General features: G+C 71.6%; 100 protein-coding genes (1 of these 100 only partly in view). 27 read left to right on the forward strand and 73 right to left on the reverse strand.

Features of this window, described 5'->3' with window-relative positions; genetic code table 11:
* Positions 1-25 precede the first annotated feature (25 nt).
* From A3CQ_RS0106770 to A3CQ_RS0106815, 10 genes are all read right to left on the reverse strand, one after another.
* Entirely contained in the window at positions 26-919 is an 894-nt protein-coding gene (locus A3CQ_RS0106770; protein ID WP_020510166.1) for an IS982 family transposase, read from the reverse strand.
* 107 nt (positions 920-1,026) lie between these two features.
* Positions 1,027-1,545 (reverse strand): GNAT family N-acetyltransferase, encoded by a 519-nt coding sequence (locus tag A3CQ_RS0106775; RefSeq protein ID WP_040431843.1) that lies wholly within the window; start codon positions 1,543-1,545, stop codon positions 1,027-1,029.
* 53 nt (positions 1,546-1,598) lie between these two features.
* The gene (locus A3CQ_RS0106780; protein ID WP_020510168.1) at positions 1,599-1,958 is read right to left on the reverse strand and encodes an MmcQ/YjbR family DNA-binding protein; all 360 of its coding nucleotides are present in this window, start codon (positions 1,956-1,958) and stop codon (positions 1,599-1,601) included.
* Positions 1,959-1,973: 15 nt separating this feature from the next.
* A complete protein-coding gene (locus A3CQ_RS51745; RefSeq protein ID WP_020510169.1) occupies positions 1,974-3,143 on the reverse strand; it encodes a sensor histidine kinase in 1,170 nt (389 codons plus the stop codon).
* Positions 3,128-3,784: a response regulator transcription factor gene (locus A3CQ_RS58820; RefSeq protein ID WP_026205404.1), complete on the reverse strand. Its 657-nt coding sequence runs from the start codon at positions 3,782-3,784 to the stop codon at positions 3,128-3,130. Before A3CQ_RS58820 ends, A3CQ_RS51745 begins: the two co-directional genes overlap by 16 nt.
* Before the next feature lie 138 nt (positions 3,785-3,922).
* The gene (locus tag A3CQ_RS0106795; RefSeq protein ID WP_040431897.1) at positions 3,923-4,594 is read right to left on the reverse strand and encodes a DUF2306 domain-containing protein; all 672 of its coding nucleotides are present in this window, start codon (positions 4,592-4,594) and stop codon (positions 3,923-3,925) included.
* A gap of 103 nt (positions 4,595-4,697) precedes the next feature.
* The gene (locus tag A3CQ_RS0106800) at positions 4,698-5,474 is read right to left on the reverse strand and encodes a DUF899 domain-containing protein (protein ID WP_020510172.1); all 777 of its coding nucleotides are present in this window, start codon (positions 5,472-5,474) and stop codon (positions 4,698-4,700) included.
* A gap of 79 nt (positions 5,475-5,553) precedes the next feature.
* The gene (locus A3CQ_RS0106805) at positions 5,554-6,195 is read right to left on the reverse strand and encodes a response regulator (RefSeq protein WP_020510173.1); all 642 of its coding nucleotides are present in this window, start codon (positions 6,193-6,195) and stop codon (positions 5,554-5,556) included.
* The gene (locus A3CQ_RS0106810) at positions 6,192-7,277 is read right to left on the reverse strand and encodes a sensor histidine kinase (protein ID WP_020510174.1); all 1,086 of its coding nucleotides are present in this window, start codon (positions 7,275-7,277) and stop codon (positions 6,192-6,194) included. The genes A3CQ_RS0106805 and A3CQ_RS0106810 overlap by 4 nt, the downstream gene beginning before the upstream one ends.
* Entirely contained in the window at positions 7,278-7,883 is a 606-nt protein-coding gene (locus A3CQ_RS0106815; RefSeq protein WP_157295462.1) for a DUF6392 family protein, read from the reverse strand.
* A 201-nt stretch (positions 7,884-8,084) separates the two neighbouring features.
* Between A3CQ_RS0106815 and A3CQ_RS0106820 the strand changes: the two genes are divergently transcribed.
* Positions 8,085-9,173 carry a glycerophosphodiester phosphodiesterase gene (locus A3CQ_RS0106820; protein ID WP_026205405.1) on the forward strand — a complete coding sequence of 363 codons (1,089 nt, stop codon included), beginning with the start codon at positions 8,085-8,087 and terminating at the stop codon, positions 9,171-9,173.
* Positions 9,174-9,308: 135 nt separating this feature from the next.
* Here A3CQ_RS0106820 and A3CQ_RS0106825 read toward each other — a convergent pair whose 3' ends face one another.
* The 7 genes from A3CQ_RS0106825 to A3CQ_RS0106860 all read right to left on the reverse strand — a co-directional run bounded on the left by A3CQ_RS0106825 (position 9,309) and on the right by A3CQ_RS0106860 (position 16,274).
* Positions 9,309-9,590, reverse strand: coding sequence for a hypothetical protein (locus tag A3CQ_RS0106825; RefSeq protein WP_020510177.1), 282 nt, complete (start codon positions 9,588-9,590; stop codon positions 9,309-9,311).
* 11 nt (positions 9,591-9,601) lie between these two features.
* A complete protein-coding gene (locus A3CQ_RS0106830; protein WP_040431898.1) occupies positions 9,602-10,828 on the reverse strand; it encodes an inorganic phosphate transporter in 1,227 nt (408 codons plus the stop codon).
* A 171-nt stretch (positions 10,829-10,999) separates the two neighbouring features.
* Positions 11,000-11,317, reverse strand: coding sequence for a DUF3349 domain-containing protein (locus tag A3CQ_RS0106835; RefSeq protein ID WP_020510179.1), 318 nt, complete (start codon positions 11,315-11,317; stop codon positions 11,000-11,002).
* A 13-nt stretch (positions 11,318-11,330) separates the two neighbouring features.
* Complete coding sequence (locus A3CQ_RS0106840) at positions 11,331-11,648, reverse strand: hypothetical protein (RefSeq protein WP_020510180.1); 318 nt, start codon at positions 11,646-11,648, stop codon at positions 11,331-11,333.
* Positions 11,649-11,663: 15 nt separating this feature from the next.
* Positions 11,664-12,884, reverse strand: a complete 1,221-nt coding sequence (locus A3CQ_RS0106845) for an inorganic phosphate transporter (protein ID WP_020510181.1) — start codon at positions 12,882-12,884, stop codon at positions 11,664-11,666.
* A 286-nt stretch (positions 12,885-13,170) separates the two neighbouring features.
* The gene (locus A3CQ_RS0106855) at positions 13,171-15,369 is read right to left on the reverse strand and encodes a PQQ-dependent sugar dehydrogenase (RefSeq protein ID WP_020510183.1); all 2,199 of its coding nucleotides are present in this window, start codon (positions 15,367-15,369) and stop codon (positions 13,171-13,173) included.
* Complete coding sequence (locus A3CQ_RS0106860; RefSeq protein WP_020510184.1) at positions 15,369-16,274, reverse strand: sugar phosphate isomerase/epimerase family protein; 906 nt, start codon at positions 16,272-16,274, stop codon at positions 15,369-15,371. Before A3CQ_RS0106860 ends, A3CQ_RS0106855 begins: the two co-directional genes overlap by 1 nt.
* Before the next feature lie 282 nt (positions 16,275-16,556).
* Between A3CQ_RS0106860 and A3CQ_RS0106865 the strand changes: the two genes are divergently transcribed.
* Both A3CQ_RS0106865 and A3CQ_RS0106870 read left to right on the forward strand, forming a co-directional pair.
* Positions 16,557-17,432, forward strand: a complete 876-nt coding sequence (locus A3CQ_RS0106865) for a phytanoyl-CoA dioxygenase family protein (RefSeq protein ID WP_026205406.1) — start codon at positions 16,557-16,559, stop codon at positions 17,430-17,432.
* 184 nt (positions 17,433-17,616) lie between these two features.
* The gene (locus A3CQ_RS0106870) at positions 17,617-18,018 is read left to right on the forward strand and encodes a hypothetical protein (RefSeq protein ID WP_157295464.1); all 402 of its coding nucleotides are present in this window, start codon (positions 17,617-17,619) and stop codon (positions 18,016-18,018) included.
* Between the two features lie 56 nt (positions 18,019-18,074).
* Here the strand turns inward: A3CQ_RS0106870 and A3CQ_RS0106875 are convergent, their stop codons facing one another.
* The 4 genes from A3CQ_RS0106875 to A3CQ_RS0106890 form a co-directional block, all read right to left on the reverse strand.
* Positions 18,075-20,048, reverse strand: a complete 1,974-nt coding sequence (locus A3CQ_RS0106875; RefSeq protein ID WP_020510187.1) for a thioesterase domain-containing protein — start codon at positions 20,046-20,048, stop codon at positions 18,075-18,077.
* Positions 20,045-21,442, reverse strand: a complete 1,398-nt coding sequence (locus A3CQ_RS51750) for an NAD(P)-binding domain-containing protein (protein ID WP_245577097.1) — start codon at positions 21,440-21,442, stop codon at positions 20,045-20,047. Before A3CQ_RS51750 ends, A3CQ_RS0106875 begins: the two co-directional genes overlap by 4 nt.
* Positions 21,443-21,462: 20 nt before the next feature.
* The gene (locus tag A3CQ_RS0106885; protein WP_020510189.1) at positions 21,463-22,764 is read right to left on the reverse strand and encodes an aspartate aminotransferase family protein; all 1,302 of its coding nucleotides are present in this window, start codon (positions 22,762-22,764) and stop codon (positions 21,463-21,465) included.
* Positions 22,765-22,844: 80 nt separating this feature from the next.
* Positions 22,845-24,239: an aminotransferase-like domain-containing protein gene (locus A3CQ_RS0106890; RefSeq protein ID WP_051115177.1), complete on the reverse strand. Its 1,395-nt coding sequence runs from the start codon at positions 24,237-24,239 to the stop codon at positions 22,845-22,847.
* Between the two features lie 159 nt (positions 24,240-24,398).
* On the opposite strand from A3CQ_RS0106890, the gene A3CQ_RS0106895 reads away from it, so the two are divergent.
* Genes A3CQ_RS0106895 through A3CQ_RS0106925 form a run of 7 tightly spaced genes read left to right on the forward strand, consistent with a single transcriptional unit; the run spans position 24,399 to position 31,176 of the window.
* Entirely contained in the window at positions 24,399-25,238 is an 840-nt protein-coding gene (locus A3CQ_RS0106895) for a nitrilase-related carbon-nitrogen hydrolase (protein ID WP_020510191.1), read from the forward strand.
* Positions 25,235-26,635: a dihydropyrimidinase gene (hydA, locus tag A3CQ_RS0106900; RefSeq protein ID WP_020510192.1), complete on the forward strand. Its 1,401-nt coding sequence runs from the start codon at positions 25,235-25,237 to the stop codon at positions 26,633-26,635. The genes A3CQ_RS0106895 and hydA overlap by 4 nt, the downstream gene beginning before the upstream one ends.
* A gap of 14 nt (positions 26,636-26,649) precedes the next feature.
* Positions 26,650-27,645: a TIGR03842 family LLM class F420-dependent oxidoreductase gene (locus A3CQ_RS0106905; RefSeq protein WP_026205407.1), complete on the forward strand. Its 996-nt coding sequence runs from the start codon at positions 26,650-26,652 to the stop codon at positions 27,643-27,645.
* Positions 27,642-28,484 carry an ABC transporter permease gene (locus A3CQ_RS0106910; RefSeq protein WP_157295468.1) on the forward strand — a complete coding sequence of 281 codons (843 nt, stop codon included), beginning with the start codon at positions 27,642-27,644 and terminating at the stop codon, positions 28,482-28,484. The genes A3CQ_RS0106905 and A3CQ_RS0106910 overlap by 4 nt, the downstream gene beginning before the upstream one ends.
* The gene (locus A3CQ_RS0106915; protein ID WP_026205408.1) at positions 28,481-29,254 is read left to right on the forward strand and encodes an ABC transporter ATP-binding protein; all 774 of its coding nucleotides are present in this window, start codon (positions 28,481-28,483) and stop codon (positions 29,252-29,254) included. Before A3CQ_RS0106910 ends, A3CQ_RS0106915 begins: the two co-directional genes overlap by 4 nt.
* A gap of 17 nt (positions 29,255-29,271) precedes the next feature.
* Positions 29,272-30,006, forward strand: a complete 735-nt coding sequence (locus A3CQ_RS0106920; protein WP_020510196.1) for an ABC transporter permease — start codon at positions 29,272-29,274, stop codon at positions 30,004-30,006.
* Between the two features lie 30 nt (positions 30,007-30,036).
* Positions 30,037-31,176: an ABC transporter substrate-binding protein gene (locus tag A3CQ_RS0106925; protein WP_020510197.1), complete on the forward strand. Its 1,140-nt coding sequence runs from the start codon at positions 30,037-30,039 to the stop codon at positions 31,174-31,176.
* On the opposite strand, the gene A3CQ_RS0106930 is transcribed toward A3CQ_RS0106925, so the two are convergent.
* The 4 genes from A3CQ_RS0106930 to A3CQ_RS0106945 form a co-directional block, all read right to left on the reverse strand.
* Positions 31,177-31,956, reverse strand: a complete 780-nt coding sequence (locus A3CQ_RS0106930; RefSeq protein WP_020510198.1) for a hypothetical protein — start codon at positions 31,954-31,956, stop codon at positions 31,177-31,179. It abuts the gene before it with no gap.
* Positions 31,957-32,072: 116 nt separating this feature from the next.
* Positions 32,073-32,567 (reverse strand): hypothetical protein, encoded by a 495-nt coding sequence (locus A3CQ_RS0106935; RefSeq protein WP_020510199.1) that lies wholly within the window; start codon positions 32,565-32,567, stop codon positions 32,073-32,075.
* Positions 32,568-32,587: 20 nt separating this feature from the next.
* Positions 32,588-34,921, reverse strand: a complete 2,334-nt coding sequence (locus A3CQ_RS0106940; protein ID WP_245577099.1) for a putative bifunctional diguanylate cyclase/phosphodiesterase — start codon at positions 34,919-34,921, stop codon at positions 32,588-32,590.
* Positions 34,918-37,200 (reverse strand): putative bifunctional diguanylate cyclase/phosphodiesterase, encoded by a 2,283-nt coding sequence (locus A3CQ_RS0106945; RefSeq protein ID WP_026205410.1) that lies wholly within the window; start codon positions 37,198-37,200, stop codon positions 34,918-34,920. The genes A3CQ_RS0106940 and A3CQ_RS0106945 overlap by 4 nt, the downstream gene beginning before the upstream one ends.
* A 93-nt stretch (positions 37,201-37,293) precedes the next feature.
* Between A3CQ_RS0106945 and A3CQ_RS51755 the strand changes: the two genes are divergently transcribed.
* Positions 37,294-37,671: an Hpt domain-containing protein gene (locus A3CQ_RS51755; RefSeq protein ID WP_020510202.1), complete on the forward strand. Its 378-nt coding sequence runs from the start codon at positions 37,294-37,296 to the stop codon at positions 37,669-37,671.
* Here A3CQ_RS51755 and A3CQ_RS0106955 read toward each other — a convergent pair.
* The 4 genes from A3CQ_RS0106955 to A3CQ_RS51760 form a co-directional block, all read right to left on the reverse strand.
* On the reverse strand, positions 37,665-38,822 hold the full coding sequence (locus tag A3CQ_RS0106955; protein WP_040431845.1) for a response regulator: 1,158 nt from the start codon (positions 38,820-38,822) through the stop codon (positions 37,665-37,667). The two genes, A3CQ_RS51755 and A3CQ_RS0106955, sit on opposite strands and share 7 nt — an antisense overlap.
* Before the next feature lie 27 nt (positions 38,823-38,849).
* Entirely contained in the window at positions 38,850-39,467 is a 618-nt protein-coding gene (locus tag A3CQ_RS0106960; protein ID WP_020510204.1) for a pyridoxamine 5'-phosphate oxidase family protein, read from the reverse strand.
* Positions 39,468-39,519: 52 nt separating this feature from the next.
* On the reverse strand, positions 39,520-39,942 hold the full coding sequence (locus A3CQ_RS0106965) for a response regulator (RefSeq protein ID WP_040431846.1): 423 nt from the start codon (positions 39,940-39,942) through the stop codon (positions 39,520-39,522).
* A 77-nt stretch (positions 39,943-40,019) separates the two neighbouring features.
* A complete protein-coding gene (locus tag A3CQ_RS51760; protein ID WP_020510206.1) occupies positions 40,020-40,826 on the reverse strand; it encodes an SAM-dependent methyltransferase in 807 nt (268 codons plus the stop codon).
* A gap of 68 nt (positions 40,827-40,894) precedes the next feature.
* Here A3CQ_RS51760 and A3CQ_RS0106975 point away from each other — a divergent pair, with 68 nt between their 5' ends.
* Together A3CQ_RS0106975 and A3CQ_RS0106980 are read left to right on the forward strand one after the other, a co-directional pair.
* Positions 40,895-42,850 (forward strand): PAS domain S-box protein, encoded by a 1,956-nt coding sequence (locus A3CQ_RS0106975; protein ID WP_020510207.1) that lies wholly within the window; start codon positions 40,895-40,897, stop codon positions 42,848-42,850.
* Positions 42,847-43,503, forward strand: coding sequence for a hypothetical protein (locus A3CQ_RS0106980; RefSeq protein ID WP_020510208.1), 657 nt, complete (start codon positions 42,847-42,849; stop codon positions 43,501-43,503). Before A3CQ_RS0106975 ends, A3CQ_RS0106980 begins: the two co-directional genes overlap by 4 nt.
* A 30-nt stretch (positions 43,504-43,533) precedes the next feature.
* Here A3CQ_RS0106980 and A3CQ_RS51765 read toward each other — a convergent pair whose 3' ends face one another.
* On the reverse strand, positions 43,534-44,259 hold the full coding sequence (locus A3CQ_RS51765) for a hypothetical protein (protein WP_245577101.1): 726 nt from the start codon (positions 44,257-44,259) through the stop codon (positions 43,534-43,536).
* A 272-nt stretch (positions 44,260-44,531) separates the two neighbouring features.
* Between A3CQ_RS51765 and A3CQ_RS0106990 the strand changes: the two genes are divergently transcribed.
* Positions 44,532-46,040: a PP2C family protein-serine/threonine phosphatase gene (locus A3CQ_RS0106990; protein ID WP_020510209.1), complete on the forward strand. Its 1,509-nt coding sequence runs from the start codon at positions 44,532-44,534 to the stop codon at positions 46,038-46,040.
* Positions 46,041-46,066: 26 nt separating this feature from the next.
* Here A3CQ_RS0106990 and A3CQ_RS0106995 read toward each other — a convergent pair whose 3' ends face one another.
* Together A3CQ_RS0106995 and A3CQ_RS0107000 are read right to left on the reverse strand one after the other, a co-directional pair.
* Positions 46,067-46,462: an ATP-binding protein gene (locus tag A3CQ_RS0106995; RefSeq protein WP_020510210.1), complete on the reverse strand. Its 396-nt coding sequence runs from the start codon at positions 46,460-46,462 to the stop codon at positions 46,067-46,069.
* Positions 46,459-46,776, reverse strand: coding sequence for an STAS domain-containing protein (locus A3CQ_RS0107000; RefSeq protein ID WP_020510211.1), 318 nt, complete (start codon positions 46,774-46,776; stop codon positions 46,459-46,461). The genes A3CQ_RS0106995 and A3CQ_RS0107000 overlap by 4 nt, the downstream gene beginning before the upstream one ends.
* 173 nt (positions 46,777-46,949) lie before the next feature.
* Here A3CQ_RS0107000 and A3CQ_RS0107005 point away from each other — a divergent pair, with 173 nt between their 5' ends.
* Together A3CQ_RS0107005 and A3CQ_RS51770 are read left to right on the forward strand one after the other, a co-directional pair.
* Positions 46,950-47,663, forward strand: a complete 714-nt coding sequence (locus A3CQ_RS0107005; RefSeq protein WP_020510212.1) for a laminin G domain-containing protein — start codon at positions 46,950-46,952, stop codon at positions 47,661-47,663.
* Positions 47,664-47,747: 84 nt separating this feature from the next.
* Positions 47,748-49,277, forward strand: a complete 1,530-nt coding sequence (locus A3CQ_RS51770) for a serine/threonine-protein kinase (protein ID WP_020510213.1) — start codon at positions 47,748-47,750, stop codon at positions 49,275-49,277.
* Positions 49,278-49,505: 228 nt separating this feature from the next.
* Here the strand turns inward: A3CQ_RS51770 and A3CQ_RS0107015 are convergent, their stop codons facing one another.
* Together A3CQ_RS0107015 and A3CQ_RS0107020 are read right to left on the reverse strand one after the other, a co-directional pair.
* Positions 49,506-51,092 (reverse strand): cellulase family glycosylhydrolase, encoded by a 1,587-nt coding sequence (locus tag A3CQ_RS0107015; RefSeq protein WP_020510214.1) that lies wholly within the window; start codon positions 51,090-51,092, stop codon positions 49,506-49,508.
* A 34-nt stretch (positions 51,093-51,126) separates the two neighbouring features.
* The gene (locus A3CQ_RS0107020; protein WP_040431911.1) at positions 51,127-53,232 is read right to left on the reverse strand and encodes a glycoside hydrolase family 3 N-terminal domain-containing protein; all 2,106 of its coding nucleotides are present in this window, start codon (positions 53,230-53,232) and stop codon (positions 51,127-51,129) included.
* A 312-nt stretch (positions 53,233-53,544) separates the two neighbouring features.
* Here A3CQ_RS0107020 and A3CQ_RS0107025 point away from each other — a divergent pair, with 312 nt between their 5' ends.
* The 3 genes from A3CQ_RS0107025 to A3CQ_RS51775 all read left to right on the forward strand — a co-directional run bounded on the left by A3CQ_RS0107025 (position 53,545) and on the right by A3CQ_RS51775 (position 56,688).
* A complete protein-coding gene (locus A3CQ_RS0107025) occupies positions 53,545-54,555 on the forward strand; it encodes a LacI family DNA-binding transcriptional regulator (protein WP_020510216.1) in 1,011 nt (336 codons plus the stop codon).
* Positions 54,556-54,648: 93 nt separating this feature from the next.
* Entirely contained in the window at positions 54,649-55,407 is a 759-nt protein-coding gene (locus A3CQ_RS58825) for a class I SAM-dependent methyltransferase (RefSeq protein ID WP_281171449.1), read from the forward strand.
* A 33-nt stretch (positions 55,408-55,440) separates the two neighbouring features.
* Entirely contained in the window at positions 55,441-56,688 is a 1,248-nt protein-coding gene (locus A3CQ_RS51775; protein ID WP_020510219.1) for an MFS transporter, read from the forward strand.
* A gap of 198 nt (positions 56,689-56,886) precedes the next feature.
* On the opposite strand, the gene A3CQ_RS51780 is transcribed toward A3CQ_RS51775, so the two are convergent.
* The 25 genes from A3CQ_RS51780 to A3CQ_RS0107165 form a co-directional block, all read right to left on the reverse strand.
* Positions 56,887-58,476 carry a lipase family protein gene (locus A3CQ_RS51780; protein WP_020510220.1) on the reverse strand — a complete coding sequence of 530 codons (1,590 nt, stop codon included), beginning with the start codon at positions 58,474-58,476 and terminating at the stop codon, positions 56,887-56,889.
* An 85-nt stretch (positions 58,477-58,561) separates the two neighbouring features.
* Complete coding sequence (locus A3CQ_RS0107050; protein ID WP_020510221.1) at positions 58,562-60,250, reverse strand: DUF8588 domain-containing protein; 1,689 nt, start codon at positions 60,248-60,250, stop codon at positions 58,562-58,564.
* The gene (locus A3CQ_RS0107055) at positions 60,247-60,990 is read right to left on the reverse strand and encodes a soluble NSF attachment family protein (protein WP_020510222.1); all 744 of its coding nucleotides are present in this window, start codon (positions 60,988-60,990) and stop codon (positions 60,247-60,249) included. The genes A3CQ_RS0107050 and A3CQ_RS0107055 overlap by 4 nt, the downstream gene beginning before the upstream one ends.
* Complete coding sequence (locus A3CQ_RS0107060) at positions 60,983-61,246, reverse strand: hypothetical protein (RefSeq protein ID WP_281171441.1); 264 nt, start codon at positions 61,244-61,246, stop codon at positions 60,983-60,985. The genes A3CQ_RS0107055 and A3CQ_RS0107060 overlap by 8 nt, the downstream gene beginning before the upstream one ends.
* A gap of 10 nt (positions 61,247-61,256) precedes the next feature.
* Positions 61,257-62,030 carry a hypothetical protein gene (locus tag A3CQ_RS0107065; protein WP_020510224.1) on the reverse strand — a complete coding sequence of 258 codons (774 nt, stop codon included), beginning with the start codon at positions 62,028-62,030 and terminating at the stop codon, positions 61,257-61,259.
* A 3-nt stretch (positions 62,031-62,033) separates the two neighbouring features.
* Positions 62,034-63,221: an AAA family ATPase gene (locus tag A3CQ_RS51785; RefSeq protein ID WP_020510225.1), complete on the reverse strand. Its 1,188-nt coding sequence runs from the start codon at positions 63,219-63,221 to the stop codon at positions 62,034-62,036.
* On the reverse strand, positions 63,218-65,287 hold the full coding sequence (locus A3CQ_RS51790; protein WP_051115179.1) for an ATP-binding protein: 2,070 nt from the start codon (positions 65,285-65,287) through the stop codon (positions 63,218-63,220). The genes A3CQ_RS51785 and A3CQ_RS51790 overlap by 4 nt, the downstream gene beginning before the upstream one ends.
* A gap of 5 nt (positions 65,288-65,292) precedes the next feature.
* On the reverse strand, positions 65,293-66,144 hold the full coding sequence (locus A3CQ_RS0107080) for a hypothetical protein (protein ID WP_020510226.1): 852 nt from the start codon (positions 66,142-66,144) through the stop codon (positions 65,293-65,295).
* A complete protein-coding gene (locus tag A3CQ_RS0107085; RefSeq protein WP_020510227.1) occupies positions 66,141-67,133 on the reverse strand; it encodes a JAB N-terminal domain-containing protein in 993 nt (330 codons plus the stop codon). The genes A3CQ_RS0107080 and A3CQ_RS0107085 overlap by 4 nt, the downstream gene beginning before the upstream one ends.
* Positions 67,130-68,719, reverse strand: a complete 1,590-nt coding sequence (locus A3CQ_RS0107090; RefSeq protein ID WP_020510228.1) for an effector-associated domain EAD1-containing protein — start codon at positions 68,717-68,719, stop codon at positions 67,130-67,132. The genes A3CQ_RS0107085 and A3CQ_RS0107090 overlap by 4 nt, the downstream gene beginning before the upstream one ends.
* On the reverse strand, positions 68,716-69,747 hold the full coding sequence (locus A3CQ_RS0107095) for a HesA/MoeB/ThiF family protein (RefSeq protein WP_157295474.1): 1,032 nt from the start codon (positions 69,745-69,747) through the stop codon (positions 68,716-68,718). The genes A3CQ_RS0107090 and A3CQ_RS0107095 overlap by 4 nt, the downstream gene beginning before the upstream one ends.
* Positions 69,748-69,749: 2 nt before the next feature.
* On the reverse strand, positions 69,750-70,337 hold the full coding sequence (locus tag A3CQ_RS0107100; protein WP_020510230.1) for a hypothetical protein: 588 nt from the start codon (positions 70,335-70,337) through the stop codon (positions 69,750-69,752).
* Between the two features lie 34 nt (positions 70,338-70,371).
* Complete coding sequence (locus A3CQ_RS0107105; RefSeq protein ID WP_020510231.1) at positions 70,372-70,587, reverse strand: radical SAM-modified peptide, FtsH ternary system-associated; 216 nt, start codon at positions 70,585-70,587, stop codon at positions 70,372-70,374.
* Complete coding sequence (locus tag A3CQ_RS0107110) at positions 70,574-71,614, reverse strand: radical SAM protein (RefSeq protein WP_020510232.1); 1,041 nt, start codon at positions 71,612-71,614, stop codon at positions 70,574-70,576. The genes A3CQ_RS0107105 and A3CQ_RS0107110 overlap by 14 nt, the downstream gene beginning before the upstream one ends.
* Complete coding sequence (locus A3CQ_RS57135) at positions 71,611-72,402, reverse strand: effector-associated domain EAD1-containing protein (RefSeq protein WP_020510233.1); 792 nt, start codon at positions 72,400-72,402, stop codon at positions 71,611-71,613. The genes A3CQ_RS0107110 and A3CQ_RS57135 overlap by 4 nt, the downstream gene beginning before the upstream one ends.
* Entirely contained in the window at positions 72,399-73,892 is a 1,494-nt protein-coding gene (locus A3CQ_RS0107120; protein WP_020510234.1) for a CATRA conflict system CASPASE/TPR repeat-associated protein, read from the reverse strand. The genes A3CQ_RS57135 and A3CQ_RS0107120 overlap by 4 nt, the downstream gene beginning before the upstream one ends.
* A 52-nt stretch (positions 73,893-73,944) precedes the next feature.
* On the reverse strand, positions 73,945-74,292 hold the full coding sequence (locus A3CQ_RS0107125; protein ID WP_020510235.1) for a CATRA system-associated protein: 348 nt from the start codon (positions 74,290-74,292) through the stop codon (positions 73,945-73,947).
* A 60-nt stretch (positions 74,293-74,352) separates the two neighbouring features.
* Positions 74,353-77,055, reverse strand: coding sequence for a Clp protease N-terminal domain-containing protein (locus tag A3CQ_RS0107130; protein WP_020510236.1), 2,703 nt, complete (start codon positions 77,053-77,055; stop codon positions 74,353-74,355).
* Between the two features lie 2 nt (positions 77,056-77,057).
* On the reverse strand, positions 77,058-80,282 hold the full coding sequence (locus tag A3CQ_RS0107135) for a Clp protease N-terminal domain-containing protein (protein ID WP_020510237.1): 3,225 nt from the start codon (positions 80,280-80,282) through the stop codon (positions 77,058-77,060).
* A 2-nt stretch (positions 80,283-80,284) separates the two neighbouring features.
* Complete coding sequence (locus A3CQ_RS57140; protein ID WP_020510238.1) at positions 80,285-83,125, reverse strand: Clp protease N-terminal domain-containing protein; 2,841 nt, start codon at positions 83,123-83,125, stop codon at positions 80,285-80,287.
* Between the two features lie 3 nt (positions 83,126-83,128).
* Positions 83,129-86,251, reverse strand: coding sequence for a Clp protease N-terminal domain-containing protein (locus A3CQ_RS0107145; protein WP_020510239.1), 3,123 nt, complete (start codon positions 86,249-86,251; stop codon positions 83,129-83,131).
* 2 nt (positions 86,252-86,253) lie between these two features.
* Complete coding sequence (locus A3CQ_RS51805) at positions 86,254-89,448, reverse strand: Clp protease N-terminal domain-containing protein (RefSeq protein ID WP_020510240.1); 3,195 nt, start codon at positions 89,446-89,448, stop codon at positions 86,254-86,256.
* A gap of 3 nt (positions 89,449-89,451) precedes the next feature.
* Positions 89,452-92,709 carry a Clp protease N-terminal domain-containing protein gene (locus tag A3CQ_RS0107155; protein ID WP_084698963.1) on the reverse strand — a complete coding sequence of 1,086 codons (3,258 nt, stop codon included), beginning with the start codon at positions 92,707-92,709 and terminating at the stop codon, positions 89,452-89,454.
* A gap of 209 nt (positions 92,710-92,918) precedes the next feature.
* Positions 92,919-94,310: a M36 family metallopeptidase gene (locus tag A3CQ_RS0107160; protein WP_245577103.1), complete on the reverse strand. Its 1,392-nt coding sequence runs from the start codon at positions 94,308-94,310 to the stop codon at positions 92,919-92,921.
* Positions 94,311-94,676: 366 nt separating this feature from the next.
* Complete coding sequence (locus A3CQ_RS0107165) at positions 94,677-96,764, reverse strand: glycoside hydrolase family 15 protein (protein ID WP_026205415.1); 2,088 nt, start codon at positions 96,762-96,764, stop codon at positions 94,677-94,679.
* A 151-nt stretch (positions 96,765-96,915) separates the two neighbouring features.
* Between A3CQ_RS0107165 and A3CQ_RS0107170 the strand changes: the two genes are divergently transcribed.
* Positions 96,916-97,908 carry an aldo/keto reductase gene (locus A3CQ_RS0107170; protein WP_245577105.1) on the forward strand — a complete coding sequence of 331 codons (993 nt, stop codon included), beginning with the start codon at positions 96,916-96,918 and terminating at the stop codon, positions 97,906-97,908.
* 63 nt (positions 97,909-97,971) lie between these two features.
* On the opposite strand, the gene ald is transcribed toward A3CQ_RS0107170, so the two are convergent.
* The gene (gene ald, locus A3CQ_RS0107175) at positions 97,972-99,087 is read right to left on the reverse strand and encodes an alanine dehydrogenase (protein WP_020510244.1); all 1,116 of its coding nucleotides are present in this window, start codon (positions 99,085-99,087) and stop codon (positions 97,972-97,974) included.
* Positions 99,088-99,219: 132 nt separating this feature from the next.
* Here ald and A3CQ_RS0107180 point away from each other — a divergent pair, with 132 nt between their 5' ends.
* Both A3CQ_RS0107180 and A3CQ_RS0107185 read left to right on the forward strand, forming a co-directional pair.
* Positions 99,220-99,687 (forward strand): Lrp/AsnC family transcriptional regulator, encoded by a 468-nt coding sequence (locus A3CQ_RS0107180; protein ID WP_026205416.1) that lies wholly within the window; start codon positions 99,220-99,222, stop codon positions 99,685-99,687.
* A 116-nt stretch (positions 99,688-99,803) separates the two neighbouring features.
* Positions 99,804-100,697 carry an alpha/beta fold hydrolase gene (locus A3CQ_RS0107185; protein WP_020510246.1) on the forward strand — a complete coding sequence of 298 codons (894 nt, stop codon included), beginning with the start codon at positions 99,804-99,806 and terminating at the stop codon, positions 100,695-100,697.
* On the opposite strand, the gene A3CQ_RS0107190 is transcribed toward A3CQ_RS0107185, so the two are convergent.
* From A3CQ_RS0107190 to A3CQ_RS51810, 3 genes are all read right to left on the reverse strand, one after another.
* The gene (locus A3CQ_RS0107190) at positions 100,657-101,880 is read right to left on the reverse strand and encodes an RNA polymerase sigma factor (protein ID WP_026205417.1); all 1,224 of its coding nucleotides are present in this window, start codon (positions 101,878-101,880) and stop codon (positions 100,657-100,659) included. The two genes, A3CQ_RS0107185 and A3CQ_RS0107190, sit on opposite strands and share 41 nt — an antisense overlap.
* 14 nt (positions 101,881-101,894) lie before the next feature.
* Positions 101,895-102,230 (reverse strand): YciI family protein, encoded by a 336-nt coding sequence (locus A3CQ_RS0107195; protein ID WP_026205418.1) that lies wholly within the window; start codon positions 102,228-102,230, stop codon positions 101,895-101,897.
* Positions 102,231-102,360: 130 nt separating this feature from the next.
* On the reverse strand, positions 102,361-102,786 hold the full coding sequence (locus tag A3CQ_RS51810) for a tautomerase family protein (RefSeq protein ID WP_157295477.1): 426 nt from the start codon (positions 102,784-102,786) through the stop codon (positions 102,361-102,363).
* 46 nt (positions 102,787-102,832) lie between these two features.
* Here A3CQ_RS51810 and A3CQ_RS0107205 point away from each other — a divergent pair, with 46 nt between their 5' ends.
* Positions 102,833-103,234 (forward strand): SRPBCC family protein, encoded by a 402-nt coding sequence (locus tag A3CQ_RS0107205; protein ID WP_026205419.1) that lies wholly within the window; start codon positions 102,833-102,835, stop codon positions 103,232-103,234.
* Positions 103,235-103,274: 40 nt separating this feature from the next.
* The gene (locus tag A3CQ_RS0107210) at positions 103,275-103,829 is read left to right on the forward strand and encodes a hypothetical protein (RefSeq protein ID WP_020510251.1); all 555 of its coding nucleotides are present in this window, start codon (positions 103,275-103,277) and stop codon (positions 103,827-103,829) included.
* Between the two features lie 15 nt (positions 103,830-103,844).
* Here the strand turns inward: A3CQ_RS0107210 and A3CQ_RS0107215 are convergent, their stop codons facing one another.
* From A3CQ_RS0107215 to A3CQ_RS0107225, 3 genes are all read right to left on the reverse strand, one after another.
* Positions 103,845-104,441, reverse strand: a complete 597-nt coding sequence (locus A3CQ_RS0107215; RefSeq protein WP_211216487.1) for a TetR/AcrR family transcriptional regulator — start codon at positions 104,439-104,441, stop codon at positions 103,845-103,847.
* 519 nt (positions 104,442-104,960) lie between these two features.
* Complete coding sequence (locus tag A3CQ_RS0107220; RefSeq protein ID WP_040431926.1) at positions 104,961-105,248, reverse strand: transposase; 288 nt, start codon at positions 105,246-105,248, stop codon at positions 104,961-104,963.
* A gap of 171 nt (positions 105,249-105,419) precedes the next feature.
* Complete coding sequence (locus A3CQ_RS0107225; RefSeq protein WP_020510254.1) at positions 105,420-106,700, reverse strand: D-alanyl-D-alanine carboxypeptidase family protein; 1,281 nt, start codon at positions 106,698-106,700, stop codon at positions 105,420-105,422.
* Between the two features lie 319 nt (positions 106,701-107,019).
* Here A3CQ_RS0107225 and A3CQ_RS0107230 point away from each other — a divergent pair, with 319 nt between their 5' ends.
* Both A3CQ_RS0107230 and A3CQ_RS0107235 read left to right on the forward strand, forming a co-directional pair.
* Entirely contained in the window at positions 107,020-108,372 is a 1,353-nt protein-coding gene (locus tag A3CQ_RS0107230) for a ferredoxin reductase family protein (RefSeq protein WP_020510255.1), read from the forward strand.
* 56 nt (positions 108,373-108,428) lie between these two features.
* Positions 108,429-109,352 (forward strand): polysaccharide deacetylase family protein, encoded by a 924-nt coding sequence (locus tag A3CQ_RS0107235; protein ID WP_020510256.1) that lies wholly within the window; start codon positions 108,429-108,431, stop codon positions 109,350-109,352.
* Here the strand turns inward: A3CQ_RS0107235 and A3CQ_RS0107240 are convergent.
* The 6 genes from A3CQ_RS0107240 to A3CQ_RS63580 form a co-directional block, all read right to left on the reverse strand.
* Entirely contained in the window at positions 109,349-110,023 is a 675-nt protein-coding gene (locus A3CQ_RS0107240; RefSeq protein WP_245577106.1) for a phosphoribosyltransferase, read from the reverse strand. The two genes, A3CQ_RS0107235 and A3CQ_RS0107240, sit on opposite strands and share 4 nt — an antisense overlap.
* A complete protein-coding gene (locus A3CQ_RS0107245) occupies positions 109,999-110,646 on the reverse strand; it encodes a dienelactone hydrolase family protein (RefSeq protein WP_020510258.1) in 648 nt (215 codons plus the stop codon). Before A3CQ_RS0107245 ends, A3CQ_RS0107240 begins: the two co-directional genes overlap by 25 nt.
* A 95-nt stretch (positions 110,647-110,741) precedes the next feature.
* A complete protein-coding gene (locus A3CQ_RS0107250; RefSeq protein ID WP_020510259.1) occupies positions 110,742-111,017 on the reverse strand; it encodes a YciI family protein in 276 nt (91 codons plus the stop codon).
* Positions 111,014-111,481 (reverse strand): SRPBCC family protein, encoded by a 468-nt coding sequence (locus A3CQ_RS0107255; RefSeq protein WP_020510260.1) that lies wholly within the window; start codon positions 111,479-111,481, stop codon positions 111,014-111,016. Before A3CQ_RS0107255 ends, A3CQ_RS0107250 begins: the two co-directional genes overlap by 4 nt.
* Entirely contained in the window at positions 111,465-111,788 is a 324-nt protein-coding gene (locus tag A3CQ_RS0107260) for an ArsR/SmtB family transcription factor (protein WP_026205420.1), read from the reverse strand. Before A3CQ_RS0107260 ends, A3CQ_RS0107255 begins: the two co-directional genes overlap by 17 nt.
* 13 nt (positions 111,789-111,801) lie before the next feature.
* Positions 111,802-111,924, reverse strand: a complete 123-nt coding sequence (locus tag A3CQ_RS63580; protein WP_281171443.1) for a hypothetical protein — start codon at positions 111,922-111,924, stop codon at positions 111,802-111,804.
* Between the two features lie 16 nt (positions 111,925-111,940).
* Between A3CQ_RS63580 and A3CQ_RS51815 the strand changes: the two genes are divergently transcribed.
* Entirely contained in the window at positions 111,941-112,189 is a 249-nt protein-coding gene (locus A3CQ_RS51815) for a hypothetical protein (RefSeq protein WP_157295479.1), read from the forward strand.
* On the opposite strand, the gene A3CQ_RS51820 is transcribed toward A3CQ_RS51815, so the two are convergent.
* Positions 112,186-113,022, reverse strand: the 3' portion of a protein-coding gene (locus tag A3CQ_RS51820; RefSeq protein ID WP_020510264.1) for an MFS transporter. The gene runs 360 nt beyond the window's last position; 837 of the gene's 1,197 nt are visible here — the last part of the coding sequence; the start codon falls outside the window, past its right edge — the gene reads right to left on this strand; the stop codon is at positions 112,186-112,188. The two genes, A3CQ_RS51815 and A3CQ_RS51820, sit on opposite strands and share 4 nt — an antisense overlap.

Genomic DNA, 113,022 nt, shown 5'->3' on the forward strand with positions numbered 1-113,022 from the left:
CTAGACGAGTAAGTCCCAACTTGGGTTAGTGGTCGTAGGCGATCAATGACCTGGTCAAAGGTTGTCCGGTAGCGCGGTTGTGCCAGATCGCGGCGGTCATGGCGAGTAGGCGTTGAGCGATGCGGGCGCCGACGCCTTCGATACTGCGGCCGCCGTGCAGTTCGAGGTCGAGCTGGCCTTTCAACGTGTCGTTGACCGACTCGATCAGCTGGCGGATGGGTTTGAGCAGGTGCTCGCCAGGGTGTGGGGTTCGGTTGCGGTAAGACGGGCGCAGCAGCCGGATCCCGCGGTCGGTCAGCCACCGGTCGAGTTCAGCGGAGACGTAGCCCTTGTCCGCGATGATCAGTTGCCCATGCCGGCCGGACAGCAGGGCGGGGTCGTCTTCCAGGGCGGCAGTCAGGATGTGGCGTTCGTCGGTCTTCGGGGTTGCCAGGGTCCAGGCGATCGGGAGCCCGGACGGTGTGCAGATCAGGTGCAGGCGCAGGCCCCAGAAGAAGCGCGAGTGTGACGAGCAGTAGCCGTAACCGGCCCAGCCGGCCAGGTCCGAACGTTTGGCGGTGGGCCGGGATCGGCCGCACTCGACGGGGGTGGAGTCGGTGACCCAGACGTCGTCGTGCCACAGATCGGTGTCCGCTGCGAGCAGGCGGATCACCTGCTTGAGCAAGGGTAGAGCGCCACGCAGACGTTTGTTGTAGCCCGACTGGCTGGGCAGGTACGGGAATGCACCTGGTAGATGGGCGGGCAGCAACCGCAGCCAGCGGGCCTCGGAGCGGATACCGAGCAAGGCTTGGGCAACCGCGATGGTCAGCAGTTCAGCGTCGGAGAGCTTCGGTGGACGCCCAGCGCGGCGAGGCCGTACGAGCCAGTCGTCGATCTTCACGTACAGTGCGGTGAGAAGGGTGTTGATGTCTGTCGTCACAAACAGATCATCGACACCCTTCTCCTACACAGGTGTAAATAGCATCCGCCTACTAGTCGTCCGCCTAGCCGAGTTAGGACTTACTCGTCTAGTACCGTCCTTCCTGTTCACAGCGCCGCCAGCGGGGACTGCACCCGGCGAACCATGCGAATTTCCCGTAAGCCGTCCTCGACCTGGGCCGTCCCGTCGGCAACGAAGCCGTGCTTGCGGTAGAACCTTTGCGCCCGAGGGTTGGGATCGGCGACCCACAGCGCCGCCGATTCCGAGGGATCGATGACGGCCTGCAACAACGCGTGTCCAGCACCCGTGCCGTGCTCAGCGGCAACCACATACAGCACGTACAGCTGCCTTGCCCACTGCGCCGCGACGGTCAGCGGCGGACCCGACATCGCGACCCCGGTCAACCGGCCTCCGCGCTCGGCCACCGCCGTCCGGTTCTCGCGGTACCGCTCGTCGGTCAAAGCGGCCGTCCAGAACCGCTCTCGAGCCGCCGGGAAGCCCGGATCATCAAGCACAGCATCCGGCATGAGCCCCCGATACGTCTCCTGCCAACACCGAACAAGCACGCAAGCCATCTGGGCGACGTCCTCGACTCGGGCCGGACGAACAGTTGGCGAGGAATCCACCGCCGAATCGTAGGTGGCACCAAGACACTCAATGAACCGGATTTCCCGGCCGCCTACAGGCTGTCGGCCAGGTCCTGGGGTGCTCGCATGCGCCACGCGTCGGTGACCAGCTCGGTGAGGCGGTCGACGGTGACCTCGGGCAGGCGGAGCATCACCAGCGGGAGCCCGTCGTAGCCGGGAGTGGTGAAGAACAGGCGGGGCTCGCCCAGGAGCAGCGCCTGCTTCTCCGCCTCGTCCCCAACGAACAAGACCGCGATGTCCGTACGGATGACACGCGGCTTGCCCGGGGCGCGCTCGGGGTACGACCACACGAAGCCGCGGTTGCCGACGCGGAAGTCGAAGCCGTCGCTGTCGATCTCCTCGACGTGCGGCAGGCTCAGCGCCAACCGGCGTACGTCATCGGCGTCGGCCACCTCGAGTCCCCCTTCTCACCTCACCGGCAAGGAGACTGTAACGGTCAGGCCGCCGTCGGGGCGGGGGTGTGCGACGACCGTGCCCGCGTGCATGTCGGCGATCGACGCGACGATGGTCAGGCCCAGGCCGAGGCCGCCGTCGGCGGTGCGGCCGCCGAGCCGGTGGAACGGCTCGAACAGCGTGGCGATCTGCTCGGCGGGGATGACCGGGCCGCGGTTGGCCACGGTCACCCGGGCCGTGCGGGAGTCGGCGCCGGTCACGACCCAGAGCTCTCCGTCGGGGACGTTGTAGCGGGCGGCGTTCTCCACCAGGTTGACGATCAGCCGCTCCAGCAGCACCGGGTCGCCGACGGTGCCGGCCGGGTCGAGCAGGGCGTGCCGGCGCACCCCGTTGGTCGCGGCGGCGTCCATCGCGTCCTCGGCGACCGTGGCCAGGTCGACTGGCTCGCGCACGGTCAGGCCGCTCTCGTTGCGGGCCAGGGTGAGCAGCGCCGCGATCAGCCGCTCGGTCTGCGCCACCGCGGCCTGGACGTCGCGGCCCATCTCGCACAGTTCCTCGCGGGTCGGCTCGGGCTTGGCCAGCACCACCTCGACGGCCGTGCGCATGACGGTGAGCGGGGTGCGCAGCTCGTGCCCGGCGTCGGCGATGAACCGCCCCTGGCTGTCGAAGGCCGCCTGCAGCCGGGCCAGCATCGTGTCGAACGTGTCGGCCAGCTCGCGCAGCTCGTCGCGCGGGCCGGTCAGCGCCACCCGGGCGTTCAGGTTGTGCTCGGAGGCCGCCCGGGCCGCCGCGGTGATCTGCTGGACCGGCCGCAGCACCCGCCCGGCCACGAACCAGCCGGCCACGGCCGCGAAGACGGTGACCCCGCCCAGGGTGAGCAGCGAGTACCGCAGGAGGGTGTCGAGCGTGGCCGCCCGCTGGTCCTTCGCCCCGGCCAGCAGTCCCTCCTGGTACGCCATCGTGCACTTGGTCCGCAGTTTCTCGTCCGGGCTGGTCAGATAGTCGTGGCACATGGTCTTCAGCTCTTCGGCGCTGCCCGGTTTCGGGTCGGTGTTGCCCGAGGTCGGGTACGGCATCCCGGCGACCAGCCCGTAGGTGATCGCGACAAGCGCCACCCCGCAGGCCAGGAACAGCCCCGTGTACAGCAGCGTCAGCCGGGCGCGGACGGTCAGTCGTGGTCGCACAGCCGATAACCCCTGCCCACGACGGTACGGATCAGCGGCGGATCGCCGAGCTTGCGGCGCAGCCGGGTCATCGTCACGGAGACGATGTTGCTGAACGGGTCCACATTGGCGTCCCACACGTGCTCGAGCAGCTCCTCGGCGCTGACCACCCCCTCGTCGGCGGCGGCGAGCATCTCCAGCACGCCGAACTCCTTGCGGGTCAGCGACAGCGGCCGGTCGCCGCGGGTGGCCCGGTGCCGCGCCCGGTCGACGGTCAGGTCGCCCCGGCGCACCACCGGCGGCGCGGACGGCGCCCGCCGCCCGAGCGCCCGCACCCGCGCCACCAGCTCGTGGAAGGCGAACGGCTTGCCCAGGTAGTCGTCCGCGCCCAGCTCCAGCCCGTCGACCCGGTCGTCGACCCCGGCCGCCGCCGTGAGCAACAGGATCCGCGGGGTCCCGCCGGCGAGCGTGCGGCACACCTGGTCGCCGTGCACCTCCGGCAGGTCGCGATCGAGAATCACCACGTCGTACGTCGTCTCGGCCGCCGCAGCGAGCGCCGCCGCACCGTCGTTGACCACGTCGACCGCCAGCCCCGCGTCGCGCAGGCCCTCACCGATCCGCGCCGCGAGGGTCCGGTGATCCTCGGCCACCAACACCCGCATGGCGACATTGTGCGCCGCGAGAGGTGACATCGGTGCGACAGCCCGGTTGGCGCTCAGGTCACCGCGGCCCGCCCATGGGCGTTGGTCATGTCACCGCAGGCGGCGCTCATGTCACCGTGGCGCACCCGCGGGCGGCGCTCACGTCACCGCGGCGCGTGCCGGCGCGCGCCGCTCCCCCACCGAGGCGCTCGCGGCGCCGCGCCGCCGGATGATCCACTCGGCGATCGCCAGATTGATGAGCCAGCCGCTGCCCAGGACGACCGCGCGGCCCACCTGACCGGGCGGCCCCACCAGCAGGAGCCACGGCACGGTGGTGAAGGCCTGGGTGCCGGCGCCCTGACCCAGCGCGTAGGCCCGGATCATCCACGCCCGGTGCGCTCGAAAGTTCCGGCCCCGCACGGCCACGACGGCGAGCACGATCGCCGTCCCCATCGCGACCCCGACGATCGCCCGCTCGACCCGCACGGCACCCGCATCGACGGCCGGAAAGGCGTACGTGAAGGTCATCCACAACGCGGAGAGCGCGACCAGGAGACCCGCCGCGACCAGGACCCGGCCCGCCCGGCGATGCCACCGCGGGTGGCGGCGACGGAACCGGGGCGCGAACTGGAACGCGCCGAGCAGGCAGTAGACCAGCGCGGCCACGATGTGCACCACGACCGGCACCGGCATCTCGTGGAAGCGCGCGTTCTCCTCGGTCACCGGCCCACCGGACGCCAGGTCGCCGAGGCGGATGGCGCCGCCGATGGCCGGAATGACGGTCAGGGCGATCAGGCCGGTCGGGATGAGCCAGCTCCTGCGCGATGTCATGCCGAGAATCGTCGCGGAGGCGGCCTCCGACTTCATCGGCGCGCGGGCCATGTTTTTGTCGTTCCGAAGACCGGTACGAAGACCGTACTTATGGCCGATGCGCCTACTCGTACTCGTCCGGCAGGCGCATGCCCGACCCGCCGACCTGGCGGCCGAGGGGCACCGCGCGCCCGCGTGGCTCCTCCCAGTCCTCCTGCCGGCCGAGCGCGGTCAGATCGAGGTACGGATATCCGTTGTGGAACTCCTCGATGCCCCGGCCGAACGTCGAGTACGTGTGGAAGACCTCGTCGCCGACCCGCAGGAACGCGCTGATCCCCGGCATCTCCGTGCCGCGCATGTCCGGCGTCCACGCCCCGCCCGTCCACGGCGTGCCCTTCACGTCCGCCAGCTCGGCCTCGGTGCGGAAGTGCAGCAGCACCGGCGCGACCCGGTCGTCGAGCGTCGCGTGGTAGTCGTAGTTGAAGTCGGTGCCGTACGACGAGTACCACGGGAACGTCCAGCCCATCCGCTCCCGGAACGCGGCGAGCTTCGGGTACGGCGCCCGCGACACCGCCACCAGGGTCGTGTTGCGTGCGTACAGCTGGCTCAGCCCGGCGATCCCATCGGCCGCCGACGAGCAGCTCGGGCACGCGTCCTCCCACTCCGGCGCGTACATGAAATGGTGCATGACCAGCTGCGGCCGGCCGTCGAACAGATCGGCGAGGCCGACCGTCCCGTCCGGGCCCTCGAACGTGTACGCCTCGTCGACGCGCACCATCGGCAGTCGGCGGCGGTCGGCGTTGAGCCGGTCGCGCGCCCTGGTCAGCTCCTTCTCCTTGGCCAGCAGAGCCCGGCGGGCGACGAGCCACTCCTCCCGCGAGACGACCTCGGGCAGATTCATCGCGATCCCTCCCTTGATAGCAACCGGTCGGTTGCGATAACGCCGAGTCTATTGCAACCGGGTGGTTGCGTCAAACGCGCTAGTGGTCTTCCTTGCCGGAGAGTGGGCCGTTGTCGTAGGCCCACATGGCGATCTCTACGCGGTTCCGGGCGGGGAGCTTTGCCATCAGGCTGGCGATGTGGGTCTTCACGGTGCTCAGGCTGATGAAGAGCTCGTCGGCGATCTCGCGGTTGGTGCGGCCGCGCGCCACCACGGCCAGCACTTCTTCCTCGCGTTCGGTAAGGGGCTCGAGCGGGCGGCGGCGGGCGCGGCCGGTGGCGAAGGTTCGCAGCAGGCGGGCGGTGATGCTGGGCGCTATCAGGGCATCGCCGGAGGCGGCGGCTCGTACGGCCTGGTCCAGCATCTCGGCGCCGGCTTCCTTGAGGAGGAAGCCGCGCGCGCCTGCTTGCAGGGCCGCGTACACGTGCTCGTCCAGGTCGAAGGTGGTGATCACGACCACCGGGAGGGGGTGCAGCCGGCGGGTTGCCTCGATCCCGTCCAGGACCGGCATCCGGATGTCGAAGAGGCAGACGTCGGGGTGTAGCGCGCGGGCCAGCGCCACCGCCTCGCGGCCGTCGGCGGCCACGCCGGCCACCTCGATGCCGGGGCGGGAGTTGAGCAGCATCGCCAGGCCGGTTCGGACTATCTCCTGGTCGTCGGCCACCAGGACGCGCAGGGTCATGTCGCCGGGCCTTCCAGCGGGAGGGTGGCGGTGACGGTCCAGCCGCGATCGGGGTTGGGGCCGGCCGTGCACGTGCCGCCCAGCAAGTGGGCCCGCTCGCGCATGCCGGCCAGGCCGAAGCCGCCGCCCGCGGGCGCGCCGGGCGAGCCGTCGTCGGTGACGTGCAGGTGCACCGCGGTGGCGTCCGTCTTCACCCGTACCTCGATCCTGGTCGCATGCGAGGCGTGCCGACGGGCGTTGGTGACAGCCTCCTGGGCCATCCGGAAGACCGCCGCGCCGACCGCGGGGGCGGCCCGCGAGAGGTCGCCGCTGACGTCGAGGTCGACCGGGGGTTCTCCGCCGTCGAACGACCAGGCTCGGGGCGAGAGATCATCCCGGAGAGCCGCCACGACCGTACGCATCTCGGAAAGGGCTTTGGATGCCTCGGCCTCGATCACGCGCAGCGCGTCGGTGGCCGCTGCCGGGTCCGATGGTGCCATGGCCAGGCCGGCCTGGGCGCGGATGGCCATGGCGCTCACGTGGTGGGCGACCGTGTCGTGCAGGTCGCGGGCGAGCCGTTCCCGTTCGACGATCCGCACCCGGTCCAGTTCGCGGAGCCGCGCGGACGACCGGTACCGCATCGCGGCGCCCCATGCGGCGACCCCGAAGGTCACCGCCGCGCCGGCCAGCGCCGTCGACGCCGTCATCTGCGACGCCACCACCGACAGCACCATCTTCGCCGCGATCGCGGCGACCCCGATGACGATGTCGCGGCCGGAGCCCCACCGCAGCAGTGAGTAGGGCAGCAGAAGCAGGAAGGTCAGCGACCGCGCCTCGGGCGGCACCCCGTCGGTGAACAGCGGCGCGAGCAGGGTCGCGGCAAAGGCGATCACCACCATGAGCAGCGGGTGGCTGCGGCGGAACAGCAGCGTCGGCGCCAGCGCGAAGACCAGCACCACCGCGACGATGCCGCCGGGCAGATCGGGCCGGGTCAGGCCCTCGAGGACGGCGAGCAGGCAGAAGACGCCGGCCAGCGCCCAGTCACGCCACGAGCGCGGGGGTGCGCCGGGCGGCCGGGGCTCCGTCCACAGGGAACGCGGCATTCAGTGCCTCAGCGTCAGCCTCAACAGGTCCTCGTTGTCGAGAGCGTACAAGGCGTGCATGGTGAAGGTCGGGAACCGCCACTGGTCGGAGGCGCCGTACTCGTTGACGCGGTCGCGGTTGGGGTCGGTGCTCTGGTCGGGGCGGCCGAGCGCCACCCACAGGCTGCTGCGCTTGGGGATCGTGCCGCCGCGGCCGGGGATCGGGCCGGGGTACGGGGTGAAGCCCAGGTCGCCGTGGAAGTGCAGAAAGATGTTGATGATCGTGCCGTAGTCGTCGGCGAGCAGCGACACGCCCAGTGACGGCGCCTGGTATGACCGTGCGGGACCGGCGCCGAGGGCCGGCGACAGCGAGTACTCGCGGCAGATGTCCTGGGTCAGCGGTTCGCCGAGGTGCCGGCCGAGCAACTGGGTCACATCGGTGCGCGGGGCGACCGGGGCGGGAGGCGGCGCCATCGCGGGGATGCGTACCTCGACGGGATCGTGCCTTTCCTGGTGTGAGCTGCGGAGCTGCTGGTCGACCCCCGCGAGGTCGGCCACCGGGAGGGCGTGCCGTGGCGCGGAGGCAGGCACGTGCCGGCCCGGAAGCACCCGATCAAGAAAACCCATGACGTCTCCAGCCGCCGCTGTCCGTCCCCGTCCGCATTCGCGTGACAACAGTATGAGACCGCGAGTGCCTTCGATAGACGCTTCCCATGCCGTTTCCGTGATCGACATGTCGCGGTCGCCACAGGGTCGATCAGGTCACGTCGACTGCTGTGCGGGACCCTCCGGCGAGGGCCGCCGGTGCGGAGTCCCGTGGAGGAACTCGTGGCAGACCGACGTCAGGTGCTGCGTATCGGCGCCGTCGCCGCCGCGGCACCCGCCTTGACCGCCGCGGTCGGGGCCCCGGCGCTCGCCAACGGGCACGACCGCGCGACCTCGGAGGTGTTCGGGCACCGCGGCGCCTCCGGCTACCGCCCCGAGCACACGCTCGCCTCGTACGAGCTGGCCGCCCGCCTGGGGGCCGACTACCTGGAGCCCGACCTGGTCTCGACCAAGGACCACGTGCTGGTCTGCCGGCACGAGCCGGAGATCGGCGGCACCACCGACGTGTCCAGCCACCCCGAGTTTGCGGGCCGGAAGAAGACGGTCCTGCTCGACGGCATCTCCACCACCGGCTGGTTCACCGAGGACTTCACGCTCGCCGAGCTCAAGACGCTGCGCGCGGTCGAGCGCCTGCCCTCCGTCCGGCAGCGCAACACCCTGTACAACGGATTGTTTGAAGTTCCTACCTTTGAAGAGATGCTCCATTTGCGCGCCCGCCTCTCCAAGGAGCTCGGCCGCGATCTCGGCGTCATCCCGGAGACCAAGCACCCCACGTACCACCGCCGGCTCGGCCTGGAGCTGGAGACGCCGCTGCTGCGCACGCTGGACCGCTTCGGCCTCAACCACCGCGGCGCAAAGGTCTGGATTCAGTCCTTTGAATCGGTCAACCTGCATGACATCCGCCCCCGGACAAAGGTCAACCTGGTATTCCTTACCAGCGCGTCCGGCAGCCCGTTCAACGACACCAAGACCTACGCGCAGTACCTCACCCCGGCCGGCCTGAAGGACCTGTCCCGTTACGTCGACGGCATCGGCCCCGACAAGGCGCAGATCATCCCCCGCAACGCCGACAACACGCTCGGCACGCCGACCTCGCTGGTCAGGGACGCGCACGCGGCCGGCGTCAAGGTCATCCCCTACACCTTCCGCGCCGAGAACCAGTTCCTCCCGGCCGACTACCAGGTGGGCACCGACCCCAACGCCTACGGCAAGGCGATCGACGAGCAGATCACCTTCCTGAGGACCGGCATCGACGGCCTCTTCACCGACCAGTCCGACATCGGCGTCCTGGCCCGCAAGCTCCGGGGCTGACCAACAAACCCTTTTTCCCGTACGAGGAAGAGGACTGACCAAAAGCAGGGCCGGCAGCGCGCCGCCTCCCGTGGGCGCACGCTGCCGGCTCGGTTCCGCTCGCCGGCGCGCCTCACGCCCCTTGCAAACGAACGCTCAGTGCTTCGGGACGATCGTGGGGTAGATGTGCTCGAAGCTGAGCGCCTTGCCGAAGCCGGTCGCGACGATGAACGTGATGCCGAGCAGGACGCCCAGCACGACGATCGCGAAGAGCGTGTAACCCGCGACCCGACCGGCGGGGCGCGGCACCGGGCCCGAGGCCGACCAGGCCAGCGAGCGGAGGCCGAGGGTGAAGAGGATCGGCAGTCCGGCGCCGAGCGCGATGCCGGCCAGCAGCACCCGCCAGGCGCCGTCGAGGGCGAAACCCAGGTTGTTCACGGCGTTGCCTCTCAGCTCGCGACGGTGACGGGCGCGGCGACCTCGGCCGGCGCGACCACGGCGTCCCAGTCGTCGTTGACGTTGTGCTGGTCGACGCGGACCCGGCGGGACCGTAGCCACATGCCGGCCGCCGCCACCACGAGCAGGGCGAAGACGACGATCGCTCCGGCCAGCCCGCCGATCGTGTCGCCGGCGTACCACAGGAGCGCGCCCACCAGCCCGGCCGCCGGCAGCGTGATCAGCCAGGCGCTGACCATGCGGCCCGCGACCCGCCAGCGCACCTCGGCGCCGGGCCGGCCCACACCGGAGCCGAGCACCGAGCCGGTGGCCACGTGCGTGGTGGAGAGCGCGAAGCCCAGATGGCTGGAGGCGAGGATGACCGCCGCCGACGCGGACTGTGCGGCCATGCCCTGGGCCGGGGCGATGTCGACCAAGCCCTTGCCGAGTGTCCGGATGATCCGCCAGCCGCCCAGATAGGTGCCGAGCGCGATCGCCACGGCGCAGGCGACCTTCACCCAGAACGGGATGCTCGAGGTGGAGGTCCAGTGGCCGGAGGCGAGGAGAGCGAGGGTGATGACGCCCATCGTCTTCTGCGCGTCGTTGGTGCCGTGCGCGAGCGAGACCAGCGAGGCGCTGCCGATCTGGCCCCATTTGAAGCCGCGCTGGGCGTACCGGGCGGCGATCCCGACGGTGATCTTGAAGATGACCCAGGTGCCGACGACGGCGACCAGGCCGGCGATGACCGGCGAGACCACCGCGGGCAGCAGCACCTTGCCGACGACGCCGTCGAGCTTGGTGCCGTCGCCGTTCCACTTGACCCCGGCCCAGCCCAGGCCCGCGACCGTGGCCCCGATCAGCCCGCCGAACAGCGCGTGCGACGAGCTCGACGGCAGGCCGAGCAGCCAGGTCAGCAGGTTCCACACGATGCCCCCGGCCAGACCGGCCAGGATGATCAGCAGCATTGCCTCGCCGCCGTTCGCGGTCAGCGACTCCTTCGGCGTACCGTCGGAGTTTTGGATCTTGACGACGGCGTTGGTGACCGTGAGCGCGACCTGCACGGAGAGGAACGCGCCGACGAGGTTGAGCACGCCGGAGAGGGCGACCGCGGTCTTCGGCTTCAGCGCCCCGGTGGCGATGGTGGTGGCCATCGCGTTGGCCGTGTCATGAAACCCGTTGGTGAAGTCGAAGGCCAGGGCCGTCACGATCACCAGGGCGAGGATCACCGAAGCTTGAGTCACGCGCAGGATCGTCACCCGAATGACGTATCGCTTTCCAGGGGATGAACATCACCTTTTCGATGTTCCATGCGCGTTAACCGCGTGTTTACTCGTTTTCGACGCTACGTAGTTGGCTGATTACTTAAAGTAAACGGCCGAGGTCTTTGACCCCGGCCGTTCATGTGAGGTTCATCATTCGGTCGGCGGATCCACCAGCGGCCAGCCGCCGGCCGCGAGGTGCGCCGACACCCGGGCCACGTCCTCGGGCGTGGCCTTCTGCAGCATCTCGTCGCTGATCATCGCCTCGATGTCCTCGGCGCTGATCGGGTCCGTGGCGAGCACCGAATGCTCGGCCAGGGACTTCGCGATGCCCCGGATCTCGTCCTCGGTCAGCTTGCGGCGCAGCAGACCCAGCAGCGCGACGTAGTCCTGCCTGGGAACCCCGGTCGGGTACCCGGCCCGCAGCCACTCCACGCTGCGCGTCAGGAAGTTGGAACGGCTGTCGCTCAAGGCGCTCTCCCTGTCAGTGCTTGTCGACGATCGTCGGGAAGATGTGCTCGAAACTCAACTGCTTGCCGAAGCCGCTGGCCACGATGAACGTGATGCCCAGTGCGATTCCGGCCAGTACCACCAGGAAGAGGAACCAGCCCAGGACCGTGCCGAACGGGTTCGCCCTGGTGCCGGTGGTCCCGGCGGTGTGCACCTCGGCGTCGCCGCCCGATCCCCAGGCCAGGGAACGGATCCCCAGCGCGAAGATCAACGGCAGGCCGGCGCCGAGGACGAGGCCGACGAGCAGGACCTTCCAGACTGCCTCGAAGCTGAACTCCACGTTGTTCCACATTTTCGGGGCCCTCTCTCAGCCGGCCGCGCCCGCGGGAACCTTCTCCGGCGGCGCTACTTCATCCCACTCGTCGTTGACGTTCTCGTGGCTGACCGGCGTCCTGCGCGAGCGCAGGTACATGTACCCGGCCGCGGCCAGCAGCAGGAGGAAGATCACGATCGCGCCGGCGACGCCGCCGATCAGATCGCCGAGGTACCACATGATCGCTCCGACGACGGCCGCCGCCGGCAGCGTGATCAGCCAGGCCGACACCATGCGGCCGGCGACCCGCCAGCGCACCTGGGCGCCCGGCCGGCCGACGCCCGAGCCCAGGATCGAGCCGGTGGCGACATGCGTGGTGGAGAGCGCGAAGCCCAGGTGGCTCGAGGCCAGGATGACGGCGGCCGACGCGGACTCGGCGGCCATGCCCTGCGGCGGCGAGATCTCGACAAGACCCTTGCCGAGCGTACGGATGATCCGCCACCCGCCGAGGTAGGTGCCCGCGGCGATCGCCACCGCGCAGCACACCTTCACCCAGAACGGGATGCTCGAGGTGGAGGTCCAGTGGCCGGAGGCGAGGAGCGCGAGGGTGATGACGCCCATGGTCTTCTGCGCGTCGTTGGTGCCGTGCGCGAGCGAGACCAGCGAGGCGCTGCCGATCTGGCCCCAGCGGAACCCGTTGTTGGTGTACCGCTCCGCCACCCCGACCACGGCCCGGTAGATCAGCCAGGTGCCGACCGCGGCGACGACGCCGGCGACCACCGGGGACAGGACGGCCGGGAGAATCACCTTGCCGACCACGCCGTCGAGCTTGGTGCCGTTGCCGTTCCAGTTGACGCCCGACCAGCCGAGACCCGCGATCGTCGCCCCGATCAGCCCGCCGAACAGCGCGTGCGAGGAGCTCGACGGCAGGCCGAGCAGCCAGGTCAGCAGGTTCCACACGATGCCGCCGACCAGACCGGCCAGGATGATCAGCAGGAGCGCCACGCCGCCGTCCGCGGTGAGCGATTCCTTGGGGGTGCCGTTCGAAGTCTGCAAGTTGACGACGGCATTGGTGACCGTCAGTGCGACCTCGACCGAGAGGAACGCGCCGACGAGGTTGAGTGCGCCGGAGAGGGCGACGGCCACCTTGGGCCGCAGCGCCCCCGTGGCGATTGACGTGGCCATCGCGTTGGCCGTGTCGTGGAAGCCGTTGGTGAAGTCGAAACCGAGGGCGGTGACGATCACCAGGATCAGGATGACCGTTGACTCTGTCACGGGGTCAGCCTCGCGCCGGAAAGGTCAGACCGGGAAGACCCCGGAGCCGGCACTCTCAAAGTTCGGCCGCTGTTGGACAGTGCAACATACAGCGTTCCTCGATTTTGTCAGCCGTCCTGATGTTTGCCGAACGCCTGCGCCACGAGTAAGGAGCCAGCGCGCGAACCGTACCCGAACACTCGGATGCCCCATGACCAGCCCCAGCTCGGGCTCGTCTCCGCGATCCTCCAGCTGACTCCGGGCGAGACGGGCCGGCCGGGCGAGATGCGCCCGGCCGGCGGGAATCTCAGGTGGATGGGGTGAGGACGACCGTGGCGGTGCCGGTCTGGGGTGGGTTGCCGGTGTCCGTGTAGGAGGCGACGAAGACGGCCGTCAGATTGTCGGCGCCGGCGTGGCCGGCGTCTACGAAGGTGGTTATCTGGCCGGTGCAGCCGGACGACGTGGACAGCGGGTGGCCGTGCTGGTCGTGGCCGAGGATGTAGGTGACGGTGACCCGGGCGCAGTCGACCGGGGCGTCGTCGGTCACCGCTACCTCGTAGGTGACGGTGTCGCCGAAGGCGAAGGGCTGGCCGGCGGTGGGGGTCACGAAGGAGACCACCGGGGCGAGCGTGCCGACCGGGAGGATCACCTCGGCGGCGGCGGAGCGCCCGGTGTTGTCGGTGACCTTCAGGACGGGGCGGTAGTTGCCGTTCTGCGTGTAGGTGTGGGTCGGGTTGGCGGCCGTCGAGTCGACCGTGCCGTCGGCGTCGAAGTCCCAGGCGTAGGCGAGCGTGCCGCCGTCCTGGTCGGCGGTGCCGGCACTGGAGAAGGCGACGGTCAGTGGGGCCTGGCCCGAGGTGGGAGTGGCGGCCGCGTGCGGGACGGGGGTGTGGCCGCCCCGGACGAAGTCGAAGCGGGAGAGCTGGGCGTCGGGGTTCTCGGCGAAGTAGCCGTCGCCGTACTCGAGGACGTAGAGCGCGCCGTCGGGGCCGAACTCCAGGTCCATCGGGTTGTCGAAGACCAGCGACGGCAGGACGTCGTCGATCCGGGTGACGCCGTCGCGGCCGAGGTGGATGGCCTTGACGTAGTCGCGGGTCCACTCGGCGAAAAGGGGCAGTCCATCGAACGAGGCAGGCCATTTGACCGCCGAGCGCAGGCGATGGTCGTAACGGTAGGAGGGTCCGCCCATTGGCCCGATCCCGCCGGTGCCCAGCTCCGGAAACTGCGTGCTCGGGGCGTACGAATAAAGGATTTGAGCCTTCTGTACGGGTGGAAGACTGCGCAGGCCCGTGTTGTGCGGCGAGTCGTTGACGGGGTGGGCGCAGTCGAACGGCGCGCCCGAGACGCCGGTGGCGAAGTCGTAGTCGACATAGGGCTGGTCGGGCGCGACACAGTACGGCCAGCCGTAGTTGGCCGGCTTGGTGATGGCCATCCAGCGGCCCTGGCCGGCCGGGCCGCGCACGGGATTCGCCGCCTGCGCGTCCGGCGAGTAGTCGGCCAGGTAGACGGCGTCGCTGACCGGGTCGACGGTGAAGCGGAACGGGTTGCGCAGGCCCATCGCGTAGATCTCGGGCCGGGTCTGTGGCGTGCCCGGCCTGAAGAGATTGCCGCGCGGGACCGTGTATCCGCCGTCCCGGCCCGGCCGGATCCGCAGGAGCTTGCCGCGCAGGTCATTGGTATTACCGGCGGACCGTTGGGCGTCGAAGACAGGATTACGGTCAGACCGTTCGTCGATCGGCGCGTAACCGTCGGAGAAGAACGGGTTGCTGTCGTCGCCGGTCGACAGGAACAGGTTGCCGTGACCGTCGAAATCGATCTTGCCGCCGACGTGGCAGCACATGCCGCGATCCGTGCCGACCTCGATGATCTTCTGCTCGGTGGCGAGCCGCAGAGTGTTCCCGGCCAGCTTGAAACGGGACAGCCGCATGACGCCCTTGAACGGCGCGAAATCGGCGGGCTTCCCCGAGCTCGGCGCGTCGCCCTCGTTCACCGTCGGCGTGGACGGGTCGTCGGCCGGGGTGTTCAGCGGCGGCGAGTAATACACGTAGACCCATTTGTTCCGCGAAAAGTCAGGGTCGATGGCGATTCCCTGCACGCCCTCCTCGTCGTGCTGATAGACAGGGATCTTCGCGGCCAGCACGTTGCGGCCCGTCGACGGCTCGTGGATGCGCACCTCGCCGGTGCGGGCCGTGTGCAGGACCCGGCGGTCGGGCAGGACGGCGAGCGCGATCGGCTCGCCCGGGAAGTCATCGAGCGTGACCTTCTGGAACGCGGAATCCGGCGGAAACGCGGCGGCCGGCGGAGCGACGGCAGCCGGCGGAAGGGCGGCGGCCGCCGGGGCGGCAGCATCCGCCGGGACGGCAGCAGCCCGCGAGACGGCAGCAGCCGGCGGGACGGCAGCATCTGCCGGGAAGACGGAGTCCGGCGGCGGGTGTGCCGCAGCCGCGGTCGGAACGGCCAGCACGGCCGCGCCGACGGCGCTGATCAGGCCCAGGCGCCGCAGCATCAGAACCGCAGCCCGGCAAGGTAGTCGTAGCCGACCTCGGCCGTCGTGAGCGCGTCGGCCGGACTGCGCGGCGGCGTGCCGGCGTCGTCGCGCTCCACGATGTACTCGATCAGGCCGGCCTCGCGGGACCGGGCGAAGATCCGCCCGAAGTCGATGAGCCCGGCGCCCGGGTCGGCGAAGCTGCCCGAGATGTCGAGGTCCTTCACGTGGACCTGCCGGATCCGGCCGCGCAGCCGCTCGATGAGGTCGACCGGGTCGCGGGCGCCGCGGAAGGCCCAGAACAGGTCGACCTCGAGGTGCACGAGCCGCGGATCGGTCTCGCCGGTGATGATGTCGTACCCGGTCTGGGAAGTCCCGTTCTGGCGCAGGAACTCGGCCTGGTGGTTGTGGTAGCCGAAGTCGAGCCCGGCCCGGCGGGCGAGCGCGCCGGCCTTGTTGAGGTCGCGGGCGAAGGCGCGGTAGACGGCGGCGTCGCGGATCGGGCCGGCCGGCCCCTGCCCGAAGAACGGGTGGACGATGAAGTGGTTGCCGACGACGTTGGCGTCCTCGAGCGCGGCCTCCCACACGTTCGCGTCGAACGGCTGTGGGATGCCGACGTGGCCCGAGGTGGCACGGATGCCGGCGTTGTCGAGCGCGGCCCGGAACTGCGCGGCGGTGCGGCCGACGAAGCCGGCGTGCTCGACCCGGGTGTACCCGATCTCCGCGAGCTCGGCGAGACTCGCGTCGAGGTCGATGCTCAGCTGGTCGCGCAGGGTGTAGAGCTGCACGCTGATCTGGTCGCGCGGAACCCGGTGGAGGGTGCCGCCACCGGTGGCGGAGGCGGCGCCGGGAATGGCGAGAGTCGTGGCGGCCCCGGCGACAGCGGCGGCTCCGAGGAGTTGGCGGCGGTTCAGTGACTGCGGCATTGCGGTCTCCTTTGAACGGCGTCCCCAAGCAGGCAACCACAACTTTCGATGTGAGTGAACCCTAGTTTCTTCAGATCCAGCAAAAGTTCTCCACCGTCAGACGAAACCCCGGCGAAACCTCGACGAGGCCTCGACGAGGCCTCCGACGGTTACGCAAAGTAATCGCGGAACTTCGTGGGAATTGTTTGCAACGTAATGCCATGCCAGCCGCGTCTTCACTCATGAGGAACCGGATCCCCCGGGGGACAAATGAAGAGCTAGGCATTGAGGGGGACGGTCATCATGACATTGACCGGATTCGAGGCGATCACGCCCGAACAACGGGACGAGTTCCAGCGGGAGGGCATTCTGCTGATTCGCGGGGCGCTCGCCGAGGAACATCGGGCACGGCTCGAGGCGGCGGTCGACCGCGTCTACCGGGCCGAGCGCGAGGCCGGCCGGCTCAAGGCCGACGGCAGCCTGCACCTGCTCGGCTTCCTCGACCGCGACGAGGAGTTCGGCGAGCTGCTGACCAACCCCAGCACCTTCCCGTACGTCTGGGGCCTGGCCGGATGGAACATCTACAGCCACCACAACCACCTCGACGTGACGCCGCCGCAGCCGACCGAGGCGCCGCCCGGCTGGGGCTGGCACCAGGACGGATACCGGCAGAACTCCGACCCCGAGTCGCTGAGCGGCGAACCGCGGCCGATGCTGTCGCTCAAGGTGGCCTACGTGCTGTCCGACCTGTCGCGGACCGGCCGGGGCGCCACCAAGGTCATCCCCGGCAGCCACCTGAGCAACACGCTGGAGCGCACCGAGGCCGGCCGCGACCCGCGCGGCACCGTCGAGATCACCGCGAACCCGGGCGACTGCTTCGTCTTCGACCGCCGGCTGTGGCACTCCCGCTCGGTCAACCGCAGCACCGTAACCCGCAAGATGCTGTTTGTCGGTTACACCTATCGTTGGATCCGCCCGCTCGACGACATGCCACTCGACCGCGACGGCGAATGGTGGCAGAACCGCACGCCCGTCCAGCGACAATTGCTCGGCGAAGCAACTCACACCGCCAATCATTGGGGCGTGAACTGGGACGGCTACATCGACGAGAAAGTCCCTCTTCGCCACGAATTGCAGACCCGCGGACTGCTCGATCGCTCCATTCCGTGGCTTCGCTGATGCGTCACGGAGCGTAGTCTCCGTCGGGCCCGCCGAGCCGGAAACCCTCCCCCAGAGCGCCCGGAGGGCGGGACCGGCGGGCGGCACGACCGGGCGGCGCAAGAGGGCGGCGCAAGAGGGCAGCACGATTGAGTGACACACGCGACCGTCGGCATTGGTGCCGGTCGGGTCTACGATCGGACTCATGGTTGAACGTGTTCAAGTTGATGCGTTGACGCCGGAAGCGACGACCAGGTGGGACCAGCGCGGCATGGCCGCCCTCGCCGTCGTCTACGTGGTCGTGCAGTACCTGATGACCACCGGCCACCACGACGAGGCCGGCACGGGCGCCACGGCCGTCGTCTACGGCGTCGTTCTCGCGACGCCGCTGCTGGCCCGCCGCGCGACGACCTTCGCGGTCGCGTGCGGCATCGTCGCGGCCCTCGTGCTGCTGGCCGGGATCGTCTACTGGACCTACCTGCCGGCGGCGCTACCCCTGCTGCTGGCGATGATCCGGATCCCCGAGCGGTGGGCGCCGTTCGCCACCCCGGTCCTCCTCGCGCTGATGACCGAGCTGCTGGCCACCGGCGCCTACCTCACCACGTGAGCACAGCAACGGCCTGGTACGACGACGCGTACCAGGCCGGCTGTCGGACACGGAGATCAGCGGGTACGGGGGCGCCCGCCGACGGGGTCGGAGGAGGTCAGCCGCTGGGTCAGGCGGCGGCCCATCCTCGTGAGCGGGCGGGAGCGCCGGGCCACCAGCCGCTCCCCCAGCTCGGCCAGGGCCAGCGAGCGCAGCGGGACGTCCAGCATCTCGACCTCGGCGCAGTCGGCCGGGAAGAGCGTCAGGACCTGGCCCTCCTCGTGAGCGCCCTCCACCAGCAGGTGACAGGTGGGTGTCACCCGGGAGTTGAGCTCCACCAGGTAGGCGTCCCCGTCCGGGGTCAGCAGGAAGTCCATGCCGCAGAAGCCGGTCAGGCCGAAGCGCTCCACCACCTGGCTGGCCGCGGCGGCCATCTTCGGGTGGTCGATCACGCGGACCACCTCGGCCGGCCCGCGCTCCGCGGAGGCTCGCACGACCTCCAGGCAGATCAGGTCGCGGACCTTCCCCGCCAGGCAGGCGACCGTGACGACCGCGTCGCGGCCTTCGAGGTGCTGCTGGGCGTTCACCACCGGGCGGCGGCCGCGCAGGCGGGCCACCAGGCCGTCCGTCTCGCGGTTGACCACCAGGCGCTTGACCGCCCTCGGGTAGGACGGCGGGCGGGAGATGGTCGCCCACGTCGGCGCCAGCCGGGACTCGTCGCTGACCATGGCCACGCCGCGCCCGCCCCAGCTGCCGTCGGTCTTCAGCATCAGCGGGTAGGTCCAGCCGGCCAGGGCCGCCGGGCCGGTGATCACCTCGGTGTCCGGGACGGCGACTCCCGCTTTGCGGGCTTCCTGTGCCACGGCGGTACGGGAGGAGATGTGCGCCCAGTCGTCGCCGTGGCCGAGGGAGTGCTCGATCACCGTCCGGGTCGCCGGGTCGGTGGTGCGGGCGTGCAGGCGCCGGAGCAGCGCCCACGCCCGCTCGTCGTCGGGCAGCAGGATGTCGGGCCGGGTCGCCCGGATCGCCGCCTCCAGCGAGGCCAGGCGGCGGCCCCGGCGCAGGCGGTGGTCGGCGCTGAGCGTGGTCACCACCTCGAGCGGATGGTCGCCCGGGCGGCACGCCGAGACCTCGAAGCCCGCCTCGGCCAGCGCGTGCGCGAGCCGGGCCGCCGAGAACCAGCGCATCGTGGTGACGATCATCGGCCGGGCGAACCCGTCGACCGGGCGCAGGCCGGGCCAGTCGGCGCGGCGCGCGGCCAGGCGGTGGTCGATCAGGTGACCGATCACCGCCGCGGCGGCCGGGCGCTGCATGACGGTCAGGTGATCGCCCGCGATGCGCTGCAGGTCGATCCGCCGGGCGTAGCCGTCCCACAGCCGGGCGGTGTCGCAGCCGAAGTGGTGGTCCTCCGCCGAGGCGATCAGCGTGACGTCCCCGTCGTAGTGCTGCGGGCGGTACCCGCCGATCGCCGTGAGCGCGTTCACGCGTACGTCCGGGGCATCCGGCTCGTCGCTCACCCGGAGCGGGTCGGGGGTGTCGGCGTTGCGGCGGCGCAGACGCTGCAGCAGCCGGACCCCGCGCCGGCGCAGCTCGCCCACCGCCTCTCGGGGTGGGAGCCGCACGATGCGCAGCAGTTGCCACCACGTGCGCCGCACGAGCGCGCGCAGCCAGGTCCGCCGCGGCCAGTACCGCTCGTCGAAAAGCGCGTCGATCAGGAACAGCGACTCGACGGTCTCCCCCGCCGCGCGCAGCTGCTGCGCCATCTCGAACGCCGCCAGGCCACCGAACGAATAGCCGCCGAGGCGGTACGGCCCGGCCGGCTGCACCCCGCGCAGCGCGGCCACCATTCCGGCCGCCATCGTCTCGAGGCGGGGCTCCGACTCCGCGGTCGGCGCCACGACGTAGACCGCCTGCGGCCCGGTCATCGCCGCCGCCAGGTCGGCCAGTTCCGCCGGGTCGCCCTCGAGGCCGGGCACGAGGAACAGGGTCTCGGCGGACGATCCCGCCCGCAGCATCTGCAGCCGGACACCGGCTTTGACGGGTGCGCTCATGCCGTCGTCACGCCGCGCGCTGGCTCCTTCCGTGCGCGGCGGGCCAGCCGGCGCGCGACCAGGGGTGCGACGTACTCGGCGCCGACCATGAACCGCATGAGCGGGCCGAAGCTGTCGGCGGCGGCCGGTCCGACGATGTAGAGCCCGTCGACCGAGGTCTCGAACGTGCCGCTGAGCATCGCGAGCCCGGCGTGGGTGCGGACGCCCCGGCGCACGCGCTCGCTGACGAAGCTGAGCCGCTCGACGTCCGGCCAGTAGCCGGTCGCCGCGATCACGTGGTCGGTGACCACCTCGCGGTGGCTGCCGTCGTCGCTCCGCAGCACCAGCCGGACCCGGCCGTCCACTTCGGACGCCTGCTCGATGCGGGTGCCGACCGAGACCTTGACGCCGGCCTCCATACGGGCCTTCATCGGCCAGCCCGAGGCCGGGCCGAGGTGCCGGCGGACGACCTTGGTCCGGAAGCTGCCGGGCAGGTACCGGAACAGGCCGGGGCGGTTCTGGCAGAGCCACGAGCGCCAGCCCGGGCCGAGGCCGGACGAGGGCGCCTTGATCTCGTCCCACCGGCTGCGCGGGCGGCCCGACGGCGGCGAGGCGAACTTCAACTGTCCGCTTCGGACTATCAGCGAGGTTTCCGCGCCGGACTCGCTCAGCAGCACGGCGATGTCCACAGCGGACGCCCCGCCGCCGATCACGTGGACGTTCTTGCCGGCGTAGCCGGACAGGTCGTGGTGGGCCGCGCTGTGCGTGGCAAGGCTTTCCGGCAGATGCTTGAGCTCGTCGGGCATCCGTCCGAAGTGGGTGATGCCGACCGCGTTGACCACCAGGTCGGCGGTCAGCGTCTCGCCGTCGTCGAGGACGAGCGTGAACACGTCGCCCTCCTTGTCGAGCGAGACGACCTGGCGCTCCTCGAGGTCGGGGACGAAGCGCTGCTGGAAGTCGCGCGCGTAGTCGACGAACACGTCGACCTTCACCGGCAGGTCCGTGTCGTGGTACGGCAGGCCCTGGTCCGAGCAGTAGTTGGCCAGCGTGCCCTTCCCGTCCGGGTCGCTCAGGCTCGACGCGAAGCCGTCCGATTTGAGGAGCATCCCGGCCGGCACGTGCCGGGCCCAGGTATCGATGGGCACACCGAAGATCCGATATTGAACGCCCAGTGAACGAAGATGCGCGGCGATCGAAAGCCCGTAAGGCCCCGCCCCGATGATGGCCACTGTCACTGCGACCGTCCCCACGAAATATGTGAAATAGAACGCCGATCCTTCGGCGATGCCCGGGAATGTTAACCACGCAGAAACTTCACAGGAAGTGCCGGTACGGCAGCTGCGGTGTCGGAATGTTTGCTGGTCGGGGCCGATCCGTTGATCCCCGCTCCGCCGAACAGCCGACGCGTGCGGCATCCGGCGGAGGTAGGGCAAGATCACCCGATTCGGGCCTCGGCGTCGACCAGGTTGAGGGCATCGACGAGAATCGCCAGTCCCTCGCGTGCCTCGTCCTCGGTCAGGGTGAGCGCCGGTCCGATTCGGATCACGTTGCCGTAGAGACCGCCCTTGCCGACCAGCAGCCCCCCGCGCTTGCACTCGTCGAAGACGCGGACGGTGGCGGCCGCATCGGGCTCGGTGGTGCCCGGCCGCACGAACTCGAGACCGATCATCAGGCCCTTGCCCCGCACCTCGGCCAGGATCGGCAGGTCCAGCGCGCGCAGGCCGTCCAGCAGGATCGAGCCGACCCGCGCCGCGTTGGCCTGCAGGTCGTGCGAGAGCACGTAATCGAGCACCGCGTTGCCGGCCGCCGCGCTGAGCGGGTTGCCGCCGAACGTGGAGAAGCTGATCGCCGGCACCGCGTTCATCACCGACGCCCGGCCCACCACGCCGCCGAGCGCGAACCCGTTGCCGATGCCCTTGGCGAACGTGATCAGGTCGGGCGTCACGCCGTGCGCCTGGTAACCCCAGAAATGCTCGCCCGTCCGGCCCCACCCGGTCTGTACCTCATCGGCGATCAGCAAGATCCCAAATTCATTCAAGACTTTCTGGTACGCCCCGAGCACGCCGTCGGGCGCGGCCACGAACCCGCCGACGCCCTGGATCGGCTCGGCGATCAGCGCCGCAACGTCCCCGGCCGTGACGGTCGCGAGCACCTCGCGCAGGTCGTCCACCGCCGCCTCGGCGATGTCCCCGGCCGACATCCCGGCCATCCGGCCGCGCAGCCGGTCGCCGGAGGCCAGCCACGACACGTTGAGCGGGCTCAGCGAGCTGGACGACCAGGACCGGTGCCCGGTGATCGCCATCGTGGCGAAGGTCCGGCCGTGGTAGCCGTTCTTGATCGCGAGGATCTGGTTGGAGCGGCGCACGTTGGTGGCCATCAGCAGCGCGGTCTCGTTGGCCTCGGTGCCCGAGTTGGTGAGGAACACCCGGGCGTCCGGGATGCCGGAGACGCGGGCGATCTTCTCGGCGAGCTCGACCTGCTCCCGGATCAGGTACAGCGTCGACGTGTGCACGACGCCGGTGGCCAGCTGCCGCTGCACCGCCTCGTTGATCTCGGCGACGTCGTACCCGATCATGTTGGTCAGCACGCCGCCGAAGAAGTCCAGATAGGTTCGTCCGGAGGCGTCGCTGACCCGCCGGCCGGAGCCGGACACGATCTCGATCGCCTCCTCGCCGTAGTAGATCGGCATCCAGCCGGGCATCACGGCGCGGTGCCGGGCGAGCAGGTCGTCGGTCATGACAAGACACCTCCATTAGTTGGGTCTTCAGTCCGATCAAGGGCGGTGGCGGGGTGGTCGGATGGGGGTTCGGGGAGTTCTCAGCGCCAGCCGCGCGGGTGCGGGCGGGCTCGGGCGCCGCTGCCGCGGCTGTCCAGGATGGCGGCCGACGCGAGCGCGTCGGCCAGGTCGTCGAAGCCGTCGGAGACCAGGCCGGCCGTGACGCGGACGTGGTCGGCGCCGATCGGCGTGACGCAGAACGGGCCGCCGGGCGCGACCGCGATGCCGTGCGCGGCCAACGACACCATGGCGATCTGCTGGTCGTCGACGGCCATCCACAGGTTGATCCCGTCGGCGGCGGTGGCGGTGACACCGCGCTCGTGCAGCCGGGCGAGCAGCGCCGAGCGCCGGGACGCGTACGCGTGCCGCGCGGCCGCCACCTGAGCGACCGCGGCCGGGTCGGTGAGCAGGTCGACCAGCACGCCCTGCAACAGGCGGCTGGACCACCCGGGCCCGAGCAGCCGCCGGTCGGCGACGGCCGAGACGATCGAGCCGGGCCCGCCGATCGCGGCCAGCCGCAGGTCGGGCCCGTGGCTCTTGGAGAAGCTCGCGACGTGCACGGTGCGTTCCGGCAGGTGCCGCCCGAGGCTGACCGGCGGCGCGGTGGCGATGTCCCCCGCGTGGTCGTCCTCGACCACCACCGCCTCGGGGAAGTCGGCGAGCACCGTGGCGAGGGCGGCGGCCCGGGCCGGCGGGATGCTCACCCCGGTCGGGTTGTGCGCCCGCGGCTGCAGGAAGACGGCGACCGCCGGGTGCACGGAGAGCGCGCCGTGCAGCCGGTCGGGCAGCATGCCGTGCTCGTCCATCGGCACGCCGATCACCGTCGCGCCCACCGTCTGCAGCAGGTCGAGCAGCGGCGGGAAGGCCGGGTTCTCCACGATCACGTGGTCGCCGAAGCGCACCACGACGTCGATGACCCGGTCGAGCGCGTCGAGGGCGCCGTCGACCACGGTGAGCCCGTCCGGCGGGTAGGGCCAGCGGTTGCGCAGCACGGTCTCGAGCATCGGCAGCACCGGCTCGTCGAGGTAGCTGGAGGTCAGCCGGCCGTCGCCGGTCCGCTTGAGCGCGTCGGTGAGGTCGGGCAGCAGGTCATGGTCGGGCACGCCGGTGGACAGGTCGAGCACGCGGGCGGCGTGCGGGGTGCCCATCTGCGAGTACCGCCAGCTCTGCCGGGGCACGACCGGCGTGGTCACGAACGAGCCGGACCGGCCGCGGGTCTGGATGGCGCCGGCCCGGGTGAGGCTGCGCCACGCCTCGCTGACCGTGGTCGGGCTGACGCCGAGCTGCCGCGCGACGTCCCGCACGGTGGGCAGCCGGGCCCCGGCCGGTAGCTCTCCCGCGCTGATCAGACGCCCCACGGCGGCGGCGATCCCGCGGGCGCTCCGGTCGTCGACGGCCCCGGTGATGACGGCGAGCAAATTACCTCGCAGAAACATTTGGTTACAGCCGGGCAATTGTCCGGCTGGAGGTGTGTCGTTAGTGTCCTACGGCATCTGAACCCGCCACGCAAGCTCTAGCGAAGCACCTATAACGGGGAGTAGACACACGATCACGGGCGCTTCCACCGCGCCCGAGAGAAGAGAGGGGCAGCAGTCATGACCGACGTCGTTCGTGCCGCCCTCGTCCAGACCACCTGGACGGGCGACAAGGAATCGATGATCAAGGCGCACGAGGACTACGCCCGCGATGCCGCAGCTCAGGGAGCGAAGGTCATCTGCTTCCAGGAGCTGTTCTACGGGCCGTACTTCTGCCAGGTCCAGGACGCGGCCTACTACGAGTACGCGGAGTCGATCCCCGGCCCGACCACCGAGCGCTTCCAGGCCCTCGCCGCCGAGCTCGGCATGGTCATGGTCCTGCCGATGTACGAGAAGGAGCAGGAGGGCGTCCTCTACAACACCGCGGCCGTGGTCGACGCCGACGGCAGCTACCTCGGCAAGTACCGCAAGCACCATATCCCGCAGGTGAAGGGCTTCTGGGAGAAGTTCTACTTCCGGCCCGGCAACCTCGGCTACCCGGTCTTCGACACCGCGGTCGGCAAGGTCGGCGTGTACATCTGCTACGACCGGCACTTCCCCGAGGGCTGGCGCGAGCTGGGCCTGGGCGGCGCGCAGATCGTCTTCAACCCGTCGGCCACCAGCCGCGGCCTGTCGTCGTACCTCTGGCAGCTGGAACAGCCCGCGAGCGCGGTCGCCAACGAGTACTACATCGGCGCGATCAACCGGGTCGGCATCGAGCCGCTCGGCGACGACGACTTCTACGGCCAGACCTACTTCGTCGACCCCGAGGGCAAGTTCGTCGGCGAGGTCGGCGACACCCACGAGCCCGAGCTGATCGTCCGCGACCTCGACCTGAGCCTGATCAAGACCGTCCGCGAGCGCTGGCAGTTCTACCGCGACCGCCGCCCGGAGTCGTACACCCGGACGGTGGAACTGTGAGCACCCTGATCAAGGGCGGGACCGTGATCGGATCCACGGGACCGTACGCCGCCGACGTCCTCGTGGACGGCGAGACCATCGCCGCGATCTTCGCACCCGGGAAGGGGCCCGAGGGGCCCGACGTCATCGACGCCACCGGGAAGTACGTCATCCCGGGCGCGATCGACGCGCACACCCACATGCAGATGCCGTTCGGCGGAACCCAGGCCAGCGACACCTTCGACACCGGCACCCGGGCGGCGGCGATCGGCGGCACGACCACGATCATCGACTTCGCCATCCAGCGGTACGGCGAGGTGGTGCAGGACGGGCTGGCCGCGTGGCACGCCAAGACGGCCGGCGAGTGTCACATCGACTACGGCTTCCACATGATTCTCGGCGGGGTCGACGACGACGCGCTCAAGGCCATGGACCAACTCGTGGCGAGCGAGGGCATCACGAGCTTCAAGCTGTTCATGGCGTACCCCGGCGTCTTCTACTCCGACGACGGCCAGATCCTGCGGGCCATGCAGCGGGCGCGGGACAACGGCGCCATGATCATGATGCACGCCGAGAACGGCCCGGCCATCGACGTGCTGGTCAAGCAGGCGCTCGAGCGCGGCGAGACCGACCCGATCTACCACGGGCTCACCCGGCCGCAGGAGCTGGAGGCCGAGGCGACCAGCCGGGCGATCTGGCTGGCGGCGGTGGCCTCCGACTGCCCGCTCTACATCGTGCACCTCAGCGCCTCGAAGGCCCTCGAGCAGGTCAAGGCCGCTCGCGACCTGGGCCGCAACGTGTTCGCCGAGACCTGCCCGCAGTACCTCTACCTGACCCTGGAGGACCAGCTCGGCGCGCCCGGCTTCGAGGGCGCCAAGTGGGTCTGCTCCACCCCGCTGCGCAGCGGCAAGGAGACCCACCGCGCCGACCTGTGGCAGGGCCTGCGCACCAACGACCTCTCCGTGGTCTCGACCGACCACTGCCCGTTCTGCATGAAGGACCAGAAGGAGATGGGCATCGGCGACTTCTCCAAGATCCCGAACGGGATCGGCAGCGTCGAGCACCGCGTCGACCTGCTCTATCAGGGCGTCGTCGACAAGAAGCTGTCGCTCGCGCGCTGGGTGGAGACGATCGCGACCACGCCGGCCCGGATGTTCGGCATGTACCCGAAGAAGGGCGTCATCGCGCCCGGCTCGGACGCCGACATCGTGCTCTACGACCCGAACGGGCGCACCCGGATCAGCGTCGAGACGCACCACATGAACATGGACTACTCGGCCTGGGAGGGCTGGGAGATCGACGGCAGGGTCGACACCGTCATGTCCCGCGGCGAGGTGATCGCCTCCGGCGGCGAGTACACCGGCCGCAAGGGCCGCGGCAAGTACGTGCCCCGCGCGCTCTCCGAGTACCTGATCTGATCTGAGGCGTACGCATGGATATTGGTGTTGTTCTGCAGAACGACCCGCCGGCGCTGGGCGTGGTCGAGCTGGCGAAGAAGGCGGAGGCGGCCGGCTTCAGCCATGTGTGGACGTTCGACTCGCACGTGCTGTGGCAGGAGCCGTTCGTCATCTACTCCAAGATCCTCGACGAGACGGAACGGGTCGTCGTCGGGCCGATGGTCACCAACCCGGGCACCCGGGACTGGACCGTCACCGCGTCGCAGTTCGCCACGCTCAACGAGATGTACGGCAACCGCACGATCTGCGGCATCGGCCGGGGCGACTCCGCGCTGCGGGTGCTCGGCCTCCAGCCGCAGACACTCGGCCAGCTCCGCGAGTCGGTCCAGGTGATCCGCGGCCTCGCGAACGGCGAGAAGGTGACCGTGCGCGGCCAGGAGCTGCAGTTCGCCTGGGCGCCGGAGAGCCGCCTCGAGGTGTGGGTGGCCGCGTACGGTCCCAAGGCCCTGGCCCTGACCGGTGAGGTGGGCGACGGGTACATCCTGCAGCTCGCCGACCCGGACATCGCGGCCTGGATGATCGGGGCGGTCCGGAAGGCCGCGGAGAACGCCGGCCGGGACCCGATGTCGATCAAGTTCTGCGTGGCGGCGCCGGCCTACGTCGGCAACGACCTGGCGCATCAGCGGGACCAGACCCGGTGGTTCGGCGGGATGGTCGGCAACCACGTCGCCGACATCGTCGCCCGCTACGGCGCGGACGGCGCGGTGCCGCAGGTGCTCACCGACTACATCAAGGGCCGGCAGGGCTACGACTACGCCGAGCACGGCCGGGCCGGCAACACCCACACCACGTTCGTGCCGGACGAGGTGGTCGACCGGTTCTGCATCCTGGGCCCGGTCGAGCACCACCTCAAGCGGCTCGCCGAACTGCGCGACCTGGGGGTCGATCAGTTCGCCGTCTATCTGCAACACGACGCGAAGGAGGAGACCCTGGCCGCGTACGGGTCGCAGATCATCCCGGCGATCACGTGAGGCGGACGTTGTTCGTCCTCGCCGGCGTCGCCGTCTTCGTGCTGCTCTGGGAGGGCTACAAGATCGTCGGCAGCCAGGACGGCACGGTGCTGTTCGGGGTACGCGTCCTGCCGCGCGCCGACGACCTGTCCATGCCGCACCTGTGGACGGTGCTGCAGCGGCTCGGCCGCCCGGAGCTCACGGGCGGCCGGCCGGTCTGGATCGTGGTGCTGCAGGCGTGCGCGTTCACGTTCGGCATCACGGCCGTCGGCTTCCTCATCGGCGCGTTCGTCGGGCTGCTGCTGGCGGTCGCGATGCAGCAGTTCCGGCTGGTGGAGCGGGGCCTGCTGCCGTACGTGATCCTGTCCCAGACGGTCCCGCTGGTCGCGCTCGCGCCGCTGGTGGCCGGCTGGGGCGGCACGATCATGCCACCCTGGGCGACGGTCGCGGTGATCGCGGCGTACCTGGCGTTCTTCCCGGTCGCGGTCGGCATGCTGCGCGGCCTGCAGTCCCCGGCCACGAGCGGGGTCGAGCTGATGCGCAGCTACGCGGCCGGGTGGTGGCGCACCCTGGTCAAGCTGCGGTTCCCCGCCTCGCTCCCCTATCTCTTCCCGGCCCTGCGGCTGGCCGGCGCGGCGGCGGTGGTCGGCGCGGTGGTCGGCGAGATCTCCACCGGCACCCGCGGCGGCATCGGCCGGCTGATCATCGAGTACTCCCGCGAGGCCACCAGCGATCCGGCCAAGGTCTACACCGCGATGCTCGGCGCCGCCCTGCTGGGCCTGGTCGTCGCCGGCGCCGTCAGCCTGTTGGAAGTGCCGCTCATGCGGCACCGGCGCCACGTGGAGGTGGTGACTCTGTGAGCGCTGTCGTGGTCGACAAGGTGACGAAGGTCTTCAACCAGGGCCGGTCCGACGAGGTGACCGCGCTGTCCGAGGTCGAGCTGACCGTCGGCGACGGCGAGTTCGTGTCGCTGATCGGGCCGTCGGGCTGCGGCAAGAGCACGCTGCTGCGGCTGATCGCCGACCTGATCGAGCCGACCGCGGGCACGGTGACCGTGGCCGGCAAGAACGCCGGCCAGGCCCGCCGCGACCAGGATTACGGCATCGCGTTCCAGCAGGCGGGCCTGTTCGAATGGCGCACCGTGCGGCGCAACGTCGAGCTGCCGCTGGAACTGCGCGGCATGGGCAAGACCGACCGCAAGACCCGCGCCGAGGAGATGCTGGAGCTGGTCGGGCTGGCCGAGTTCGCCGGGCACTATCCGGCCCAGCTCTCCGGCGGCATGCAGCAACGGGTGGCGATCGCCCGGGCGCTGGCCGTGCAGCCGCCGCTGCTGCTGATGGACGAGCCGTTCGGCGCGCTCGACGAGATGACCCGGGAACGGCTGCAGACCGAGCTGCTCGGCATCTGCGCGAAGACGGGCACGAGCACGGTCTTCGTCACCCACTCGATCTCCGAGGCGGTGTTCCTGTCGAACCGGGTGGTGGTGATGTCGGCCCGGCCGGGACGGATCACGGCGTCGGTCGCGGTCGACCTGCCGGCCCGCGACGAGGCGGCCCGGCAGTCCGAGAAGTACTTCGAGCACGTCACCGCGGTGCGGCAGGCACTGCGTGGCGTACCGGCGTCGCTATGAAGCGCATCCTTCCCCCCGTGATCGTCGGCATCGCCGCGATCGTCGCCTGGCAGCTCACCGTGACCCTCGGCCGGATCGCGCCGTTCATCCTGCCCGCGCCCAGCGCGATCTGGGACGAGCTGGTCGAGCAGAAGCAGAACGTCTGGGAGGCCGCGCTGGCCAGCGGCGAGAACGCGCTGATCGGGCTGATCGGCGGGTCGGTGGCGGGGGTGCTGGTGGCCATGGTCGCCAGCCGGTTCCGGCCGATCGCCGAGATCTCCATCCCGTTCGCGGCGGTGGTGAGCGCGCTGCCGATCATCGCGCTGGCCCCGATCCTCAACAACATGTTCGAGTCGACCAGCAGCATCCCGCGCCGCCTGGTCGCCGCGATCATCGTGTTCTTCCCGGTCTTCCTCAACACGCTGCGCGGCCTGCGCGAGGTCGACCCGATCCATCAAGAGCTCATGCACACGTACGCCGCGAGCGGCTGGACCTTCGCCACCAAGGTGCGGCTGCCGGGCGCTCTCCCCTACGTCTTCACCGGTCTGCGGCAGGCCTCGTCGCTGGCGGTCATCGCCGCCGTCGTCGCCGAGTACTTCGGCGGCCTGCAGAACGGGCTCGGCTCGCGCATCACGTCGGCGGCCGCCTTCACCGCGTACCCCCGGGCCTGGGCTTTTGTACTTGGCGCCTGCCTGCTCGGCCTCGTCTTCTACCTCACCACGCTCCTGCTGGAGCGCTTGGCGATGCCGTGGCGTTCACGGCTCATCGCCTGAGTTGTTTCAAAACCCCCTAGGAGGTTGTTGATGCGAAGATTCCGGATATTTACCTCTATTGCCGCCGCTTCCACCCTGCTGCTGGCCGCCTGCGGCACGGCCGACCAGGACAAAACCGCCCCCGCCGCCAGCGGTGGCGCCCTGACCCCGATCAAGCTCCAGCTCCAGTGGTTCTACCAGGCGCAGTTCGCCGGCTACATCGCCGCCGTCGACCAGGGCTTCTACAAGGAGCAGGGCCTCGACGTGCAGCTGCTCGAGGGCGGCGTCGACATCGTGCCGCAGACCGTGCTGGCCCAGGGCAAGGCCGACTACGCGGTCGCCTGGGTGCCCAAGGCGCTCGCCTCCCGCGAGCAGGGCGCCCAGATCACCGACGTCGGGCAGATCTTCGCCCGCTCCGGCACCTACCAGGTCGCCTGGAAGGACTCCGGGATCACCTCGCCCGCCCAGTTCAAGGGCAAGAAGATCGGCAACTGGGGCTTCGGCAACGAGTTCGAGCTGTTCGCGGGCATGACCAAGTCCGGGATCGACCCGGGCAAGGACGTCACGCTCGTGCAGCAGCAGTTCGACATGCAGGCGCTGCTCAAGCACGAGATCGACGCGGCCCAGGCGATGAGCTACAACGAGTACGCCCAGCTGCTGGAGGCCAAGAACCCGGCGACCGGCAAGCTCTACACGCCCGACGACTTCTCGATCATCGACTGGAAGCAGAACGGCTCGGCCATGCTGCAGGACGCGGTCTGGGCCAACACCGCGAAGCTGAGCGATCCGAACTATCAGGCGCAGACGGTGAAGTTCCTGCTCGGCACGATCAAGGGCTGGGCCTACTGCCGGGACAACCCGGAGAAGTGCCGCGACCTGGTCGTGGCCAAGGGCTCGAAGCTCGGCAAGAGCCACCAGCTCTGGCAGATGAACGAGGTCAACAAGCTGATCTGGCCGGCGGCCGGCGGGATCGGCGTGGTCGACGACGCGGCCTGGAAGCAGACCGTGGACATCTCGCAGACCACCAAGAACCAGACCGGCGACACCGTGCTCAAGAAGGCGCCCGAGGGCCAGGCCTACACCAACGACTACATCAACCAGGCGATCACCCAGGCCAAGGCGGCCGGGATCGACGTGAACGGCACGTCGTTCCAGCCGGAGACCGTCACTCTCGAGGCGGGCGGCGCCTAGTCAGAGCGGGATCAACCTAGCGGCGAGGGCGACCGCGGTCAGGTCGCCCTCGCGCAGCTTCGCGGCGGCCTCGGTCTCGCCGAGCGCCTCCAGGCGGTGCGCCGACGCGTCGACCACCGCCTCCTCGCCGTTGAGCAGCCGCCGGGCCATCTTCGACTGGGCCGGGCTGAGCTCGGCGTACGCGCAACGGTCCAGCGCCGCGATGGTCTCGTCGTCGAGCCGGCCGGCCAGCGCCCGCTCGTTGACGATCTTGAGCAGCCAGTGCGGCCACCAGGCGTACTTGCCCACCACCAGGCCGGCGTGCACGGCGGCGCCCGGGTCCTGGCCGGCCCGCAGCAGCCGGACGGCCAGCGCCGTGTCGAAGCGCTCGAGGTGCAGGGCCTTCACGAACACCTTCAGCAGCGGCTGGGTGCCGACGAAAGGCTCGGCCTCGGCCGCGGCCTCCGCCCAGCGTCCCTGCAGGGCATGACAGAGGGCGTACGCCTCGATGGTGCCCGATTCGTCGCTGGTGTGCCGCTCCTCGAGCCGCTCGACGGTCGCCACCAGCCGCTCGACCGCCCGCTCGGCCCGCTCGGCCAGTTCGGGGCTGGACTGCTTGTTGAGGTACCGGACCACGACATCGGCGGCGATCTCGGCCTCGCGGCGCAGCAGCGGCGAGGGGATCTTGGCGGTGATGCACTCGCTGAGGCCCTCGGTCACGACGGCCGCGTCGAACCGGTTGGAGACGTCCGGGAACTGCGCCCACCAGGAGGCGGGGTGTCCCCTGTGCTTCGTCTCCACCCTTCCAGCGTGTCGCACGATCCGGCCCGTCGCGCCCCGATTCACGATTGCAACCCCCTTCAAACCATCCGGGTTGCCCATCGTCCGACCATTGCCCGACCTGAGGGAGATCACGCTCACGTCTCCCACGGCAGCTCCGCCGCCTCACCCGGCTCGGCAACGGCCGAATGGCGCGGCGCCGGCAGGTCGGCGACCGTGTGCCAGGCGCCCTTGGTCCGGGCGGCCTCGCGGGTCACCAGGTGCACCGGAAGCGGCGGCGGGCGGAACGGGCCGGCGCCCCAGCGCACCCAGATCGCCAGGCGGCCGGCGGCGGCCTCGGCGAGCAGCTTGTCGACCGTGCGCTGGCGGTCGAGCCGGTCGACCTCGACGGCGATCGGCTGGGCGCCGCCGGGGCGGGCGCAGGCGACGTCGAGCACCGAGTGGCCCTTGAGCGGCGGCGGCAGCGGGAAGACGCTGGGCGCCCGGCGGTAGACGCGCCAGCCCCGCGACTCGCCCCACGCGACGACCGCGTCGACGATCCGGGCCGTGGCCCGGTCCTCGGCCAGGTCCGTGAAGTGCAGGTCGTGCAGCCAGGCCGCGAGCGACTCGGCCGTGCGGGTGCCGTCGTCCATCGCCGTACGATAAACGTCGCTCAGGCCGCGGCGGCAACGCCCGTCTGCCGGGCCAGCAGGCGGGTGAAGTCCTCGGCCGGCATCGGCCGGGCCAGGTGGTAACCCTGGCCCAGGGTGTAGCCGAGGGTTTGCAGCCGGTCGGCCTGTTCCTGGTTCTCGATGCCCTCGGCCACCGTGTCCAGGCCGAGCGCGCCGGCCATCTGGATCACCGCGCGGGCGACCGCCTGCCGGGCCGCGGCCTCGGCGGTGCCCTCCTGGCCGATCTCGATGCCGTCGACGAACGACTTGTCGAGCTTCACGATCGAGGCCGGGAACGCCCGCAGGAGTGACAGCGACGATTCGCCCGTGCCGAAATCGTCGAGCGCGAGCCGGATGCCCATCTCGTGCAGCCGGTGCAGGGTCGAGAGCACCTGCGGGCCGCGCAGCACCGCCGACTCGGTCAGCTCCAGCACCACCCGTTCGGCCGGCAGCCCGGTCTCGTCGAGAATCCGGCGTACGTCGTCGAGGAAGTCCGGGTCGTGCAGCTGGCGCACGGAGACGTTCGGTCCGGCCTTGTGCAGTGCGTCCGGCCCGAACTCGGCGAGCCAGGCCGCGGTCTGCCGGCAGGTCTCGCGCATGACGAACCGGCCGAGCGGCACGATCAGGCCGGTGCCCTCGGCGGCCGGGATGAACTCGGCCGGCGACACCAGGCCGCGGGTCGGGTGCTGCCAGCGCACCAGCGCCTCGACGCCGACCACCCGGCCGGTCGCCAGCTCGATGATCGGCTGGTAGACGACGAAGAACTCGCCGGCGTCCAGCCCGCGGCGCAGCTCGCCGCCGAGCCGGGCGTGGCCGACCACCGGCAGCTCCATGCCGCCGTGGTAGCGCACGTAGTTGGCCTTGCCGCGCTGCTTGGCCGCGTACATCGCCACGTCGGCGTCGCGCAGCACGGTGTCCAGCGCGGTGCCGGCGGCCGCCGAGGCGACGCCGATGCTGGCGTGCACGAGCAGCTGGTGCTCGCTCATCGGGCCGCTGAACGCGTCGAGGACGCGCTCCGCCAGGGCCTCGCCGTCGACCGCGGGGTCGTCGATGAGCACCGCGAACTCGTCCCCGGCCAGGCGCACCGGCAGGCCGTCCGGCCCGGTGGCCGCGCGCAGGGTCTCGGCCACCGCGATCAGCAGGTGGTCGCCGACCTCGTGGCCGAGCGAGTCGTTGACGGTCTTGAAGTCGTCGAGGTCGACCAGCAGCACGGTGGCCTCGCCGGCGTACAGGGTCGCGGCGAGCCGCTCGCGGAACAGGCCGCGGTTGGCCAGGCCGGTCAGGCCGTCGTGGGTGACCTCGTGCCGCAGCCGCTCCTCGGAGGCGCGCTTCTCGCGCAGCAGCCGGGAGTTCTCCCGCATCGCGAAGAACTGCCGGACCGCGACCAGGGCGTTGACCAGCACGGCGGCGCCGATCACCAGCCGGCCGGTCACGGTCATCGTGTGGCCGGGCAGCTGGGCCAGCAGCGGCACGTCGACGGCGGCGACCGCCAGGTACGGCAGCCAGGTGTTGGCGCGGCGCGGCCGGGCGCCGGTGGAGACCCGTTGGCGGCGGACCGCGACGACCGCCAGCAGCGGCGCGATCGGCATGACCACGGCCTGCGCCGGGACGCTGCTGTCGTAGCCGCCGAGCACGGCGAGCAGCGCCACCGCGGCGCCGATCAGGCCGGTGAGGCCGACGAGCCGGATCGCCACCCGGTCCACCGGGCCGTTGCCGATGTACGAGACCTTGGTGATGCCGCCGATCGACAGCAGGAACGACAGGCTGATCAGCACGAGCGTCTGGGTGCTCCACGGCTCGGGCGCGTTGATCATCGGGCCGAGGCCGAAGGTGAACAGCACGGTGCCGCAGCCGAGGAACGCGATCGCGCGGTCCAGCCACTGCTTCTGCCGCTCGGTGCGGCTGCTGATGCCGAGCGGCACCCGCGCGACCGCCCACATCGCCGCGCCGAACGCTCCGGCGATGACCACGGCGGCCGGCACCGGCATCGTCGGCAGCACGCTGGTGTCGGCGAACGCGGCCACGGCGAGCATCGAGTAACCCACCGCGAGCAGGGCGAACGAGACCAGCATCTGCCGCCAGAAGCGCCGCGCGACCGGGTCGAGCGAGACCGAGCGGATCAGGCCGCGGACGGAGAGCGCCCCCACCACCGAGCCGAGCGGCAGCGCGAGGTAGGCGATCGCGGCCGGGCCGAGCGGCGCCCCGGCCACCCACGCGACGTACCAGGCCGACCCGCCGAGCCAGATCGCCGCGATGAGGGCGAGATGGCGTCGGGGCGCGTCGGTCACCCCGATCGTTTCGGCTGCTCCGGCCACGATCGTAGGAGTTCTGCTCACGCCGCGGATTCGTCCTGCTGCCCCGCCAGCATGCTGGTGATCTGTTCCGGCCGCATCGGCTCGGCCAGGTGGAAGCCCTGGCCCAGCGAGTAGCCGAGCCGCCGCAGCCGCTCCGCCTGCTCCTCGTTCTCGATGCCCTCGGCCACCGTGTCCAGGTCGAGCGCGCCGGCCATCTGGATCACCGCGCGGGCGACGGCCTGCCGAGCCAGCGCCTCCGGGGTGTCCGGCTCGTCGAGCTCGATGCCGTCGACGAACGACTTGTCCAGCTTCACGATCGAGGCCGGGAACGCGCGCAGCAGCGAGAGCGACGACTCGCCCGTGCCGAAGTCGTCCAGGGCCAGCCGTACGCCCATGTCGTGCAGCTCGTGCAGGGTGCGCGACACCTGCTGGCCGCGCAGCACGGCCGACTCGGTCAGCTCGAGCACCAGCAGCTCGCCCGGCAGGCCGCTCTCGGCCAGCGCCGCGCGCACGTCGTCGACGAAGTCCGGGTCGTGCAGCTGGCGGGCCGACACGTTCGGGCCGGCCTTCTGCAGCACGCCGGGGCCGAACTCGGCGAGCCAGGCGGCCGCCTGCCGGCAGGTCTCGCGCAGCACGAACCGGCCCAGCGGAACGATCAGACCGGTGCGCTCGGCGACCGGGATGAAGTCGGCCGGGGAGATCACCCCGCGGGTCGGGTGCTGCCAGCGCACCAGCGCCTCGACCCCGATCACCTGGTTGCGGTGCAGGTCGACCAGCGGCTGGTAGACGACGCGGAACTCGCCGGCCTCCAGGCCGCGGCGCAGGTCGGCGCCGAGCTGGGCGTCGGCCACCACCGGGCGCTCCATGCCGGTCGAGTAGCGCACCCAGTTCGCCTTGCCGCGCTGCTTGGCCGCGTACAGGGCGCTGTCGGCGTCGCGCATGAGGTGGTCGAGCGGGGTGCCGGCCGGGGCGGTGGCGATGCCGGCGCTGGCGTGGATGAGCAGCCGGTGCTCGCTCAGCGAGCCGTCGAGCACCTCCCCGATCCGCCGGACCACCTCGTCGGTGTCGACGGTGGGTTCGCTGATCAGAATCGCGAACTCGTCGCCGCCGAGCCGGGCCGCGAGGCCGTCGTCGCCGACCGCGCCGCGCACCCCGTCGGCCACCGCGACCAGCAGGTCGTCGCCGATGTCGTGGCCGAGCGAGTCGTTGACCGCCTTGAAGTCGTCGAGGTCGACCCAGATCACCGTGGCCGGGCCGCACTCCAGGGCGGCGGCGAGCCGGTCGCGGAACAGGGACCGGTTGGCCAGCCCGGTGAGCGAGTCGTGGGTGGCGTCGTAGCTGAGCTGGGCCTGGGCCTCGCGCTGGGCGCGGATCAGGCGCTGGTTCTCCCGGAACCCGACGAACTGGCGCAGCGAGGCGAGCAGGGTGACGCCGACGGCGAGCAGCACGACCACGCGGCCGGCCCAGGTCATCGGGCCGAAGACGGTCGCGACCAGCGGCACGTCGACGGCGACCACGGCGAGGTAGGGCAGCCAGGCCTCGCGCTGCGGCCGGGCGCCGGTGTAGCGCCACTGGCGGGCCACCGCGAAGGTGACCAGCAGCGGGCCGAGCGGCAGCAGCAGCGCCTGGCCGGGGGTGGTGGCCCGGTGACCGGCGTGACCGGCGAACATCGCGTACGCGGCGGCGGCGAGCCCGCTGCAGGCGACCAGCCGCACCGCGACCCGGTCGACCGGGCCGCCGGGGACGAAGGCGACCCGGGCGATGCCCACGGCGATCATCACGATCGCGAGTCCGATCGTGACCTTGCTGCGCAGCGGCCAGGAGTCGTCCGCGTCGATCAGCGGCTGGACCGCCGCGAACCACAGCAGCGTGAAGCAGCCGTAGAAGGCGATCAGCCGGTCCAGCAGGCGCTTCCAGCGCTCGCCCGGGGCGATCTCGCCCAGCGGCACGAAGCAGATGGCCACTATCGCGGCGAGGAGCCCGACCGTGCTGAACAGCGACACCCAGGCCGGCGGGGCCGGCGGCCGCGGGTAGGCGGCGAACGCGTACGCGGCCTGGATGCCCCGGCCGGTCGCGACCGACGCCTCGAGCACGAAGATCAGCCACCAGAACTTGCGGGCGGCCCGCTCCATCGGCACGACGCGCAACAGTGCGAGCACAGCGACAGCGCCGAGCGCCGAGGCGATCGGCCCGCCCAGATACGCGAGGACGGACGGTCCCCCGAGGGTCAGGTACCCGAGGTACCAGAGCGTCGAGAGGCCGGCGACGGCGGCCGCGGCCAGCACGTATCGGCGAGGCGAGGACCACCGGCGTTCGGTCATGCCGCAGGAATCGGCCGTGGCGGCGGTCACTGTAGGAGTTAGGAGTTACCGGGTTTCGGCTCGCCGGGCGGGGCCTCGGCGCAGGATGAGCCCATGGACGTGAGCACCCGGGAGGGCGAGATCCGGGCGCGGCTGGCCGACATCGGCGGCGACGAGCCCGGCCCGGCCGAGCGCGAGCTGCTGGCCCGGCTGATCCGGTCGTTCGCCGGCAAGGTGCCCGGAGGCGTGGACCGGCTCGCCGAGCTGCTGCGCGGCGGCGACCTGGCGGCGGTGCGGGATCACGCGCACGGCCTGAAGGGCTCGGCCTCCAACATCGGCGCCGGTACGCTCTCCGGGATCTTCGCCGAGGTGGAGCAGTCGGCGCGGGACGGGGTCATCCCGGACGCCGACCTGACGCTCGGGCGGGTGTGCGCCGAGCAGGCCCTGGTGCTCGGCCTGCTCGAGGGTCTGGCGCGGGAGATGGATCAGTAGGAGGTACGGGCGCCCGGGACGGTCAGCACCGGCTCGACGATCTCGATCATGCGGGCGTAGTTGGTGAGGCGGTCCAGCAGCAGGGACGTCACGATCATCCCGCGGCCGATCAGCACGAGGCCGTTGGCGGCGACGATGTCCTCGGCGACCCGCATGCCCACCTCGAGATCGGCGACACGCAGGCCGCGGACCTTCCCGGCGGCGATCGGCACGACGACGCCCTTGATGTCGCGCAGCGCCGCCAGCACGCTCAGCGCGCCGTGGTCGCGGCTCTCCAGCACCGCGATCGCGCTCTCCACCTCGAGCCCGCGGCTCTCCAGGGTCTCGTAGTCGATGGCCGTGCGCACGACGTCGATCGCCGCCTCGATCAGCGGCGAGACCGGCTTCGAGTCGTCGACCGGCTCGGCCGGGGCCAGGCCGCGGACGATCTCCACCACGTCCTCGAGGTTGGGGATGTCCTTGAGCAGCTTCACCGCGACGCCCGGCATCGCGTCGACCATGGCCTGCTCGTCCTCGGTGCAGGGCATGCCCTTGTCCAGCTTCTGCAGCACGCTCGGCGGCACGGTGACCGCGCCGAGCTGCGAGGCCATGGCGGCGACCTCGATCTCCCACAGCGCGTCGAGCTGCAGCGCCGTGCAGAGCTCGGCCACCAGCGTACGGATCCGGCCGGCCCGGGCGAACGCCGTCGGGCTGGCCAGCTCCAGACAGCCGAACAGCGCCTGGATGCTCGACTTGAGCGTGGTGTCGAGCAGGTGCCGCTCGGTCGTCGACCGGCCGTGCAGCTCGACCGCCTCCTGCACGGTGGCGCGCAGCTCGTCGGTCTGCACCGGCTTCGCGAGGTAGCGGTACACGCCGCCGTCGTTGATCGCCGCGATCGCCGCGTTCAGGTCGCTCTGCGCGGTGTGCAGCACCCGGGTGGTGTCGGGGTACTCGAGCTGGACGCGGCGCAGCAGCTCGACGCCGTCCATGCCGGGCATCCGCAGGTCACTGATCACCGCGGCGACCGGCCCGGTGCCGGCCTCGGCGAGCACCCGCAGCGCGTCGTCGCCGCTCTCCGCGGTCAGCACCCGGTGGTCGCGGCCCAGCTGCAGCGCGAGCGTCTCGAGGATGGCCGACTCGTCGTCGACCAGCAACACCGTGGATCGTCCCATGTCCGACTGTTCGGACGGCGGGCGCTTTCAGTTAGCCCTTTCCCCGGTGCGCCGCGCGATGTGCGGCGGGGCCTCGATGCCGGGCGGCAGCAGCGGATCGGGGGCCGGCGAACCCCAGGTGGAGACGACCGGCAGCCGTCCCGCCCACAGCCCGAGCGCCGCGTCGGGGCCGTCGCCGTCGGACGGGTCGCCGTCGCTGATCTTTACCGACGCCTCGGCGAGCGGCAGGGCGAGCAGCCGGGTCGCCGCCAGCTCCTTGCGCGACGGCCGCCGGGCGTAGTCCCACTGGCCCGGCGCCGCGTGCTCGGTGAGCAGCCGCAGGCCGTGCAGCAGCTCGTCCGGGTCGGTGACCGGCCGCGGGATGCCGTAGATCATCGCGCTGCGGTAGTTCACCCCGTGCTCGAAGACCGAGCGGGCCAGGATCAGCCCGTCCAGCACGGTCACCGTCACGCAGACCTCCTGGCCGGCGCCGGTCAGGCTCCGGCTGGCCACCGAGCCGTGCAGGAAGATCCGCTCGGTGTCGTAGCCGTAGACCGTGGGCACCACCATCGGATGCCCGTCGACCACCACGCCCAGGTGCGCGACGAGGCCGGCCGCGAGCACCGCGAACAGGTCGGCCGGGTCGGAGCGGCCGTTCTCCTTCATCCGCCGATGACTTGTACGCGGTGTCTCGGAAAGCACCCGCTCACACTAGATGTCAGGCGGAGACCGGGCGATGGGCCGGGCAGGCGGCGCCGTTGTCGCTGTGGGCGTGCGGGCCTCGGTCGACCAGGTCCTGCACGACCGAGCGCAGCTTGTCGTTGGGGCAGGGCTTGAGCAGCACGGCGCAGACGCCGGCGGTGACCGGCTGGCTGTCGCCCGGGTGCAGGTGACCGCTGAGCATCACGACCGGGGTGTCGGCGAGGTCGGGATGCCGGCGGATCGCGCGGGTCAGCTCGAGCCCGTCCATCCGCGGCATGCCGAGGTCGGTCAGCACGACGTCGGGGCGATCCGCCAGCACGCGCTCGAAGGCGGCCATGCCGTCCGGGGTGTGCAGCACGGTGTGCCCGGCCCGGGTGAGCAACCTGGTGAGGATCGCCGCGATGTCCTGGTCGTCCTCGGCGACGAGTACTACGGCCATGTCCACTCCGGCACGCTGATGGCTGATGGTTCCCCCCAGCATGCGCCCGGACCGTCCGTGATGTGAGGATTTCGGGGTTATGGCTTGACCGCGACGCCCGCGATGATCTCGTTGCGGGCGGACCGCCCCACCCCGGGGTCCTCGCCGGTCGGCCGCCAGTCCGCGGCGGCCGTCACGCCCGGTTCCAGCAGCGTCCAGTCGCCGAACAGCGCCCGGAGCTCGTCCCGCTCGCGCATCACCATCGGCGACGTCGTGTGGTTGTAGATCCGCAGGATCTGCTTGGCGTGCGGCGAGTCGCCCTCGGCGCACGCGTGCGACATCACCAGGTAGCTCCCGGGCGCCAGCGCCTCCCGATACCGCTCCAGGGCCCGGCCCAGCCGCTCGGTGTCGGGGATGAAATGCGCGACGGCCACGGCGAGCAGACAAACCGGACGATCAAAATCAAGGAGTTCCCGTACGCCCGGAGCACCGAGCACGGCGTCCGCGTCGGTGAGGTCGGCGAGCAGCGCCACGGAACCCGGGTCGCCGGCCGCCGCCCGCCGGGTGTGCACGACGGCCACCGGATCGAGGTCGACCGAGACGATCCGGGAGTGCGGGCGCACCGCGCGCGCCACCTCGGGCACCGAGCCCGCGGCCGGGATGCCGGCGCCCAGGTCGAGGAACTGGTCGAGGCCGGCCCCGGCGACGGTCGCGACGGCCCGGCGCAGGAAGGCCCGGCCCATCCGCAGCACCGCCGGCAGGTCGGGCATGGCCGCCAGCGCGACGGCCGCGGCCTGGCGGTCGGCCGCGAAGTTGTGCGTCCCGCCCAGGTAGTAGTCGTACACCCGGGCGCCGCTGGGCCGCTGGGGATCGACCTCCGGCACGGTCTCAGCCACCATCCGCATCGCCCCCTCCCCCGAGCGTAGGGAAAGCCGCGCCCGGCCCGTACGGAATCGTTAATGTAGGTCCGGTAATGGGGGAAAAGCACGGTTATCCGGGGTCCGACGACCTGCTGCGGGCGATGATCAGCTCCTCGCATGACGCGATCTTCGCGGTCGGCCGTGACTTCACCGTGCTCACATGGAACCCGGCCGCCGAGGCCCTGTACGGCTACCGCGCCGAGGAGATCGTCGGCCGGAGCGTCGACGTGCTGATCCCCGCCGACCGCCGCGCCGACCAGCGCGAGATGGTCCTGCTCATGGAGTCCGGCTGCCGGATCGAGCGGTTCCGCAGCCGCCGCCGGCACCGCGACGGGCACTGGCTGCAGATCACGCTGACCATGTCGCCGCTGCGCGACCCGGACGGCACGATGACCGGCTACACCGTGGTCGCCCGCGCGGTCAGCACCCGGGAGCGGCTCGAGTCCAGCTTCCAGGCGCTGCTCGAGGCCGCGCCGGACGCGTTCCTCGGGGTCGGCGACGACGGCCGGGTGGTCCTCGCGAACACCCAGGCCGAGACGCTGTTCGGGCTCACCCGGCACGGCCTGATCGGCAAGGAGATCGACAAGCTGCTCACCCCGCCGCTGGCCGGCGACATCGTCCCGGTCCACGAGGACGACCCGCACGGCCCGACGGCGGTGGCTCACCGGGCCGACGGGACAACCGTCCCGGTCGAGGTGACCGTGAGCATCCTGCCGACCGACGACGGGCGTATCCGGTGCGCGGTGGTCCGCGACATCACCGAGCGGGTCCGCGCCCAGGAGCGCTTCCTGCAGCTGCAGGCCGAGGCCGAGCGCGCGCACATCGAGGCCCAGCTGCAGCGCACCCAGCGGCTGGAGGGACTCGGCCAGCTGGCCGGCGGCGTCGCGCACGACTTCAACAACCTGATCGCGGTGATCAGCAACTACGCGACGTTCATCGCCGAGGTCGCCGCCGAGGAGGGGCTCACCGAGATCGCCGGCGACGCCGCGCAGATCACCAAGGCCGCCCAGCGCGGCGCCGACCTCACCCACCAGCTGCTCGCGTTCGCCCGGCGCGAGGTGGTGCGGCCCCGGCCGCTGAGCCTCAACGACGTGGTCGCCGACATCGAGCAGATGCTGCGCCGCTCGATCGGCGAGCACATCACCCTCGACGTACGCCTCACGGGTGGTCTTCCGTCGATCACCGCCGACCCGGGCCAGCTCGACCAGGTGCTGGTGAACCTCGCGGTCAACGCCCGCGACGCCATGCCCCGCGGCGGCACGCTCACCATCGAGACCTGCGACCTGGCCGTCGACCGCGACTACGTGGCCGGCCGCCCGCACCTGCGCACCGGCTGGTACGTGCGGCTGCGGGTGAGCGACACCGGCACCGGCATGCCACCCGAGGTCATCGAGCGCGCCTTCGAGCCCTTCTACACCACGAAACCGGCCGGCAAGGGCACCGGTCTCGGCCTGGCCACCGTGTACGGGATCATCACCGCGGCCGGCGGGGACCTGAGCATCTACTCCGAGCCCGGCCTCGGCACCACCTTCACGATCCTCATGCCGGCCACCGACGCCCAGCCGGCCGAGGTGGAAGAGCCGGCCGAGCTCGCGCCCGCCGACTACCGCCGCGGCACGATCCTCGCCGTCGAGGACGAGCCGGCCCTGCGCGACGTGCTGCAGCGCATCCTGGCCGGGGCCGGGCACGAGGTGCTGATCGCCGCGGACGGGCCGGCCGCGCTCGCCCTCGCCCACGAGCACCCCGGGCACATCGACGTCCTGCTCACCGACGTGGTGATGCCGCACATGCTCGGCAAGGACCTGGCCGAGCGGTTCCTGCGGGTCTCCCCCGGCGCCAGCGTGCTGTTCATGTCCGGGTACGCGCGGCCCGCGCTCGCCTCGCAGGGGACGCTCGACCCCGAGGTCACGCTGGTCGAGAAGCCGTTCTCCAAGGCCCAGCTGCTGGCCGCCGTCCAGCAGTGCCTGGACCGGCCCGGCCCCGGCGGCGTGTGCCATCCTGTGGCGTGACCACCATCGGGTTCCTGCACACCGCCGACGGCCACATCCCGACGTTCCGGCGGCTCCGCGAGGAGCTGGCACCCGGCTGGCAGGACCTGCACGTGGTCGACCCCGGGCTGCTCGCCGACGCCCGCCGTGACGGCATGACGCCGGAGCTGGCGGCGCGGATCGACGCCCGGCTGCACGAGCTGGCCGACGGCGGCGCCGACATCATCGTCTGCACCTGCTCGTCGCTGGGCGAGCACGCCGAGGGCCGTACCGCCGACGTGGGCGTGCCGGTGCTGCGCGGCGACCGCCCGATGGCCGAGGCCGCCGTCACCGCCGGCCGCCGGATCGCGGTGGTCGCGACCGTCGACTCGACGCTCGGGCCGACGCGGAACCTGCTGACCGGGGCGGCCGAGCGGGCCGGGCGCGAGATCGAGCTCATCGAGGTGCGCTGCCCCGAGGCTTTCGCTTTGTTCGAGGCGGGCGACTTCACCGCGTACGCGCAGACAATCGCGCGGAAAGCGCGAGAGGCGGCACCCGGCGTGGATGTCATCGTGCTCGCCCAACCCAGTGCGGCGCCGGCCGCGGCCCTGCTCGCCGACCTGCCGATCCCGGTCCTCGCGAGCCCGCGCACGGCCGTCGCCCGCGCGATAGCCGAAGCCGGCCCGGTCGTCTGACTGAGCCGGCTTGGTTCGTCCCGGCGGGGCTCAGCGCTCGCTGAGCTCCTCCTCGTCCTCGCCGACCTCGTCCTCGGCGGACTGGCGCTGGGCCGGCACCGGCTCCTCGCCGTCCTCGGCGCCGTGCCGCGGACCCGAGACCGGGGCCTCGACCGGCATGACCTGCTCGGGCAGCTCGCCGATGACCTGCGGCTGGTCGACCCAGAGGGCGCGCAGCTGGCCCTGCATGAACGCGGTCAGGCGGGAGCGGTACTCGCGGTCGAAGTGCTCGAGCGCCTCGATCTGGTTCTGCAGCCCCTCGCGCTTGGTGGCGAGGCTGCCCACCACGTCGTCGTAGCGCTGGCGGGCCTGGAGGTTGAGGTGCTCGGCGTTGGCATTGGCGTCGTCGTGGACCTGCTCGGCCGCGGCCCGGGCGTCGCCCACGATCTTCTCGGCCGTGCGGCGCGCCTCCTCGGTCCGGGCGTGCGAGTCGCGGGCGATCTGCTCGGCCGCGGCCCGGGCGTCGGTGAGGATCTTCTCCGCCTCGCGGCGGACGTTGTGCGCGTGCACCTGGGCGTCCCGGGCGACCTGCTCGGCCGCGGCCAGCGCGTCCGTACGGATCTTGTCGGCCTGGTGGTGGGCACGGGCGACGTGCTCCTCGGCCGTGCGCTGCGCGAGCGTCAGCACCTGCAGCGCCTGGTTGGGGTGGGCCTGCGGCGGCGGCACGACCGCCTGCTCGGAGGTCTGGCTGTCCGCTGCTGTCCCATTGAGAAGCACTTTGACTCGATCCTTCATGCGGTTGTCGGACAAGGTTGACCTCCGTGAGCCCCACTCGCACGGGCGCTAGCGTGATCCGGCGGGGATGCTACCAACTTGAGCAGGCGTTTCGCGAGAGCCGAAGTTGCGTGATATGGCCATAACGCGAAGACGGACCGGTCGGCGGAAGGACCCCAGCTAGCGGCGGCCCATTCGAGCCCGTTCTTCCGGCGCGCCGATGTCACCCGTCCGTCGTAGCCGGACGAACGGCTCCGCGCCCTTACCCTGAGACGGTGGCAGACGACGCCGTGACCTCCGCCATACGCGAGGTGCTGTCCGTGATCCCGGCCGGCTGCTCCTGGCTGCTGCCCGTGACCGATGACGACGGCGAGGTCACGGACTTCGCGATCGCCGCGGCCAGCGGCAGCGGCCACGACGTCTACCGGCGCGGCACCGACCGGGTCGACTCGCGGATCGGCGAGATCTATCCGAGCATCGTCGGCGGGCAGCTCTGGCGGCTCTACCTCAAGGTGCTGCGCACCGGCGAGCCCGCGGAGCTACGCGAGTTCCGGTACGAGGAGAAGCGAGCCGGCGTCGTGCCGCGCTCGCTGTTCGACGTGACCGTCCACCCCGTGCTCGGCGGCCTGCTGGTCTGGTGGCAGCGCCTGGACGAGGACCGCCGCCGCATCGAGCGCACCGAGCAGCTCGGCAACCTGGGCTGGGCCGAGTACGACCTGGTCACCGGCGAGAGTCAGTGGTCGCCCGGGATGTACCGCCTGTTCGAGCGCGACCCCGAGCTGGGCCCGATGTCCCAGGCCCAGCAGGCCGCGGCCATCGACCCCGACGACCGTGGCCTGGCCGAGGCGGCCTGGCTGACCATGGAGAGCGGCGGCGTCTCCGACATCACGGTCCGCTTCCGCATCGGCTCCACGGTCAAGCACACCCGCATCCTCTCCGACGTGGTCAGCGACGCCGAGGGCGCACCGCTGAAGGTTCACGCCGTGGTCCAGGACGTGACGGTCCGCGAGCAGACCCGCGACGCGATCGAGCGCCTCAGCGACCAGTTGCGCACCCGCGAACTGACCGCCCTGGCCGAGCACCGTCTGGCCGCCCAGCTGCAACACATGATCCAGCCGGTACCCGCCGCGCCGCTCACCCTGCCCGGCCTGGAGGTGATGGTCGGCTACCTGCCGGCCGAGAGCGCCATCCGCGTGGGCGGCGACTGGTACCACGCCCAGGACCTGGCCGACGGCCGCACTGTGCTCGCGGTCGGCGACGTGGCCGGGCACGGCCTCTCGGCCGCGAGCAGCATGGCCCACCTGCGCTTCGCCCTGATCGCCTGGCTCGCGATCGGCATCGACGACCCGGCCACCCTGCTCGGCCACCTCAACCGCCTGTGCGGCCGCCTTCGCGTGACCGGCACCGCGGTCATAGCCGTCTACGACCCCGCCTCCCGCGCCCTGAGCTGGGCCCGAGCCGGCCACGCCGCTCCCCTGCTGGCCCGCGACGGCACGGCGATGCCCCTCGAGCTGCCGACCGGCCTCCTGCTGGGCGCCGACGACGAGGCGACCTACGAGATCCTCACCCCGTGCCTGGCCGCCGACGACCTGCTGCTGCTCTACACCGACGGCCTGGTCGAGCGCCGGGTCCCCGGCATCCCCAGCCTGCTGAGCGACGTGATGAAGGCCCTGGCCGCAGCCTCCGCCGAGCCCCCCGGCCAGGCCTTGCGCGGCCTGGCCCCCGCCCTGAACCGCCCCAGCCCCGACGACGACACCTGCACGGTGGCCGTCCGAGTCCTCTGACCCACCGCGAGCGAACCGGCAGGGTCTTAGAACAGCATCCCGAGACGCACCGCGGTCCCGTCGCCGTCCGGGTAGACGCCCACCTCATCGCAGATCCGCTCGACGATCGCCAACCCCCGGCCCCGCAGCTCGTCCGCGGCCGGCATGGCCCGCCCGAACCCCGGCGGCCTCCCCCCGTCGACGACCTCGCAGCTCACCCTGTCCGCCTCGCCCCAAACACGCACCACGCCCCCGCCGTCCGTGTGCTGCAGCGTGTTCGTGGCCAGTTCGCTGACCGCCACCGCCAGCAGATCGGATCGCAGGCGGGACAACCCCAGCGCCTCCGATTCCGCGCGTACGAACTCTCGCAGCAGAGCCAGATCCCCGGGCTCACGGTACGCAGCCTCGGCCGGGCGGGTAGCGGGTGTGTGCAACGGGCTCACTCCCTGCCGTTCCGGCCGAGCAGCGCCCGCACACCGGTGACGTCGAGGACGGCGGCGACCGAGCCGGTCGGGTTCTCCAGGTAGATGTGCCCGCCGCGCTCGACGGCGGCGCGGTGGGCCGCGACCAGCCCGTGCACGCCGCTCGAATCGAGGAAGTCGACGTCGGCCAGATCGACCGTCACGGTGGCGGACCGCCCCACGGCGGCCAGGAGGGTGGCGACGAGCTCTTCGCGTACGGACAGATCGCACTCGCCCGTGAGGAAGACGCGGACCCCTTCGGTGTCGTCGGAGGTCGTGGCCGCGAAGCGTGCCATCGATACCCCCTCCCCCTGTCCGGTCGCAGCCATCATGTCATCCGGCGGCCACGCTTCCAACGGTTTCCAACCGGCGAGCGACCCTGTCCCCACTTCTGGTATTACGGGGCAAATTTCATGATTAGTATCGGTCTGTCTTATCGCATCGGGACTGCTCAAACGGGGGCCGCGCCATGGGAATCCGACGCTTCTGGATCGTGACGCTGGCCGCGTCGACCGCTCTCGCGGCGGGCGCCGTTCCGGCCTCCGCCGTGCCGGCCGGTCACGTCTACACCATCGCCAGCTGGGCGATGAACGAGCCGGCCGGGGCCCGTGTCATGCGGGACGGCAGCGGCAACGGGCACAACGGGATGATCGGCTCCGAGGTGATCACCGGCGGGTTCTACCGCTTCACCCGGCTCGAGCCCGACACCCCGCCGCCCCACCCGCGCCATCTCGTCGTCGTGCCCGACTCGTCGGCGCTCGACCCGGGTACCCGCGATTTCGAGATCACCCTGCGGCTGCGGACGGTCTACCAGTTCGGGAACATCATCCAGAAGGGACAGGCGACGGTCCCCGGCGGGAGCTACAAGCTGCAGATCCCCAGTGGCCACGTGCAGTGCTGGTTCCGCGGCGCGGCCGGCCAGGTGCTCGTCACGGCGCCCCGGGCGATCAACGACGGCAACTGGCACGTGGTGACCTGCACCCGCTACTCCGACGGCGTGGCGCTGGTGATCGACGGGGTCAAGGTGGCCGGCCGCTGGGGCGCGACCGGCATGATCTCGAACTCGTGGCCACTGTCGATCGGCGGCAAGACCTCCTGCGACCAGCGGACGGTGGGCTGCGACTACTTCGCCGGAGATCTTGATTACGTACGGATCGACGCCGCGGATCAAGACTGGCAGTAGCGCCCGCAGCACGCTCCGAGAACCCGGCGCGCCGCATCACCCGCAAGGTTGACACTCGGGGCCGGTGCGGGCGAATGTTCGTCAATGACCGATGAGTGGCCGAGCGCGGGAACCCTGCTGGCGACCCGCTACCGCCTGGTCGCCCTCCTCGAGACCGGCGGCATGGCGCAGATCTGGCAGGCCGGCGACGAGCTGCTGGGCCGCCCGGTCGCCATCAAGCTGCCCACCGGCCCCCAGGTCGCCTGGCGCGAGGCCCGGATGGCCGCGAAGCTGTCCCACCCCGGCATCGCCGCCGTGCACGACTACCGCGAGGCGGTCCGCCCGGACGGCACGGTCGCGCCGTTCGTGGTGATGGAGCTGCTCGCCGGCGAGACGGTCGCCGCCCGGCTGGTGCGCGAGACGTTCACCTGGCAGGAGGCGGCCCGGGTCGGCGCGGCGGTGGCCGACGCGCTCGCCTCGGCGCACAAGGGCGGTGTGGTCCACCGCGACATCAAGCCCGGCAACGTCATGCTCACCCCCACCGGCGTGAAGATCCTCGACTTCGGCATCAGCGCCGCCGCCGGCGAGCCGGACGACGACGACACCGGCGCGACCTTCGGCACGCCGGCCTATGTGGCGCCGGAGCGGCTGGACGGCATGCCGGCCGAGCCCGCCACCGACGTGTACGGGCTGGGCGTGCTGCTGTTCGAGATGGTCACCGGGCAGCCGCCGTACCCCGTGGACACCTGGGACGAGCTGGACGAGGCCCGGCTGAAGGGTCCCGACGTGCTGCCCGAGACGCTGCCGGCGGACTTCCGGGCCGTGGTGAACCGCTGCCTCTCCGAGGACCCGGCCGACCGGCCACCGGCCGACACGATCCGCTTCGAGCTGACCGCGCTGTGGCTGGCCGAGCAGCCGGAGAAGGACGAGGCCGCGGAGCCGGCGCTCGAGCCGGAGCCGGCCATCGAGGCGCCTGCCGAACCCGCGCCATCGGTGGCCGCCGCGGCCGATTCGCAGCCCTCGCGGCGTCCGCGGGTCGCCGAGCTGTGGCCGTCGCAGCCGCCCGCCCGGCCGACCTCGCCCTCCCCCAACGGCTTCAGCACGGGCAGGGTCGCGGCCGCGACCCTGCCGATCACCGAGCCGCAGCCCCGGCGCCGCCTCGCCCTCGCGCTCGCGCTGCTGGCCCTGCTGGTGACCGCCGGCGGCATCTACGTGGTGATCCACCGTCCCAAGGAGCGCGTCGCCGCCACCCCGCCCGCCCCCGCCAACCCGGCGACCCCGTTCTTCTCCCCCAACCCGGCGACGGACGCGCCCACCGCGGCCCCCACGACCACTCCGCCCACGTCCGCCACGCCGTCGCCCACCCCGAAGCTGAGCTTCGACGACGCGGTGAGCCGCCTGCGTAGCGCGGTCGAGGACAGCGCCGCCCGCGGCAAGATGCGCAGCGACGTCGCCCTCGACCTGCTCAACCTGATCCGCCCGCTGGAGTACGCCGACACCAACGACATCGAGGCCCAGGTCAGCGCCCTGCGTATCAAGATCTCCGGTCGCGCCCGCGAGGGCAGCCTGACCGCCGCCCAGGCGTCTCTCCTCCGCGCCCGCCTGGCCGATGTGGATCGCGCCGCGGGCATGTGAACGACCGGGTTCGCCGACGCCCCGGGCGCGGCGCGGTTGACGAGCGCGACGGCAACCCGGCGGCCACCCCGCCGGCAACCGGGCCGCACCCGGACCGGGCAACGATCGAACTCCCCCGAGACGCGGGAACCCTGGGAAGGGGTGAGCGGTGCGGGCCGCCCGGAGGCCCGCACCGCTCGGTCCTGCTCCCGGCGCCCAGCGCCGGGAAGTGTCGCTAACGGCGGGCGATCACGAGCACGTCGCGCCGTTCAGCTTCACCGAGGCCGGATTGCTCGCCGTCCCGTTGGCCGTGAAGCCGACGGTTACCGACGCGCCCGCCGCCAGCGTCGCCGCGTACGTCGGCGCCGCCGCGGTGATGGTCGTGCCGCTCTGGGTGACCGTCGCGTTCCAGCCGCTGCCGAGGGTCACGCCGGACGGCCAGGTCCAGGTGACCGACCACGGGTTCAGCGAGCCGCCCGTGTTCTTGACCGTCAGCGAGCCCTGGAAACCGCCCTGCCACGCGTTGTCCTGCTTGTAGGTGGCCGTGCACGCCCCGGCCGGTGGCGGCGACGACGTCGTGGCGGAGCCCGTCGGCGTCGGTCCCGTGGTGGTGGTCGAGCCGACCGGCGGGATCAGGTACGGGCCGATGATCGCCTGCTTGGCCTGGTTGACCGTCGTCCAGTCGTCGTTGGCGATGCCGCCCGTGTCGCCCGAGTTCGGGTTCCACGACCAGTAGGTGAACGACATCCCGTTGACGCCCGTCCCGGTGTACGCGAGCAGGCTCTGCAGCCACACCTTGTCGATGTTGCTGGCGAGCGTGGTCCCGAACTCGCCCATCATGATCGGCGCGATGTTCTGCTTGTACAGGTAGCCCCAGTACTTGTCCCAGATCGCCGGCATGTTCGCCGGGTAGGTCGGGTCGTCGAACCAGGTCTGGTGGTAGACCGACGTGGCGTACTCGTGCGGCGAGTACACGAGGCGGTTCGCGACGTTCAGGCGTACGGGATAGGTCCCTGCCTTGGAGAGGTTGCCACCCCACCAGCCGCAGTCCTCGTCGTTGCTGGTGTCGTTGTCCCAGACGTTGGACAGGCCGCCGCTCGGGCAGGACACGCCCTCGACGAAGATCAGCCAGTTGGGCTGGACCGAGAGGATCGCGTTGCCGGCCCGCTCGGCGGCGAGCCGCCAGTCGCGGGCCTCGACGCCGCAGCCCCAGCAGGCGCCGGTGGCGGCCGGGTTGGTGCCCTCGGCGTGCGGCTCGTTGTGCAGGTCGGCGCCGATCACCGTGGTGTTCCCGGCGTACCGCTGGGCGAGTGCCTTCCAGTTGGCGATCCAGGTGCTCTCGGGTACCGCGGAGGTGTACCAGAGCGCGGTCTGCCCGGCGGCCGTGGGGCGGTGCCGGTCGAGGATGACCCGCATGCCCTTGGTGCCGACGTACCCGATGACCTTGTCCAGGATCTGCAGCGGCGACAGGTTGAGAAGGTCGGGATTGGTGTTGCTGTTGATGCTGGTGGCGACCGCGTCGGGCTTGAGCGCGTCGTCGGAGAACGGGATCCGCAGCGTGTTGTAGCCGAGCGAGGCCATCGTGTCGATCTGGCTGCGCCACGGGTTGCTGGCCCACAGGCCGTGGAAGGTCTTGTTGTCGGTCTCCATGCCGAACCAGTTGATGCCGGTCAGGCGCACCGTGGCCCCGGCGCTGTCGATGATCTTGTTGCCGCTGGTGTGGAGGTAGCCGGTGCCGGTGCCGCCGGTGGCGGCGGAGGCGGCGGGCAGCGCGGCCATGAGGCCGGCGACCAGGGCGCCGGCTGCTGCGGTCGCTAACGCGACGCGTCGGAACATGGGGTGCTCCTACGGTGGGGGGAACGGGGAGTTTTCACGTCGCGACGCAGGGGCCGTGACGTGCCTTGCAACCGCCGGCGATCGGGACGGTGATCACCAACGGGGTCGAGGGGGCCGAGCGGTTCCCGGCCTTGTCGCGCGCGACGATCGTGTACACGTAGCGCCCGCCGGGCGTGAGCGTGCCCAGCGCGTAGGTCGAGGTGGTCGTGGTACCGACGAGCGCGCCGTCGCGCAGGACGTCGTATCCGTCGACACCGCTGCCGCCGGCGTCGGTCGCGGGCATCCAGTGCAGCTCACGGGAGGACGCGGCCGGGGTGCCGGGCCGGCTGGGTGCCGCGGTGTCGGGTGGGCGTTCGGCATAGCTCAGGCCATATCCGTACGCGTAGAGACCGGTCTTACCATCGCCGTCGTTGATGGTTTGTTGGTCTGACGACCGCGGCCAGGTCACGGGGAGCCGGCCGGTCGGGGCGTAGTCGCCGAAGAGCACGTCCGCCACGCCGCCGCCCTCGCTGCCGGGCAGCCACGCCGCGACCAGCGCCGCCCAGCCGTCGACCTGGCCGGCGATGTCGAGCGGCCGGCCCGAGACCACGACCACGATCACCGGGATGCCGGCCGACTTCAGCTTCGCCAGGACCTGACGGTCCTCTACGTCGAGGGCCAGGCCGCCGGGCCGGTCACCCTCCCCTTCCGCGTACGGGGTCTCGCCGACCACCGCGATCGCGGCGCGATATGTCCCGTCGACGCCGTCGCCCGCGCGGTCGTACGTAATGGTCGTACCGTTCCCGGCGACGTCGCGGATGCCCTGCAGGATCGTCGTGCCCGGCACGGTGTCGCCGCTCGCGCCCTGCCAGGTCAGCGTCCAGCCGCCGCACTGGTTGCCGACGTCGTCCGCGTTCTTGCCGGCCACGAAGATCTTCCCGCCGGTCTTGGCCAGCGGCAGCACGTCGTTGTCGTTCTTGAGCAGCACCTGCGACTCGCGGACGGCCTGCCGGGCCAGCGCCCGGTGCGCGGCGCTGCCGATCGTGCCCGCGTAGTCGCGGTCGGCGTACGGGTGCTCGAAGAGGCCGAGCTCGGCCTTCTTGGTGAGGATGCGCCGGACGGCGTCGTCGATCCGGGACATCGGGATCCTCCCGGTCTCGACGGCGTCGCGCAGGTAGCCGAGGAAGGTCTGCCAGTTCTCCGGGACCATGAGCATGTCGAGGCCGGCGTTGACCGCGGTGACGACCTCGTCCTCGGTGAAGCCGGGCCGGCCGTCGAGCTGGTCGATCGCCGCCCAGTCCGAGACGGTGAAGCCGGTGAAGCCCAGCTCGCCCTTGAGCACGTCGGTGATCAGGTACTTGTTCGCGTGCATCTTCACGCCGTTCCAGCTGCTGAACGAGATCATTACAGCGCCGACGCCCCGGTCGACCGCGGCCTTGAACGGCGGCAGGTGGATGGCCCGCAGGTCGGCCTCGGTCAGTTGCGTGTCGCCCTGGTCGTCGCCACCGGTAGTGCCGCCGTCGCCGAGGTAGTGCTTGGCCGTGGCCAGGATTCGCGCCGGCCCGGTCTCCAGGCCGTCGATGACGCTGGTCATCTCGGTGGCGATCTCGGGGTTCTCGCCGAACGACTCGTAGGTGCGGCCCCAGCGGTCGTCGCGGGCCACGCAGAGGCAGGGCGCGAAGGTCCAGTCCGGGCCGGCCCCGGTGACCTCCTCGGCGGTGGCGGTGCCGATCCGCTGGACGAGGCCCGGGTCGCGGGTGGCGCCGAGGCCGATGTTGTGCGGGAAGATCGTCGACCCGTACACGTTGTTGTCGCCGTGCACGGCGTCGATCCCGTACAAAATCGGGATCTTGAGGGGTGTGGCCAGCGCTCCGCGCTGGTAGCCGTCGTAGAGGTCGGCCCACCCGGCCGGGGAATTGTCCGGCGGGGCGGAGCCGCCGCCGGAGAGCACCGAGCCCAGGCGGTACTCGCGGACGTCGTCGGGGGTGACCGCGGCCCGCTCGGCCTGCGTCATCTGCCCGATCTTGTCGGTGAGCGACATCCGGCTCATCAGATCGCCGACCCGGTCGGTGGGTGGCTTGGGCCGGGAGTCGCAGGCGGAGCCGAGCACGACGAGGCCCGCGACCGCCATCAGGGTGGCGAGGTACCGCTGGACTCGCATCGTGGTCTCCACAGTGTGTCGATCGAATGACATCATCGTGTCATGGGAGCGCTCCCATCTCAATGTCTTGCTAACGTGCCCGCGTGGATCAGCAGTTTTCTGGGCCGCTTTGCCGTCTCCGACGAGGCGAAGTGCCCGGCTGATCATGTTGCGTACTGTGCGATGCAGGTACTTTGTGTCGGGCGCGGCGGTGTGCGCGCCATCGGGTGCGACTCAGGTCGCGCCATCGGGCGCGGCGGAAGTCGCGCCATCGGGTGCGACGGAAGTCGCGCCATCGGGTGCGACGAAGGTCGCGCGGAGGAGGTGCCACGGATGACGGCGGATCGGAGCCGGGCCAGCGGCCGGCCGACCCTGGAAGAGGTCGCGCTGCGCGCCGGTGTCGGCCGCGGCACCGTGTCCCGGGTGGTGAACGGCTCGGCGCAGGTCAGCGCCCGCGCCAAGCAGGCCGTCGAGGACGCGATCGCCGAGCTGGGCTACGTCCCGAACCGGGCGGCCCGCACCCTGGTCACCCAGCGCACCGACTCGGTCGCGCTGGTGGTCTTCGAGTCCGGCGAGCGCTTCTTCGCCGAGCCGTTCTTCGGCCGCATCGTGCAGGCCGTCTCCTCGGTGTTGGTGGCCCGCAACCTGCAGATGGTCCTCATGATCGCCCAGGCGCCCGAGGAGCGCCGCCGGCTGGAGGGCTACCTGACCCGCCAGCACGTCGACGGCGCCCTGCTCCTCTCCCTGCACGGCGACGACCCGCTGCCGCACCTGCTCGAGGAGCGCGGCGTGGCCACGGTCCGCGTCGGCCGCCCGATGTACGCCGAGCGCGGCACCTTCGTCGACGCCGACAACCGGGCCGGCGCCCGCGACGCCGTGGCCTATCTGCAGGCCCAGGGCCGCCGCTGCATCGCCGCCATCACCGGCCCGCTCGACATGGCCGCCGGTATAGCCCGTCTCGACGGCTACCGCGACGTGGTCGGCGACGGCCCGGTCGCGTTCGGCGACTTCAGCCAGGAGAGCGGCGCCGCCGCCATGTACCGCCTGCTCGAGCAGTACCCCGAGGTCGACGGCGTCTTCGCCGCCTCCGACACGATGGCCGCCGGCGCCCTGCGCGTCCTGCGTCAGTACGGCCGGCGCGTACCGGAGGATGTGGCTTTGATCGGCTTCGATGACTCGGTCATCGCCCGCCACACCGAGCCCCCGCTGACCAGCGTCGACCAGCCCATCGCCGAGATGGGCCGCGAGATGGTCCGCCTCCTGCTGGCCAAACTGGACGGCGACGACCTGGGCGACAGCGAGGTCGTCCTGCCCACCCGCCTGGTGATCCGCGAGTCCGCCTGACCGGATCCCGACCGTTGACGAGGACGGTGGGTGAGCCAGGAATCCGCCGGCTCGGCATGGGGTGGAGTCGAGCCGATGACGTATGGATCAGCGATGGCGGCCGGCTACGACCGCGGGCGTGGTCTTCGTTCTCGGGACCTCGGGAGATGGATGGCCGCGGCGATCCCGTACCTGCCCTCGGCCGGCGGCCGGATTCTTGACCTCGGTGCCGGCGCCGGAAGGTTCAGCGACGCCCTCGCACGGTCGTGCGGAGCGAGCGTTGTCGCTTGTGAGCCGTCGGCGGCCATGCGAGCGGCACTTCGATCGAACCTTCCGGATGCGTCTGTTGTCGGCGGTGAGGCTGAGGCCATTCCCTTTCTTGCCGGTGTCTTCGACGCTGTATGGGCTTCCCAGGTTGTCCATCACGTCAAGGATCTACCGGCCTTCGCCGCCGATCTGCGTCATGTTCTACGGCCACAGGGTCATCTGCTGATCCGTGGCGGCTTCGGCCCGGTCAAGGATCTGCTGCTGTACAGATACTTTCCGCATGCCTGGGCGGCACGCAGCGCGGTGCGACTCACCTTGGAGCTGATTGCTGGTGTGCTGGCCGGCGCCGGTTTCGCGATGGTGGACCACGTCCAGGTCGAGCAGACTTTCGCGCAGAACGCCGAGGAATTGGTGAAGAAAGTGGAAGCCCGGTCATTGAGTCCGCTCGCCGGCTTGCCCGGCCAAGCTTTCGAGCATGGACTGTCGGCGCTGCGGAGTGACGCCGACAACGGAGCTTTCGCCGGACCGATTGTCGATCGACTGGACCTCGTGGTCTTCCGTGCGCACCATCAGGCTCCGGCAGGCGAGCAGGACCCGTTCGCTTGATGCCTCCGTTTTGGGCGGGCAAGGTGAACCCTCGTGTCTGAAGCCGAAACGCCGGAGGAGCGGCCACTGCGCTCGCCGGCGTTTCGTTGGTTCTTCATCGGCCGCTCGGTCTCCCTGGCCGGCAGTTTCATGTCGCCGGTCGCCCTCGCGTTCGGAGTCTTGGAGAGCACCGGCAGCGGAGCCTGGCTGTCCGCGGTTCTCGCCGCCGCCGTGATCCCGATGGTCGCCACCATGCTGATCGGCGGCGGCATCGCCGATCGCTACCGCCGGGACTCCGTGCTTCGCCTGACCAGCCTCGGCGCCGGCATCGCTCAGGCCGGCGTCGCCGTCGTCCTGCTCACCCACCAACGCCCCTCGCTGCTGCTACCGCTGTCGGCTCTCAACGGCATCTTCCAGGGACTGACCACGCCAACCCTGCGAGGCATCCTCGCGAACCTCGTGTCCGGCCGCGCTCTGCAACAGGCCGGCTCGTTGGTAGCCTCCGCCGGCAACATCGCCCGCATCCTCGGGCCGAGCGCCGCCGGCCTGCTGACCGCCTCGGTCGGCGGCGGCTGGGCAATCGCCGCGGACGCGGCCACCTTCCTCGCCTCGGCCGCCTGCTTCGCCCGGATCTCTCTGCCCGAGCTACCACCACGAGCCGTGGGCGACCCCTCAATGCTGCGCGCCATGTCCGAAGGATGGACGTACTTCCGGACCCAGACGTGGATCTGGTCGGTGACACTGGCCTTCGCCGTCTTCAACGCGACCACCATGGGGTTCTGGCAGGTCCTCGGCCCGGTGATCACGAGCGACACCGTCGGCCCCAAGGGCTGGGGACTCGCGCTCAGTGCCCGCGGAGCCGGGGCGCTGCTGGCCAGCCTGATCCTGGTGAAGTTGCCGATCATGCGGCGGCCGATGACGCCGGCCATGACCTCCATGGCGCTGGCCACCCTCCCGCTCGTTCTGCTCGGCGCGGGAGCGAACCTTGCCTGGCTCGTGACGGCCACGTTTGTCGCCGGCATCGTCGCCGAGTTCTTCACGGTCGTCTGGGTGACGGTCACCAACACTCACATCCCGGAACGTCTGCTCTCCCGAGTGAGCGCCCACGACGAGTTCTGGTCGTTCCTGTCCCTACCCATCGGGCAGATCTCCGCTTCCGCCCTTGCTGCGGTGGCCGGCACCACGACGGTCGCCTTCGCGGGCGGCGGCTTGGGAGCGGCGGCAATGCTGCTGGCGGCACTCGTCCCCTCGCTTCACCGCATAGAGATCAACAACAAGGCCGCAGCGGAGGCCGCTCGCTGATCCACGCACGCCGGGGCCCTTTGCGCCGCGTCTTGGTGAGCAGAGCAGGGCGTCTTGGTAAGCAGAGCAGGGCGTCTTGGTGAGCAGAGCAGGGCGTCTTGGTAAGCAGAGCAAATGGGCGACAACGCACCACCCCGCGGGCCGCCCCGCCGGGGCCCATTTGCGCCGTCACCATCACCCGGCGGGCGGGTGGGGTTTCTAGCCGCAGGTGGTGTGGGCCTGCTTGCCGGTGAAGCGGTCGCGGCTCCACTGCATCAGCTCGGGCAGCAGGGGCGAGTCGCCGGTGAAGATGCCGACGTGGTCGCGGCCCGGGTAGGTGCGGTAGTCGACCCGGGTGCCGGTCGCACATTCCATTCGGACGTACGCGTCCTGCACGGTCGCCGGCACGGTGGTGTCGGCGGCGCCCTGGCCGATCAGCACCGGCACGCCGATCGGGCGGTCCGGGACGTTCTGCCGCAGCCGGTCGCCGAACGGGCCGGTGCCCGGCGGGGCCGACCAGATCGACCGGCCGCCCAGCAGCCGCGACAGGCCGGAGACGTCGTCCAGGCAGCGGCCGGCCAGCTCCCGGACCGGCACCCGCGCGGTGGCCCGCACGTACGAGTCGAAATGGACGTCGGGATAGGTCTCGCTGTAGGCCTCGATCAGGTATGCGGCGTAGACCCCGTCGCCCCACAGCTCGGCCAGCTCCGGCAGGCCGCTGCCGGGGGCGAGCGCGGCCACCCCGGCCAGCCCGGCCGCCGGCGCGTAGGACGGCGCGATGATCCCGCTCCACAGGGCCGCGTTCCCGCCCTGCGAGTGTCCCCAGACCAGCGTCTTCCCGCCGAGGACAAGCCCGCCGAGACCGCCGGCCGCCAGCACCGCGTCGAGCAGCGAGCGGGCCTCGCCGAGCCCGATCAGGAACGGATGCGGTCCGCTCGTGCCCAGCCCGGAGTAGTCCGGGGCGATCACCACCCAGCCGGCGGCGAGGGCCTGCGCCACGTCCGGGATCGAGTCGACGCCGACCGGATCGGGCCCGAGGGACGGCGCGCAGCCGGGGGTGATGCCGGTCGCGCCGTGCGCCCAGACGACCACCGGGCGCGGCCCGGCCGGCGCCGCGTTCGCCGCGACGACCACCGCGCTGGCCACCGTCGCGCTGCCGTCCTCGCGGGTGGTCGTGTAGAGGATCCGCCATGCGTGCGCGCCGGCCGGGAGCCCCCGCGTCAGGGGCTCGCTGCGTACGAGCACGCCGTGGCCGGCGGGCCGGTCCTTCGGAGCGGCGTAGAAGGCGCCCGGATGCGGGTCGGTCGCCCGCACGACCAGGCCGGCGGCGAGCAGCGCGACGATGGCCACCGCCGCTCCTATCCGCCACCGGCCGCGGGCCGCCACGAGCAGGCCGGCCGCGGTGAGGAACGCGCCCGCGGCGTACCCGGTTGCCGACGGCCGGATCAGGCAGATGAGCGCGACCATGACGCCGGCCGCGATCAGCGGTGGACCGGTGCGGCGCCGGATCAGCGCGACAGCGAGTGGGCCCAGAACGAGGACGGCGGCGACGACCACGGCCAACTCCCGCATCGTGACCTCCGGCCGGCTGACCAGAACCGCGCCGGCCGCGGCGACGGCGGCCGCGAGCACGGCGCCCCAGGGCAGCTCGGTCAGCGCGAGCAGGGCCAGGCCGGCCGGCACCAGCACCGCCAGCGCCGCGGCCGATTTCCAGTCGCCCAGCAGCACCACCGCGCCGGCCGCCGCGGCGAGCAGTCCGAAGACGACCCCCGGCCGGCGGCGCCCTCCGACCGGCACGAGCCATTGCACGCCCGCAGTCTGGCATGGCCGGGTGACCCGGCCATCCCCCGTCCGCGACAACAAGTTCAGCCGGGAGACCGACGCCGCGGCCCGATCACCGGCCCTCGGCCTGCAGGGCCGCCCGTTCGTAGAGGCGGGCCGCACGCAGCAGGGAGCCGTTGCGGCGGTGCAGACCGGCCGCCTCCTCCAGGCGCCCGGCCAGCTCGGCCTTGAGGGCCTGCTCGTGCCACGTGCCCGGGGTCGCGGTCTCGTCGCTGCCACCGCGGCGCAGCCGCCACCACGAGGCGGTGTTGGAGCGGCCGCGGGCGGGTTCCGTCGCCGGCAAGGTTGCCGGCTGGACGGGATCGGGCCGTACGCCGTCGAGCAGAGCCCGCAGGTCGCCGTCGGCCGCCTGGGTCACCACCTCGGGCAGCTCGCCCACCCACAGCGCCCACACCGGCACGGCCGCGCCCAGGTCGAAGGCCCACCCACCCTGCGGGGTGAGGACCACCGCCCGGTCCTGGTCGGCGCCGAACAGCTCCCGCCGCGCCGACGCCGGGACGTCCGGGCGCAGTGCGTAGCCGAGCGGCAGGTAGAGCGGGCCGGGGCCGACCGCGTACAGCGGCAGGCCGGCCGGGACGCGTTCCAGGACGCCGCCGGGAGCGATCAGCAGGTGCCGGTCGCGGCCGCGGACGATCTGTGCCGTCTCGGCCAGCGGGTCGCCCTCGAGCAGCAGCCGGGCCGTCGGCAGCTCGGCGTCGTCGAACAACACCGCATCCAGTACGCGATAGGGCGTACGGCGGGGCACGACGCGCACCGCCGGCAGGCGTGTCTCCAGTGGCGAGGCCGCGAGCTCCTCCTCGGCCAGCGGGTAGTCCTCGGCGACCCGGACCAGGCCGGCGCTGTCGGTGAAGTCGCCGAGCGGCTCCAGGCGGCGGCAGCCGAACGGCGAGGTGGCCAGCACCCAGGTGCCCGCGTCGACCAGGCCGGCGAGGACGTGGTCGGCCAGCGGCGCCGCGACCGCGTGCTCGATCAGCAGCTCGTGCCGGCCGCCGGCCGCCCGGCAGGCGACCAGGGTCGGGTCGCGGGTCAGGGCGGTCACGAGCGCGGGCGGCAGCGTGTCCTGCGGCGCCGCGACGACCAGCTCGATCATCGTGGCCGGCTCGGCCGGCTCGTTGCCGTTGCTGTTGCCGGTCGCGAACAGCGGGTGCAGCCGCACCGGGCGGTGCCGGACGCTGAGGCCGAGGTCGATGGCGCGGCGGATGACGTGCGCGGTGTCGGCCCCGCCGAGCAGCAGGTGCAGCTGGTCGATCGGGCGCACCGGCACCCGGCGCACCCCCGCGGCCCGCAGCAGCGTCAGCACCTCGGTGCGGACGAGACCGCCGAGCTCCACCGCGTCGTCGGCGCCGGCCTCGGAGGGCGGTCCGGGCTCGGGCGGCGGCCCATACCCGAGGTCGGGCAGCAGCGCGCCACCGACCAACACGTACGGCGTGGCCGAGGCCATCCGGGCGAGCTGCCGGCCCAGCTCGAGCTCGATCGGAACCGTCACCCACCAGTCGCCGTTCTCGCCGGCGCGCAGCGGCGTGATCTCGGCCGCGGCCCGGGTCGCCCGGAGCACGCCGACGAACGCCAGCGCGCCCGACGCGGTGGCGAAGCGTCCGGCATAGACCACGTCGGGGACCGGCGGCGGCGCGGGCGGGGTGACCGTCGGCGGCGCCGGCCGTTGAACGGGCGGGGGGACCGGGTTGGACAGCGGTTCGATGTACTGCAGGGGCCGTCCGGCGGCCTCGCGTGGACTGGTCATCGGGCAGCTCCTTCCTGGATTCCGGGCGGTAGCACAAGCTCCTCGCCGAGCGTCTGGGTGGACCATTGGCGCCAGCGGCGGATGGCGTTGTCCCGCAGGCCGCGCACGGACGCGGCGAACACGAGGGCGGCCTGGTCGTGCCGGCGCATGGCGGTGGCGACGCTCACCGCCCACTCCTCGACCGGCTGGGTGTCGAGGGTGGTCACGCCGGCCAGCGCCCGCTGCACGTCGAGGAGCACCTTCAGGCCGCGCCGGGCGGCGACCTGCTCGGCCGCGTCGCACCGGGCCTGCACGAGCCGCCAGCGCAGGCTGACCCCGAGCCGCTCGGGCATCTCCTTGCGCCGGTTCAGGAGCTGCTTCTCGAGGTCACGCTGGTGGGCGGCACCTTCGAAGTCCTGGAGGTCGAGATAGCGCTCCTTCTCGCGGCGGACCACGGCGATCTGCTCGTCCAGCCCGTCGGCGGCGAAACCCTCGACCTCGGTCAGGTCGCCGTGTTCCTCGACGATCGCGCGGGCCGCCGGCACGTCGCCGATCCGGTCGGCGAGCAACCAGCCGGCGTGGTCGACCGGGCCGATCTGCCGATAGACGTCCGCCGCCGGGGCGTACATCTGCTGCTTGAGGTAAATGTCGAGCGCGCGCTGCTGCTCGCCCGCCTCCACGAAGCACCGGGCGGCGTCGGCGTGCTCGTTCGCCTCCTGGTAGCACTGGGCGGCGAGCTGCATCAGGTACCGGTCAGCCATCCCGCTGCGGATCCTCCCGGGTGGACGTCGGCGCCTGTTCGTCGGGCACGATCGTCGTGTACGTGGTCGTGGTGACGCCGGGGTCCACCTCGTCGATCCGGGCGTTACGCTCGATCACCCGGGCCACGTCGGCGGCCGCCTCGTCGTGGCGCTGATCGTGGTGCGGTTGCCGCGGGCCGGTGTCGACGTCGTCCACCTGGAAAAATTCAACTTCACCGGTTCCCGTACGGAATCGGAACTGCACCCTCACCCGCATGGTGTGCCCTTCACGCGTCGTACTCGAACTCGATGTCGATCACGCCGTCGTGCTCGACGCTCCGGACGCCGGTGGCGCCCCGGGATCGGGCGAAGGCCAGGATCGCGTCCCGGTACGCCTCGGCGAGCGCCTGGTGGAACAGCCCCCGCGCCTGCACCCCGACGGCGGCGAGCTGCTCGGCGGCGATCCGCTGGACCGACTCGGCCCGGTCGGCGGACTGCCGCTGCAGATCCTCCCGCGCGCGCCGGGCGGCCTCCTCGCTGAGACCGGCCTCCTGCTCGGCGTCGATCTCCCGGCGGCGGGCGGCCCGGGCACGACCGGCGGCCGCGTCGAGTGCGCCCTCGGCGTTGTGCCGGGCCATTCGCCGGGCGTGCGCGATGTGGAACGGCGTCGCCTGGTCGTCGTAGTAGATGCCCACGCCCTCGGACTCGACCGTCTGGTCGAGCTCGGCGCGCACGGTCGCGGCCGCGTCGCCGTGCCCCACCACCGCGGCCCGGGACACCGCGACGATCTCGATCTCCCGCGTCGCCGTGTGGTAGAGCAGGTAGCCGCCGTCCACGTCGCGCCGGAAGACCCCGTCGGTCTCGGTCCAGTCGGGGTTGCGGGACAGCACCGCGAACAGCGCGGCCAGGGTCGGCGCGCCGAGGCTGCCGTCGAGCGCCTCGCGGACCCGGGCCTCGCCGGACACCTCACCGCGCAGGGTCACCTGCCGGCGCGTCTCGTGCTCCCAGGCCTCGGCGATGCGCCGGGTGGCCCGGGCTCGGATCCGCCGCGGGTTGCACATGACTCAGACCTCCGGCTCGAACCGCTCGCGGTAGGCCACGACGGACTCCCGCTCGGCCTGCTGGAGCTGCCCGAGAACCTCGCGGGCGTCCGGGTGGTCGCGGTGCACCTCGGTGGTGAGCCGGCGCAGCCGCCGCATGACCTCGCGCCACTCGTCCGCGGTCTGCGCCGCCTCGCGCAGCCGGACGACCTGGCGCATGTCGAGGGTGACCTCGGTGATGTCGCGGACCCGCCGCCCGGACTCGTGCACCGGGACCTGGTGGTCGGCGAGGATCCGTCGGATCGAGGCCTCGTCCTGCGGCATCGTCCACAGGTGCACGAGCTGGCTGAGGTCGGCGAGCTCGGCCCGCGGCCGGCCGGCCAGCAGCGCGGAGGCCGCGAAGGTCTTCATCGCCTTGACCGCGCGCCGGTCGGAGAAGACCACGCCCTCGGAGCGGAACGCCCGCAGGATCTCGGCGAACGCGTCGCGGACGCCGGAGACGTCGATGTCGGCCACCGCCGTCTGCAGGTGGGCCAGGTCGCCCAGGGAGAACGAGACGTCCCTCGAGTCGGCGGCCCGCTCGGCGCCGGGCGCGTCCTCGCGGATCCGGTCGCGCTCGCCCCGCCAGCCGATGTCGAGCACGTCCTCGATCTGGTCGTCGGCGACGTAGTCGAGGTTGCACCGCAGCAGGAAGCGGTCCGAGAAGGCGGCCAGCAGCGGGTCGTCGGGGATCTCGTTGGACGAGGCGAACAGCGAGACCAGGTCGACCTCGACGACCTCGCTGCCGTTGTAGAAGCGGCGCTCGTTGACGATCGTGAGCAGCGAGTTGAGGATCGCGCTGCTGCCCTGGAACACCTCGTCGAGGAACGCGATGTGCGCCTCCGGCAACATGCCGGCCGTGTTCACCCGGTACACGCCGCCCTGGAACGCGGTCAGGTCGAGCGGGCCGAACAGCTCGGCCGGCTCGGTGAAGCGGGTCAGCAGGTAGGCGAAGTACCGCACGTCGAGCAGCCGGCGCAGCCGGTCGATGACGCTGCTCTTGGCCGTGCCGGGCGGCCCGATCAGCAGCGCGTGCTCCCGGCAAAGCGTGGCCATGCCGATGATGTCGATGACGTCGTCGCGGTCGATGAACTGGGCCTTGACCTCGTTGAGCCGGGTGGCGAACGTGGCCGCCTTGATCCGGATGTCACGGTCGAGCTGCACCACGGTCACGAGCTTTGCTCCTCTTCGGAATCGGTGCGTTGGGAAGGCATCCGGATGACGGGACCGGATCCACCGGCCTCGACGGTCTCGGTGACGGCGACCTCGCGGTCGGCCGGGGGACGCCGGGGTGTCACGCGGGCCGGCGTGATGACGGTGAGCCCGGCCCGGCGACCGGGCCGGTGGCCGGCGGTCTCGACGGTGCTGTCGATCTGGTGTTCCTGCTGGCTCAGTCGCAGGGCTCCGACCAGCTCGCCGAGCCGGCGGGCGTCGGCCCGGCGGCGCGGATAGCCGACCAGTTCGTCGGCGCGGGCGTCGCGGAAGATCGACCGGATCTCGTCACCGTTCATCTTGTCGGTGGCGCGGCTGATCCGGTCGAGCAGCTGCTCGGAGACCTCGACCTGGAAGTGCTTGGCGTGCACCCGGGCGATCTCCCGCCGGGCGACCTCGTCGGGCAGGTCGATCCGGATCGGCCGGAACCGGCTGGGCCGCAGCAGGGCGTCGTCGATGATGTCGATCCGGTTGGTGGTGCCGATGATCAGCACCGGCACCTCGGGGCGGAAGCCGTCCAGCTCGGTCAGCAACTGGGCCACGATGGCGTTGCCGGCCCGGGTACCGCCGTCGCTGCGCCCGGAGCGGCGCCCGGCGATCGAGTCGAACTCGTCGAACACGACCACGGTCGGGGCGTTCCGGCGGGCCTCGGCGAACAGCTCGCGAACCTTCCGCTCGCTCTCACCCACGTACATGTCGGTGATCTCCGGCCCGGAGACGACCTGGATGGTGGCGTCCATGGCGTTCGCGACGGCCTTCGCGAACAGCGTCTTACCGGTGCCGGGCGGCCCGTGGAAGATGAACCCGCGCGGCACCAGGTCGTGCCGGAGGTTGTCGGGCAGCTCGGCGGCGCCGCCGACGATCTCGACGGCCCGCTTGAGCTCCTCCTTGACCGTGTCGTAGCCGCCGATCTGGCCGAAGGTGACCGTCGGCATCTCGAACGAGCTCGACGTCTTGGCCTTGAAGACCCGCAGCTCCTGGACGAGGTCGGCGAAACGCGGCGGTTCGGCCTCCGCCCCGGCGACCGGCCGGTGCTGGTGGAAGGCGAAGCGCAGGGCGTGCCGGAGCCGGACCGCGTTCATGCCGGCGATGTGCTTGTACAGCTCGGGGGCGTCGAACCCGGCGAAGAGGCCGGCCTCCTCCCGGGTCACCAGGGCGCGCCCGACCGGGATCCGGCGGCGGTCGGTGGTGATCACCTCGCGGGGCAGGATGTCGAGCGCCAGCCGCACGGCGAACCGGTTGGCCAGCACCTCGGGGACCATCAGCGACGGGTCGGTGAACCCGAGCAGGATGCACTCGCTGCGCGAGTACAGCACGTCGGTCAGCTCCCGGGCCTCCGGAGTCAGCGCCGCGTCGCTCCCCCCGGCCAGCAGGTCGAGGTGGGGCACGACGACGACCTGGTCGGGCTTGGCGTCCCGGACGACCTGGCTGAGCGCGGCCAGCAGCGCCGCCCGCCGGCCCGCGCCCATGCTCATCACGTCGCCGGCCGGGGCGTCCGGCAGCTCGCCGAGCAGCGTCTCGCGCCCGGCGCGGCCGGGCACCTCATTGATCAGGTGCTCGACCAGCAGCTTCTCGCACCGGATCAGCACCGACAGGCCGCTGTGCAGGTACGCGGCGGCGCGGTTGATCTCCTGGTCGTGGGCGATCAGCACCGCCTCCCGCTCGGTGACCTTCTCGGGGTTGGCGTCCGCCAGGGTGAGCGTCGGTGCCGGGGGCTGCTCGTCGTCCGGCGGCTCGGCCTCCGGTTCCGGGGACTGTCCGGCGGCCCCGTCGCCGCCGGTCGAGAACGGGATCGGGATGCCCGGCGGCAGGTACAGCGCGGTGCCGGCGTCGCCGAGCGGCACGGCCCGCAGCGCGAGCACCCGCACCGGGAGGTCGAGGTGCTCGACCTCCAGCGGCTGCAGGCTGAACGCCGGGTGCTCACGCAGCAGCTCGCCGAGGGTCAGGCCGGGCTCGTCCGTCTGCGACATGAAGTAGCGGTCGTTGAAGGCCTCGACGTCGAGCGGGGCGAAGGCCAGTACTTTCATCGGTGTCATCCCCTCCCGATCAGGCCGAGGCGCACGATCGCGTCGATGATCGGGCGGTGGCCGCTCAGCAGCGGCCGGGCCCGCAGCAGCTCGGGCCGGTTGCGGTCGAGGCGGGCCAGGGGCAGCCAGAAGGTGAGGACCGCGAGCGGCCCGGCGGGCCGGCCGGCGAAGCGGCTCAGCTCCCGGATCGCGGTGCGGTTCACCTTGTCCCACTCCGCGCCCCAGCGCAGCCGGGCCAGGACGTAGAGGTCGAGCACCCGGCCGGGCTCCTCGGTGACCAGCCGGCTCAGCACGGTGGCGCGCCAGGTCAGCACGTCGGCGTCGGCGGACGGCTCGGCCCACGCGTGCCACAGGATGCGCTCGCCGCCGCGCAGGCCCAGCAGGCGGTTGGCCAGCGCGACATCGGTCTCGACGGAGTCGCCGGCCAGCGCGTCGCGGGTCGGCCGGTGCAGCAGCCGGGTGAGCGGCGAGACCGCGAGGCAGCGCTCCGCGAGCGGGTGGGTGACGGCCCGCATCGTCACCGCGTGCCGGGCGACGGCCGCCGACCAGCCCGCCTGGGTCACCCGGACGGACGGCACCAGCTCGATCAGGCGCTCCGCGGCGGTGGCCTCGGCCTGGCCGCCGAGCGCGGCGGCGAGCAGGATGCCCCCGGTGTCGGCGGGCGTGGCGTCGCCGAACGGCGGGGCGCCGGTGCCGAGCCGCGCGGCGCAGGCGGCGGCCAGCACCGCGTACTTGTGCACGGTCTCCTCGGAGGGCGCGGCCAGGTCGCCGAGGGCCGAGAGGTCACCGCCGGGCATCGGCCCGTCGGCGCGTACGGCCCAGCCCAGCACGGCCTGCGCGGTGGATTCGGCGGTCATGAGTCCTGCGCCTGAAACGGAGTGGGCCGGATGGTGCCCGCCTGGTCGGCGTAGAAACGCAGGACGCGGCCGTAGCCGTCCAAGTTGATCAGGCCGGCCACCTGCCAGGGCCTTCGGAACGTCGAGGAGTGCAGCTCGATGTCGATCGTGGACAGGCCCATCTCGACCGTCGCCGGGAACAGGTGGGTGTGGTACCAGCCGACCAGCGCCTCGTCCTGGCCCCGGCGGGCGAGCGTCTCGCTGATCCGCAGGAAGCTGTCCCCGGTGAAGGTGAAATGCAGCAGCGACGCCCCGGTGCGCTCGGCCGGCAGCACGGCCGTGATCAGCACGAGGTGGCGGTCGGGATGGGCGGCGTCCCGGTAGGGCCGGCCGGCGAGAAACCCGCCCTCCTCGACCTTGTTCGACAGCTCCATGTCGCGCAGCAACTGATCCCGTACGCCGGCGGTGAGCACGACGCCGACCGGCCCGTTGGCGTCCGTGTCCGGCACGCCCAGCCCTTCGGCCGTCATCTCCGGCGGCCCCGGCTCGGCGACCTCCTCGAGGTGGAACACCGGCTGGCGCTGGCGGGCGAGGATGTCGATGCTGCCCTCGTTGACCGGCGTGGGGCGGGTGACGGACAGGCCGGCCAGGCCGTCCGCGACGATGCCGAAGCCCATCTGGTGCTCCTCGGGGAAGTCCTTGCCCAGCAGACGTTGCAGCGGCCGGCCGATGACCTCGCGGACCGAGTGCGGGTGCTGGTAGATCACCGCGTCGTGCTGCCGGATCCGGATGTGCACGTAGCCGTGGCTGCTGCGCAGGTTTATCAACGTCGGATCGCCGCGCAACGTCGCGCCGTCGCGAATCGGCAACAGGGTCATGTGGAATTCCGCGCCCTCGAGCGAGCGGTCGAGCAGGTCCTCGAAGACCGGCGTGAGCAGCTCCGTGAGACCGACGCTGCCGAACTTGGTCAGCGTGTCGGTGCGGAACAACACCACGGTCGCCGAGGTCATCCGAGTTCCTCGATCATGTTGCGGTACTCGGCCCTCGGCTGTTTCTCGGCCCGGATCGGCCGGCCGCCCATCCGCACGATCCGGTCCTGGTTGGTCAGCACCCAGCGCGCCGCGAGCGAGTCGTAGAAGTTGCCGCGCAGCTCCGTCCGCCCGTCCGGCCCGACCTCCCCGGTCGGCTCGAACACCGCGTAGTTGCGGAACGCGGCCATCGCGATCAAGGTCTCCACGAGCTTTCCGAAATGCAGACCCGGCACGTACGCCTCGGCGAGCTCGCCGAGGCAGACCAGGCCACGCTGGTAGGGGCGGTCGCGGGCCTGCTCGCTGTCGTAGTTCGGGTAGACGTTCGGATGGAAGATCGGCGTCAGCCAGTACGCGACGGGCGCCACCTCCGGGAAGTCGGGCCGCAGCCGGATCTGCACGACATGCTCGAACACCGGCCGCGGGTCCCCGCCGTCGGCGTCGGGCGGGCCGAAGCTCTCCTGCTCGAACTCGATCTCGTACTCGGTCGGCAGCGTCGGCGGCGCCGCGCTGACCACGAGGTCGGGCCGGCCGGCCGCGGCCTCGAGGATCTCGTTGCGCGCCCGGCTGAGCGCGTCCTGCCGGTCGAGCGGGTTGACCGCGCCGGCGGTGGCCTGGAAGCCGACCCGCAGCAGGCTGCCCTCCCCCACGCCGGCGTCGTGCAACGTCTGCTCGGGATCCAGCCGGCGGCCCTTGCCGCCCTGCTCGACGTGGTCGACCACGGTCGGCCGGGCCCGGTCGGTGAAGCCGCCGCCGTACTGGTCGACCACCCCCTGGGCGACGTTGGCCACGGTCTGCTGGGCGGGCGCGTCGAGCAGCCGGAACCGCCGGCCGTCCGGCCCGTCCACGTAGAGCTGGCGGAGCAGGTAGTCGCGGGCGGTGGGCGGCACCACGGTCCAGCCGATGTCGGTCTGGTCGAGCAGCCGCCGCAGCGCGCTGGTGTCGCGCAGGTTGACCTGGAACGACACGGCATGGGTGGTGGCCCAGACGTCCTGCGGCTCGAGGCCGAGCTGCTGCAGCACCTTGGCCGCCTCGGCCCGCTCGTCCTCGGAGCTGGCCCGCACGATCACGTGGCAGGTCGCCGTCTCCTCCTCCACCACCGGCGGCGGCGCGGGCGCCTCGGACGGCGTCTCGGGTTGCGGCGTCTCCGGCTGCGGCGTCTCGGTCGCCGGCTCCGACGAGGACGTGGTCGCGGTCGGCGGGGAGATCACCGGCGCGGCCGCGCGGCCCTCGCCCTGGATCAGCCCGTACCGCAGGGCGAGGCCCCGGAAGATCTCGTTGTGCGCGTACACCCGCAGCGCCGCCTCGATCAGCCGCCGGTTGGGGCTGAAGATCACGCCGAGCCGCAGCTGCTGGCCGATCGAGGTCCAGTACTGGTCCGGGGTGAGCGTGGTGAAGTTCGGCCGCTGGGACCGCGGGAACTGGATGCGGTCGAGGATGTTCTCCGCCGCGGCCTCGCTGTTGAACGCCTCGGCCACGGCGTGCAGCAGGTCCTCGCGCTCGATCTCGTTGAGCGGAATCTCGGCGTCGCCGTCGTCGGGACCCGACGGACCGCCCGACCCCCTCATGCTTTCAGACGAAGCCACCGATAGTCCCCCTCAGTCAGGCGTACGGGCAGGATCTCCCCGGGCGCGACGCCCAGCTCGGACAGTCGGACGCCGGGATCGGCGTCGCGCAGGCGGTTGGTCGGCCGGGCCCGGCCGCCGATGCCGCCGGGCGCGTTGAACTCGGCCCAGGTCTCCGGCTCGGCGCCCGCGGGCAGCTCGCCGATCAGCTCGGCCACCGTGGACCCGGCGCCGGCCGTGGCCCGCTCCCAGGCGCCGAGCGGCCGGTGGTGAAGGCAGGCCGGGTCGCGGCCGACCTCAACGTGCCGGGTGTCGCCGGTGACGCCGTCGAGCACGAGGAAGCCGGGCCGTGGTGGCCGTCCTTGGATCGCCCCGAGCGCGAGGAGGCTCAGCTGGGCCGCGACGAAGGCGGTGGTCGCCACCATGGCGGGCGCCGGGCCGCCGTCGGGCTCGTCGGCGCAGCTCCACGGGATGTCGCTGAGACCGCGCTGGCGTACCGGCAGCGAGCAGGCGTAGCAGCCGTCGTCGATGCCCCGGCGGACGCGGACCTCACCGTCCCAGTGCCCGGTGCCGCCGTCGATGAGCAGCGCGTCGACCAGCGCGCACCGGCCGAGCAGGTCGACCCGGGCCCGGACGCTGTCGAGGCAGCCGGCCACCACGTCGGCGTCGGCGAGCTCGCCCAGCCCGATCCCGGTGGTCAGGTCGCGGTCGCGGGTGGTCACCCGCACGCCGGGCGCGATGCGCCGCAGCGTCTCGCGGGCGACCTCGACCTTGCTGCGGCCGATCGGATCATTTTCGGCCGCGCCGAAAAGCACGCCGCGGCTCAGGTTGGAGCCGGACACCGTGTCGGGATCGCAGAGCAGCAGGTGCCCGACGCCGGCGAGGGCGAGGTTCTTGGCGACCTCGTTGCCGAGCGCGCCGGTCCCCGCGACGACCACGGTCGCCGCGGCGAGCCGCTCCTGGTCCCAGCCGGGGATGAGGCGCTGCCGCGCGTACCGGTCCTCGGCCGCGGCCGGAGTCGTGGCCGTCACGGTCAGGCACCGGTCCGGCGAGCCATGGTGATCGGGCAGGACGTGACGGTGCCGGCCGGGCGCCACGTCTCCCAGCAGGTCAGCCCGGCCGCGGGATCGCGGTGGATGGTCGCGGCGCACTCGGGGCGGCCGGGGTTGCACGGGCAGACGACCACCCGCTCGCCGGCCCGCAGCGTGTGCGCGCAGACCAGGCAGCGGGTGCGCTGCATCGGGGCGGGCGGCCGGGCGACCCGCCAGTCGTCGGCGCCCAGCGTGCGCACCGGGGTGTCGCCGGACCCCCACACGGCCTCGACACCCTCGGCGAACTCGGCGACGTCGGCCGCGAGCACGGGCGCGGACGGCGCCTTTTTCGCCGGGTCGTGGCACACCCCGGGCAGCTCGGCGTGGTGCGCCGCCCGCGGCTCGCGGGTGACGTGCACGCGCTCGCCGCGCCGGAAGGTGTGCCCGCAGCGGTCGCAGAGCAGGTGGTTCCACCACGAGTTGAGGCCGGTGAGAGCGGTGCGCTTGTGTTTCTGCGGGTCGAAAGCGGCGGCGGCCCCGGCCTCGAAATCGGCCTCCTCGGCCGTCATCGGGTCCGGCGGGGGATCCATTCGCCCGGTCGTGGTCAGGGCCGTCTCCAGTTTGTCAGCCGCAGAGCATCTGCTCGATCGGACCGTCGTCAATGGCACGCAGAATGGCTTCGAGGTCGGTGGGCCGGAACGCGTCGCCCAGCACCTGAACCCCATCGTCGGTGACTCTTAGCTGGAATCTCATCAGCCGACCGTCCGGATGGGACTCGTACTCTGCGGCATCGATCAGGTCGGGGAGGTCGGGAACGAATTCGTGATCAACGTCGGACACCGGGGGCAACCCATCGGCCGGGGACGGAAGCATCGCAGAACGCACATCGCCCATCGGCGACGCTGCTTGTGATTGTCGACCAGATGCCACGCTCAATCAACACGGAGCCACACTCACGGCACCGGCTGTTCCGGTAATCCGCGCCGAGAGCACGCTCGACGTACACAAAGGCGAGTTCGTTTTCGTACCCGATCGTGGCGGCCGCCAGCAGATCGGCCGGCTGCGTCGGCGGATGCCGCCGCATGCGGAAGTCCGGCGTGAACCGCAGTAGATGCCACGGAATCTCCGGGTCGATCGCGGCGATGCGCCGCGCGATCGCCGCCTGCGCCGCCGCCGTGTCGCTGACCCCCGGGATCAGCGGGGTGCAGACCTCGACCCACACCCCGGCCGCCCGGAACCGCTCGATCGCGTCGAGGACCGGTCCGACCGGCGCCCCGGTCAGGCGAGCGTGCGAGCGGTCGTCGGGCGCCTTGACGTCGATGTTGACGGCGAACAGGTGCGGCGCCACCAGGTCGATCGCCGGCGGGGTGAGGAATCCGTTGGACTTCCACAGGATCGGTACGCCCACCGGGGCGGCCCGCTCGGCCAGGGCCAGGGTCAGCTCGGGGGCGAGGCCGGGCTCGGCATAGGAGAGTCCGATCGAGGCCCCGGCCGCGGCCGCGCCGTCGACCACCGCGGCCACGTCGACCGGGCTCGCCGTCCACGGCACGTCAGGCGTACGGCCGTACTGCGAGAGCCGGTGGTTGATGCAGTAGTTGCAGCGGAACGAGCAGCCCGGAGCGCCCAGCGTGTGCACCCGGCTGCCCGGCAACACATGGTAGAACGGCTTGCGCTCGATGGCGTCGTCGTGTTGCACGGACGCGGCGAAGGTGGCGGTCTCCAGGGCGCCGTCGTTGTTGCGCCGCACCGCGCACTCCCCCACCTCGCCCGGGGCGAGCTCGCAGAGGTGCGGGCAGAGGTCGCAGCGCAGCCGTCCGCCGTCCACCACCGTCCCGAGCAGCGCGGGTGTCCACACCGGCGTGGTCATCGGACGATGATCCGATCGGCGAGCGCGCGGCAGGGTTGCCTCGCGGCGACCATCATGGCCATCGCCCGGTCGGCCGCGCCGCGCAGGTCGGGCGCCGAGACCAGGGCGCGGTAGAGCTGGGCGGTGAAGGCGAGCGCGCACCGGTCGGGCAGCTCGCCCTCGAACGCCACGACCTGATCGGCGACGGCGCCGAACCGATCGGCCAGCCCGGCGCCCTCGCACGAGGCCAGATAGACGCCGCGGAACCTTGGATAGGTCTGCAGGATCGCGAGCAGGTCGCCGATCGCGACCCGGCGCGCGCCGTTCGGTCCCTCGAAGAGCAGGGAGTCGCCGTTGCCGTGGCAGGCGAGATGCAGCAGGTCGGGCGGGTCGGTGCCGAGAACGCCGAGGTCGGTGACGTCGGCGGCGGGGCGGTAGGCGACCGTGATGCCGCGCCCCTCCACGGCCCGGATCGCCTCGGCGAGCTCCCGGTCGAGACGCAGCGGCTGCAGGCCGTCCGGGGCGGCGCCGACCACGAGCACGCTGCGGATGCGGCGGCCGCCGAGCACCGGGTGGGCCGGGTAGGTCTCGGCGGCGACGGCGAGGATCCGTTCCCGGCCGTTCTCCAGGGCGCCCGCCTCGAGCTCCTGGCTGACCATCCGCCAGAACATCGCCGCCGACACGCCGATCATGCTGGGGATGTTGCCCCGCGGGTAGCCGGCCCGCGACAACAACAGGTTCGTGGCCGGTCCGACCGGGAACGCGTCGGCGATCGCCGCCAGCTCCGCGTCGCTGAAACCCAGGGTCATCGGCGTTTCCTCCGTACGACAGAAACCGCGGCAGCGGCAACGATGCCGGCACCGAACGCACCCAGCGTGAGACCCCACGGAAGGACGTGGCCGAAGGCCCGTCGGGAGATCCACGCCGCGGCCAGCCAGAGAGCCGAGCCGATGGCCAGAGCCAGGGCCAGATCCTCCAGCCAGGACAGGAGGGCGCGGCGGGACGGCAGCACCAGCCGGACCGCGATCGCGGCCAGGTAGAGCGCGATGGCGCCGAGGGTCGCGATCAGCGCGGGCTTGGCCGAGGCGGGCATCGGCACGGTGTAGCTGAGCGACTGGATCGCGGTCAGGCCCATCAGCACGGCGCCGATCAGCGCCGCCTGCACCAGACCGAACCGCTCCTGGCGACGGTGGCCGGCCTCGCGGCGCTCCTCGAGCCGGCCGGCCAGCACGGTGCCGACCACGTCGGTGAGCTGCTGCGCGCGTTCCCGGGCCACGGTCAGATAGTGCAGGTCGTCGTCGAGGTGATCGCGCAGGCTCCCGGTCATCGCGACGTCGTCGGCGAACGGCCCGTGTTCCGCGTCGCCGTCGAGATGGGCTTTCCGGGCCGCGCTCAGGTTCGCGGCCGCGGCCTCGGCCGAGAGTCCCGCCCGCCGGCACCACGCGATCGTGTCGATGACCCCGGCCGACTCGGCCTGGGTGACCGCCACCTGCTGGAGGGCCGCCCGCAGCTTGTCCTCGGTCGCCGCGCCGGACATCAGGCCCACCAGCCGGTCGGCGCCCTCGTCGATGCGGGCCCGCAGCTCGATCACCTGGCGCTCGTCGCGCAGCGTGCGAACCAGGGCGTGCATCTTGGCCGCGTCGACCAGATACCGCGTCAGGGGTGCCCGAGCTCCGGCGCCCGGGCTCCAGAGCCAGGCGCTGACCTCGTCGTCGGTGCCGGCCGGGGCCGCGATCACCAGCGTGCGGCCGGCCCGGCCGTCCTCGCCCGGACCGGTCTCCCACACGTGGCGGTTCCTGTCGACGCGGACCGGTCGCGGCCAGCGCTGGTTCCCGTTCGGGCGGGCCCCGCGCGTGGCGGCCTCGATCCAGCTCGGCGTGGCGTCCGCCGGATGGAAACCCAGATACAGGCGTACGTGGCCGAGCAACGCCGACGTGGTGCCGGCGGTAAGGTCGTCCCACGTCCGGGCGAGGCGTTCCCAGTCCCACCCCGGCGATTCGGGCGCATGCGCGATCGACAGGCACAACACGCCGGCCTCGCGGTGGGCGAGCGCCTGCAGCACTCCCGGACCTTTCGCGTACGCGGCGGCCACCGCCCCCACGCCGACCGTGTCGAGGGTCGGGGGCAGGTCGGCGGGCAGGTCGAGGGCGGCGATCGCCTCCGTGACATCCAGTGTGGACGAACACCGCTGCCACACGGCACGGATCTGGTCGTAGGCGTCGGCCGCGCCCGGGCCGTCGACCCGGGCGAACAGGTGAAGGACGGCCTGGCGGTCAGTGAGTGTCGGCGTCGTGGTCATCGTCGTCCGCGGGTGTCGTCGTGGTCATCGTCGTCCGCGAATGTCGTCGCGGTCATCGTCGTCCGCCGGTGTCGTCTTGGTCATCGTCTTCCGCCGGTTTCGAGGGGGCCGTGCGGTCCACGATCCGGACGATCCGGTCGCGTATCGGTGCCGGCGCCGATTGCGGCGGCGGCTCGTGCCCGAGCCGGGCGACCCGGATCGGCCCGGCCAGCTCGAGGTGTGCGGTCGCCGCCCGGATCGCGTCGGGGTCACCGCTCTCCAACGCGGTCACCAGCTCGGTGACGGCGGCGTCGACCCGCACCCAACGCTGCACCGGCAGCTGCCAGCTCGTGGCCCGGCGCAGCGCCTCCTCGGCCTCGGCGACCACGGCCCGCCGGACGATCTCGTCGGGTGTGCTCATCGTGCCTCCGGAGAGTCATGCCGTTTGCTCATCGTGCCTCCGGAAGGTCGTACCGTTTGCTCATCGTGCCTCCGGGGCCAGTGCGGTGCGGACGGCCGCGGTGAGCTGCGCCTTGGTCGGCTCGGCGGTCAGGTGGGCGTGGAAGGGCGGTTCGGGCGGCACCTCGGGATCGTCGCCCGGCAACTGAGTCGTGATCACGCGCAGCTGAGCGGTGGCGACGATGCCGTGATCGGCCACCAGCCGGTGCTGGGTGAGCAACACGGACGGTTGGCCGGAGCGCTGCGCGCCGACCAGCACCGGGGCCAGATCGACCGGCTCCAGGCTCTGGTGGGTCCAGGCGGCGCCGAGGTCGGACGGCTTGTGCACGGCGGTCTCCAGTCCGGGTTGGTCTAGATAGACGAGGGTAGGAACCCGGCGCGCGGCCCACAGCGTCGAGACGATCGCCTGCACGACGATCCGCAACGCGACCCCGATCGACCCGAAGGTGGGCGGGCTCGTGTCGAGCAGAATCCGCACCGTCTCCACGGGAGGCTGGGTCTCGGTCTCGTGCAGGCGATAGAGCAGCGCCCGATCGGCGAACCGGTGCCGCAAAATCGCAGGCGGTAAGACCAATTGCGACGGCAGCAGGTTAGTCAACCGGCCCCGCCGGCTGATCCCGGTCAGGCCCGGCCCGGGCGCCGTCGACGCGGCGCGGCTTCGCGCCGGCACGACCGCCCGGGCACCGGTCCACTCCAGCAGAGCGCGCTGCGGGCCGGAGAGCGCCGGCAACGTGTCGGCGCCGTGCCGCAGCCGCAGCGGCAGCGCGGGATCGGCGGCCACCGCGCCTGGCCCGACCACGATCAGGGTCGTCACGGTCCCGTCGCTGATCCGAGGGCTCGCGCGGAGAACGTCGGCGGTGATCGGCTCCGCCGCGCCGGTGTGCCCGAGGCCTATCGCCCTGATCAGCGAGGCACGCAGCTCGGCCGGTGGCGCGGTGGGCGGAGCGAGCCGGGGGTCGGCCGGGACGCCCGAACCCAGCAACGCCGCGAAGCCGACGCGGGCCGCGGGCGGCCAGGCGAGCGCCCGCAGCCGCTGCACGTCCGGCAACGCGTGCAGCGCGGCCAGCCGCTCGTCCGGCAGCGAACCGGAGCGGGTCAGCCGCAGCACATCGGCGACGAAACCGAGCGGCAGATGCAGGCCGGACTGGCCGAGCAGCACCAGGCCGGAAACCCCGTGGTACAGCTCGGCCGACGCACCGCCGGTGGGCACGAGCGTGGCGGCCTGCCACCGGGCCCATTCCTCGATCGCGTCGGAGGGTGCGTCCACGGACACATCGGACGGGAGGCCACCTAGCACCTCGAACACCGCGCGCCGGGCCCGGTCCAGGTCGACTCCGCGCCGCCTCAGCACCTGGGCGGGAACGCCCTCACCCTCCCGGAGCATGGCGATCAGGAAGTGCTCCGGCCCGACGTACGCGTGCCCGAGGTCTTGTGATTCTCGAAAGGCCAGTTCCAGGATCTTCTTGGCCCGGGCCGTGAACGGGATGTGTCCGCTCGGGCTGTCCGGGCCCGACCCGATGATCCGCTCGACCTCCGCCCGGAGATCCGCCGGCGCGACGCCCATGCTCTCCAGCGCCGCGACGCCGGCTCCCCCGACCTGGTCATGGATCAGGCCGAGCAGGACGTGCTCGCCCCCGATGTAGTTGTGGCCGAGCATCCGGGCCGATTCCTGGGACAGGACGACGATGCGCCGCGCCAGCGGGTCGTACAGCGTGAACATGTTGTCGACGCCGGTCGCCGACCGTCCCGGGCCGGGCGGGAGCAGCAACATCACCTGCTCGCGTACGCGATCGAGGCCGGCGCCGAGCTTGACCAGCAGTTGGGCGGCGACGCCGTCACTCTCGACGATCAGCCCGAGCAGGATGTGCTCCGTGCCGACGTAGTCACGGCCGAGCCGGGTCGCCTCGAGCTGCGCCCGCTGGATCACGGCACGGGTACGCGGCGTCAGCGGGATGTGTCCGCTCGGCGCCTGCTGACCGAGCCCGATGATCTCGTCGATCTGCTCCCGGACGGCTTCCAGCGTGATGCCGAGGTGGTCCAGCGCCCGGGCGGCCACACCCTCGTTCTCGTGGATCAGGCCGAGCAGCAGGTGCTCGGTGCCGACGTAGTTGTGGCGGAGCATCCTGGCCTCTTCCTGGGACAGGACGATCACGCGGCGGGCCCGGTCGTTGAACCGGTCGAACAGGGAGGTGGATCCGGGCTCCGGTGCCGGTGTCGGCGCTGGCGCCGGCGCCGGCGCGGAGTCGGTGTACCGCTCATCGGGGGCGGGCGGGGCGCTCGCCCGGGCCTGATAGCCGGCGAGGAGAGAGAGCACGGCCTGCCGGGCCCCGCGGAGATCGGTACCGAGCCGGACGAGCACCTGGCAGGCGACGCCTTCACCCTCCCGGATCAGCCCGAGCAGCACATGCTCCGTACCGATGTAGTTGTTGCCCGTCTGCAGGGCCTCGCGGAGCGAGAGCTCCAGCACCTTCTTGGCGCGCGGCGTGAACGGGATGTGCTCGCTCGGCGGCTCACTCCCCCGGCCGATGATCTCCCGGACCAGCTCGCGCGCATCCGTCAGCGTGATGCCGAGGTTGGTCAGGGCCTGGGCGGCGACGGCCTCCCCCTCGTGCAGCATGCCGAGCAGGAGATGCTCCGTGCCGATGTGGTTGTGGTTGAGCAGCCGGGCCTCGTCGCGGGCCAGCAGGACGATGCTTCGGGCCCGGTCGGTGAATCGCTCGAACATGGCTACCGCTCCTTCGGGGCGAGCGCCGTGCGAACCGCGTCCGCGAGCTGGGCTTTGGTCGGCTCCGCGGCCAGATGCGCGTGAAACGGCGGATCCGCCGCCACGTCCGGGTCGTCCCCGGGCAGCTGGGCGGTGATCACCCGCAGCTGCTCGGTCGCGACGATCCCGTGGTCGGCCACCAGCCGATGCTGGGTCAGCAGCACCGACGGCTGCTCGGACCGCTGCGCCGCGACCAGCACCGGTCCGAGATCCACCGGCTCGAGACTCTGATGCGTCCAGGCGGCACCCAGATCCGACGGTTTGTGCACGGCGGTCTCCAGATCCGGCTGATCGAGGTAGACGAGGGTGGGCACCTGACGTGCCTGCCACAGTGCCGAGACGATCGCCTGCACGACGATCCGCAGCGCCACCCCGATCGAGCCGAACGTCGGCGGGCTGGTGTCCAGCAGGATCCGTACGGTCTCCACCGGGGGTTGGGTTTCGGTCTCGTGCAGGCGGTAGAGCAGGGCCCGGTCGGCGAACCGGTGCCGCAAAATCGCAGGCGGTAAGACCAATTGCGACGGCAAGAGGTTAGTCAACTGGCCTCGTCGGCTGATGCCGGTCAGGCCCGGCCCCGGCGCCGTCGACGCGCTCCGGCTTCTCGCCGGCACGACCGCCCGGGCGCCGGTCCACTCCAGCAGGGCCTGCTGCGGGCCGGACAGCGCGGGCAACGCGTCGGCGCCGTGCCGCAACCGCAACGGCAGCGCGGGATCGGCCGCCACCGCGCCCGGGCCCACCACCAGCAAGGTCGTCAGGACACCCTCGCTGAGACGCCGGCCGGCGTTGAGGATCTCGGCGGTCACCTCGGGCGGAGCCTCGTCCGGGCGAGACCGGTTGACGGCCCGCATCAGCGAGGAGCGCAGCTCGGCCGGCGCCGCCGCGGGTGGCACCCAGCGAGGATCGGCCGGCGCACCGGCACCGAGCAGCGCCGCGAACCCGACCCGGGCCGGCGGCGGCCACCCCAGAGCCCGCAACCGCTGCACGTCCGGCATCGAATGCAACGCCGCGAGGCGCTCTTCCGGCTGCGACCCGGCGCGGGTCAGCCGCAGGACGTCGGCCACGAACCCCAGCGGCAGGTGCAGCCCCGACCGGCCGAGCAGCACCAGCCCGGACGCGCCGTGGTAGAGCTCGACCGAGGGGCCACCGTTGCGGACGATGGAAGCGGCCTGCCAGCGAGCCCACTCCTCGACCGACGAGGCGAGCGACGAAGCGAGCGACGAAGTGGGGTCGGCGTTGCCGGCGGGCTGCCCGGATTCCACCGTCGCCCCGGGCGGGACGACGCCGAGGGATCGGAGCACCGCCACCCGCGTGGGAGGGAGTTCCGCACCGCGGCGAAGCAGCACCACGCCGGGGACGCCCTCGCCCTCCCGGAGCATCCCGAGCAGCAGGTGCTCCGCTCCGACGTACGAGTGACCGAGGTTCTGTGCCTCCTGCCACGCGAGATCCAGAACCTTCTTCGCTCGCGGCGTGAACGGGATGTACCCGCTCGGCGCCCGACCGCCCTGGCCGATGATCTCCTCGACCTCCCGGCGGAGATCCTCGGGAGCGATGCCCATGCCCTCGATCACCGCGATCGCGACACCCTCGCCGTCGTGGATCAGGCCGAGGAGCAGGTGCTCGGGCCCGACGTAGTTGTGGTACAGCGTCCTGGCCTCTTCCTGGGCCAGGACGACGATCCGCCGCGCTCGATCGGTGAACCGCTCGAACGTGCCACGAGCTGCGGCGGTCGCCGGCTCCCGTCGCCGCCTGGTCGACATGAGCCCGAGGAGCCGCGACCGTATCCCGCCGAGATCGCCGCCCAGGCTGACGAGCGCCTGCGCGCCGACGCCCTCACCCTCACGGACGATCCCGAGCAGGATGTGCTCGGTGGCGACATAGTTGTCGCCGAATTGCATTGCCTCCTGCTGAGCGAAGCCCAGCACGGTACGAGCCCGCGGCGTGAACGGGACATGCCCGGCCGGCGACTGCTCGCCCACCCCGGCGATGTCCTCGACCCGTCGGCGAAGCGCGTCCAGGGAGAGGCCGAAGCTCTCGAGGACGCTGGCGGCCAGACCCTCGCCCTCGTGGATCAGGCCGAGCACGAGATGTTCGGTCCCGATGTGGCTGTGGCGAAGGAGCCGGGCGTTCTCCTGGGCCAGCACGACGGCGCGCCGGGACCGGTCGTTGTACCGCTCGAAGCCGAGGGACGACGCGCTGGTAGCGGCCGGCGGAACCCCGGGGCGGAGAATGTACAGGACCTGCTGGCGGACCCGGTTGAGGTCGGCACCGAGCTTGACCAGAATCTGGCAGCCGACGCCCTCGCCCTCCCGGACCAGCCCGAGCAGGAGATGCTCGGTGCCGATGTAGGTGTGCCCCAGCCGCAGCGCCTCCCGGAGGGCCAGCTCCTGCACCCGTCGCGCGCGCGGCGTGAACGGCAGGCGGCCGCCCGGCGGCTGAAGGCCGCGCCCGAGGATCTCCTCGACTTCGTGCCGGACGGTCTCCAGCGAGATGCCGAGAGCCTCCAGTGCCTGCCCAGCAACACCTTCGCTCTCGCGGATCATGCCGAGCAGATGGTGCTCGGTGCCGACGGAGTTGTGGTTCAGCGACCGTGCCTCCTCCTCGGCCATGGCGAGGACGCGCCGCGCCTGGTCGGTGAACCGCTCGTACGCGAACGGCTCGTAGTTCAGTACGGGCGGCGGCGGTACCAGTTCCTCGGTGGGCGGGACCGGCGAGACGCGCGGCACCGGGCCCGATGGCGCCGGTCGGGCGTTGCTGGAAAGCATTTCCAGCGTGTGCCGCCGGAGCTCGCCGAAGTCAGCGCCGAGATTGATCAGCACCTGCGCCGCGATGCCCTCGCCCTCGCCGTGCCGGAGCAGCGCGAGCAGCAGGTGCTCGGTGCCGATGTAGTTGTGGCCGAGCTGCAGCGACTCGCGCAGCGTCAGCTCGACGACCGTCTTCGCCCGCGGCGTGAACGGGATGTACCCGCTCGGGTCCTCCTCGCCCCACCCGACGATCTCCAGGACCTGCCCCCGGACGGCCTCCAGCGTGATGCCGGCGCTCCCCAGGGCCTGCGCCGCCAGGCCCTCACCCTCGAGCAGCATCCCCAGCAGGACGTGCTCGGTGCCGAGTTGGTTGTGGCGCAGCATCCGCGCCTCCTCCTGAGCCAGCACGATGATGCGCCGCGCGCGGTCGGTGAATCGCTCGAACATGGCTACCGCTCCTGCGGGGCGAGCGCCGCGCTGACCGCCGCGGCGAGCTGGGCTTTGGTCGGTTCGGCGGCCAGATGCGCGTGAAACGGTGGCGAGGGCGGAACCTCGGGATCGTCGCCCGGCCGCTGGGTGGTGATCACCCGCAGTCGCTCGGTCGCGACGATCCCGTGGTCGGCCACCAACCAATGCTGGGTGAGCAGCACCGACGGCTGCTCGGAACGCTGCGCGGAAACCAGGACCGGAGCCAGATCGACCGGCTCGAGACTTTGCCGCGTCCAAACCAAACCAAGATCAGACGGCTTGTGTACGGGGGTCTCAAGCTCCGGCTGATCAAGGTAGACGAGGGTAGGCACCCGACGGGCCGCCCACAATGCCGACACGATCGCTTGGACCACTATCCGCAGCACGACCCCGATCGAGCCGAAGGTCGACGGACTGGCGTCCAACAAGATCCGCACCGACTCCACCGGCGGCTGGGTCTCGGTCTCGTGCAGACGGTAGAGCAGAGCACCGTTGGCGAACCGGTGCCGCAACAGCTCAGACGGTAAGGCCAATTGCGACGGCAAAAGGTTGGTCAGTTTGCCCCGCCGACTGATCCCGGTCAGCCCAGGCCCGGGCGCCGTCGATGAGCTTCGGCTGCGGGCCGGCACGACGGCCCGCGCACCGGTCCACTCCAGCAACGCCCGCTGCGGCCCGGACAGCGCCGGCACACAGTCGGCGCCGTCCCGCAGCCGCAGCGGCAACAAGGGATCCGCCGCCACCGCCCCGGGACCGACCGCCAGCAGCGTCGTGACGACACCGTCGCTGAGGCGCCGCCCGGAATTCAGGATCTCGGCGGTCACCTCGTCCTGGGGTTCGCCGACCCGAGCCCGGGCCACGGCCCGCATCAGGGAGTCACGCAGCTCGGCCGCCGACGCCCCCGGCGCGACGAGACGCGAGTCGGCCGGCGCGTCGGCGCCGAGAAGGGCCGCGAACCCGACCCGGGCCGGCGTCGGCCACGCGAGCGCGCGCATCCGCTGCACATTCGGCAACGCGTGCAGCGCTGCCAACCGCTCGTCCGGCTGAGAACCGGCCCGCGTCAGCCGCAGCACATCGGTGACGAAGCCGAGCGGAAGATGCAGACCCGACCGCGCGAGCAGCACCAGGCCGGACGCGCCGTGGTAGAGCTCGACCGGACGGCCGCCGTCGCGAGCGACCGTCGCGGCCTGCCATCGTGCCCACTCCTCGACCGCGCTTTCGGTGGCCGGGGCCAGCAGCTGAATCACACTCCGGCGGGTGCCGTCGAGCCCCAGACCGCGCTGGATGAGAACCTCGGCCGCGACGCCCTCGCCCTCCCGGATCATCCCGAGCAGGAGGTGCTCGGTGCCGACATAGTCGTGTCCGAGCGCCAGCGCCTCGCGCATCGCGCACTCCAGCACCTTCTTGGACCGCGGTGTGAACGGGATGTGCCCGGTCGGCGCCCCCGGCCCGCGCCCGATGATCTCCTCCGTGTCCGCCCGTAGGTCCGTCAGCGAGATCCCCGCCAACTCGATCACCTTGGCGGCGACGCCCCCGCCCTCCTGGATCAGGCCGAGCAGGAGGTGCTCGGTGCCGATGTAGTTGTGGCCCAGCGTCCGCGCCTCTTCCTGGGACAGGACGATCACCCGCCGAGCCCGGTCGGTGAACCGCTCGAACGTGACGCGCGGCGGGTATCCAGCGGCCGCCTGGCGCCCGCCCGCGCTGGGCGGGCCGCCGGGCGCGGTGCCGGGCGCGCCGCTGGACGCGGTGCCAGGCGCGCCGCTGGACGCGGTGCCAGGCCCGCCGCTGGACGCGGTGCCAAGCCCGCCACTGGACGCGGTGCCAAGCCCGCCGCTGGACGCGGTGCCGGGCGCGCCGCTGGACGCGGTGCCAGGCGCGCTGCTGGGCGCGGTGCCGGGCGGGGCGCCGGGCGGGTTGAGGGCCCGCCGGCGGACCAGGTCGAGATTGGCGCCGAGGGCGACGAGCACCTGGCAGGCGACGCCCTCGTTCGGCCGGACGAGCGCCAGGAGAAGGTGCTGGGTGCTGATGTCGCGGTGGCCGAGCTGATCCGCCTCTCGCGGCGCGAGCGCCAGCATCCTCCGCGCGTCCTGGCTGAGCCCTGCGGGCAGGCGTCCGGCCGGCGGCTGCGCGTCCGGCCTGGCGATCAACTCGACGTCGTGCCGGACGGCGTCGTAGGTGATGCCGAGACTGGTCAGGGCCCGTGCGGCCACCGTGTTCTCGCGGAGCATGCCGAGCAGGTGGTGTTCGGTGCCGATGTGGTTGTGGCGAAGGTTCTGCGCCTCTTCGTCGGCCGCCACGATCGCGCGCCGCGCGGTCTCGTTGTACCGCCGGAAGCCATACGGGTCGCGGATCGCCCATGGCGGGGCGCCTTCAGGGACGGCAGCGTCCGGGTAGCTGGCGAGAGTCGTGATCACGTGCTCGTGCACCCGGTCGAGATCGGCGCCGAGCCCGATCATTATCTGGCAGGCGACGCCCTCACCCTCGGCGACCAGTCCGAGCAGCACGTGCTCGGTCCCGACATAGCCGTGGCCCATCCGCAGCGCGATGAGCAGGGAGAGCTGGATGACCTTCTTGGCGCGGGGCGTGAAGGGAATGTGCCCGCTCGGCGCCGTCTGGCCGAGGCCGATGATCTCCACCAACCGCGCGTGGACGCTCTCGTACGGCACGCCGAGATCCACCAGAACCGTCGCGGCGACACCCTCGCCCTCGACCAGGGCGCCGAGCAGCAGGTGCTCGGTCCCGATGTAGTTGTGCTGAAGCCCCCGCGCCTCTTCCTGGGCCAGGACGACGATCCGCCGCGCGCGGTCGGTGAATCGCTCGAACATGAGCTACCGAGCCTGCGGCGCGAGCGCCGTCCGGACCGCGGCGGCGAGCTGGGCCTTGGTCGGTTCGGCGGCCAGATGCGCGTGAAACGGCGGCGAAGGCAGCGTGTCAGGGTCGTCCCCCGGCAGTTGGGCCGTGACCAGGCGCAGCTGGTCGGTCGCGACGATCCCGTGGTCGGCCACCAGCCGATGCTGGGTCAGCAGGACCGACGGCTGCTCGGAACGCTGCGCCGCGACCAGCACCGGCCCGAGATCGACCGGCTCGAGACTCTGATGGGTCCAGGCGGCACCCAGGTCCGACGGTTTGCGCACGGCCGTCTCCAGGCCGGGCTGATCGAGATAGACCAGCGTCGGCACCTGACGTGCCTGCCACAGCGCCGACACGATCGCCTGCACGACGATCCGCAACGCGACCCCGATCGAACCGAACGTCGGCGGGCTCGTGTCCAGCAGGATCCGTACCGTCTCCACCGGGGGCTGGGTTTCGGTCTCGTGCAACCGATAAAGCAGGGCCCGGTCGGCGAACCGATGCCGCAAAATCGCAGGCGGTAAAACCAACTGCGACGGCAAAAGGTTAGTCAACTGACCCCGCCGGCTGATCCCGGTCAAACCCGGCCCCGGCGCCGTCGACGCGCTGCGGCTACGCGCCGGCACGACCGCCCGCGCACCCGTCCACTCCAGCAACGCCCGCTGCGGCCCGGACAGCGCCGGCACCGCGTCCGCGCCATGGCGCAACCGCAACGGCAACGCCGGATCCGCCGCCACCGCACCCGGCCCCACCACCAGCAAGGTCGTCACGACCCCGTCGCTTACCCGCCGGCCGGCATTCAGAATCTCGGCAGTCTCCGCGGGTGCCGGATCGTCGATCCTGACGCCGGTGACCGTCCGGAGCAGCGAGTTGCGCAGCTCGGCCGGGAAAGCCGCCGGCGGAACGAGCCGGGGATCTGCGGGCATGCCCGCGCCGAGCAGCGCCGCGAACCCAACCCGGGCCGCCGGGGGCCAGGCCAACGCCCGCAGCCGCTGCACATTCGGCAGGGCGTGCAGCGCGGCCAGCCGCTCGTCCGGCTGCGACCCGGCCCGGGTCAGCCGCAGCACGTCGGCCACGAACCCGAGCGGCAAATGCAGCCCCGACCGCCCGAGCAGCACCAGCCCGGACGCGCCGTGGAAGAGTTCGACCGTCTGACCGTCCCCGGGAACGACCGTCGCGGCCTGCGATCGTGCCCACTCCTCCACCGCGTCGGCGGCGAGCGTGGCCGACCCCCCGGCCGCGTATTGGTCCAACAGGTCGAGCATCACGGACTGAGCGCGGTCGAGGGTCACACCGCGCCGGGTGAGCACCTGGGCGGCGATGGTCGCGCTCTCCCCGATCAGCCCGAGCAGGATGTGCTCGGTTCCGATGTAGTTGTGGTGGAGCTCGAGCGACTTGCGCATCGTGAACTCCAGCACCCGCTTGGCGCGCGCCGTGAACGGGATGTGCCCGGCCGGCGCGCCGTCACCCCGGCCGATGATCTCCTCGACATCCGACCGCAGGTCTCCCAGGGCGATCCCCATCGACTCGAGCGCCTTGGCCGCGACGCCCAGACCCTCGTGGATCAGCCCGAGCAGGAGGTGCTCAGGTCCGATGTAGTTGTGTCCGAGCATCCGGGCCTCGTCCTGCGAGAGGACGATCAGCCGCTTCGCCCGGTCGGTGAATCGCTCGAACGTGACGCGTACGGTGGGCTGCTGGGTTTGGGGGTTGAGAAGTGCCATGACCTGCTCGCGCACCTGGTCGAGGTCGACGCCCAGCCCGGTCAGGGCCTCCACGCCGACTCCCTCGCCCTCGCGGATGATCGCCAGCAGGATGTGTTCCGTGTTGACAAAGTTGTTGCCGAGCTGCCGCGCCTCGTCCACCGCGTAATTCAGCACCGACCGGGCACGCGGCGAGAACGGCATCTGCTCGGCCGGCTCCTGAGTTCCTGGCCCGATGATCTCCGCGACCCGCGCACGGACCATCTCCAGCGAGACGGCGGAGCTCTCCAGCGCCTTGGCGGCAATGCCCTCGCCCTCGTGGATGAGGGCAAGGGTCAGATGTTCAGTCCCGATGTAGTTGTGAATTTGCAGCCGGGCCTCTTCCTGGGCCAGGACGAGCACCCGGCGCCCCCGGTCGGTGAATCGATCGAGGCCGGAGGAGGCGGACGTGCTCGGCGAAGGTGTCCGGCCGGGCGTGTCGCCCCCGAGCAACGGGATGATCTCCCGGCGGACCCGGTCGAGGTCGACTCCCCGCCCGGCCAGCACGCGGCCGGCGAGGCCCTCGACCTCCCAGACCAGGCCCAGCAGGAGATGCTCGGTGCCGATGTAGTCGTGGCCGAGCCGCTGCGCCTCACGCGGCACCCAATCCAGCAGTGTCCGCGCGTGCGATCTGTACCCGAAGGATCGGGCCGCTCCCGGCGGCGGCTGCTCCTGCCGAAGGAGCTCCGTGACGTCGCGCAACACATCGTCGTAGGAGAAGCCGAGACGCTCCAGTGCCTGCCCGGCGGCGCCGTCCGGCTCACGGACCAGGCCGAGCAGGCAGTGTTCGGTGTCGACAGTGGAGTCGCCCAGCTTCTGAGCCTCTTCGACGGCCAGCACGATCGCGCGGCGCGCCCGGTCGGTGTACCGCTTGTACCCGTACGGGTCGGGGTCCCTCCAGGCGCCCGGAGCCGCCCCCGTCCCCGGGTATCCGGCGAGAACGGTGACCGAGTGCTCGTGCAGGCGTTCGAGGTCGACGCCGAGCCGAGTCAGCACCTGGACGCCGACCCCGTCACCCTCCAGGACCAATCCGAACAGCTCGTGCTCGGTACCGACGTAGTTGTGCCCCATCCGCATCGCGATGAGCAGCGAGAACTCGATGATCTTCTTCGCCCGCGGTGTGAACGGGATGTGCCCGCTCGGTGCCAACTGCCCGAGGCCGATGATGTCCTCGACCTGCGCCCGAACGTCTCCGAGAGTCACGCCGACGTCGTTGAGCACCTTCGCCGCGTGGCCCTCGCCCTCGTGCAGCAGGCCGAGCAGCAGGTGCTCGGATCCGATGTAGTTGTGGCGCAGCATCCGGGCCTCTTCCTGGGCCAGGACGACGACGCGCCGCGCACGGTCGGTGAATCGCTCGAACATGTCTACGGCGCTTTCGGGGCAAGCGCCGTCCGAACCGCGGCGGCGAGCTGGGCCTTCGTCGGCTCGGCCGTCAGGTGGGCGTGGAACGGCGGCTCCGGCGGCGCCTCGGGGTCGTCCCCCGGCAGCTGGGTGGTGATCACTCGCAGCTTCTCGGTCGCGACGATCCCGTGGTCGGCCACGAGCCGATGCTGGGTCAGCAGCACCGATGGCTGATCGGAGCGCTGCGCCGCCACCAGCACCGGCCCGAGATCCACCGGCTCGAGGCTTTGCCGCGTCCAGGCCAAACCAAGATCAGACGGCTTGTGTACGGGGGTTTCCAGCCCCGGCTGATCAAGGTAGACGAGCGTCGGCACCCGGCGGGCCGACCACAGTGTCGACACGATGGCCTGGACGACGATCCGCAGCGCCACCCCGATCGACCCGAACGTCGGCGGGCTCGTGTCCAGCAGGATCCGCACGGTCTCGACCGGCGGCTGGGTCTCCGTCTCATGCAACCGATACAGCAGCGCCCGGTCGGCGAACCGATGCCGCAAAATCGCAGGCGGTAAAACCAACTGCGAGGGCAAAAGGTTAGTCAACTGGCCCCGGCGACTGATCCCGGTCAGGCCCGGCCCGGGCGCGGTCGACGCGTTCCGGGTGCGGGCGGGAACCATTGCCCGGGCGCCGGACCACTCCAGCAGCGCCCGCTGCGGCCCGGAAAGCGCCGGCACCGATGCGGCACCGTGCTGCAGCCGCAGCGGCAATGCCGGATCCGCCGCCACCGCGCCCGGCCCCACCACCAGCAACGTCGTCACGATCCCGTCGCTGATGCGCCGCCCGGAATCAAGGATCTCGGCGGTCGCCGCCGGGGTCACCTCCACCCCGTCGAACCGGGCCCGGTTGACCGCGCGCCGCAACGAGCTGCGCAGCTCCGCCGCCGACGCGGCCGGCGGCGTGAAGCGGGGATCCACCGGCACCCCCGCCCCGAGCAGCGCGGCGAACCCGACCCGGGCCGGCGGCGGCCAGGCCAGCGCCCGCAACCGCTGCACGTCCGGCAGCGAGTGCAACGCCGCGAGCCGCTCGTCCGGCTGCGACCCGGCCCTGGTCAGCCGCAGCACGTCCGCCACGAACCCGAGCGGCAGGTGCAGCCCCGACCGGCCGAGCAGCACCAGTCCGGACGCGCCGTAGTAGAGCTCGACCGACGGCCCACCGTTCCGGGCCATCGAGGCGGCCTGCCAGTTCGCCCATTCGTCGACCGACAGGTCCGGCGGTTCTACCACCGCGGCGGCCATGTCCCCGGGCCCGCTGATCACCAGATCGCGCGCCCGTTCGACCGTGCCGCCGTGCCGGGCCAGCACCTGGGCCGCGACCCCTTCGCCCTCGCGCATCAACGCGAGCAGGAGATGCTCCGAGCCGATGTAGTCGTGACCGAGCTGCCTGGACTCGGTCAGCGACAGCTCCAGCACCTTCTTCGACCGGGGCGTGAACGGGAGGTGCCCGGTGACCGCGTGCTGTCCCTGGCCGATGATCTCCTCGACGTCGGCCCGCAGATCCGGCGGCGCGATGCCCATGCCCTCGACGATGGCGACCGCGAGATCGTCGTGGATCAGCCCGAGCAGGATGTGCTCGGTTCCGATGTAGTTGTGGTTGAGCGCCCGGGCCTCCTCCTGGGCCAGGACCACCGTCCGCCGGGCCCGATCGTCGAGACTCGGAGCGCCCGAAGTCGCCGGAGCCGGCTCGGCGGCGTCCGGCCGCGCGGCGGCGGGGGTGTTGCCGGAAAGCAGCCGGATGACCTGCTGGCGGGTCCGGTTGAGGTCGGCGCCGAGCCGGATCAGGACCTGCCCGGCGACCCCCTCGCCCTCCCGGATCAGCCCGAGCAGCAGGTGCTCGGTGCCGATGTAGGTGTGACCGAGCTGCAGCGCCTCCCGCAGCGCCAGCTCCAGTACCCTGCGGGCGCGCGGCGTGAACGGGAGGTGTCCGGGCGACGCCTGCGCCCCGATGCCGATGATCTCCTCGATCTGTTCCCGGAGGTCCTCGAGTGAGATGCCGAGGCTCTCCAGCGCCTGGGTGGCGACGCCCTCGCCGTCGTGGATCAGCCCGAGCAGGAAATGCTCGGTCCCGATCTCGGCGTGGTTGAGCATCCGGGCCTCCTCCTGGGCCAGGACGACCACACGCCGGGCGCGGTCGGTGAACCGCTCGAACATGCCGCCGCCGCTGGTCGCCGGCGGCGCCGAGGCCGGCGCGGTCGGCGGCTGGTAGCCGCTGAGCAGCTGGAGGACCTGGTGGCGGAGCCGGTTGAGGTCCACGCCGAGCCGGACCAGGACCTGGCAGGCGACGCCCTCGCCCTCCCGGATCAGGCCGAGCAGGAGATGCTCGGTGCCGACGTAGTTGTGCCCGATCTGCAGCGCCTCACGCAGCGAGAACTCCAGCACCCGCCGCCCGCGGGGCGTGATCGGGATCTCCTCCTCCGGCGGCTGCATCCCCTGGCCGATGATCTCCTCGACCAGCTGCCGGACGGCTTCGAGCGAGACGCCCAGGCTCTCCAGCGCCTTGCCTCCGACGCCCTCGCCCTCGTGGAGCAGGCCGAGCAGGATGTGCTCGGTCCCGAGGTAGTTGTGGTTGAGCATCCGGGCCTCGTCGCCGGCCAGCGCGACCACCCGGCGCGATCGTTCGGTGAAGCGCTCCCAGGGAATCTCCTCGCCCGCCGGCGGAGCGGGCTGAAGGTACTCGCTGCTCGGCGGAACGTGCTCGGGCTCCTGCGGGGCGGCCGTGGGCTGGCCCTGGTAGCCGGAGAGAAGCTGGATCACCACCTGGCGGGTCCGGTTGAGGTCGGCGCCGAGCACCTCCAGCACCTGGGCGGCGACGCCCTCGCCCTCCCGGATCAGCCCGAGCAGGATGTGCTCGGTACCGATGTAGTTGTGCCCGATCTGCAGCGCCTCGCGCAGCGTGAGCTCCAGGACCTTCTTGGCCCGCGGCGTGAACGGGATGTGCCCGCTGGGCGCCTGCTGCCCGACGCCGATGATCTGCTCGATCTGCACGCGGACGTCGTCGAGCGAGATGCCCAGGCTCTCCAGCGCCTTGGCCGCGACCCCCTCCCCCTCGTGGATCAGCCCGAGCAGGATGTGTTCCGTACCGATGTAGTTGTGGTTGAACATCCTGGCCTCTTCCTGGGCCAGGACGATGACGCGCCGCGCGCGGTCGGTGAATCGCTCGAACATGGCTTACCGCGCCTGCGGCGCAAGCGCCGTCCGGACAGCGGCGGCGAGTTGGGCCTTGGTCGGCTCCGCGTCCAGATGGGCGTGAAACGGAGGCTCCGGCGGTGCCTCGGGATCGTCCCCCGGCAGCTGGGCGGTGATCAGCCGCAGCTGCTCGGTCGCCACGATCCCGCTGTCGGCGACGAGCCGGTGCTGGGTGAGCAGCACCGACGGCTGCTCGGACCGCTGCACGGAAACCAGAACCGGCCCGAGATCCACCGGCTCGAGACTTTGCCGGGTCCAAGCCAAACCAAGATCAGACGGCTTGTGTACGGGGGTTTCCAGCCCCGGCTGATCAAGGTAGACGAGCGTCGGCACCCGACGGGCCGCCCACAAGGCCGACACGATGGCCTGGACCACGATCCGCAGCGCCACCCCGATCGAGCCGAAGGTCGGCGGGCTGGTGTCCAACAGGATCCGCACCGACTCCACCGGCGGCTGGGTCTCGGTCTCGTGCAGCCGGTAGAGCAGGGCACCGTTGGCGAACCGGTGCCGTAACAGTTCGGACGGTAAAGCCAATTGCGACGGCAAAAGGTTGGTCAGTTTGCCCCGCCGACTGATCCCGTTCAGCCCGGGCCCGGGCGCCGTGGACGAGCTTCGGCTGCGGGCCGGTACGACGGCCCGGGCACCGGTCCACTCCAGCAACGCCCGCTGCGGTCCCGACAACGCCGGCACCGACTCGGCACCATGCCGCAACCGCAGCGGCAGCGCCGGATCCGCCGCCACCGCGCCCGGCCCCACCACCAACAGGGTCGTGACCGCGCCATCGCTGACGCGACGGCCGGCTTCGAGGATCACGGCGGTCGCCGCCGGCGCCACTTCCATCCCGTCGAACCGGGCCTGGTTGACGGCGCGCCGCAATGAGCTGCGCAGCTCCGCCGCCGACGCGGCCGGCGGGGTGAGGCGGGGATCGGCAGGCACGTCCGTACCGAGCAGCGCCGCGAACCCGACGCGCGCCCGCGGCGGCCAGGCCAGAGCCCGCAGCCGCTGCACGTCCGGCAGCGAGTGCAGCGCCGCGAGCCGCTCGTCCGGCTGTGAACCGGCCCGGGTCAGCCGCAGCACATCGGCCACGAACCCCAGCGGCAGATGCAGCCCCGACCGGCCGAGCAGCACCAGTCCGGACGCGCCGTGGTAGAGCTCGACCGACGGACCGTCCGCCCCGGCGACCGTGGCCGCCTGCCAGCCCGCCCACTCCTCGACCGAGCTCGCGGCGACCGCGGCGGTGTCACTACTCGCGATGGCCGCCTGCACCTCGACCACCTGCCGGCGGGTCCGGTTGAGGTCGGCGCCCCGTTTGACCAGTATTTGCGCGGCGACGCCTTCACCCTCCCGGATCAGTCCGAGCAGGATGTGCTCCCCGCCGATGTAGTCCTGGCCGAGCTGGTACGCCTCGCGCAGCGACAGCTCCAGCACCCGTTTGGACCGAGGCGTGAACTCCGGGGTGGACTCGTGCTGACCCAGCGCGATGATCTCGTCGAGCTCGGCCCTGGTCTCCTCCAGCGAGATGCCCAGGTCGGTCAGCACCGTGACGGCCACACCGCGGCCGTCGTTGATCAGGCCGAGCAGCAGGTGCTCCGTCCCGATGTGGCCGTGGCTTCGCGCCAGGGCCTCCTGCTCGGCCAGGACGACGATGTTCCGGGCTTGCTCGTTGAGTTTCGGGACGCCACCGGCCACCGTGGGCCCGACCGGGCCGGGGTAGACCCTGAGAACCTGAATGACCTGCTGGCGGGCCTGGTTGAGGTCGGCCCCGAGCCGGACGAGCACCTGAGCGGCAGGATTCTCGCCCTCGCGGAGCAGGCCGAGCAGGATGTGGTGCCCGCCGATGTCACTGTGGCCGAGCTGGAGCGCCTCACGCAACGCCAGATCCAGCACCCGGCGGGCGCGCGCGCCGAACGGGACCACCGGCGGAGACACCTCCGGGCCCGGGCCGACGAGGCCCTCGACTTGTTCCCGGAGGTCCTGCATCGAGATGCCGAGACGCTCGAGGGCCTGGACGGCGACGCCCTCACCGTCGAGGACGAGGCTGAGCAGGAGGTGCTCGCCGCCGACCTCGTGGTGATTGAGCATCTGGGCCTCTTCCTGGGCCAGGAAGACGATGCGCCGCGCTCGGTCGTCGTACCGCTCGAATGCCGCACCGATCCCGGAGCCGGGCGGCGGTTCCGCCGCTGCGGACGGCCATGCGGAAGACGCGCCCGGCGGCGCCGGCGGCGTGCCCTGGTAGCCGCCGAGAAGCCGGATGACCTGCTGACGGACGAGGTTGAGATCGGCGCCGAGCCGGACCAGGACCTGGCAGGCGACACCCTCGCCCTCCCGGATCAGGCCGAGCAGGAGATGCTCGGTGCCGACGTAGTTGTGCCCGATCTGCAGCGCCTCACGCATCGACAACTCCAGCACCCGCCGCCCGCGCGGAGTGAAGGGGATGGTCGCGCCCGGCGGCTGCGACCCCTGCCCGACGATCTCCCCGACCGACACCCGGACGGCCTCGAGCGAGACGCCCAGGCTCTCCAGCGCCTTGGCGGCGACCCCCTCGCCCTCGTGCACCAGGCCGAGCAGGAGGTGCTCCGTACCGATGTAGTTGTGGATGAACATCCGGGCCTCGTCGCCGGCCAGCGTGACCACGCGCCGCGATCGTTCGGTGAAGCGTTCGAACGAGAAGCCTTCGGCGGAGGTCGGCGTCGGAGGCGGTGCGGGGCTGGAGTACTCGGGGGCGGAGTACGAGGGGGCGGAGTACGAGGGGGCGGAGTACGCCGGCGGCGGCGGGACGGGAGCGCCCGGGGACCGGCCGTCCGGGTAGGCGGAGAGGATGACGAACACCTGCTGGCGCAGCCGGTTGAGGTCGGCGCCGAAATGGACCAGCACCTGGGCCGCGACGCCGTCGCCCTCGCGGCTGAGTCCGAGCAGGAGGTGCTCGGAGCCCACGTAGTTGTGGCCGAACTGCAGGGCCTCGCGCAGCGCCAGCTCGAGGACCTTCTTCGCCCGCGGCGTGAACGGGATGTGGCCGCCCGGCGGCTGCTCCCCCTGACCGATGATCTCCTCGACCTGGAGCCGGACACTCTCGAGCGAGATGCCCAGACTCTCGAGCACCCGGGCCGCGATGCCCTCACCCTCGTACATCAGCCCGAGCAGGATGTGCTCGGTGCCGATGTAGTTGTGGTTGAGCATCCTGGCTTCTTCTTGAGACAGGACCACAATGCGTCGGGCTCGGTCGGTGAAGCGCTCGAACATGCCGTCGATCCCGTCGTGTCGAGGCGAGCTGGGCCGGCGCGATGCGAGGTCATCCACTACGGATGTTCAAGCGCACCATTTCGGATCGTAACCGGGCGGTACGAGACGGCGTTTCCTCCGTTGAGCTGACCTTGGGAACGGTCGGACGAGCCGTTCCGGCAAAAACGTGGGCCCGGCCGCGAACGGCCGGGCCCACCAACCGATAGACCTCAGAGAATGCCCCGAGCGTGGAAGGCGGCGCGCGTCTTGGCCGCCGCCCTCGGGCCGTACAGGACCAGCGCCGTGGTCACGGTGCGCTGGGCCGCCTGCGGCATGGTGATCACGGGGTTGAAGAAGAACTGCGACTCGAGAATCACCCGGTTGGCGGTCGTACGGCCGAGGGCCCGGTTGACGTCCCACAGCGCGTGCGACCAGATCTCGCCGTCGTCGTGGACCTCGCCGTCGAGGTCGCCTGGATAGACCTTCGGACCGTCAGTCCTCCGCAGGCAGTGCGGCTCGTCGGTCGTGTACGACGTCGAGTCCCAGTCCATGACGCAGGCCCACGGCGTGACCTTGGTGTTCGGGCTGGTCGCCTGGGACATGGTGACGGCCCAGTAGTCGCCGAAGCCCTCGCCGATCGCGCCGGCCTCCTCGCCCTCGCCGAAGTCCGGCACCTGGTCGTCCTGGATGGCATGGCCGTACTCGTGCCAGATCACCTCGTTGTCCTCGGCGTCGTCGACGCCGCCGGTGCCGAAGGTGATCGCGTCCACGCTCGGGTCGTAGAACGAGTTGTCGTCGGTGAACCCGACGGTGTTGAAGTCCTGCGGCTCGTTGTTGACGTGCCGGAACCCGAGCCGGTGGATGTACTCCTGCGCGCCGGTGATGCTGTAGTACGCCATGACCTGCTCGAACCCGTCCTGCGACCGGTTGAACAGGAACACCCGGTGCTTCGAGCTCACCTGGTTCTCGCTGATGTTGTTCGCGTACGCGCCCTGCAGCGTCGACTTGCCCCGGTCGAGCTGGGTCAGCCGGACGATGCGGTACGCGCGGCGGAACTGCGGCCCGTCCGCGTTGTCGTTGTCGGTCAGCGACTCGTCCTGCAGCCGTACGACCGGATTGGGGTCGAAGACGCGCCCGGTGCCGTCGGCCTCGCGCACGGTGTTCTTCTCCTGCAGCACCGCGCCGGTGCCGGCGTCCACCAGCGACCGGTAGGTGCCTCGCGAGGTGGGCGTCAGAGTCATCCAGGCGAGCTTGGCCGGCGATCCGGGCACGACCACCAGCTCGGTGCTGCCCGGCTGCTTGCCGAGCCGCCCGGCCACGGTGGACTTGGCGTGCTGCGCCGACAGGTCGGCCGTCGTGTCGGCGAGCCCGGTGACCGGCTTGCGCCCGTCGTCGACGGTCACCTTCCCGCCGACCTTGTGCGTGGCGTAATAGCCGCCCACGACCGGGATCCCCCGATAGGTCTGTTGATACCAGGTGTGCGTGCCGAGCAGGGACTGACGTACCTGGACCTGCTGCAGATCGGACGGCACGGACGGCGGCGCGGCCTGCGCAGCCGTCCCTCCCCACACGACCAGACCCATGGTGACCAGCGGCGCGAGCACGCGAACTGTTCTTCTCAAGGACACCCCCCACGTAGATTCCTCAGAGGGGCGACCCTAGCCAACCCGGCGATCGATGGAAATACGTAAATGATCAATCCAGATGCGGATACGCGTGTTCGACCGTCGGATCAAATGTCTCTCCGACCGTGCGCGGAGACGTCCACCGCGGCAGGTTGCGCCAGGAACCGGCCAAGCCGCCCGCTCGCCCGATCACGCCACCGAGCCGGGAAGCTACGCCGCCGCCTTCAAGCCTCAAGCCGAACGCGACAACGCATCAGCGCACATGGCGGCCAGGCGCCGCCCGAACTCAGCCATGCGAGCCCCCGCCACCACCGCGCGACCCGGCCACCCACGGGGAGCATTCCTCCGCGTGGGTGAGATCGGTCAGTGGAGGTAGCGGCTGGCCACTACGGCCGGCTGCTCGAGGATGTGGCCGGCCTGGAGGTTCCAGGCCAGGCGGATGTACTGGGCGTGGGTCCAGGCCAGCGGGGTCGCGGAGTAGGTGGGCGTGCCGGGCTGGGGCGGGTTGGCGGTGTTGGCGGGAGGTGACTGGTCCCAGACCTGCTCGGGGAGCATGTGGCCGGGGCCGGCGGCTCGGGCGATCGTTTGGAGCTGGGTTCGGGCGGCACCGCGGGAGCCCAGGGCCAGCAGGTATTCGCCTCGTTCGCCGTTCAGCAGGGGCCAGGCCCGGCCGTGGGTGATGAGGGAGTTGTCGGGTAGGCCGTAGTCCCAGGGAGAGCCGTCGGCCTTCTCGCCGTAGCCGTCGAAGGATGCTCGGTGCCAGTAGAGGCCGTTGGGGGTCTGCACGCCCAGCTGGGCGTCGATGACCTTGAGGGAGTTGGTCACGTCGGGGTCGGTGGCGGGGAAGATGCCGAGGCGGACCAGCTCCAGGAAGCTGGGGTCGACCACGGTGCGCTGGTCCACGTCGGCGGGGCCGCTGTCGCCGATCGAGTACGTCGTGGCGGCGTCGGGGTTGCCGTCCTTGGTCAGGCGCAGGAAGTACGGGCTCGTGGAGTAGGGGCCGGTGCTGGTCAGCGTCCACTTCTTGACCTGTGCGCGCCAGGAGTCGGCCACGGCCAGATAGTGGGAGCCGTCGGCGCCGTTGGCCTCGGCGATGGTGGCCGCGCAGACCAGGGCGGCTATCTCGGCGGCGATCGTGGCCGGCGACCAGCCGGACTGGTTCTCCCAGCGCTCCTGCGGGGTCCACGGCGCGGCGAAGCCGTCCTGCTGGAAGTTCACCAGGAAGTCGGCGGCCCGGCGCACGTGCGACCAGGTCGCGGGGTCGGTACGGCCCAGCTGGTAGGCCAGCACGATCGGCAGGGCCACCTCGTCGAGCTGCAGGCCGCCCCAGACCGGAGTGCCGTCCACCTGGGAGTTCTGCGGGAACGAGCCGTCCGGCTTCTGCTGGCTGTCGAAGAGGAAGTTCAGGGCACGGGTGGCGCCGGGGCGGTCGCCGGCGGCCAGCAACGCCGTGGCGATCTGATACAGGTCGCGCGACCAGACCAGGTGGTACGGGCCGGACGGGTCGTCCCGGCCGAACGCCCACGGCGAGGCGGGCGCGGCGACGTACGCGCCGGGGTGGGTCTTGTCCTCGCTCGCCGCCAGCACCATGGCGGACACGCGGTAGAGCGTCGGGTCGGCCGCGGGCGGTGGCTGCCTCAGCCCGGCTAGGTACTGCTTCCAGCCGTACGAGAAATCCTGCGAAACCATGCGGAAGCCGCGCCGCAGAGAGGAACTCGCCGCGGAGATCGCGCTGCCGGCGGCGGAGCCGAAGCCGAGCGCGAGAGTAGCCCGCGGCGCGAGGGCGGCGGTCTGCACCAGGCTGCCGGCCGCGGCCGACGGGTAATGCCAGTCCATCCGACCATCACCAAGCAGATCGGTTAGACCATCGCTTACGCCGGCGTAACCGCTGGAAGCGGCCCGGATCGGCGGCGAGGCCACCAGCGCGCTGGAGACGCCGCCGTCGGTGGCCACCAGCGCCGCGCCGGAGGTGCGCCCGGAATCGCCGCCGCGGGAGTTGCCGAGCGCGGGGTCGTAGACGGCGAACAGATCGAACCCGCGGCCGTCGAGGGACACGTCGGCGAGGACCGTGTCGCGGGACGGGTCGGTGACGTACGACGCGGTCAAGCGCCAGCCCGAGCCGGTGAACGTCTGCCGGAAGCTCAGGCTGCGCGAGTCGGTCTGGACCGTGGACGACGCCGCGGCGAGCCAGGCGTGGCCATGCCGGTCGGCCACGACGAAGCGCAGCGCCCGGGCGCTCGGGCCGCCGATGGTCGGATAGTAGATCTCGCCGAGGCCGCCCTCGCGCTGCACGGTGGCCCAGACCTTGCTGGCCGCCGAGTGGGAGGTGATCAGGCCGGCCTTGTCGGCGGGCAGGTACTGCTCGTCGGCGCCGGGACCGCCGGGAGCGCCGGGCGCCGCCACGGAAGCGACAGCGACGACAGTGGCCATCAAACCCGCGGAGAGTGTCATGGCTGGGGGTATACCCACATTCGGTGGACAACCACCTCGCACCGGGGGAAGGCTGAGCGGGGACTTCGTACCGCAGAGAGGGCGATGACAGATGCAGTACCGGCAGCTTGGGCGGAGTGGCCTGCGGGTTTCCGCGTTCACGCTGGGCACCATGGGGTTCGGGGGGACGGGCTGGGCCACCCCGGTCGGCACGATCGGCGTCGACGGGGCGAAAGAGGAGATCGCCGTCGCCAAGGACCTGGGCGTCAACATGATCGACACCGCCGACGTGTACTCGGCGGGGCTCTCCGAGGAGATCATCGGGCAGGCGCTGGGCAGCAGCCGCGACGACTGGCTGATCGGCACCAAGGTGCGCATGCCGATGGGCGACGGGCAGAACGACGCCGGCCTTTCCCGGCATCACGTCATCCGGGGCGCCGAGGCCAGCCTGCGCCGGCTCGGGACCGATTACATCGACCTCTTCCAGCTGCACGAGTGGGACGGGCAGACGCCGCTCGAGGAGACCCTGACCGCGCTGGACGATCTGGTCCGTAGCGGAAAGGTCCGCTACGTGGGCTGCTCCAACTACGCGGCCTGGCAGATGATGAAGGCGCTCGGCATCTCCGACGCGCGGCAGCTCGAGCGGTTCGCCAGCAACCAGCTGTACTACTCGCTGCAGGCGCGCGACATCGAGACCGAGATCGTGCCGGCCTGCCTCGACCAGGGCGTCGGCATTCTCGTGTGGAGCCCGATCGCCGGCGGCCTGCTCTCGGGCAAGTACCGCCGCGGCGTGCAGGCCCCGGCGGGCAGCCGGCACCTCACCGAGTGGGACGAGCCGCCGGTGCACGACGAGGACAAGCTCTACGACACGATCGAGCTGGCCGTGAAGATCGGCGAGTCGCACGGGGTGTCGGCGGCGCAGGTGTCGCTGGCCTACATCGCGCAGAAACCGGGCATCACCTCGGTGATCGTCGGCGCCCGCACGCCGGAGCAGCTGCGCGACTCGCTCGGCGCGGCCTCGCTGGAGCTGACCGCGGACGAGATCGGCGCGCTGGACGACGTGAGCGGCGAGCCGCTGCGCTACCCGTTCTGGCACCAGGCCAACACGTCGACCGACCGGCTCTCCCCCGCCGACCTCTCGCAGATCGCGCGGCACATCAAGTAGGCCTCAGACAGACGAATCGCCGCCCCGGGGTCTGGGTTCCCGGGGCGGCGACTCGTTGCTGGGTCAGGCGAGGACTGACGAGACCTCGACCGAAGGGAGGCCCAGCGCAGCACCGACCGACGCGTTCGTCAGCCGGCCGGCGTGGATGTTGAGACCCAGGGCGAGCGCCGGGTCGCGCTTGAGCGCTTCGGTCCAGCCCAGGTCGGCGAGCTTCAGCGCGTACGGGAGGGTGGCGTTGGTCAGCGCGTAGGTGGAGGTGTTCGGCACCGCGCCGGGCATGTTCGCCACGCAGTAGAACACCGAGTCGTGCACCCGGTAGATCGGGTCCTGGTGGGTGGTGGCGTGCGAGTCCTCGAAGCAGCCGCCCTGGTCGATCGCGATGTCGACCAGCACCGAGCCCGACTTCATCCGCTTGACCAGGTCGTTGGAGACCAGCTTCGGGGCCTTCGCGCCCGGCACCAGCACCGCGCCGATCACCATGTCGGCCTCCATCGCCGACTGCTCGATCGCGTACGAGCTGGACACCAGCGTCTTGACCCGGCCGCCGAACTGCGCGTCGATCTGCCGCAGCCGCCCGATGTTCAGGTCGAGCACGGTCACGTCGGCGCCCATGCCCAGCGCGATCGTCGCCGCGTTCACGCCGGAGACGCCGCCGCCGATGACGGTCACCTTGGCCGGGCTCACGCCCGGGACACCGCCGGGGAGCACGCCGCGCCCGCCCGAGTTCCGCATCAGCGAGTACGCCCCGACCTGCGGCGCGAGCCGCCCGGCCACCTCGCTCATCGGGGCGAGCAGGGGCAGCGTCCCGTCGGTGAGCTGCACCGTCTCGTACGCGATGGCCGTGGTGTTGCTCTTGAGAAGGGCGTCGGTGCCCGCGGCGTCGGCAGCCAGGTGCAGGTAGGTGAACAGGACCTGCCCGGCGCGCAGACGGTGGTACTCGACGGCGATCGGCTCCTTGACCTTGAGCAGGAGGTCGGCCTTGGCCCACACGGTGTCGGCGTCGGGCTCGATCCGGGCGCCGGCGGTGGCGTAGTCGTCGTCGGTGATCGCCGACCCGTTGCCGGCCCCCGCCTGGACGAGCACCTGGTGCCCACGGCGGACGAATTCGGCCACTCCGGCCGGGGTGATGGCCACCCGGTACTCGTGGTTCTTGACCTCGGTCGGCACGCCGATGAGCATGTGCGGGGATCCCTTCAGGACTACGTTGTCGTGGGGCTAGAGTGAAACGATGTGCAGGATGAGCGCAAGTAAGCCGCAGAAGATTCTGCTGAGCATCAGCAGACCGAAGAAGATGCTGATCGACGCGCGATGATGCCGGACTCACCGAAGGATCTTCGAGGGCTTGATCGCATCGATCTGGAGCTCCTGGCGCTGCTCGAGGTCGACGGCCGGATGCCCAACAACGCGCTCGCCGACCGGGTCGGCATCGCGCCGTCGACGTGCCTGACCCGCATCCGCCGGCTGCGCGAGCTGGGCGCGATCCGCGGCTTCCACGCCGACGTCGACCCGGCCTGGATCGGCCGCCCCATCCAGGCGATGATCGCCGTCCGCATCCGCTCCGACGCCCGCGACGCGATCGGCAAGTTCGCCGAGTCGCTGGCCGGCATCCCGGCCGTCCGCGACGTCTACTTCGTCTCCGGCTCGTACGACTTCCTGCTGCACGTGGCCACCGCCGACGTCGCCGACCTGCGCTCGATCATCACCGAGCGGCTGAGCGGCACCCACCTGGTGGCCGACACCGAAACCCACCTGATCTTCGAACACCGCCGCGGAAGCTGACCGCCGGCGGCGCCCCGGCCAGGGACGGGCCGGCCCGGGACCAGGGTGCTCCCTGGCGCGACGCGAACGGTGCGGTCGTTAGCGTCGGGCCGGACCGAACCCGCAGGGAGGCGGCAATGGACACACCCGAGAAGACCGGCGGTGAACTCCGGGACGGCTACGCCGAGATCGGCGACATCAGGCTGCATTACGTCGAGGCCGGTGAGGGGCCGCTGATCGTTCTGCTGCACGGCTTCCCCGAGTTCTGGTACGGCTGGCGGTCGCAGATCGAACCGCTCGCGGCGGCGGGATTCCGCGTCGTCGCACCCGACATGCGCGGCTACAACCTGTCATCGCGGCCGACCGACGTCGCGGCCTACACGAGCGCCAAGCTGGCCGACGACATCCGTGACCTCATCCACGAGCGCGGTGCGGAATCCGCGCTGCTGGTCGGTCACGACTGGGGCGGAACCGCCGCCTGGGCGACCGCGATGATCCACCCCGAGGTCGTGAACCGGCTGGCCATCCTCAACGCGGCCCATCCGCGGAAGCTGTCGGAGGGACTGCACCATCCGGACCAGCTCCGGCGGTCCTGGTACTTCTTCTTCTTTGCTCTGCCGGAGCTGCCCGAAAGTGTCGTGCACGCCAACAACTGGCATTTCTTCCGGCACTTCCTGAGCGACGCCAGGCCGGCCTACACGCCCGACGAGATCAACCGCTACGTCGAGGCGTGGTCGCAGCCCGGCGCGGCCACCGGCATGATCAATTACTACCGGTCCTCGGTGCGGCAGTCGCAGAAGGCCGCCACGGAAGCCCTGCGGCCCGTCCAGGCGCCCACCCTGGTCATCTGGGGTCAGCGCGACGACTACCTCCGCCCGGAGCTGGCCGAGCCGGACCACGACGACGTGCCCAACCTCGACCGCGTCGAGCGCCTGCCCGACGCGTCGCACTGGGTGCATCACGACGAGGCCGAGCGGGCCAACCAACTGCTCATCGACTTCTTCGCACCAGCCCGCGGGCTGCGCGGATGAGATGTGCCGTCTCGGCCGCGTTGCCGGGGAGCGCGATGGCCCGGTCGTACGCCGCCCGGGCCTCATCGTCCCGGCCCAGTCGGCGTAGCAGGTCGGCTCGGGTCGCGTGGAAGGCGCGGTAGCCGTCCAGCGGCAGGCCGTCCACCTCGGCCAGGGCCACCTGCGGGCCGTCGAGCTCGGCGACCGCGATCGCCCGGTTGAGTCGCACGATCGGCGACGGGTCGACGCGTACGAGCTGGTCATAGAGCGCGACCACCTGCGACCAGTCGGTGTCCCGGGAGTCGCCTGCGTCGGTGTGCACCGCGTTGATCGCGGCGAGGATCTGGTAGCGACCCGGCGCCTGGCCCGATGCGAGCCGCGCACGGACCAGCGCGTGCCCCTCGGCGATCAGCGAGCGGTCCCAGGCGTCCCGGTCCTGCTCCATCAGGGGGACGAGCTCACCACCCGCCGACACCCGGGCCGCCCGGCGGGCCTCGGTCAGCACCATCAGCGCGAGCAGCCCGGCCACCTCGCCGTCGCCCGGAAGAAGGACGCCGACCAACCGGGTCAGCCGGATCGCCTCCGCGGTCAGGTCGCCGCGGACCGCCGCGCCGTCGCCGGAGGTCAGATAGCCCTCGTTGAAGATCAGGTAGAGGACGGCCAGCACCCCGGCGACGCGCGCCGGCAGGTCTTCGCGGTACGGCACCCCGTACGGAATCCTCGCGTCCTTGATCTTGGCTTTGGCCCGGGTGATCCGCCGGCTCATGGCGGCCTCCTCGACGAGGAAGGCGCGGGCGATCTCGGGCACGCCGAGCCCGCCCACCATCCGCAGGGTCAGCGCGATCCGCGCCTCCATCGCCAGCGCCGGGTGACAGCACGTGAAGATGAGCCGCAGCCGGTCGTCGTCGATGGCGCCGAGCGGCTCAGGGGCACTGAACAGCATCATGGCCTCCCGGTGCTTGTCCTCGCGCTTGGCCTCTCGGCGGAGCCGGTCGACGGCCCGGCGGTAGGCGGTGGTGGTCAGCCACGCGCCCGGATTGGGCGGCACGCCGTCGACCGGCCAGCGCTCGACCGCGATCGCGAACGCCTCGGCCGCCACCTCCTCGGCGACGTCGAGATCGCCGAGCCGCCGGGCCAGCGCCGCGACCACCCGGGCCCACTCCTCGCGGTGGACCCGGGTGATCGCCTCGCCGGCGCCGGTCATGCGATGAGGCTCGGTCATTCGCTGAGGACCGGCCGCAGCTCGATCCGGCGGTTGCAGCTTTTCGACCCGCCGGCCGCGAGCCGCAGCGCCGCGTCGAGGTGGGGCGCCTCGATGATCCAGAAGCCGATGATGTGCTCCTTCGACTCCAGGTAGGGACCGTCGGTGAACACCGGCTCGCCGTCCCGCGCGTCGACGACAGTGGCCGCGCTGGGCGCCGCGAGACCGCCGGCGAAGACCCAGTGGCCCTTGGCCTGCAGCTCCTCGTTGAAGACGTCGATCGCGGCCGCCTCCTCCGGAGTAGCGCGGCCGCCGGCCACGTCGTCGAGCACGGACATCACGTACTGCGCCATCGGGATCATCTCCTGTGATCGTGTGGCCGCCCCTCGGGCCGCCGTTTCACCCCGGCTACGAACGCCGCATCCCTCATCCGACACGCTTCGCCAAGATTTTTCGAGGAATTTGTACGCCCCGGGCCGCGGCTCAGGAGAGGCGGGCCATCTCGGCCCGGGCCGCCGCCACCAACTCTTCGTTCGTGTGGGCCTGACCGTGCAGCCCCCAGCCGCCGTCGGGAGCCTCGGTGAGCAGCACCCAGGTGCGTTCCTGCAGCGCCGGGTCGGCGGCTGCCTCGGCGACCAGCTCAGTCAGGCGGGCCACCACCGCCAGCTGCTTGGCGCGATCGAGCGCGCCGGCGTTGGTCAGAACCTGCACTCGCACGTAGTTCGCATCGCCGTCGACGTTGGCCACGGCGTCGGCGGGCAGGTCATGGACGAAGGCGGCCGTGTTCTTGCGGAACATCGGGATGTCGGGCACCGCCTCGATGGTCATCACGGCGGTGGCCAGGGACTTCGCCAGCGCGTGGCGGTCCGGGAACGTTCCGGCGGCGGCGTATACGTCGATCATGGGCATGCCGCCCACACTATGTATGACGACCTACATAGTCAAGGATGAGGGCATGCCTTCCGACTCCCAGCAAGTGGCCGAGCGGATCAACCGGTCCGCCGCCGACGTGTACGCCTATGTCGCCCATCCCCCGCACATCGCCGCCTGGGCGCCCGGCCTCGGGACCGCGGTCGAGCGCGACGGCGACGACTGGTACGTGGACTCCCCGATGGGCCGGGTGAAGGTGGTCTTCGCGGCGCCCAACGAGCTCGGCGTCCTCGACCACGAGGTGACGCTGCCGACCGGCGAGCGCTTCTACAACCCGTTACGCGTGGTCCCGTACGGCGACGGCTCCGAGATCGTCTTCACCGTCCGCCGTACGCCGGGAATGTCCGATGCGGAGCACGCACGCGACGCGGCGGCGGTCGCGGCCGACTTGAGCCGTCTCAAGCAGATCCTGGAAAGCGGCGAATAATCGCTGGCCAGCGGCCACTTCCCCGGGTGACCATCGGAAGATGCTCATCACGTTCGCCCGGGCGTTGAGCGGATCCACGCTGTCGACCATCCGGCGCGGCGACGGGGTGGTGCTCGAACTGCCGGGCTACGACCGTAAGTATCGGGTGCCGCACGACCTGGCACACGCCGTGACCGAGCGCGAGCTCGGCATGGCCGGCGGCGTGTTCGGCTCGATCGCCGGGGGCGGCGTCTTCGACAACATGCGCGTGGTCGCCGGTCGCCCGCGACACGACGCCGCCGAGCGCAGCCGGCGGCTCCTGGTCGCCAACAAGGTGTCGCTGGGCATCGCCGAGGTGCTCGCCGGCGTCGTGCACGACGCGGTCGAGCACGACGAGACGTCCACGATGGAACGGGCGCGGCGCAGCTACGGCATCTTCAGCACCGACCCGTTCCCGTGGACCGAGCCGCAGGTGTACGGCGCGGTCGCGATGCTCGCCGAGCTCTCCGTCGAGTACGAGGCGAACGGCAAGGTGGTCTTCACGTGGCCCGACCGCCTGACCAGCCCGGTGCCGGTCCCGGCCGGCACCAAGCGCGGCCGCCGGGGCCGCCTCTGAGAGCGGTGACGCCGATCAGCGGGACTCGCTCACGCTCCCGGCCGCGCGGACCCGGGCCATCAGATAGTCGGCCACCGCGTCGAAGGGTGCGATCGAACGCTCGGCCCGGGCGAGGACGACGGCGCCCTCGCTCGCCGCGATCAGCGTGGTGGCGAACTGCTCCGGGTCGGGCAGCCCGCCGGCCGCGAAGAGCACGGTCAGCCGGGCGCGCCAGGCGCGAAAGACCTCGCCGGCCCGATCGAGCAGGTCGTCGGAGCGGGTAGCCACCGTCACCGCGAGGACCGCACAGCCCGCGCGGTTGTCCGTTCGCTCCAGCAGGAGCCGCCACAGGCCGAGGAACGTCTCGGTGATGCGCTCCGGCGATTCACCGGCCAGCCCGTCGAGGAGGGACAGCGCCTGCCGCCCCGACGCCTCGACGGCCGCCGCCACCAGCTGGTCTTTGCCGGCCGGAAAGTGGTGGTAGATCGACCCCCGCGGCGCCCCGGTCAACTGCAGCACCTCGGCGAACGACGTCGCCTGCAAACCCTGCTGCGCCAGCAACCGCACCGCCCCGGCGATCATCCGCTCCCGCACGCCCTCGGCCAACCCAAACCTCTCCCACCGATCGCCCACACCCGAACCCGCCCAACGCCGACCATCCCCACGCGACGCCGGAAGATGTCGCACGGCGCCGATCGTGTCGGTCGGCGCCGGGTATGCCGATCACCATAGTGCGACCATGCACACGTGGCGTAAGGCATCCTAGGAGGCTAGGTCCCTCGGGTGGGCGGGGGTCGGGCATGGGCTGCCGCCCGCCTGGCTGGGTGGGTGGTCGCGCACGGCTTGCCACCGCCCGGACCGCTGCCTGGTCGCGCGCGGTGCGGCCGGCCGCGGTGAGTGGGTGGTCGCCCATCGCTTCCCGCTTGAGGTAAGGGCTGCGGGAACGCCGACTACGACGGGCCGCACCGGGCGCGACCACGCACTGCCCGGGCCATGGCATGCCCGGCCCAGCCACCAGCCGACCGCGACCCGGCCGCACCAGGCGCGACCCGCCGGGGCGGGGCGTATTGGTGCGCAGAGCAGGGCGTATAGGTGCGCAGAGCAAAGTGGACGGCGCCTGGACGAGCTTCCCCCCGGGGCGTGGACACCGGGTTATGCCGCGGTCGGCTGGGTGAGGGCCTTACGCAGGATCAGACTCTCCTGCTGCAGTTCGGCGACCTGCGCCCGCAACCGGGCGATCTCCGCGTCCTTGTCCGCCGGCGTCGCCGGGACCTGCCCGTCGACCTCGGGCCGGCGTCGGCGCTTGTTCACCCAGTTCCGCAGAATCTCGTTCCCGACGCCGAGTTCCCGGGCCACATCGTTGACCGGCCGCCCGGACGACAGAACCAGATCAACCGCGGCCCGCTTGAACTCGGGTGTGAACCTCGATGGACGCCCCACCAGGGACACCCCTTCCTCTGGACATCAACGCCCAGTTTCAAGGTGTCCACACCTCCGGGGAAGATCAGGACGGCTCAGGCGCGGGTCGGTGTGGGCCGGGGTGTGCGCAGACTGGGCGGGCGCGGGGACGGGGATGAGCCCGCTCGGCGGGTTGCTCGGGTGGGAGGGTGGCTAGGGGCGGCGGGTCAGTTTCCACCAGAAGGTTGGGGGGGTTGTTGCTGCGTCTGTGGTCAGGTCCACGCGTACGCCTGCGGCTTGGATTGAACCCACCACCTGGCCGAAGGCTACGTTCGCGGCTGGGGAAATGCGGGTGGTGTTGACTTTGAAGGTCATGCCGGGCCAGCCGACCACCTTGAGGGGGGCCGCCGGGCTGATGGTCACGGTGGAGCCCCAGGCGGTCTTGACGTTGCCGGAGGGCTGGTCGGGGAGCAGGGTGTACTCCTTGACGGCCGTGCGGACGGCGGTCAGCAGCTTGCGGACCACGCGGTTGACCTGGGCCAGCTGCTCGGGGGTGTGCGCGCCGGGCTGGTTGAAGACGGCGCCGACCAGGGTGAGGGTCTTGCCGCCCACCTGGAGGTGAGCGGCGAAGACCAGGTTGCCGCCCGCCTCGCCGGTGGAGCCGGTCTTGATGCCGAAGACGCCCTGTTCACCCAGGAGGTCGTTGTAGTTCTTGATGGTTCCGGCGACCGGGATGGTGGCCTTCTCCTGGGCGACGATGCCGGCGAAGACCGGGTCCTTCAGGGCGGCGCGGCCGAGGATCACCTGGTCGGCGGCGGTGCTCACGGTGCTCGGGAGGAAGCCGCTCGGGTCGGTGTAGTGGGTGTTGGTCATCCCTAGCTCTTCGGCGGCGTCGTTCATCTTGGTCAGGAAGGCGTCCTGGGAGCCGGCGTCCCAGACTCCGAGCATGTGGGCGACGTTGTTGGCCGAGGGGAGCATCAGGGCCTCCAGGGCCTCGCGCTCGGTGATCTTCTCGCCGGCCGCTACCGGGACCAGGGACTGGCCGGACGGGATGCGGGACTGGTAGTCGGACACGTCGGCGCCGGTGACCGTGATGGTGGGGCCCTCGTCGTCGCCCTTGAGCGGGTGGTTCTTGAGGATCAGGTACGCGGTCATGACCTTGGCGACGCTGCCGATCGCCTCGGGGTCGTTGTCGCCGGAGCCGCCGACCCGGCCCATCCCCTCGATCATCAGCTCGGCCGAGCCGGCCTTGGGCCACGGGAGCGTGGGGGCCTTGCCGGGGATGCGCAGGGTGGTGGCGACCGTGGTGGTGAGGGTGGCGGCGGGGAGGTCGCGGTTGAGCTGCACCGCCGTGCCGGAGCCGATCAGCGCCAGGAAGAGCACGATCGGGAGAACTACGGCCAGGAGGAGACGCTTGCGCTTCTTCGGCGTGGGTGGCGGTGGATCCGGCCGGAACGGCGCGGCCTGCGGCTGCGGGACGGGCGGCGGCGCCATGCCTGGGACGGATGCCTTGCCGGCTGCCGCAGACCCGCCGTAGACCGTGCCACCCGCCGGTCGCGGGGGAACGGGAACCCGGGCCGACCCGAACGCCGGCGACCCGCCGCCCGACATTTCGGTTTTGTCCGGCCTCGTGCCCTCGTCCGGCATCCCGGTCCACCCCTCCTCGCCCGCCCGGCCACCCCGGACGCCCGCCCAGTATTCCCGGCCCGCGCCAACTCCCGGCAACGGTCTTGTCAGCTCCGGGATTGCGCCCGGAACCTCAGTCCGCTACCTGTGGTACACGCCGGCAACGCCAGGAGCGGGGAGATATCGGATGATCGCCGTGAGCCAACCCCAGACCCACAGCGCCACGACCGCCCGGAGCGCCCATATCGTCCTCTGGATCTTCTTGATCGCCAACCTGGCGATCGTGGAGCTGATGTTCGCCACCGCGAGTCCGCCGGCGCACAACACTCTCACCTCGATCGGGCGCTTCCTCGGCCTGCACCTCGCCTTCGTGATGGCGCTGCAGCTGCTGCTGATCGCCCGGCTGCCGTTCCTCGACCGCCGGATCGGGATGGACAAGCTCACCACCTGGCACCGCTGGACCGGCTTCACGCTGTTCTGGCTGGTTCTGCTGCACCCGACGTTCGTGCTGCTCGGGTACTCCCAGCTCGACAAGATCTCGTTCCTGGGCGAGATCCCCAACCTGGCCGGCCAGACGCCCGTGCTGCTCGGCATGATCGCCGCGGGGCTCCTGGTCGTGGTGGCCGCCACGTCCCTGCGTGCGGTGCGGCGCCGGGTCTCCTACGAGCTGTGGCACACCCTGCACCTGGTGGTCTACGTGATCGTGGCGCTCGGCATCATCCACCAGATGTACGAGGGGTCCGCCTTCAAGACCAACGTCTTCACGCAGGTGTACTGGTGGGGTCTGTGGGCGTTCGCCCTGATCGCCCTGTTCACCGGCCGTTTCCTGCTCCCGGTGCTGCGCAACGCCCGGCACCAGCTCAAGGTCGCCGCCGTGGTCCCCGAGGCCGACGACGTGGTCTCCGTCTATCTCACCGGGCAGAACCTGCACCGCCTCGACGCGCGGGCCGGCCAGTTCTTCCTCTGGCGCTTCCTCGGCCACAACCCGTGGTGGCAGGTCAACCCCTTCTCGCTGTCGGCCGCGCCGGACGGCCGCTCGCTGCGCCTGACCGCGAAGGGCATCGGCGCCACCAGCGCGGGCTTGCGCCGCCTTCCGCTCGGCACCCGCGTCTTCGCCGAGGGGCCGTACGGCGCGTTCACCGCCGGTCAGCGGGCCACCGACAAGACGCTGCTGATCGCCGGCGGCATCGGCGTGACGCCGATCCGCGCCCTGCTCGAGGACGAGCGCCTGACCGGCGACATCGTCGTTCTCTACCGGGTCCACTCGGCCGCCGACGCCGTCCTTCACGGGGAGATGCAAAACCTTGCGTCCGTACGCGGAGCGACGCTGCACCTGCTCACCGGCCGCACCGGCACCGGTACTCCGCCGGTGGCCCCGTTCAGCCCGGAGAACCTGTCCGCCCTGGTGCCGGACATCGTGGAACGGGACGTGTTCGTCTGCGGGCCGGCCGGGATGACCGACGCCGTGCTGCGGTCGCTGCGGGTCCTGAAGGTGCCGGCCCGGCAGCGGCATGCGGAGACCTTCCGGCTGGCCAGTTGACCGCTTTCCCCCGTACGCCCGCTGTGGGGTTGCTTTGACCCGGTAGGGTGCCGCGCGTGATCAAGGTGTCGCGGCGGCGGGTGGCCCTGGGGGTCGTCTGCACCGGTCTGGTGCTGCTTCCGGCGGTGGTCGGCTGGAGCACCGGGCGAACGTTGCGCCACACCGCCACCCCGGCGGTGTCGCCGTCGACGATCGTGCCCTCGTTCTCCCCCGCGCCCCTGCCCGTTCTGTCGGCCTCCCCCACGCCCACCGGCCCGTCCCTGCCGCCGGGGATGGCGCCGCCGGTCGGGTGGAAGCTCAGCGACGTCCCGGTCTTCCCGCCGGCTCCCGCGCCGGAACCGATCGTCCTGCCCGAGGGCGACGAGGTTCCGTTCCTCTCCCGGGTGCCGGTGACCCGGCCGGTCGCGTTCCTCACCATCGACGACGGCTACCTGAAGAACCCCGAGGCGCCGAAGCTGCTGGCCGCGGCCGGCATTCCGGTGACGCTGTTCCTCACCACCGACGCCATCCAGGACAACGTGCCGTTCTTCGACAACCTGCGCAACTACGGCGCGGTCATCGAGTCGCACACGATCTCCCACCCCGAGCTGAGCGGCCGCGGGTACACCTTCCAGAGGCACCAGATCTGCGACGGCACCGACCGGCTCGAGCAGTGGTACGGGCGGCGGCCCGTGCTGTTCCGCCCGCCGTTCGGCGACAAGGACTCGACGACGCTGCGGGTCGCCAAGGAGTGCGGGCTGCGGGCGGCCTTCATGTGGAAGGAGACCGTCGACAAGGGGATCGTCCGCTACCAGGAGGGCAAGCGGATCCAGCCGGGCGACATCATTCTCATGCACTTCCGGCCGGCGTTCGTGAAGGACTTTCTCGCCGCGCTGCGCGCGATCCACCAGGCGGGGCTGACGCCGGCGCTGCTCGAGGACTATGTGCCGCTCGGCTCTTTTCAAACCCCCGGCGCCCGTACGCCCGGAGCCCAGTCCTAGGCGTGCGCGAAGCCCCGCATCGCGGCGTCCACGTCCTCGTCCGTGAGCTGGTGGAAGTCGTCGTACCACTGGCCGACCGCGCGGAACTCGGGCGGCGCGCTCAGGCAGACCACCGCGTCTGCGTCGCCTTCGGCGGAGAGGGCGTCGCGGGCCTGCGGCGCGCAGACCGGCGCGGCCAGGATCGTGCGGCGCGGCGACCGGCCGTGCAGCCAGCGCAGCGCGGCCCGGGCCGTCGCGCCGGTGGCCAGCCCGTCGTCGACCAGGATCACCGTGCGGCCGGCGGCGACCGGCGCCGGGCGCCCGGCCCGGTAGCGGCGCACCCGCCGGGCCAGCTCGGCCCGCTCGGCGTCGACCGTGGCCGACAGGTCGTCCGCGGTGATGCCCAGGTGGGCGAGGGTCCCCTCGTCGAAGACCGGCGGGCCGTCCTCGGCCACCGCGCCCACCCCGAACTCGGGACGGCCCGGCGCCCCGATCTTGCGGGCCAGCACGATGTCGAGATCGCCGCCGAGCCGGGCCGCGACCTGCACGCCGATCGGCACCCCGCCGCGCGGGAGGGCCAGCACCAGCGGGCGCGAATGGTCGGACTCCAGGCGGTGGGCGAGCTCGGCGGCGAGCAGGCGGCCCGCCTCGTCCCGGTCGGCGAACATCAGCGCAGGTGCGTCGCGAACCATGTGCCGGCCTCCTCGGCCACGATCTCCAGGGCGCCCGGCTCCTCGAACAGGTGCGTGGCCCCCGGCACGACGCGCAGCTCGGCCCGGACGGTCATCGCGTTGCGGGCCTGCTCGTTGAGCTCGACCACCGGGATGTCCCGCTCCCCCACGAGCATGAGCGTAGGCGCTTCGACCTGGATCAGGGCCGGTCCGGCCAGATCCGGGCGCCCGCCGCGGGAGACCACCGCCTGCACCCGGTCCGGCCGGCCGGCCGCGGCGACCAGGGCGGCGGCCGCGCCGGTGCTGGCGCCGAACAGGCCGATCGGCAGGCTGCGCGTCGCCTCGTCCTCGCCGAGCCAGTCGACCAGGCCGATCAACCGCTCGGCCAGCCGGCCGATGTCGAAGCGCAGGTCGCGGGTGCGGGCGTCCACCACCTCCTCCGGGCGGGTGAGCAGGTCGACCAGCAGTGTGCCCAGCGCCCGGCGGTTGAGCTGGGCGGCGACCATACGGTTGCGGGGGCTGTGCCGGGAGCTGCCGCTGCCGTGGGCGAAGACGACGACGCCGTGCGCGCCCGGCGGCAGGAGCAGGTCCCCCTCCAGCTCGGTACCCGCGGTCGGGAAGATGGTCGTGGTCACCGTGGTCATGCCGGCCCCCTCCGGGCGCGCCCTCGTCGAGCTACGGAGTACCCGCTCGCGGCGGTCCCATACGTCCGACTTGTCGAGTGCGCGCCCCGGGGCGCTCAGGAGTAGAGGTCGTTCCAGTCGCGGATCTCGTGCCGCCGGACGACGCCGCCCAGCACGAACGGGTCGCCCTCGATGAACTTCTCGGCCGCCTCGCGGCTGGTGAAGACGGCCATCGAGCCCTGGGCCTGCGGGTCGCCGAACGTGCCGACCATCAGCAGGTCGCCGGCGGCGTGGAACTCGTCGAGCCGGGCCTTGTGCGCCGGGAACAGCGGCGGCGCCTTGGTCGCGACGTCGTCGGCCGACTCGTAGAAGGCCACCGCGTACCTGGTCACTTGTTCGCCACCGTGGCATAGGCGGCGAGCGTCGCGCCCCAGGCGCCCTCGCCCTGGAACGTCTCGCGCATGGCGGCCGCGTCGGCGCCGAACGCGTCGAGGTCGCGGTGCTCGAGCCGGACGCGGGTGCGGTCGTCGCCCTCGGGCTCGAAGTGCACCTCGACGGTGGTGACCAGGTCGTCGTGGTACTTCCAGTCCGCGCCGATCTGCCAGGTGACGACCAGGCGCCCGGGCGGTTCCCAGGCGTGGACGAAGCCGGTGTACGTCTCGGTGCCGTCCTCGTGCTTCGTGTACCACCGGCCGCCCGTACGCGGCTCGATGATGATCTCGGAAATCGGCGCCGAGCCGATGTGGTGCTCCGCCGGCCACCACGTGGTCATGTCCGCGGTGAACAGCTCGAAGGCCCGAGCCGGTGGCACGTCGACGACGACCTCCCGGCGGACCGCGTCAGTGGTCCCGATCATGGTCTTGTCCCTTCCTGGCGTGTTGCTGAAACGCGGCGAGCGACCGCTCCCAGTACCCGTCGAGGTGCGCCCGGAGCGCCGCCAGGCCGTCCGGATCGACCGAGTAGAGGCGCCGGGTGCCCTCCTGCCGGTCGGTGACGAGACCGACCTCCTTGAGGACCTTGAGGTGCTGGGAGACGGCCGGGCGGCTCACCGGCAGGACGTCGGCGAGCTGGCCGACCGCGAGTGGTCCGTCGGTCAGCCGCTCGAAGATCGCCTGCCGGGTGGGGTCACCCAGCGCGGTCAGCATCGCGGTTGCGTTCGTCATGGCTTACGGTAAGCTACGGCTTACCGAAGGCGGCGTCAAGCAGGCTCGTGACCCGGATGCCGAACTGCGCGGTTTCGGCCGCGGCTGCCTCGACGAGAGCTTCGAGCGCCCACTTGGAACCGGAGTAGGTGCTCATCAGCGGGGTGGTGATGATGCGGCCGAGAAGGCTGGACCCGGATCCCGCGAACGCGGCGCACCGGCGTGCGCGCGAGAGCAAATTGCGCCACGCGCGCTTGTTCGCGGACCTGGCCGGTGAGCTCGGCGCCCCCGACCCCGAGCGACTCGGCGACCTGCTCGCCCTGCTCTACGACGGCGCGCCGGCCCGCGCGCAGGTGCTCGACGATGTCGCGCCGCTCGAGCACGCCCGGCAGATGGCGGCAATGCTCCTCGACGACATCTAGACGACGGCGGCAGTTACCGGGCTTCTGCGCTCGACGGTCAGCGCGCGCGACAGCAGGGGGCGGACCAGGGCCAGCGTGGCGATCACGCCCAGGCCGGAGATGATGAGCAGGCCGCGGCCGCCGACCGCGCCCAGCAGTGCGGCGCCGCCGACGTAGGCGAGGATCTCCGCCGCGTACGGGAAAAGGTAGATGGTTCCGAAGACGGTGCCGAGGCGGTCCGATGGGACATGGCGCTGGACCAGGGTGTCGGCGGCGACGTTGTGCCAGCCGGCGCCGGCGCCCGCGAGCGCCTGTCCGGCGACGGCGAGGGTGACCGCGTAGCTCACGCCCGTCAGCAGCGTTCCGGCGCCGAGCACCAGCAGGGAGGCGTACAGGATCAGGTCGGTCCGGATGCGGTCGGCGCCGCGGGCGATCAGGAGCGGGCCGGCGACCATGCCGGCGCCGTAGGCCGAGGTGAGCAGGCCGACGGCGACCGGGCCGGCGCCGAGGCCGTCGCGGACCAGGGGCACCACGGCCACGTTGTCGAGGGCGGCGAACGTGACCAGCATCAGGAAGCCGCAGGCCACCGCGCGGACGACCAGGTTGTGGCGGACCACGCCCAGCCCGTCGCGCAGCACCTGCCGGAACGGCTCGGCCGCCGCGGCGCCGCGCCGGGCGAGCGGGTGCAGTCCGGCCACGAGCGCCGCCGAGACGAGGAACGTGGCCACGTCGACGAGCAGGGTCGGCGTCAGGCCCACTGTGGACAGCAGCACGCCGCCGAGCGCGGGACCGGCCGCGAAGCCGATGTTGACGCCGACGGCCAGGCGCGCGTTCGCCACGCCGAGCCGGTCGCG

The organism is Paractinoplanes globisporus DSM 43857 (assembly GCF_000379645.1).
GTDB classification, from domain to species: domain Bacteria; phylum Actinomycetota; class Actinomycetes; order Mycobacteriales; family Micromonosporaceae; genus Actinoplanes; species Actinoplanes globisporus.

Excerpts from the sequence above, each read along its gene's own strand:
- A3CQ_RS58820 (WP_026205404.1), bottom strand. The coding sequence starts at position 3,784 with ATGCGGGTGTTGGTGGCCGAGGATCACCGGACCCTCGCGGCGCGGATC.
- A3CQ_RS0106795 (WP_040431897.1), bottom strand. The coding sequence starts at position 4,594 with ATGACATCGCGCAGGAGCTGGCTCATCCCGACCGGCCTGATCGCCCTG.
- A3CQ_RS0106800 (WP_020510172.1), bottom strand. The coding sequence starts at position 5,474 with ATGAATCTGCCCGAGGTCGTCTCGCGGGAGGAGTGGCTCGTCGCCCGC.
- A3CQ_RS0106805 (WP_020510173.1), bottom strand. The coding sequence starts at position 6,195 with ATGACCCTGCGCGTCCTGGTGGCCGACGACCAGGAGATAGTCCGAACC.
- A3CQ_RS0106810 (WP_020510174.1), bottom strand. The coding sequence starts at position 7,277 with ATGCCGCGTTCCCTGTGGACGGAGCCCCGGCCGCCCGGCGCACCCCCG.
- A3CQ_RS0106815 (WP_157295462.1), bottom strand. The coding sequence starts at position 7,883 with ATGGGTTTTCTTGATCGGGTGCTTCCGGGCCGGCACGTGCCTGCCTCC.
- A3CQ_RS0106840 (WP_020510180.1), bottom strand. The coding sequence starts at position 11,648 with ATGTGGAACAACGTGGAGTTCAGCTTCGAGGCAGTCTGGAAGGTCCTG.
- A3CQ_RS0106855 (WP_020510183.1), bottom strand. The coding sequence starts at position 15,369 with ATGCTGCGGCGCCTGGGCCTGATCAGCGCCGTCGGCGCGGCCGTGCTG.
- A3CQ_RS0106860 (WP_020510184.1), bottom strand. The coding sequence starts at position 16,274 with ATGCCGCAGTCACTGAACCGCCGCCAACTCCTCGGAGCCGCCGCTGTC.
- A3CQ_RS0106865 (WP_026205406.1), top strand. The coding sequence starts at position 16,557 with ATGACATTGACCGGATTCGAGGCGATCACGCCCGAACAACGGGACGAG.
- A3CQ_RS0106870 (WP_157295464.1), top strand. The coding sequence starts at position 17,617 with ATGGTTGAACGTGTTCAAGTTGATGCGTTGACGCCGGAAGCGACGACC.
- A3CQ_RS0106875 (WP_020510187.1), bottom strand. The coding sequence starts at position 20,048 with ATGAGCGCACCCGTCAAAGCCGGTGTCCGGCTGCAGATGCTGCGGGCG.
- A3CQ_RS51750 (WP_245577097.1), bottom strand. The coding sequence starts at position 21,442 with ATGCCGCACGCGTCGGCTGTTCGGCGGAGCGGGGATCAACGGATCGGC.
- A3CQ_RS0106885 (WP_020510189.1), bottom strand. The coding sequence starts at position 22,764 with ATGACCGACGACCTGCTCGCCCGGCACCGCGCCGTGATGCCCGGCTGG.
- A3CQ_RS0106890 (WP_051115177.1), bottom strand. The coding sequence starts at position 24,239 with ATGTTTCTGCGAGGTAATTTGCTCGCCGTCATCACCGGGGCCGTCGAC.
- A3CQ_RS0106895 (WP_020510191.1), top strand. The coding sequence starts at position 24,399 with ATGACCGACGTCGTTCGTGCCGCCCTCGTCCAGACCACCTGGACGGGC.
- A3CQ_RS0106905 (WP_026205407.1), top strand. The coding sequence starts at position 26,650 with ATGGATATTGGTGTTGTTCTGCAGAACGACCCGCCGGCGCTGGGCGTG.
- A3CQ_RS0106925 (WP_020510197.1), top strand. The coding sequence starts at position 30,037 with ATGCGAAGATTCCGGATATTTACCTCTATTGCCGCCGCTTCCACCCTG.
- A3CQ_RS0106935 (WP_020510199.1), bottom strand. The coding sequence starts at position 32,567 with ATGGACGACGGCACCCGCACGGCCGAGTCGCTCGCGGCCTGGCTGCAC.
- A3CQ_RS0106945 (WP_026205410.1), bottom strand. The coding sequence starts at position 37,200 with ATGACCGAACGCCGGTGGTCCTCGCCTCGCCGATACGTGCTGGCCGCG.
- A3CQ_RS51755 (WP_020510202.1), top strand. The coding sequence starts at position 37,294 with ATGGACGTGAGCACCCGGGAGGGCGAGATCCGGGCGCGGCTGGCCGAC.
- A3CQ_RS0106955 (WP_040431845.1), bottom strand. The coding sequence starts at position 38,822 with ATGGGACGATCCACGGTGTTGCTGGTCGACGACGAGTCGGCCATCCTC.
- A3CQ_RS0106960 (WP_020510204.1), bottom strand. The coding sequence starts at position 39,467 with ATGAAGGAGAACGGCCGCTCCGACCCGGCCGACCTGTTCGCGGTGCTC.
- A3CQ_RS0106965 (WP_040431846.1), bottom strand. The coding sequence starts at position 39,942 with ATGGCCGTAGTACTCGTCGCCGAGGACGACCAGGACATCGCGGCGATC.
- A3CQ_RS51760 (WP_020510206.1), bottom strand. The coding sequence starts at position 40,826 with ATGCGGATGGTGGCTGAGACCGTGCCGGAGGTCGATCCCCAGCGGCCC.
- A3CQ_RS0106975 (WP_020510207.1), top strand. The coding sequence starts at position 40,895 with ATGGGGGAAAAGCACGGTTATCCGGGGTCCGACGACCTGCTGCGGGCG.
- A3CQ_RS0107000 (WP_020510211.1), bottom strand. The coding sequence starts at position 46,776 with ATGGCACGCTTCGCGGCCACGACCTCCGACGACACCGAAGGGGTCCGC.
- A3CQ_RS0107005 (WP_020510212.1), top strand. The coding sequence starts at position 46,950 with ATGGGAATCCGACGCTTCTGGATCGTGACGCTGGCCGCGTCGACCGCT.
- A3CQ_RS51770 (WP_020510213.1), top strand. The coding sequence starts at position 47,748 with ATGACCGATGAGTGGCCGAGCGCGGGAACCCTGCTGGCGACCCGCTAC.
- A3CQ_RS0107015 (WP_020510214.1), bottom strand. The coding sequence starts at position 51,092 with ATGTTCCGACGCGTCGCGTTAGCGACCGCAGCAGCCGGCGCCCTGGTC.
- A3CQ_RS0107020 (WP_040431911.1), bottom strand. The coding sequence starts at position 53,232 with ATGCGAGTCCAGCGGTACCTCGCCACCCTGATGGCGGTCGCGGGCCTC.
- A3CQ_RS0107025 (WP_020510216.1), top strand. The coding sequence starts at position 53,545 with ATGACGGCGGATCGGAGCCGGGCCAGCGGCCGGCCGACCCTGGAAGAG.
- A3CQ_RS58825 (WP_281171449.1), top strand. The coding sequence starts at position 54,649 with ATGGCGGCCGGCTACGACCGCGGGCGTGGTCTTCGTTCTCGGGACCTC.
- A3CQ_RS0107050 (WP_020510221.1), bottom strand. The coding sequence starts at position 60,250 with ATGACCAGTCCACGCGAGGCCGCCGGACGGCCCCTGCAGTACATCGAA.
- A3CQ_RS0107055 (WP_020510222.1), bottom strand. The coding sequence starts at position 60,990 with ATGGCTGACCGGTACCTGATGCAGCTCGCCGCCCAGTGCTACCAGGAG.
- A3CQ_RS0107060 (WP_281171441.1), bottom strand. The coding sequence starts at position 61,246 with ATGCGGGTGAGGGTGCAGTTCCGATTCCGTACGGGAACCGGTGAAGTT.
- A3CQ_RS0107065 (WP_020510224.1), bottom strand. The coding sequence starts at position 62,030 with ATGTGCAACCCGCGGCGGATCCGAGCCCGGGCCACCCGGCGCATCGCC.
- A3CQ_RS51790 (WP_051115179.1), bottom strand. The coding sequence starts at position 65,287 with ATGAAAGTACTGGCCTTCGCCCCGCTCGACGTCGAGGCCTTCAACGAC.
- A3CQ_RS0107080 (WP_020510226.1), bottom strand. The coding sequence starts at position 66,144 with ATGACCGCCGAATCCACCGCGCAGGCCGTGCTGGGCTGGGCCGTACGC.
- A3CQ_RS0107085 (WP_020510227.1), bottom strand. The coding sequence starts at position 67,133 with ATGACCTCGGCGACCGTGGTGTTGTTCCGCACCGACACGCTGACCAAG.
- A3CQ_RS0107090 (WP_020510228.1), bottom strand. The coding sequence starts at position 68,719 with ATGAGGGGGTCGGGCGGTCCGTCGGGTCCCGACGACGGCGACGCCGAG.
- A3CQ_RS0107100 (WP_020510230.1), bottom strand. The coding sequence starts at position 70,337 with ATGGATCCCCCGCCGGACCCGATGACGGCCGAGGAGGCCGATTTCGAG.
- A3CQ_RS0107110 (WP_020510232.1), bottom strand. The coding sequence starts at position 71,614 with ATGACCACGCCGGTGTGGACACCCGCGCTGCTCGGGACGGTGGTGGAC.
- A3CQ_RS57135 (WP_020510233.1), bottom strand. The coding sequence starts at position 72,402 with ATGACCCTGGGTTTCAGCGACGCGGAGCTGGCGGCGATCGCCGACGCG.
- A3CQ_RS0107120 (WP_020510234.1), bottom strand. The coding sequence starts at position 73,892 with ATGACCACGACGCCGACACTCACTGACCGCCAGGCCGTCCTTCACCTG.
- A3CQ_RS0107125 (WP_020510235.1), bottom strand. The coding sequence starts at position 74,292 with ATGAGCACACCCGACGAGATCGTCCGGCGGGCCGTGGTCGCCGAGGCC.
- A3CQ_RS0107130 (WP_020510236.1), bottom strand. The coding sequence starts at position 77,055 with ATGTTCGAGCGATTCACCGACCGGGCCCGAAGCATCGTCCTGCTGGCC.
- A3CQ_RS0107135 (WP_020510237.1), bottom strand. The coding sequence starts at position 80,282 with ATGTTCGAGCGATTCACCGACCGCGCGCGGCGCATCATCGTGCTGGCT.
- A3CQ_RS57140 (WP_020510238.1), bottom strand. The coding sequence starts at position 83,125 with ATGTTCGAGCGATTCACCGACCGCGCGCGGCGGATCGTCGTCCTGGCC.
- A3CQ_RS0107145 (WP_020510239.1), bottom strand. The coding sequence starts at position 86,251 with ATGTTCGAGCGATTCACCGACCGTGCGCGGCGCGTCGTCGTCCTGGCC.
- A3CQ_RS51805 (WP_020510240.1), bottom strand. The coding sequence starts at position 89,448 with ATGTTCGAGCGATTCACCGACCGCGCGCGGCGCGTCATCGTCCTGGCC.
- A3CQ_RS0107155 (WP_084698963.1), bottom strand. The coding sequence starts at position 92,709 with ATGTTCGAGCGCTTCACCGACCGAGCCCGACGCATTGTGGTCCTGTCT.
- A3CQ_RS0107165 (WP_026205415.1), bottom strand. The coding sequence starts at position 96,764 with ATGACACTCTCCGCGGGTTTGATGGCCACTGTCGTCGCTGTCGCTTCC.
- A3CQ_RS0107170 (WP_245577105.1), top strand. The coding sequence starts at position 96,916 with ATGGGGTTCGGGGGGACGGGCTGGGCCACCCCGGTCGGCACGATCGGC.
- ald (WP_020510244.1), bottom strand. The coding sequence starts at position 99,087 with ATGCTCATCGGCGTGCCGACCGAGGTCAAGAACCACGAGTACCGGGTG.
- A3CQ_RS0107180 (WP_026205416.1), top strand. The coding sequence starts at position 99,220 with ATGCCGGACTCACCGAAGGATCTTCGAGGGCTTGATCGCATCGATCTG.
- A3CQ_RS0107185 (WP_020510246.1), top strand. The coding sequence starts at position 99,804 with ATGGACACACCCGAGAAGACCGGCGGTGAACTCCGGGACGGCTACGCC.
- A3CQ_RS0107190 (WP_026205417.1), bottom strand. The coding sequence starts at position 101,880 with ATGACCGGCGCCGGCGAGGCGATCACCCGGGTCCACCGCGAGGAGTGG.
- A3CQ_RS0107195 (WP_026205418.1), bottom strand. The coding sequence starts at position 102,230 with ATGGCGCAGTACGTGATGTCCGTGCTCGACGACGTGGCCGGCGGCCGC.
- A3CQ_RS51810 (WP_157295477.1), bottom strand. The coding sequence starts at position 102,786 with ATGCCCATGATCGACGTATACGCCGCCGCCGGAACGTTCCCGGACCGC.
- A3CQ_RS0107205 (WP_026205419.1), top strand. The coding sequence starts at position 102,833 with ATGCCTTCCGACTCCCAGCAAGTGGCCGAGCGGATCAACCGGTCCGCC.
- A3CQ_RS0107210 (WP_020510251.1), top strand. The coding sequence starts at position 103,275 with ATGCTCATCACGTTCGCCCGGGCGTTGAGCGGATCCACGCTGTCGACC.
- A3CQ_RS0107225 (WP_020510254.1), bottom strand. The coding sequence starts at position 106,700 with ATGGCGCCGCCGCCCGTCCCGCAGCCGCAGGCCGCGCCGTTCCGGCCG.
- A3CQ_RS0107230 (WP_020510255.1), top strand. The coding sequence starts at position 107,020 with ATGATCGCCGTGAGCCAACCCCAGACCCACAGCGCCACGACCGCCCGG.
- A3CQ_RS0107240 (WP_245577106.1), bottom strand. The coding sequence starts at position 110,023 with ATGGTTCGCGACGCACCTGCGCTGATGTTCGCCGACCGGGACGAGGCG.
- A3CQ_RS0107245 (WP_020510258.1), bottom strand. The coding sequence starts at position 110,646 with ATGACCACGGTGACCACGACCATCTTCCCGACCGCGGGTACCGAGCTG.
- A3CQ_RS0107255 (WP_020510260.1), bottom strand. The coding sequence starts at position 111,481 with ATGATCGGGACCACTGACGCGGTCCGCCGGGAGGTCGTCGTCGACGTG.
- A3CQ_RS0107260 (WP_026205420.1), bottom strand. The coding sequence starts at position 111,788 with ATGACGAACGCAACCGCGATGCTGACCGCGCTGGGTGACCCCACCCGG.
- A3CQ_RS63580 (WP_281171443.1), bottom strand. The coding sequence starts at position 111,924 with ATGAGCACCTACTCCGGTTCCAAGTGGGCGCTCGAAGCTCTCGTCGAG.
- A3CQ_RS51815 (WP_157295479.1), top strand. The coding sequence starts at position 111,941 with ATGCGGCCGAGAAGGCTGGACCCGGATCCCGCGAACGCGGCGCACCGG.